Origin of the sequence: Mycolicibacterium bacteremicum, assembly GCF_002086115.1 — a bacterium.
In the GTDB taxonomy this organism is placed as follows: domain Bacteria; phylum Actinomycetota; class Actinomycetes; order Mycobacteriales; family Mycobacteriaceae; genus Mycobacterium; species Mycobacterium bacteremicum.
Genome location: NZ_MVHJ01000001.1, coordinates 57,163 through 172,505 on the forward strand (window position 1 = coordinate 57,163; position 115,343 = coordinate 172,505).

102 protein-coding genes and 1 pseudogene (1 of these 103 running past the window's edge) are annotated in these 115,343 nt (G+C 68.4%); 64 read left to right on the forward strand and 39 right to left on the reverse strand.

The window, feature by feature from the left end; all coding sequences use genetic code 11:
- Positions 1-1,372: the 5' portion of a hypothetical protein gene (locus tag BST17_RS28950; protein WP_133053489.1), read on the reverse strand. The gene continues 326 nt to the left of window position 1, outside the view; the window shows 1,372 of its 1,698 coding nt (coding positions 1-1,372); the start codon lies at positions 1,370-1,372; its stop codon lies beyond the left edge, outside the window.
- A gap of 43 nt (positions 1,373-1,415) precedes the next feature.
- On the reverse strand, positions 1,416-2,975 hold the full coding sequence (locus tag BST17_RS00290) for a site-specific integrase (RefSeq protein WP_083054426.1): 1,560 nt from the start codon (positions 2,973-2,975) through the stop codon (positions 1,416-1,418).
- 62 nt (positions 2,976-3,037) lie between these two features.
- Here BST17_RS00290 and BST17_RS28600 point away from each other — a divergent pair.
- The 3 genes and pseudogenes from BST17_RS28600 to BST17_RS00300 all read left to right on the forward strand — a co-directional run.
- A pseudogene (locus BST17_RS28600) lies at positions 3,038-3,193 on the forward strand (TIGR04338 family metallohydrolase); the annotation flags it as partial.
- Positions 3,190-3,837, forward strand: coding sequence for an O-methyltransferase (locus BST17_RS00295; protein ID WP_083054428.1), 648 nt, complete (start codon positions 3,190-3,192; stop codon positions 3,835-3,837). The pseudogene BST17_RS28600 and the gene BST17_RS00295, both read left to right, overlap by 4 nt.
- A gap of 41 nt (positions 3,838-3,878) precedes the next feature.
- A complete protein-coding gene (locus tag BST17_RS00300; RefSeq protein ID WP_083054431.1) occupies positions 3,879-4,247 on the forward strand; it encodes an SRPBCC family protein in 369 nt (122 codons plus the stop codon).
- Positions 4,248-4,321: 74 nt separating this feature from the next.
- Here BST17_RS00300 and ilvD read toward each other — a convergent pair whose 3' ends face one another.
- Positions 4,322-6,037, reverse strand: coding sequence for a dihydroxy-acid dehydratase (gene ilvD / locus BST17_RS00305; protein WP_083054434.1), 1,716 nt, complete (start codon positions 6,035-6,037; stop codon positions 4,322-4,324).
- A gap of 78 nt (positions 6,038-6,115) precedes the next feature.
- Between ilvD and BST17_RS00310 the strand changes: the two genes are divergently transcribed.
- Complete coding sequence (locus tag BST17_RS00310; RefSeq protein ID WP_083054437.1) at positions 6,116-6,694, forward strand: DUF305 domain-containing protein; 579 nt, start codon at positions 6,116-6,118, stop codon at positions 6,692-6,694.
- A 3-nt stretch (positions 6,695-6,697) separates the two neighbouring features.
- Positions 6,698-6,991, forward strand: coding sequence for a copper-sensing transcriptional repressor RicR (ricR, locus tag BST17_RS00315; protein ID WP_083054438.1), 294 nt, complete (start codon positions 6,698-6,700; stop codon positions 6,989-6,991).
- Here ricR and BST17_RS00320 read toward each other — a convergent pair.
- Positions 6,988-7,311 (reverse strand): thiamine-binding protein, encoded by a 324-nt coding sequence (locus BST17_RS00320; RefSeq protein WP_083054439.1) that lies wholly within the window; start codon positions 7,309-7,311, stop codon positions 6,988-6,990. The two genes, ricR and BST17_RS00320, sit on opposite strands and share 4 nt — an antisense overlap.
- Positions 7,312-7,362: 51 nt before the next feature.
- Here BST17_RS00320 and BST17_RS00325 point away from each other — a divergent pair, with 51 nt between their 5' ends.
- Positions 7,363-8,604: an MFS transporter gene (locus tag BST17_RS00325; RefSeq protein ID WP_083054440.1), complete on the forward strand. Its 1,242-nt coding sequence runs from the start codon at positions 7,363-7,365 to the stop codon at positions 8,602-8,604.
- A 54-nt stretch (positions 8,605-8,658) separates the two neighbouring features.
- On the forward strand, positions 8,659-9,651 hold the full coding sequence (locus BST17_RS00330; protein ID WP_083054441.1) for a L,D-transpeptidase: 993 nt from the start codon (positions 8,659-8,661) through the stop codon (positions 9,649-9,651).
- A gap of 125 nt (positions 9,652-9,776) precedes the next feature.
- On the opposite strand, the gene BST17_RS00335 is transcribed toward BST17_RS00330, so the two are convergent.
- Positions 9,777-11,738 (reverse strand): M13 family metallopeptidase, encoded by a 1,962-nt coding sequence (locus BST17_RS00335; RefSeq protein WP_083054443.1) that lies wholly within the window; start codon positions 11,736-11,738, stop codon positions 9,777-9,779.
- 39 nt (positions 11,739-11,777) lie between these two features.
- On the opposite strand from BST17_RS00335, the gene BST17_RS00340 reads away from it, so the two are divergent.
- Together BST17_RS00340 and BST17_RS00345 are read left to right on the forward strand one after the other, a co-directional pair.
- Positions 11,778-12,341, forward strand: a complete 564-nt coding sequence (locus tag BST17_RS00340; RefSeq protein ID WP_234807482.1) for an Rv1363c family protein — start codon at positions 11,778-11,780, stop codon at positions 12,339-12,341.
- The gene (locus BST17_RS00345) at positions 12,338-13,027 is read left to right on the forward strand and encodes a hypothetical protein (RefSeq protein WP_083054447.1); all 690 of its coding nucleotides are present in this window, start codon (positions 12,338-12,340) and stop codon (positions 13,025-13,027) included. Before BST17_RS00340 ends, BST17_RS00345 begins: the two co-directional genes overlap by 4 nt.
- Here the strand turns inward: BST17_RS00345 and BST17_RS00350 are convergent.
- On the reverse strand, positions 13,024-13,509 hold the full coding sequence (locus tag BST17_RS00350) for a transcriptional regulator (protein ID WP_083054449.1): 486 nt from the start codon (positions 13,507-13,509) through the stop codon (positions 13,024-13,026). The genes BST17_RS00345 and BST17_RS00350 overlap by 4 nt on opposite strands.
- Positions 13,506-16,352 (reverse strand): MMPL family transporter, encoded by a 2,847-nt coding sequence (locus BST17_RS00355; RefSeq protein ID WP_083054451.1) that lies wholly within the window; start codon positions 16,350-16,352, stop codon positions 13,506-13,508. Before BST17_RS00355 ends, BST17_RS00350 begins: the two co-directional genes overlap by 4 nt.
- Before the next feature lie 305 nt (positions 16,353-16,657).
- Here BST17_RS00355 and BST17_RS00360 point away from each other — a divergent pair, with 305 nt between their 5' ends.
- The 4 genes from BST17_RS00360 (at position 16,658) to BST17_RS00375 (ending at position 20,972) form a co-directional block, all read left to right on the forward strand.
- Positions 16,658-17,176, forward strand: a complete 519-nt coding sequence (locus tag BST17_RS00360) for a hemophore (RefSeq protein WP_165762190.1) — start codon at positions 16,658-16,660, stop codon at positions 17,174-17,176.
- A gap of 73 nt (positions 17,177-17,249) precedes the next feature.
- Positions 17,250-17,918, forward strand: a complete 669-nt coding sequence (locus BST17_RS00365) for a response regulator transcription factor (RefSeq protein WP_207573552.1) — start codon at positions 17,250-17,252, stop codon at positions 17,916-17,918.
- Between the two features lie 3 nt (positions 17,919-17,921).
- The gene (locus tag BST17_RS00370; RefSeq protein ID WP_083054457.1) at positions 17,922-19,229 is read left to right on the forward strand and encodes a sensor histidine kinase; all 1,308 of its coding nucleotides are present in this window, start codon (positions 17,922-17,924) and stop codon (positions 19,227-19,229) included.
- 534 nt (positions 19,230-19,763) lie between these two features.
- Positions 19,764-20,972 (forward strand): HNH endonuclease signature motif containing protein, encoded by a 1,209-nt coding sequence (locus BST17_RS00375; RefSeq protein WP_331250681.1) that lies wholly within the window; start codon positions 19,764-19,766, stop codon positions 20,970-20,972.
- 91 nt (positions 20,973-21,063) lie between these two features.
- On the opposite strand, the gene BST17_RS00380 is transcribed toward BST17_RS00375, so the two are convergent.
- On the reverse strand, positions 21,064-21,435 hold the full coding sequence (locus tag BST17_RS00380; RefSeq protein WP_083054461.1) for an ATPase: 372 nt from the start codon (positions 21,433-21,435) through the stop codon (positions 21,064-21,066).
- Positions 21,436-21,492: 57 nt separating this feature from the next.
- Between BST17_RS00380 and BST17_RS29125 the strand changes: the two genes are divergently transcribed.
- The gene (locus tag BST17_RS29125) at positions 21,493-21,636 is read left to right on the forward strand and encodes a hypothetical protein (protein WP_165762176.1); all 144 of its coding nucleotides are present in this window, start codon (positions 21,493-21,495) and stop codon (positions 21,634-21,636) included.
- Between the two features lie 111 nt (positions 21,637-21,747).
- Here the strand turns inward: BST17_RS29125 and pgl are convergent, their stop codons facing one another.
- From pgl to tkt, 5 genes are all read right to left on the reverse strand, one after another.
- Positions 21,748-22,467, reverse strand: coding sequence for a 6-phosphogluconolactonase (gene pgl, locus BST17_RS00385; RefSeq protein WP_083054463.1), 720 nt, complete (start codon positions 22,465-22,467; stop codon positions 21,748-21,750).
- Positions 22,460-23,371: a glucose-6-phosphate dehydrogenase assembly protein OpcA gene (opcA, locus tag BST17_RS00390; protein ID WP_083054465.1), complete on the reverse strand. Its 912-nt coding sequence runs from the start codon at positions 23,369-23,371 to the stop codon at positions 22,460-22,462. Before opcA ends, pgl begins: the two co-directional genes overlap by 8 nt.
- A gap of 49 nt (positions 23,372-23,420) precedes the next feature.
- Positions 23,421-24,962 (reverse strand): glucose-6-phosphate dehydrogenase, encoded by a 1,542-nt coding sequence (gene zwf / locus BST17_RS00395; protein ID WP_083054467.1) that lies wholly within the window; start codon positions 24,960-24,962, stop codon positions 23,421-23,423.
- 32 nt (positions 24,963-24,994) lie between these two features.
- Positions 24,995-26,110, reverse strand: coding sequence for a transaldolase (gene tal, locus BST17_RS00400; protein ID WP_083054469.1), 1,116 nt, complete (start codon positions 26,108-26,110; stop codon positions 24,995-24,997).
- 70 nt (positions 26,111-26,180) lie between these two features.
- Positions 26,181-28,271, reverse strand: coding sequence for a transketolase (gene tkt / locus BST17_RS00405; RefSeq protein WP_083054471.1), 2,091 nt, complete (start codon positions 28,269-28,271; stop codon positions 26,181-26,183).
- A gap of 214 nt (positions 28,272-28,485) precedes the next feature.
- On the opposite strand from tkt, the gene BST17_RS00410 reads away from it, so the two are divergent.
- From BST17_RS00410 to BST17_RS00430, 5 genes are all read left to right on the forward strand, one after another.
- A complete protein-coding gene (locus BST17_RS00410) occupies positions 28,486-29,412 on the forward strand; it encodes a heme o synthase (protein WP_083054473.1) in 927 nt (308 codons plus the stop codon).
- Between the two features lie 62 nt (positions 29,413-29,474).
- Entirely contained in the window at positions 29,475-30,776 is a 1,302-nt protein-coding gene (locus tag BST17_RS00415) for a dicarboxylate/amino acid:cation symporter (protein ID WP_083054475.1), read from the forward strand.
- A 46-nt stretch (positions 30,777-30,822) separates the two neighbouring features.
- Complete coding sequence (locus BST17_RS00420; protein ID WP_083054478.1) at positions 30,823-31,398, forward strand: TetR/AcrR family transcriptional regulator; 576 nt, start codon at positions 30,823-30,825, stop codon at positions 31,396-31,398.
- A gap of 75 nt (positions 31,399-31,473) precedes the next feature.
- Positions 31,474-32,043 (forward strand): DUF308 domain-containing protein, encoded by a 570-nt coding sequence (locus BST17_RS00425; protein WP_207573541.1) that lies wholly within the window; start codon positions 31,474-31,476, stop codon positions 32,041-32,043.
- Positions 32,044-32,122: 79 nt separating this feature from the next.
- On the forward strand, positions 32,123-32,977 hold the full coding sequence (locus BST17_RS00430) for a DUF4349 domain-containing protein (protein WP_407937719.1): 855 nt from the start codon (positions 32,123-32,125) through the stop codon (positions 32,975-32,977).
- On the opposite strand, the gene BST17_RS00435 is transcribed toward BST17_RS00430, so the two are convergent.
- Positions 32,974-33,945, reverse strand: a complete 972-nt coding sequence (locus tag BST17_RS00435; protein ID WP_083054482.1) for a quinone oxidoreductase family protein — start codon at positions 33,943-33,945, stop codon at positions 32,974-32,976. The two genes, BST17_RS00430 and BST17_RS00435, sit on opposite strands and share 4 nt — an antisense overlap.
- An 18-nt stretch (positions 33,946-33,963) precedes the next feature.
- Between BST17_RS00435 and BST17_RS00440 the strand changes: the two genes are divergently transcribed.
- Together BST17_RS00440 and BST17_RS00445 are read left to right on the forward strand one after the other, a co-directional pair.
- Positions 33,964-34,902: an ATP-grasp domain-containing protein gene (locus BST17_RS00440; RefSeq protein ID WP_083054484.1), complete on the forward strand. Its 939-nt coding sequence runs from the start codon at positions 33,964-33,966 to the stop codon at positions 34,900-34,902.
- A 16-nt stretch (positions 34,903-34,918) separates the two neighbouring features.
- Positions 34,919-35,257, forward strand: coding sequence for an MmcQ/YjbR family DNA-binding protein (locus BST17_RS00445; protein ID WP_083054486.1), 339 nt, complete (start codon positions 34,919-34,921; stop codon positions 35,255-35,257).
- On the opposite strand, the gene BST17_RS00450 is transcribed toward BST17_RS00445, so the two are convergent.
- The 6 genes from BST17_RS00450 to BST17_RS00475 are packed head-to-tail and all read right to left on the reverse strand — an operon-like array spanning position 35,258 to position 41,722.
- Complete coding sequence (locus tag BST17_RS00450) at positions 35,258-36,313, reverse strand: ABC transporter ATP-binding protein (protein ID WP_083054488.1); 1,056 nt, start codon at positions 36,311-36,313, stop codon at positions 35,258-35,260.
- Between the two features lie 21 nt (positions 36,314-36,334).
- On the reverse strand, positions 36,335-37,183 hold the full coding sequence (locus BST17_RS00455; RefSeq protein ID WP_083054490.1) for a carbohydrate ABC transporter permease: 849 nt from the start codon (positions 37,181-37,183) through the stop codon (positions 36,335-36,337).
- Positions 37,180-38,049, reverse strand: coding sequence for a carbohydrate ABC transporter permease (locus BST17_RS00460; protein WP_083054492.1), 870 nt, complete (start codon positions 38,047-38,049; stop codon positions 37,180-37,182). Before BST17_RS00460 ends, BST17_RS00455 begins: the two co-directional genes overlap by 4 nt.
- 49 nt (positions 38,050-38,098) lie before the next feature.
- Positions 38,099-39,397: an ABC transporter substrate-binding protein gene (locus BST17_RS00465; protein ID WP_083054494.1), complete on the reverse strand. Its 1,299-nt coding sequence runs from the start codon at positions 39,395-39,397 to the stop codon at positions 38,099-38,101.
- A gap of 55 nt (positions 39,398-39,452) precedes the next feature.
- Complete coding sequence (locus BST17_RS00470; RefSeq protein WP_083054496.1) at positions 39,453-40,238, reverse strand: SDR family NAD(P)-dependent oxidoreductase; 786 nt, start codon at positions 40,236-40,238, stop codon at positions 39,453-39,455.
- Entirely contained in the window at positions 40,235-41,722 is a 1,488-nt protein-coding gene (locus BST17_RS00475; RefSeq protein ID WP_083054498.1) for an FGGY-family carbohydrate kinase, read from the reverse strand. The genes BST17_RS00470 and BST17_RS00475 overlap by 4 nt, the downstream gene beginning before the upstream one ends.
- A gap of 186 nt (positions 41,723-41,908) precedes the next feature.
- On the opposite strand from BST17_RS00475, the gene BST17_RS00480 reads away from it, so the two are divergent.
- On the forward strand, positions 41,909-42,724 hold the full coding sequence (locus BST17_RS00480; RefSeq protein WP_083054500.1) for a BtpA/SgcQ family protein: 816 nt from the start codon (positions 41,909-41,911) through the stop codon (positions 42,722-42,724).
- Positions 42,721-43,452, forward strand: coding sequence for an inositol monophosphatase family protein (locus tag BST17_RS00485; RefSeq protein WP_083054502.1), 732 nt, complete (start codon positions 42,721-42,723; stop codon positions 43,450-43,452). Before BST17_RS00480 ends, BST17_RS00485 begins: the two co-directional genes overlap by 4 nt.
- On the opposite strand, the gene BST17_RS00490 is transcribed toward BST17_RS00485, so the two are convergent.
- Genes BST17_RS00490 through BST17_RS00500 form a run of 3 tightly spaced genes read right to left on the reverse strand, consistent with a single transcriptional unit; the run spans position 43,435 to position 45,832 of the window.
- Positions 43,435-44,253, reverse strand: a complete 819-nt coding sequence (locus BST17_RS00490) for a DeoR/GlpR family DNA-binding transcription regulator (protein WP_083054504.1) — start codon at positions 44,251-44,253, stop codon at positions 43,435-43,437. The genes BST17_RS00485 and BST17_RS00490 overlap by 18 nt on opposite strands.
- A 31-nt stretch (positions 44,254-44,284) precedes the next feature.
- Positions 44,285-45,232: a COX15/CtaA family protein gene (locus BST17_RS00495; RefSeq protein ID WP_083054506.1), complete on the reverse strand. Its 948-nt coding sequence runs from the start codon at positions 45,230-45,232 to the stop codon at positions 44,285-44,287.
- Positions 45,233-45,253: 21 nt separating this feature from the next.
- The gene (locus BST17_RS00500) at positions 45,254-45,832 is read right to left on the reverse strand and encodes a TetR/AcrR family transcriptional regulator (protein WP_083054508.1); all 579 of its coding nucleotides are present in this window, start codon (positions 45,830-45,832) and stop codon (positions 45,254-45,256) included.
- 83 nt (positions 45,833-45,915) lie between these two features.
- On the opposite strand from BST17_RS00500, the gene BST17_RS00505 reads away from it, so the two are divergent.
- Positions 45,916-46,545: a hypothetical protein gene (locus BST17_RS00505; protein ID WP_083054510.1), complete on the forward strand. Its 630-nt coding sequence runs from the start codon at positions 45,916-45,918 to the stop codon at positions 46,543-46,545.
- Here the strand turns inward: BST17_RS00505 and BST17_RS00510 are convergent.
- From BST17_RS00510 to mptB, 4 genes are read right to left on the reverse strand one after another with little or no spacing between them, the layout of a single operon-like run.
- The gene (locus tag BST17_RS00510; RefSeq protein WP_083054512.1) at positions 46,508-47,185 is read right to left on the reverse strand and encodes a DUF429 domain-containing protein; all 678 of its coding nucleotides are present in this window, start codon (positions 47,183-47,185) and stop codon (positions 46,508-46,510) included. The two genes, BST17_RS00505 and BST17_RS00510, sit on opposite strands and share 38 nt — an antisense overlap.
- Positions 47,186-47,189: 4 nt before the next feature.
- Positions 47,190-47,966, reverse strand: coding sequence for an ABC transporter permease (locus tag BST17_RS00515; protein WP_083054514.1), 777 nt, complete (start codon positions 47,964-47,966; stop codon positions 47,190-47,192).
- Positions 47,963-48,901, reverse strand: coding sequence for an ABC transporter ATP-binding protein (locus BST17_RS00520; RefSeq protein ID WP_083054516.1), 939 nt, complete (start codon positions 48,899-48,901; stop codon positions 47,963-47,965). Before BST17_RS00520 ends, BST17_RS00515 begins: the two co-directional genes overlap by 4 nt.
- A complete protein-coding gene (gene mptB, locus BST17_RS00525; RefSeq protein WP_083054518.1) occupies positions 48,898-50,550 on the reverse strand; it encodes a polyprenol phosphomannose-dependent alpha 1,6 mannosyltransferase MptB in 1,653 nt (550 codons plus the stop codon). Before mptB ends, BST17_RS00520 begins: the two co-directional genes overlap by 4 nt.
- Before the next feature lie 90 nt (positions 50,551-50,640).
- Here mptB and BST17_RS00530 point away from each other — a divergent pair, with 90 nt between their 5' ends.
- The 13 genes from BST17_RS00530 (at position 50,641) to BST17_RS00590 (ending at position 62,897) form a co-directional block, all read left to right on the forward strand.
- Positions 50,641-51,423: a helix-turn-helix transcriptional regulator gene (locus BST17_RS00530; protein ID WP_234807483.1), complete on the forward strand. Its 783-nt coding sequence runs from the start codon at positions 50,641-50,643 to the stop codon at positions 51,421-51,423.
- Entirely contained in the window at positions 51,420-52,850 is a 1,431-nt protein-coding gene (gene sufB, locus BST17_RS00535; RefSeq protein WP_083054522.1) for a Fe-S cluster assembly protein SufB, read from the forward strand. The genes BST17_RS00530 and sufB overlap by 4 nt, the downstream gene beginning before the upstream one ends.
- On the forward strand, positions 52,850-54,043 hold the full coding sequence (gene sufD / locus BST17_RS00540) for a Fe-S cluster assembly protein SufD (protein WP_083054525.1): 1,194 nt from the start codon (positions 52,850-52,852) through the stop codon (positions 54,041-54,043). The genes sufB and sufD overlap by 1 nt, the downstream gene beginning before the upstream one ends.
- Before the next feature lies 1 nt (position 54,044).
- Positions 54,045-54,812 carry a Fe-S cluster assembly ATPase SufC gene (sufC, locus tag BST17_RS00545; protein WP_083054527.1) on the forward strand — a complete coding sequence of 256 codons (768 nt, stop codon included), beginning with the start codon at positions 54,045-54,047 and terminating at the stop codon, positions 54,810-54,812.
- 15 nt (positions 54,813-54,827) lie between these two features.
- Positions 54,828-56,096, forward strand: a complete 1,269-nt coding sequence (locus BST17_RS00550; protein ID WP_083054529.1) for a cysteine desulfurase — start codon at positions 54,828-54,830, stop codon at positions 56,094-56,096.
- 4 nt (positions 56,097-56,100) lie between these two features.
- On the forward strand, positions 56,101-56,562 hold the full coding sequence (gene sufU, locus BST17_RS00555; protein ID WP_083054531.1) for a Fe-S cluster assembly sulfur transfer protein SufU: 462 nt from the start codon (positions 56,101-56,103) through the stop codon (positions 56,560-56,562).
- On the forward strand, positions 56,559-56,906 hold the full coding sequence (locus BST17_RS00560) for a metal-sulfur cluster assembly factor (RefSeq protein ID WP_083054533.1): 348 nt from the start codon (positions 56,559-56,561) through the stop codon (positions 56,904-56,906). The genes sufU and BST17_RS00560 overlap by 4 nt, the downstream gene beginning before the upstream one ends.
- A 27-nt stretch (positions 56,907-56,933) precedes the next feature.
- Positions 56,934-57,494 carry a hypothetical protein gene (locus BST17_RS00565; RefSeq protein WP_083054535.1) on the forward strand — a complete coding sequence of 187 codons (561 nt, stop codon included), beginning with the start codon at positions 56,934-56,936 and terminating at the stop codon, positions 57,492-57,494.
- 474 nt (positions 57,495-57,968) lie between these two features.
- Complete coding sequence (locus tag BST17_RS29530) at positions 57,969-59,627, forward strand: glycoside hydrolase family 16 protein (protein ID WP_234807484.1); 1,659 nt, start codon at positions 57,969-57,971, stop codon at positions 59,625-59,627.
- Between the two features lie 54 nt (positions 59,628-59,681).
- Entirely contained in the window at positions 59,682-60,035 is a 354-nt protein-coding gene (gene trxA / locus BST17_RS00575) for a thioredoxin (RefSeq protein WP_083054537.1), read from the forward strand.
- A gap of 45 nt (positions 60,036-60,080) precedes the next feature.
- Positions 60,081-60,902 (forward strand): enoyl-CoA hydratase, encoded by an 822-nt coding sequence (locus tag BST17_RS00580; protein WP_083055206.1) that lies wholly within the window; start codon positions 60,081-60,083, stop codon positions 60,900-60,902.
- Positions 60,903-60,979: 77 nt separating this feature from the next.
- Positions 60,980-62,608, forward strand: a complete 1,629-nt coding sequence (locus tag BST17_RS00585; protein ID WP_083054539.1) for an ABC-F family ATP-binding cassette domain-containing protein — start codon at positions 60,980-60,982, stop codon at positions 62,606-62,608.
- A 97-nt stretch (positions 62,609-62,705) separates the two neighbouring features.
- Positions 62,706-62,897 (forward strand): helix-turn-helix domain-containing protein, encoded by a 192-nt coding sequence (locus BST17_RS00590; protein ID WP_083054541.1) that lies wholly within the window; start codon positions 62,706-62,708, stop codon positions 62,895-62,897.
- 5 nt (positions 62,898-62,902) lie between these two features.
- On the opposite strand, the gene BST17_RS00595 is transcribed toward BST17_RS00590, so the two are convergent.
- Together BST17_RS00595 and BST17_RS00600 are read right to left on the reverse strand one after the other, a co-directional pair.
- Positions 62,903-63,469: a TetR/AcrR family transcriptional regulator gene (locus BST17_RS00595; protein ID WP_083054543.1), complete on the reverse strand. Its 567-nt coding sequence runs from the start codon at positions 63,467-63,469 to the stop codon at positions 62,903-62,905.
- 32 nt (positions 63,470-63,501) lie between these two features.
- Positions 63,502-66,300 carry an aconitate hydratase gene (locus BST17_RS00600; protein ID WP_083055209.1) on the reverse strand — a complete coding sequence of 933 codons (2,799 nt, stop codon included), beginning with the start codon at positions 66,298-66,300 and terminating at the stop codon, positions 63,502-63,504.
- Positions 66,301-66,593: 293 nt separating this feature from the next.
- Here BST17_RS00600 and BST17_RS00605 point away from each other — a divergent pair, with 293 nt between their 5' ends.
- From BST17_RS00605 to BST17_RS00630, 6 genes are all read left to right on the forward strand, one after another.
- A complete protein-coding gene (locus BST17_RS00605) occupies positions 66,594-67,127 on the forward strand; it encodes an Rv1476 family membrane protein (RefSeq protein ID WP_083055212.1) in 534 nt (177 codons plus the stop codon).
- Positions 67,128-67,337: 210 nt separating this feature from the next.
- Positions 67,338-68,801, forward strand: a complete 1,464-nt coding sequence (ripA, locus tag BST17_RS00610; RefSeq protein ID WP_083054545.1) for an NlpC/P60 family peptidoglycan endopeptidase RipA — start codon at positions 67,338-67,340, stop codon at positions 68,799-68,801.
- Between the two features lie 77 nt (positions 68,802-68,878).
- Positions 68,879-69,526, forward strand: coding sequence for an NlpC/P60 family peptidoglycan endopeptidase RipB (gene ripB / locus BST17_RS00615; protein ID WP_083055215.1), 648 nt, complete (start codon positions 68,879-68,881; stop codon positions 69,524-69,526).
- 138 nt (positions 69,527-69,664) lie between these two features.
- On the forward strand, positions 69,665-70,801 hold the full coding sequence (gene moxR1, locus BST17_RS00620; protein ID WP_083054547.1) for a chaperone MoxR1: 1,137 nt from the start codon (positions 69,665-69,667) through the stop codon (positions 70,799-70,801).
- Positions 70,798-71,775 carry a DUF58 domain-containing protein gene (locus BST17_RS00625; protein ID WP_083054549.1) on the forward strand — a complete coding sequence of 326 codons (978 nt, stop codon included), beginning with the start codon at positions 70,798-70,800 and terminating at the stop codon, positions 71,773-71,775. Before moxR1 ends, BST17_RS00625 begins: the two co-directional genes overlap by 4 nt.
- Before the next feature lie 38 nt (positions 71,776-71,813).
- Positions 71,814-72,821 carry a VWA domain-containing protein gene (locus BST17_RS00630; RefSeq protein ID WP_083054551.1) on the forward strand — a complete coding sequence of 336 codons (1,008 nt, stop codon included), beginning with the start codon at positions 71,814-71,816 and terminating at the stop codon, positions 72,819-72,821.
- Here the strand turns inward: BST17_RS00630 and BST17_RS00635 are convergent.
- Positions 72,818-73,894, reverse strand: a complete 1,077-nt coding sequence (locus BST17_RS00635) for an aldo/keto reductase (protein WP_083055218.1) — start codon at positions 73,892-73,894, stop codon at positions 72,818-72,820. The two genes, BST17_RS00630 and BST17_RS00635, sit on opposite strands and share 4 nt — an antisense overlap.
- Before the next feature lie 140 nt (positions 73,895-74,034).
- Here BST17_RS00635 and BST17_RS00640 point away from each other — a divergent pair, with 140 nt between their 5' ends.
- The 4 genes from BST17_RS00640 to BST17_RS00655 all read left to right on the forward strand — a co-directional run bounded on the left by BST17_RS00640 (position 74,035) and on the right by BST17_RS00655 (position 77,695).
- Complete coding sequence (locus BST17_RS00640; RefSeq protein ID WP_234807485.1) at positions 74,035-74,925, forward strand: AraC family transcriptional regulator; 891 nt, start codon at positions 74,035-74,037, stop codon at positions 74,923-74,925.
- Positions 74,926-74,980: 55 nt separating this feature from the next.
- Positions 74,981-75,736, forward strand: a complete 756-nt coding sequence (gene fabG1 / locus BST17_RS00645; RefSeq protein WP_083054553.1) for a 3-oxoacyl-ACP reductase FabG1 — start codon at positions 74,981-74,983, stop codon at positions 75,734-75,736.
- A gap of 64 nt (positions 75,737-75,800) precedes the next feature.
- Positions 75,801-76,610, forward strand: coding sequence for an NADH-dependent enoyl-ACP reductase InhA (inhA, locus tag BST17_RS00650; RefSeq protein WP_083054555.1), 810 nt, complete (start codon positions 75,801-75,803; stop codon positions 76,608-76,610).
- Between the two features lie 8 nt (positions 76,611-76,618).
- Positions 76,619-77,695: a ferrochelatase gene (locus BST17_RS00655; RefSeq protein ID WP_109749938.1), complete on the forward strand. Its 1,077-nt coding sequence runs from the start codon at positions 76,619-76,621 to the stop codon at positions 77,693-77,695.
- Here the strand turns inward: BST17_RS00655 and BST17_RS00660 are convergent.
- Positions 77,661-78,509, reverse strand: a complete 849-nt coding sequence (locus tag BST17_RS00660; protein ID WP_083054557.1) for an Rv1486c family protein — start codon at positions 78,507-78,509, stop codon at positions 77,661-77,663. The two genes, BST17_RS00655 and BST17_RS00660, sit on opposite strands and share 35 nt — an antisense overlap.
- Positions 78,510-78,567: 58 nt before the next feature.
- Here BST17_RS00660 and BST17_RS00665 point away from each other — a divergent pair, with 58 nt between their 5' ends.
- The 3 genes from BST17_RS00665 (at position 78,568) to BST17_RS00675 (ending at position 81,762) form a co-directional block, all read left to right on the forward strand.
- Positions 78,568-78,999, forward strand: a complete 432-nt coding sequence (locus BST17_RS00665) for an NfeD family protein (RefSeq protein ID WP_083054559.1) — start codon at positions 78,568-78,570, stop codon at positions 78,997-78,999.
- A gap of 30 nt (positions 79,000-79,029) precedes the next feature.
- Positions 79,030-80,274, forward strand: coding sequence for an SPFH domain-containing protein (locus tag BST17_RS00670; protein WP_083054561.1), 1,245 nt, complete (start codon positions 79,030-79,032; stop codon positions 80,272-80,274).
- 144 nt (positions 80,275-80,418) lie between these two features.
- Positions 80,419-81,762 (forward strand): hypothetical protein, encoded by a 1,344-nt coding sequence (locus tag BST17_RS00675; protein WP_133053490.1) that lies wholly within the window; start codon positions 80,419-80,421, stop codon positions 81,760-81,762.
- 1 nt (position 81,763) lies between these two features.
- Here BST17_RS00675 and BST17_RS00680 read toward each other — a convergent pair whose 3' ends face one another.
- On the reverse strand, positions 81,764-82,501 hold the full coding sequence (locus tag BST17_RS00680; RefSeq protein WP_083054565.1) for a TVP38/TMEM64 family protein: 738 nt from the start codon (positions 82,499-82,501) through the stop codon (positions 81,764-81,766).
- 152 nt (positions 82,502-82,653) lie between these two features.
- On the opposite strand from BST17_RS00680, the gene mutA reads away from it, so the two are divergent.
- The 7 genes from mutA to BST17_RS00715 all read left to right on the forward strand — a co-directional run bounded on the left by mutA (position 82,654) and on the right by BST17_RS00715 (position 99,100).
- Positions 82,654-84,480 carry a methylmalonyl-CoA mutase small subunit gene (gene mutA / locus BST17_RS00685; protein WP_083054567.1) on the forward strand — a complete coding sequence of 609 codons (1,827 nt, stop codon included), beginning with the start codon at positions 82,654-82,656 and terminating at the stop codon, positions 84,478-84,480.
- Position 84,481: 1 nt separating this feature from the next.
- Positions 84,482-86,746, forward strand: coding sequence for a methylmalonyl-CoA mutase (gene scpA / locus BST17_RS00690; protein WP_083054569.1), 2,265 nt, complete (start codon positions 84,482-84,484; stop codon positions 86,744-86,746).
- Positions 86,747-87,721 (forward strand): methylmalonyl Co-A mutase-associated GTPase MeaB, encoded by a 975-nt coding sequence (meaB, locus tag BST17_RS00695; protein ID WP_083054571.1) that lies wholly within the window; start codon positions 86,747-86,749, stop codon positions 87,719-87,721. It abuts the gene before it with no gap.
- Positions 87,722-87,837: 116 nt separating this feature from the next.
- Entirely contained in the window at positions 87,838-89,142 is a 1,305-nt protein-coding gene (gene lipL / locus BST17_RS00700) for an esterase/beta-lactamase LipL (RefSeq protein WP_083054573.1), read from the forward strand.
- Positions 89,143-89,930: 788 nt separating this feature from the next.
- On the forward strand, positions 89,931-96,197 hold the full coding sequence (pks2, locus tag BST17_RS00705) for a sulfolipid-1 biosynthesis phthioceranic/hydroxyphthioceranic acid synthase (protein ID WP_083054575.1): 6,267 nt from the start codon (positions 89,931-89,933) through the stop codon (positions 96,195-96,197).
- Positions 96,198-96,258: 61 nt separating this feature from the next.
- On the forward strand, positions 96,259-97,704 hold the full coding sequence (locus BST17_RS00710) for a condensation domain-containing protein (protein ID WP_165762178.1): 1,446 nt from the start codon (positions 96,259-96,261) through the stop codon (positions 97,702-97,704).
- A gap of 31 nt (positions 97,705-97,735) precedes the next feature.
- Complete coding sequence (locus BST17_RS00715) at positions 97,736-99,100, forward strand: condensation domain-containing protein (protein ID WP_083054580.1); 1,365 nt, start codon at positions 97,736-97,738, stop codon at positions 99,098-99,100.
- Positions 99,101-99,282: 182 nt separating this feature from the next.
- Here BST17_RS00715 and BST17_RS29130 read toward each other — a convergent pair whose 3' ends face one another.
- The 4 genes from BST17_RS29130 to BST17_RS00730 form a co-directional block, all read right to left on the reverse strand.
- Positions 99,283-99,597 (reverse strand): hypothetical protein, encoded by a 315-nt coding sequence (locus BST17_RS29130; protein WP_165762179.1) that lies wholly within the window; start codon positions 99,595-99,597, stop codon positions 99,283-99,285.
- A 3-nt stretch (positions 99,598-99,600) separates the two neighbouring features.
- A complete protein-coding gene (locus BST17_RS29135; RefSeq protein ID WP_165762180.1) occupies positions 99,601-99,798 on the reverse strand; it encodes a hypothetical protein in 198 nt (65 codons plus the stop codon).
- A 190-nt stretch (positions 99,799-99,988) separates the two neighbouring features.
- Positions 99,989-100,723, reverse strand: a complete 735-nt coding sequence (locus tag BST17_RS00725) for a hypothetical protein (protein ID WP_083054583.1) — start codon at positions 100,721-100,723, stop codon at positions 99,989-99,991.
- 54 nt (positions 100,724-100,777) lie between these two features.
- The gene (locus BST17_RS00730; protein WP_083054585.1) at positions 100,778-101,155 is read right to left on the reverse strand and encodes a transcriptional regulator; all 378 of its coding nucleotides are present in this window, start codon (positions 101,153-101,155) and stop codon (positions 100,778-100,780) included.
- A 134-nt stretch (positions 101,156-101,289) separates the two neighbouring features.
- Between BST17_RS00730 and BST17_RS00735 the strand changes: the two genes are divergently transcribed.
- On the forward strand, positions 101,290-101,940 hold the full coding sequence (locus BST17_RS00735) for a hypothetical protein (protein WP_234807486.1): 651 nt from the start codon (positions 101,290-101,292) through the stop codon (positions 101,938-101,940).
- Between the two features lie 236 nt (positions 101,941-102,176).
- A complete protein-coding gene (ileS, locus tag BST17_RS00740) occupies positions 102,177-105,344 on the forward strand; it encodes an isoleucine--tRNA ligase (RefSeq protein WP_083054587.1) in 3,168 nt (1,055 codons plus the stop codon).
- 12 nt (positions 105,345-105,356) lie between these two features.
- On the opposite strand, the gene BST17_RS00745 is transcribed toward ileS, so the two are convergent.
- Positions 105,357-105,569 (reverse strand): RNA-binding S4 domain-containing protein, encoded by a 213-nt coding sequence (locus BST17_RS00745; RefSeq protein ID WP_083054590.1) that lies wholly within the window; start codon positions 105,567-105,569, stop codon positions 105,357-105,359.
- 107 nt (positions 105,570-105,676) lie between these two features.
- On the opposite strand from BST17_RS00745, the gene BST17_RS00750 reads away from it, so the two are divergent.
- Positions 105,677-106,996 (forward strand): DNA polymerase IV, encoded by a 1,320-nt coding sequence (locus tag BST17_RS00750; RefSeq protein ID WP_234807503.1) that lies wholly within the window; start codon positions 105,677-105,679, stop codon positions 106,994-106,996.
- Positions 106,997-106,999: 3 nt separating this feature from the next.
- On the opposite strand, the gene BST17_RS00755 is transcribed toward BST17_RS00750, so the two are convergent.
- A complete protein-coding gene (locus BST17_RS00755) occupies positions 107,000-107,935 on the reverse strand; it encodes an asparaginase (RefSeq protein WP_083054594.1) in 936 nt (311 codons plus the stop codon).
- Between the two features lie 112 nt (positions 107,936-108,047).
- On the opposite strand from BST17_RS00755, the gene lspA reads away from it, so the two are divergent.
- From lspA to BST17_RS00775, 4 genes are all read left to right on the forward strand, one after another.
- Positions 108,048-108,674, forward strand: a complete 627-nt coding sequence (lspA, locus tag BST17_RS00760) for a signal peptidase II (protein WP_407937720.1) — start codon at positions 108,048-108,050, stop codon at positions 108,672-108,674.
- Positions 108,674-109,603, forward strand: a complete 930-nt coding sequence (locus BST17_RS00765) for an RluA family pseudouridine synthase (protein WP_083054598.1) — start codon at positions 108,674-108,676, stop codon at positions 109,601-109,603. The genes lspA and BST17_RS00765 overlap by 1 nt, the downstream gene beginning before the upstream one ends.
- Entirely contained in the window at positions 109,600-110,514 is a 915-nt protein-coding gene (gene rarD, locus BST17_RS00770) for an EamA family transporter RarD (protein ID WP_083054600.1), read from the forward strand. The genes BST17_RS00765 and rarD overlap by 4 nt, the downstream gene beginning before the upstream one ends.
- 85 nt (positions 110,515-110,599) lie before the next feature.
- Positions 110,600-113,764: an MMPL/RND family transporter gene (locus tag BST17_RS00775; protein WP_165762181.1), complete on the forward strand. Its 3,165-nt coding sequence runs from the start codon at positions 110,600-110,602 to the stop codon at positions 113,762-113,764.
- 41 nt (positions 113,765-113,805) lie between these two features.
- Here BST17_RS00775 and BST17_RS00780 read toward each other — a convergent pair whose 3' ends face one another.
- The gene (locus BST17_RS00780; RefSeq protein WP_109749940.1) at positions 113,806-114,975 is read right to left on the reverse strand and encodes a glycosyltransferase; all 1,170 of its coding nucleotides are present in this window, start codon (positions 114,973-114,975) and stop codon (positions 113,806-113,808) included.
- Between the last annotated feature and the right edge of the window lie 368 nt (positions 114,976-115,343).

Consider the following 115,343-nt stretch of genomic DNA (forward strand, 5'->3'; position numbering starts at 1 on the left):
TGCCCTTGGCGGTCGGTGTGGTGTCGAGCCCCTCTGCCGTGGCTTCTTCATCGGTCAGGAGTCGTATCGCGAGGCCTCGCACCGAGTCGATGGCCTTCTGTTGCGCTGCACGGTGAATGTCCTCGAGCTCCTGAATTCTCTTAGGGTCTTTGAGAATGTAGGCGTCAATCCATGTGAGGTGACGATTGTCCACTGGTTGCTGCGCCACTCGCGTCAGGTATGTCCTGTGCAGTCGTCGGAGGTCAAGATGTAGCCCGGCCGGCATCCAATCGATCGACTTGGGAACGTGGGAGACGCTGTTCACCAGCGCTCCGCTTCTCCTCGTGAATAGGATGAGGCTTTCGCTGGATGAATGCTTCGAGGATTGGTGTGCGCTTGGCTGACTGTCCAGCAGAGCTTCCGGATTGTTGCGGGCAGAACGCCGCGCCGGGGCGGTGCAGTCCACGACGAGTTGTAATAATCTTCCGAGGTGGGAGGTGACGGCTACATTCTCGGCCATCAACGACTGGCCGCTGCCCCGGCGGCGCTTGTCCCTTTCGGAGGTGACGAGCGTGATGCTCTCGGCGCCGGCCGACGCAGCGGCGCTGGGCTTCTTTCGACGTGATGTTGTCGATGAGTTCTCTCCCGTCACAGCAACGATTGCGCTGTAGGCCGCGAGACCTTCGTTCGTCGTGAGGAAGAGCAGCGACCGTGCCTCCTCCATTCGAACGTTGAAATACTGATCGAGGAGACCGAGCGCACGACCGTCGCCCTTGTGCAGACGTTTGTGGGGCGCGTGAAGTAGGGCCTGCAGCGCGTCCCAACGGGGATGCTGCTCTAGTGGAACTGATTCCTTGCGTCTCTGTGCCAGTGTCCAATTGGGTTCGATCCGGTGCCATGCAATGCGTAAGGCCCGAGTTGCGTTGGAACGAATCTGCTGAAGTTCATCCACGCTGTAGTGATCGGGGAGTGCTACCTTTGGGGTCTCCAGATACCGTTGGGAGAGCGCCTGCCCGACTTCGTAGGTGAGGCCGGGGTGCTGCAGGAGCAAGACTCGCACCGCAATCAGTCTGGAATTACGGCCTTTCGAAGTGATGTCCGGATACTTGTTGCGAACCCATGAGACGAAGTCGTACCAATTATCGGCAGTAAGAGCGTTAAGGCTGCCAACGCGGTGTTCGGAAGCCCACCCGAGGAACACGCGACTACGCGAGGAACCGGATCGTGCACTTTCAATGGAACGCCATGAGCCGGCGGGTCCGTTGGCGCTAGCGATGCAAGCAACCCACTGCTTACGGATCTCCTCGGAGCCAGCCTCGGCTGCGAAGTCCAGAGTCATGTGTTCCGTGCCGTTCTCGTCCCAGATTGTGACACTCAGGCCATCTGCGCTCACTCGGCGCTTCCGCTCCCCATCGGGCAACGATGCGAAACGCCCCCTAGTCATTGAGGCCTCGGTGTTCCAACCCCGGGAGAATGCTCTCGTGGCGGGAGTGCAGCGACTCGTAGACCGACTTGAAGGTTGCTTCGCGGAAGATGTTGATGCCGCGCAGATCCTTTACTGCGAGCAGGTACGCATCCATCGTCGTTTGTAGGTCACGATGGCCGAGTTGCCATTGGACTGCCGTGTACGCGTCTTCGTATCTGCTCGGGCTATAGGCAGCCGGCGGCGATCCAGTCTCCTCGTCGATGACCTTGTGCCATGCGATGAGCCAGTTCAATGCGAACGAGTATCGCAATGTCTTCGCCGTTGGGTACGGGACACTTCGTGCGAAACCTGCTGTCTTACAGGCACGGTGCCACCTCTGGGTTGCGCGTTGAATGACCTTCGTCATGTTGTGTTGATCGGCGGGCAGTCCGCTCTCGGTGAGCCAAAGCATGGCTGGTTCCCACCCGTCCTTGGTCTCTGCTAGTAGCCATCGCCGAGCAGGCTCGAACAGTTGGTCGTGGTTTACCCAGTTTCTGCGGCCGTCGATCTGGATCTCCAGTTGCCCGCGCTTGACTCGGTGGTTGGTGATCCTGTGCCACCTGACGTCGCTGTAGCTTCCGTGTCTTCTGCCCAGCGATACGGCTCTACGTCGGTCCTGCTGAACATATCGTTGCAGTAGTCCGTGGACCAGCCAAGGCATGACAATCGTGCGTGAGCGTCCCGACTTCGTAATGGAACTGGGCAGGCGAATCTCGGCGAATGCACTGGCGCTCTTCTCGGGTAGCTCCAAGGCAAGCAGGAGGCTCGTCTCGCCTTCGCGTGTGCCGCAAAAGTAAAGCGTCTCAACGAATGTCGCGTTGCGCTGCGTGTTGCGGCCCCGGAAGGACGAGTCTTCCCCCGCGCCTATGAGCTTGTTGTCACCACTGGTTGCCACCGCATAGCCCCTGAAGGCCACGTTGGACCAGAGGCGAAAGGTTTCGGGCTCTATCCAGTCGACGCGGCGGATGCGCGCGTTCTTACTCCTCCATCCGCCCACCTTGGCTCGCGTCGTACTCGAATCCTTGAACTTCAGACTCGGCCCGAATTCTTCAAGAGGGTTTTCCGCGGTGTATTTCTTCCTCACCGCCCACTGAAAGAAGAGCGAGAGCGCCGCAACTTCCTTGTTCCATGTCGCCCCACTGATGGATCTCTCATTGCGGACGGGATCGGTGCGCCATTCCTTCCACTCGCCGAGATCGTTCGCGTCCATCTCGTGTAGTGCTTTCGGGAGGGGACGGCTCGCAAGCCATCGAATGATCGGTGGGTACACGGCCGCGTAGGTGGTGCGTGTGCCTTGCTTTAGACGTGGCCAGCGGGAGGTCCGCAGGAACTCGGTGAAGACGCGTTCTGTCCGGTAACTCTCAGGTTCCGCTGCCAAGTGGGCGAGGTCGATGATCACCGGGGTGCCTGGCTTTATGCCTGCTCGCGCTTCCAGATCTTCGAGCGAGTCGAACCAGGCCAGTTCGGGGATGAAGTCCGCTGGAGCAGACGAGTCACCACCGGAAACCACGGTCAGCCACCTGTCGCTCACAACGCCCCCGTTCGTTGGAGATAAACTGTTTGAACATAACACCGCGTATGTCCACAGAATCAATGCTGCACGAACTGGCCCATCACCTTGCCGACGCCGGGGAGCCGCACGGACGGACCTATGTCGCGACCATGGCCGAGCTGGCAGGCTGTGTGATGGGACCGGAGGTCCAGCACGTGCTGCGGGTGATCTACGCGAAAGAGGGGGTGGCCGGATGACCGATCCGGCGGCGGTCGACGCGTTGTTCGACGATCTGCTGGGAACCGAGGACGAGGCGCTGCGGGCGGCGCGCGCCTCGACCGGCCCGGCGGGCATGCCGGCAATCGAGGTCTCGCCTCAGCACGGCCGGCTGCTGACGCTCTACGCCCGCCTCGCCGGTGCCCGGCGGGTACTCGAAATCGGTACGCTGGCAGGGTATTCCACCATCTGCCTGGCTCGCGGTGTCGGTCCCGAGGGCAGCGTGGTGACGTGTGAGTACGAACCTCGGCACGCCGAGGTGGCCAGGCAGAACCTCGAACGGGCCGGCGTGGCCGACCGCGTCCAGGTGATCGTCGGGCCGGCGCTGGACACACTGGGAACCCTGCAGGGCCCGTTCGATCTGTTCTTCATCGACGCCGACAAGGAGAACAACCCCGCCTACGTCGAGGCCGCGGTCGCCCTCGCCGAACCCGGCGCCCTGATCATCGTCGACAACATCGCCCGCGGCGGCCGGGTGCTCGATCCCGCGCCCGACGACCGGCAGGCGATCGCGGTGCGCGACACGATCGCGCTGCTGGGGACGCATCCGCGGCTGGACGCGGCGGCCATCCAGACCGTCGGCGCCAAGGGCTGGGACGGGTTCGCGGTCGCCCTGGTCAGCTGATCCTGGGTAGAACCGCCCCACGGCGGGTATGGACTCCGGTCATGTGGACCGCGAAACGAGACGTCGCTGCGCCCGCGGACACCGTGTGGCGGATCCTCACCGATCTGGACGCGTGGCCGCAGTGGGGCCCGACGGTATCGCGCGGCGAACTCGACGGCACCGCGTTCCTGCTCGGCGCGACGGGCCGGGTGTGGACGCCGGTCGGGGTCCCGCTGCCGTTCGTCGTCAGCGAGTTCGACCCCGAGCACAGCTGGGGCTGGGACGTCGCCGGCGTACCCGCCACCCGGCACGGCGTCGAGCCCCGCGGGGACGGCTGTCAGGTGTGGATGACCGCGCCGTGGTGGGCGCCCGCCTACCTGCCGGTGCTGGAGATCGCGGTGCGCCGGATCGAACGGATGGCGCTCGGCTAGATCCCGCGAGCGTGCGCGAAGTCGCGCACGCGGCCGGCGAGTTGCCCGCAGACACGCACGCTCGGCGGGGACGGTCAGGTGCAGACCGCGCCGACGGCCGCCGACTGCACCAGCTTGGTGTACTTGGCCAGCACGCCGGTGGTGTAGCGCGGGGGCAGCGGCTCGAAACCGACCTGGCGCGAAGCCAACTCGGCCTCGTCGACCAGCAAATCCAAGGTCCCGTTGGCGACATCGAGGCGGATCCGGTCACCGTCGCGGACGAACGCGATGGGCCCACCGTCGACGGCCTCGGGCGCGATGTGCCCGACGCACAGCCCGGTGGTGCCGCCGGAGAACCGGCCGTCGGTCATCAACAGCACATCCTTGCCCAGCCCGGCACCCTTGATCGCACCGGTGATGGCCAGCATCTCGCGCATCCCCGGTCCGCCCTTGGGGCCCTCGTAGCGGATGACGACGACATCGCCGTGGGTGATGGTGCCGTCCTCCAGCGCATCCAGGGCGGCCCGCTCGCGCTCGAAAACCCGTGCGGTGCCCTCGAAGATGTCCGAATCGAAGCCCGCGGACTTGACCACCGCGCCCTCGGGCGCCAGCGAGCCGTGCAGGATCGTGATACCGCCGGTCGGGTGGATCGGGTTGTTCATCGCCCGCAGCACCTTGCCGTCGGGATCGGGCGGCTCGATGTGGGCCAGGTTCTCGGCCATCGTCGACCCCGTGACGGTCAGGCAATCCCCGTGTAGCAGGCCGGCATCCAGCAGCGCCTTCATCACCACCGGCACACCGCCGATCTCGTCGACATGCTTCATCACGTGTCGGCCGAACGGCTTCACATCGGCCAGGTGCGGCACCTTGTTGCCGACCCGGGTGAAGTCGGCCAGCGTCAGCTCCACCTCGGCCTCGCGGGCGATGGCCAGCAGATGCAGCACCGCATTGGTGGATCCGCCGAATGCCATCACCACGGCGATGGCATTCTCGAACGCCTCCTTGGTCAGGATGTCGCGGGCGGTGATCCCACGGCGCAACAACTCCACGACGGCCTCACCGGAGCGGGCCGCGTACTCGTCGCGGCGGGTGTCGATCGCGACCGGGGAAGCGCTGCCGGGCAGCGACAGTCCCAGCGCCTCGGCGGCCGAAGCCATCGTGTTGGCGGTGTACATCCCGCCGCAGGCGCCCTCGCCGGGACAGATGGCGCGCTCGATGATGTCGACGTCCTCACGCGACATCAGCCCGCGGGCGCACGCGCCGACCGCCTCGAAGGCGTCGATGATGGTGACTTCCTTCTCGGTGCCGTCGGTGAGCCGGGCCGTGCCGGGCATGATCGACCCGTTGTAGAGGAAGACGCTGGCCAGATCGAGGCGGGCCGCCGCCATCAGCATGCCGGGGATCGACTTGTCGCAGCCGGCCAGCAGAACCGAACCGTCCATGCGCTCGGCCTGCATGACGGTCTCGACGCTGTCGGCGATCACCTCGCGCGAGACCAGCGAGAAGTGCATTCCCTCGTGGCCCATCGAGATGCCGTCGGAGACGGAGATGGTGCCGAATTCCAGCGGGTACCCGCCGCCGGCGTGCACCCCGCTCTTGACCGCCTGCGCCAGCCGCTGCAGCGACATGTTGCACGGGGTGATCTCGTTCCACGACGAGCCGACCCCGATCTGGGGCTTGGCCCAGTCGTCATCACCCATGCCGACCGCGCGCAGCATGCCGCGCGCCGCGGTCTTCTCCAGTCCGTCGGTGACGTCGCGGCTACGGGGCTTGATATCGACCCCGGGATGAGAATCAGAGGCTGAGGGCATGAACGTAAGTATGCATTCGGGTCACGGCCATCCCAAACAGGCGTCAATACCCCTGTGGGGTACCGGTAGCCTGGCTGCATGAGACGGGTGCTGGTGCTGGTGGCGGCGATGCTGGCCGTGCTGCTGCCGGCCTGCAGCAGATCGCCCTCCCCACCGGAGTCGACGGCGACGTCCAGCACGCCGGCCGCGCCGGTCACGCCCGGGGTGAACGCCACCGATCGCGCCTTCGCCTCCGCCCTGCTGGCCCAGCGCCCGAGCGTCGAGCAGATGATCGCGCTGGCCCGCGGCAACTCCGGCAATCCGCGGCTCATCGCGCTGGCCGATGCGCTCGAGCGCAGCGAGCAACAGCAGAGTGACACCGTGAACGCGCTGCTGGTGCAGTGGACCGACGGCCAGGAGGGTGGGCAGGGCCCACCGCCGCCCGGGCCCACCCTGTTCGACAAGGGCGCCGTGGAACGGCTCGGGTCGCTGTCCGGCCCGGAGTTCGACACACTGTGGCTCCAAGCCATGCTCAATCACCACCAAGCCGTCATGATCATGGCCTCCTCCGAGATCAGGGAGGGCGAGGACGTCAACGCCAAGACGCTGGCGCAGGCGATCATCAGTACCCGCCAGGAGGAAACCGGGCACATGCAGCAACTGTTGGGAGGCGGATAGCGGATGACCGAGGCAGAACACGGCTATTCGCCGCAGAAGGAGAACTACGCCAAGCGGTTACGGCGCATCGAGGGACAGGTGCGCGGCATCGCCAAGATGATCGATGACGACAAGTACTGCATCGACATCCTCACCCAGATCAGCGCCGTGAACAGCGCCCTGCAGTCGGTGGCGCTCGGACTGCTCGACGAGCACCTGGGACACTGCGTCACCCAGGCGGTCGCCGAGGGCGGTGAGCAGGCCGACGCCAAGCTGGCCGAGGCGTCGGCGGCCATCGCCCGGCTGGTGCGGTCCTAACCGTCGGCGTCCCGATCGGCCCGGCCGAGCGCGGACTCCAGGCGGGCGATCTTGCCGTCGAGTTCGCCCTCGTGCCCGGGCCGGATATCGGCCTTGAGCACCAGCGAGATCCGGGATCCGAACGGCTCCACCGCCGCGGTGGCGCGCTTGACCACGTCGAAGACCTCGTCCCAGTCGCCCTCGATCTCGGTGAACATGCTGGAGGTCCGGTTGGGCAGCCCGGAGGCCCGCACCACCGCGACCGCGGCCGCGACGGCCTCGCTGACCGAGCCGTCGGCGCGGCCGGTACCTGACGGGCTGATGCTGAAGGCGACGATCATCGCGCGTCCTCTCGGTTCGGGGCGGCCACGGCATTACCGTGGTTTTCCAGCATGACCGTGAAACCGTACGCGCAACTGACGGTCCTCGCGGCCGCCGCGTTCGTCTACGTCACCGCGGAGATCCTGCCCGTCGGGGCGCTGCCGGCCATCGCGGCCGATCTCGACGTCGCACCGGCGACGGTGGGCACCCTGCTGGCCGGGTATGCGCTGATCGCCGCGCTGGCCACGGTGCCCCTGGTGCGCTGGACGGCGCACTGGTCACGACGCCGGACCCTGCTGCTGACGCTGGTGTGTCTGACTGTGTCGCAGGCGCTTTCGGTGCTGGCGCCGAACTTCGCGACGCTCTCGCTGGCCCGTGTGCTGTGCGCGCTGACCCACGGTCTGATGTGGTCGGTGCTGGCGCCGATCGCGGTGCGGCTGGTACCGGCCAGGCACGGTGGGCGGGCCACCACCGCCGTCTACGTGGGTACCGCGCTGGCCTTGGTGGCCGGCAATCCCTTGATGGCGCTGCTGTCGGCGCACTGCGGCTGGCGCACCGCGGCCCTGGCGGTGACGATTGCCGCCGCAGTGGTGACCCTCGCGGCGCGGCTGCTGTTGCCCGCGCTGCCGGCCACCGCGGGCGCGGCCGGCGGACCTCGCGGCGGGCGGCGGAGCAACCGCACGCTGCTGCTGTTGTGCGCGCTGACCCTCGTCGGCGTCACCGCACACTTCGCGTCCTACACGTTCATCGCGGTCCTCATCGCCGAGCTTGCCGGGTCCGCGGCGGCACCGGTGCTGGCCGCGTTCGGGATGGCCGGACTGCTGGCGATGGCGGCGTTGGCCGGTCCGCTGGACCGGCGGCCGCGGCCGGTGCTGATGGGCACACTGGCCGGATTGGCCCTCGCGTTCGCGGCGCTCGCCGTCCTGGCCGGTGCCGGCCCGCACCCGGTGCTCGGCATCCTGGCGATCGTGCTGTGGGGCGCCACCTCGACCGCGCTACCGCCGATGTTGCAGTCCGCGGTGCTGCGCAGCGCCCCGGACCACCCCGATGCCGCCTCCGGCCGCTACGTGGCGACCTTCCAGGTCGGCATCGTGGCCGGCGCGCTGACCGGCGGCGCGCTCTTCGATGCCGGCGGTGCGGCGGCGGTGCTGGCGGCGTCGGCGACCTTGACGGTGCTGGTATTGACGGCGGTCGCAGCACTGCCGGGGTTGCTCACCGGTGTAACGGACGGGCTCACACCTCCGATGAACACCCCAGGTCAGTGGTGCAGGTCGGGCGGCGATGAGGGGTCCGCCCGGCCTCGCCAGGGTTAGCCGGTCCACGCGCTGTGCCACACTGGTCTGCAGATATGCCAGTGGAGGTGACATATGTCGCAGCGGACGAGACGGAAACTCGCCAGCGCGATCTTGGCGGCCGCAACGGTCGTCGCAGCAGGAATCGGTAGTCCGTCGGCGCTGGCGGAGCCCGTTCCGCCCCCGCCGGCACCCGCGCCGGCCCCGCCGGCATTCCCCAACCCGTTCGCGCCACCGGCACCGCCCGCGGCGCCCACCGCGGCCGATCCGTTCGCCCCGGTCGGTGGCCCCGGCGCGCAGCCGTTGCCCATCCCCGAGGGCACCCCGGCCGGGCAGAACCCCAATCCGTTCCGCGGTCTGCCGCCGTTCGTGCCGCCGTCGTTCAACCCGGTCAACGGGTCGATCGCGGGCGCGGCCAAGCCGATCTACATCAACTTCCAGCGGCCCATCGCCAACCGGCAGATGGCCCAGGACGCGGTGCACATCACCTCGAACCCGCCGGTGCCCGGCCGGTTCTACTGGGTCACCGACACCCAGTTGCGGTGGCGCCCGCAGGACTTCTGGCCCGCCGGGGCCGTGGTCAACATCGACGCGGCCGGCACCAAGTCCAGCTTCACCGTTCCCGAGCAGCTGGTCGCCACCGTCGACGATGCCACCAAGACGATGACCGTGGTGCGCAACGGCGAGGTCGAGAAGGAGTTCCCGGTCTCGATGGGCAAGGCCGGCAACGACACCAAGAACGGCACGTACTACGTGCTGGAGAAGTTCGCCGACATGGTGATGGACTCCTCGACCTACGGCGTCCCGGTGGACTCGGCCGACGGGTACCGCACCCCGGTGAAGAACGCGGTGCGCATCGACAACAGCGGCATCTTCGTGCACGGTGCGCCGTGGTCGGAGGGTGCGCAGGGCAACACCAATGTGTCGCACGGCTGCATCAACCTCAGTGCCGAGGACGCCAAGTGGTTCTACGACAACTTCGGATCCGGTGACGCGGTGGTCATCAAGAACACCGACGGCGGGCTCTACGACCAGCCCGACGGTGCGTCGGACTGGCAGATGTTCTAGACCTTCAGCGCTTACCGAACTGCCCACTTTCCTCGATGAAAGTGGGCAGTTCGGTGTCTCAGCTCAGGCGACGGCGTGCGGTCTTCCTGATTCAAGCCTCGCGGAATCCGGTGCGGCGATCCGGGTCAGTTCCAGATGCGCACGCGCCGTTCGGGTTCCAGGTACAGCTCGTCATCGGGGGTCACCGCGAAAGCCTCGTGGAAACTGTCGAGGTTGCGGATGACGCCGTTGCACCGGAACTCCGGCGGGGAGTGCGGATCGGTCGCCAGCCGCCGGATGGCCTCGGCATCACGGGATTTGGTCCGCCAGACCTGGGCCCAGCCGAACAGCACCCGCTGCACCCCGGTCAGCCCGTCGATCACCGGCGCCTCCTTGCCGTCGAGGGACAGCTCGTAGGCCAGCAGGGCGATGGACAACCCGCCCAGGTCGCCGATGTTCTCACCGACCGTGAACGCGCCGTTGACGTGGTGTGACGGGCCCAGCGCGCGCGGGCTGAACTGCTCGTACTGGTCGATCAATGCAGTTGTGCGATGCCCGAATTCGGTACGGTCGGCGTCGGTCCACCAGTCGACCAGATTGCCGTCGCCGTCGTACTTGGCGCCCTGATCGTCGAAGCCGTGCCCGATCTCGTGCCCGATGACCGCGCCGATACCGCCGTAGTTGGCCGCATCGTCGGCCTCGGCGTCGAAGAAGGGCGGCTGCAGGATGGCGGCCGGGAACACGATCTCGTTCATCCCCGGGTTGTAGTAGGCGTTGACGGTCTGCGGGGTCATGAACCACTCGTCGCGGTCCACCGGCCCGCCCAGCTTGGCCAGGTCGCGGTCGTACTCCAGCGCGTACCCGCGCCGGTAGTTGCCGTACAGGTCGCCGGCGTCGATCTGCAGTGCCGAGTAGTCCCGCCACCTGGCCGGATACCCGATCTTCGGGGTGAACTTGTCGAGCTTCTCCAACGCCCGGGCGCGCGTCTCCGGTGTCATCCAGGGCAGGCTGGTGATGCTGACCCGGTAGGCCTCGCGCAGGTTGGCCACCAACTCGTCCATCCTGGACTTGGCCTCCGGCGGGAAGTGCCGGGCCACGTAGAGCTTGCCCACCGCGTCGCCCATCAGGCTCTCGACCAGGCCGACGCCACGCTTCCAGCGGTCCCGGATGGCCTCGGTACCCGACAGCGTGCGCCCGTAGAACGCGAAGTTCTCGGCCACCAGTTCGTCGGTCAGCAGCGAGGCGCGGGAGCTGATCAACCGCCAGCTCAGCCACTGCTTCCACAGCTCGAGGTCCTCGCCGGCCCACAGCGCGGCGAATGCGGTCAGGTAATCGGGCTGGCGGACCACCACCTCCTCAGGGGCGGCACCGAGTGCTCGCACCCAGCCCGACCAGTCGAATCCCGGTGCCTCGCCGGGCAATTCAGCGAAGGTGCGCAGGTTGTAGGTCAGGTCGGCGTCGCGGCGTTTGACGACGTCCCAGTGCGCGGCGGCCAGCTTGGTCTCCAGCCCGACGATGCGCTGCGCGGTGGCGGCATGGTCGCCGTCGCCGTAGACCAGGGTGAGCATGCGGGTGATGTGCTCGGGGTAGGCGGCCAGGATCTCGGCGTGCGACGGTTCGCGGTAGTAGGACTCGTCGGGCAGGCCGAGGCCGGACTGTGAGATGTGCAGCAGGTAGCGGGTGGAGTCCTTGGAGTCGGTGTCGACGTAGACCCCGGCGCCACCACCGACGCCGGTGCGCTGCAGGGCACCGACGACGGCGGCCAGCGCGGCCCGGTCGGCTGCGGCGGCGACGGTGTCGAGTTCGGCCAGCAGCGGGGCCACGCCGACCCGGGCGACGGTGGCCTCGTCCATGAAGCTCGCATACAGGTCGCCGATGCGCTGGGCATCCGGTCCGTCGGCCGCCGAGGCGGAGGTGATGATGTCGCGGACCTGCTCCTCGGCCCGGTCGGCCAGGGTGCGGAAGGCGCCGTCGGTGGCCCGGTCGGCGGGAATGTCGTAGTCGGTCAGCCAGCGTCCGTTGACGTGGCCGAACAGGTCGTCCTGGGGGCGCACATCGGCATCGACGTATCGCAGATCGATGCCGGAGCGGAGTTCTGTAGACGTCACACTCTCATGGTGCCAGAGCTCACCGGTAGCCTCACGGCCATGCCCGATGAGCAAACCAGGGTGCTGTCCCGCTACGGCGTCGCCGGGATCGTGTTCGGCGTGATCGCACTGGCCGCGACGGTGCTGGGTGCGATGGTGTGGACCGCGCACCGCGGCGAGGTGGCCGAGCGCACCCATCAGACCGCGGTGCTGCAGACCGCGGCGGACTGGACCGGCCTGCTGATCAACATGAACAAAGACACCGCCGCACAGAACCTGCAGCAACTGCGCGACGGCACGGTCGGGCAGCTCAACGTCGAGTTCGACAACACCATGGCACCGTTCACCGACCTGGTCGGCAAGTTGCGATCCCAGACCGTCGGTCAGGTGGAGTCGGTGTCGATCGAGCGGATGCACCGCGCACCGGAGAGCTCCGAGAACTCCGATCAGCCCCCGGCCGAACTCGCCACCGTGGCCGCCCGGACCGACACCGTCCTGGTGGTGGCCACCTCGATCAGCCAGAACGCCGGTGCCGAACCGACCACGGTGCGCTGGAACCTGCGCCTCGGCGTCTCGGAAGTGGACGGCTCGCTGTTGATCTCGCGACTGGAGACGATCCGATGATCAACCGGTTACGGGTGCTGGGTGTCGACGTGCTCGCCCCCGCGCTGGCGATCCTGGCGCTGCTGTTCATCGGCAGCGCACTGGACTGGCCGCGCTGGTGGGTGGCGGTGTGCACGGCGCTGTGCCTGCTGATCGTGCAGGGTGTCGTCATCAACGCCGTGTTGTTCCGGCGCGACGGGGTGACCGTCGGCACCGACGACGACGGGCCCGTGCTGCGGTTCGGCGTGGTCGTGACGGCCGCGGTGCTCGCGGCCGCCGCGGTGTTCGTCGGCTATACCCGGTGGACGGAACCCGACCGCACGCTGAACGCCGATGCCGCCGAGGTGGTCGGTATCGCCAGCAGCGTGTCCGAGGCGTCGGCGACGTTCAGCCCGAGCAGTCCCAATGCCGCGATCGACCGGGCCACCGGGCTGATGTCACCGCAGCGGGCCGAGTCCTACCGCGCCGAATTCCAGGCCGTCGCAAAGGATTTGACCAGCCGCAACATCTCCGGTCAGGCCCAGACGGTGTCGGCCGGGGTGGAGGCGATCGGTCCGGCGGCGGCCAGCGTCGCCGTCGTCATGCGCGGCACCCAGCATGCCCCCGGCAAACCGGCCGATGTCGCGATCCTGGCGCTGCGGGTCACGCTGGCCAAGGAGAGCGGCACCTGGTTGGTGACCGACGTGACGCCGATCAACGCCCGTTAACGCTCGGCGGACGCCTGGGCCCGCTGGGCGCGGATGCGGGCGAACCGGTCCGACAGCCTGCGCATCCGGATCATCAGTGTTGCCGGCGGTGCGCCGGTGGCCTCCAGCCAGCCGGTGAACTCCTCGCCGGGCACCCCGATGCGGGACGCGAATTCCGGCACCCCCAGCCCGGAGCGTTCCAGCAGCTCGCGGATGTGCCGGGAAACCTCGGAGCGCTCGTTGGCCTCCAGATGCTCGCGGGCCTTGTCCAACACCTCGGCCAGCGCCTTGGACACCCCGTAGGGCTGGGCGGTGTCGAGCACCTCTTCGACCTGACGGGCGGTGCGACCGAACGGATCCCGCTTGATGGCCGCGGCGATGCGCTGCCAGACCGCCAGATCGTCGTTGTCGAGCGCGGCGCGGATCGCCGAGGTCGGCCAGAACTCGACCGGCCGGTCGTCGGCAGGAGGGGACACGTCCGCCGGCTGCGCTGCCACCGTCACCTCGCTTCCTCCAGCATTGCCACCGCCACCGACAGACACCGCTGCCGCACCGCATCCCAGTCGGTGTCGGCCGGTGCCGTCGCGTCCGGATCGTCCGAGGGCTGCGGGTCGGCGAGTCGCCGGACGAGTTGCGTGGCGACCCAGTGCGCCCGTGGGCGTTGTCCACAGTAGTACCGGTCCATGCCGGTCAGGACGCGGGCCGCGGTATCGGTTTCCATCGAGTCGACCAACCGGGCGAACTCGGCGTAATCGCGGGTGCTGTTGCGGCACATCAACAGAAAGCTCTTCATGCGCAGCGTCTCGGCGCCGGTCGGGATCAGCAGCCGGTCACCGGTGGGCAGCTGGACGTTGGTGGCCTCCATCGGACCGCGGCGCTGCACCGGCAGCCGCTCGGAGTCCGAGGCGGTCTCCAGCGCGTCGAGCGCGACGTTGATCCGGCCACGCCACACCGTCACCGGGTGCGGCGGGCGGGTGATCGACCCGGTGGTGCTGATCCGGCTGGCCAGCCGCCGCTCGGGTTCGGGGCCGCAGCCGCTGAAGGCCAGCGGATCGGCCACCACGACGGTCTGCGGGGCCAGTCGCTTGAGCTTGGCCGCGGACTTGACCACCATCCGGAGGTCCTGTCCGGGCGCGGCCAGGGCGGTCTCGGGCACCAGCACCAGGTCCCCGATGTCGACCTTGGGCAGCGGCTTCTCGAAGTCCACCGACGGCAGGATCCGGTCCAGCCACCGCGGCAGCCACCAGTTCCACTCGTCGAACATCGCCATCAGGGCGGGCACCAGCACCAGTCGCACGATGGTGGCGTCCACCGCGATCGCGGTCGCGCAGGCGACGCCGATCTGGGCGACCAGCGGCATGCCCGCGAAGGCGAACCCGATGAACACCGCGATCATGATGAGCGCCGCGCTGGTGATGGTGCGGGCACTGGTCGAGATGCCGTAGGCGACGGCATCGCGGGTGTTGTTGGTGATCAGGAAGCGTTCCCGGATGCGGGTCAGCAGGAAGATCTCGTAGTCCATGGACAGGCCGAAGGTCATGGCCAGCACCAGTGGGGGCACCGTGCTGTCCAGCGACTCCAGCGGGGCGAAGCCCAGATCCTCCAGCCAGCCCCACTGGAAGACCACCACCAGGCTGCCGTAGGCGGCCGCCACCGACAGCACCGTCATCAGCACGCCCTTGAGCGCCAGGAACACCGACCGGATCGCGATCAGCAGCATCACGAACGCGATCACCGCGACGAACACGAACACCCAGGGCTGTGCCGCCGAAACCTGATCGTCGAAGTCCTTGATCAGTGCCGTCGGCCCGCCGACGTCGATCCGGGCGTCACCGATGTCCAGGGCGGGCAGCTCTGTGCGCATCCAGTCCACGGCGTCGCGGGCCCGGAAGTCCTCCGGGTCCACCGACAGCACCGCCGACAGCAGGGCGCTGTTGTCGGTATTGCCGATTACCGCCGGTGTCACGGTCGCGACATCGGGACCCTCGGCCATCTTGCGCGCGACGGTGTCGATCGCGGCCTGCGCCTGCGGGCCGCCGGCGTCGCCGCCGGGGAAGGTGATCATCACCCGGACCGGGCCGAGCGCCCCGGGGCCGAGGGCCTCGGCGGCCGCGTTCACCCCGCCGCGGATCTCGTGGCTGGGGTCGAACTGACGCAGCATGCTGTTGCCCAGCGTCATGGCGAAGGCGGGGGCGGCCATGATCAACAGCACCACCGCGGCGACCGAGGCCGACACCCACGGCCGGCGCATGACGGCACCGATCCAGCGGGTCCAGAACCGGGACTGGGTGGTGTCGGGCCGGCGCGACCAGTGCAGCAGCCGGGACCGTTTGGCGGCGGACCGACCGAAGGTGGCCAGCACCGCGGGGATGAGCGTGGTCGAGGTGAGCACCGCGACGGCCACCGCCAGGATGGCGCCGGTGGCCATCGACTGCAGGATGGGGGTGTTGATCAGGTAGATGCCGGAGACGGAGGCGATCACCGTCATTCCGGACAGCACCACCGCCAGTCCGGAGGTCGCCATCGCCCCGTCGATGGCCTGCGCGGAATCGCGTCCGGCCCGCAACTCCTCGCGGTAGCGCATCAGGATGAACAGCGAATAGTCCACCGCGACCGCGATACCGAACATCGACACCGTCGAGGTGGCGAACACCGACATGGCCATCACGTGGGACAGCAGGAAGACCACGCCCATGGTGACCACGACGGTGCAGATGCCCAGCAGCAACGGCATGGCCGCGGCCGCCAGCGATCCGAACACCGCCAGCAGAATGATCAGCACAACCGGGGCGTTCCACTTCTCGGCCTGTGCGATGTCGTGCTTGGTGGCCTGCTGTGCGGCGGCGCCGAGCGCGCCCTGTCCGATGACGTAGAGGCGGACCTTGCCGTTCTCGGACTGGCCGGCCTGCTCGCCCTCGATGCCGACCTTGTCGCGCAACTGGTTGGCGATGTCGACCGCACCGCTGTTGTTGAAGTCGACCTGCAGCTGCACGACGTAAGGCCGGTCCGGCGCCGGCGGTGGTTGCTGTGGGTTCGGGATCTCCTTGACCGAGGGCACCTCGCCGGCGATGCGCTGCAGCTGTGCGACGGCGGCGTTCATGTCCTCGAAGGACGCGTCGGCACGCGGCACGGCCACCAGCGCCAGCGGCGAGGCACCCTGCTCGGGGAACTGCTCTTCGAGTTGGTGCTGGAGTTGCAGCGACTGGGACCCCGCGACTTCGAACCCGCCGCCGGTGAGCCGGTCGGAATGGTTCAGTGCGAGGTAAACGGAGGGCACGAGTAGCAGCACCCACACCACAAACACCGCCCAGCGATATCTGCGCAGGCTGCTGCTCAAGCGCATCATGAACTGCTGGATGGCGCCCCTGGCCTTTCTCCCCGGCTGCTGTAAGCCAGAGCGTACCGCAGCGGCCTGTGAGTCGACCTGCGCTCGTTCCCGGTTGTGACCACCTCGAAACGAGGTTGTGCCGATGATCACCTGCGAGTTTGCTGTGTCGATTGGTTCCGGTGGGGCGGCGATGGCATGATGGCGGCTGGTCGTTCTGGGTCGGGGATCCGTGCCGTACCGATAGCGGGAGTTCGCGAGCCGCGAGTTGCGCTCCACCGCAAAGGAGATATCCGTTGACTGTGACCCCCAGTGCCCTCGCCGCGATGCGCCGCGGACTGGTCGTGACATTCGCTGGCTGCCTGGTCGGCGGAGCCGCCGTCGTGCTGGTGTCGGCGCCGGCCGCCGTCGCCGAGACCGACCCGTGTGAGGCCAGCGAGATCGCCAAGACCATCGGATCGGTCGCCACCTCGATGGGCAACTACCTCGACACCCACCCGGACACCAATCAGGCGCTGACCGCCATCGCCGCGCAGCCCGCCGGGCCGCAGTCGCTGGCCGCGGCCAAGACCTACTTCGACGCCAAGCCGGCCGCCGCCAAGGACATCCAGCGGTTGCAGGCGCCGCTGGTGCGGTTGTCCACCCAGTGCCAGCTGCCCATCTCGCTGCCGCAGGTGCTCGGCCTCATGCAGGCCGTCCAGCAGCCGACCGCCGGACTGCCCACTGCCGGTCTGCCCACTGCCGGACTGCCCACCGCGGGACTTCCCGCCGCCGCGGACGCGGTCAGCCCCGTCGCGCAGGGCACCGGCGCGCTGCCGGGCCCGGTCGTCCGCGCAATTCCGTAGTCCGCGCCATAATCCAGGGGTGCGCACCACGCTGGAACACTCCTCATCCGACGGCACCGGCCGCACGGTGCTGATGGTCGACGACGACCCGGATGTCCGGACGTCGGTCGCTCGCGGCCTGCGCCATTCCGGATTCGACGTCCGGGTCGCCTCCAACGGCCGGGAGGCGTTGCGACTGCTCGCCAACGAAGCCCACGACGCGCTCGTCCTCGATGTCCAGATGCCCGAGTTGGACGGCGTGGCGGTGGTGACGGCACTGCGGGCGCTGGGCAACGAGATCCCGATCTGTGTGCTGTCGGCCCGCGACACGGTCAACGACCGCATCGCGGGGCTGGAGGCCGGCGCCGACGACTATCTGACCAAGCCCTTCGATCTCGGCGAACTGGTCGCCCGGTTGCACGCGTTGCTACGCCGCGCCAGCCACGCCGAGCGGGAATCGGACGTGATGATCGTCGGACCGCTGACCATCGACACCGCCCGCCGGCTGGTCTATGTCGACGGTGAACGGGCCGATCTGACCAAGCGCGAATTCGACCTGCTCGCGGTGCTCGCCGAGAACGCCGGGGTGGTGCTGTCCCGGCAGCGGCTCCTCGAGCTGGTCTGGGGCTACGACTTCGACGTCGACACCAACGTCGCCGACGTGTTCATCTCCTATCTGCGGCGCAAGCTGGAGCGCGAGGACCGGCCCCGGGTCATCCACACGGTCCGCGGGATCGGTTACGTGCTCCGGGAGGAGGCGTAGTCCGTGGCGCGGTTGTCACTGCGCACCCGGGTCGCCATCGCCTCCGCTGTCGCCGCTGCCGCCGTGGTGGCGGCGTTCACCGTGCTGACATCGGTGGTGCTCGCGAACAACGATGCGGCGCAATTGGATCGGCGCCTGGACTCGATCGTCGAGGCCAGCATGTTCCCCGAACAACTGTCCGACCCCAGACGCGGGGTACTGACCACCGGGCGGTCCCGCTCCACCGGGCAGGTGGTGTTCCAGCGCGGCTTCCAGCTGCCGGCGCTGCCGCCGGGAACCGAGACCGTCGAGGTCAACGGGGTGGAATACCGGGTACGCACCATCCCGATGAACCAGCAGGGCGGCGGCATCCTGCTGTCGCTGGGCATCCGCGCCGACAGCATCCTGCTCAACCGGGCCCGGATCCCCATCTATATCTCGGTCGGCGTGCTGACGGTGTTGGTGGCGGGTGGTATCGGCTGGCTGCTGGCCGGTCCGGCGGTACGCCCGCTGCGCAGGCTGACCGAGCAGACGAAATCTCTTGGCAGCGGCGGCGTGCCGAATGTGAAGGGGGCCCGCGAGGCTGAGGAGCTCTCCGAGGCCATGGCCGGGATGTTGAGCAGGTTGGCTGCCGCGCAACAGGCAACCACCCGGTCACTGCAGGCGGCCCAGGACTTCGCGGCCAATGCGGCACACGAACTGCGCACACCGCTGACCGCCATGCGCGCCGACCTGGACACGCTGCGCATCCACGACCTGCCCGCCGACGAACGCGAGGAAGTGGTCGGCGACCTGCTGCGCGCGCAACGCCGGGTGGAGGCGACGATCACCGCACTCGGACAACTCGCGTCCGGCCAACTGGCCCAAGCCGAGGACCGGGAACAGATCGACGTGACCGACATGCTGGATCGCGTCGTGCGGGAGAACGGGCGCATCGATCCGCCGGTGGACATCACGGTGGCCACCGACGATCACTTCACCGTGTGGGGATGGCCCGGCGGGCTGCGTCTGGCGGTGGACAATCTGGTGCGCAACGCCGCGACGCACGGTGCGGCGACGCGAATCGTCTTGACCTGCAATCGGTTACCGGGCCAGTTGCAGATCGTGGTGGACGACAACGGCCGCGGACTGCCCGCCGAGGAGCGCACCGCGGTGCTGGGCCGGTTCGCCCGCGGCAGCACCGCGGTGCCCGGCGGGTCGGGGCTGGGACTGGCGCTGGTGACCCAGCAGGCGGCGCTGCACGGTGGGCGTTTGGACCTCGACGACAGTCCGCTGGGTGGCCTGCGCGCGACGTTGACCATCTCCGAGCGTGCGCCGGATCAGATCGCGTAGTTTCCTCTTTTGGCGTTCTCTCAGAGCGGGTTTCGGGGTTCGCCGTCAGTTGGCGATCGTCCTCGCTCACTGCCTGACGGCTGGTGCGGCAGGGTTGCGGACGGCACTTGTTCCGGGCTCAAGGGGCCCACGTCTACTCGTGCATCGACAGTGTCGGCGCGGGTCGGGCAGCAGGAGCGAGCGTCGTTGCAGCGCGACCGATGTCTTCGAAAATAGTGGTTGCGCCACTTGACTTCTCGCGGTAAACTCGAACACAAGTTCGAAGCGATGTGGCTCCCACTCTCCAGGTGAGCCCGTGTCGGCGGCATGCGCCGTCGAGAAGGTTCGACCGACCCTGACGAGGGTTCGGTTGGGCCGTGGTGCCCCTGTGGGGGCGAGTGCGTGTTGGCCTTGTCCGAAAGGTTGGGTCCCGTTATGGACGCCACCGATGTGAGTTGTTTTGTTGATGCGTTGATCGATGATTTGGCTCCGGTTGAGGTGCCGAACGATGGTGCTGATCGGACGTTGTTTCATTTGTTGGAGTGTCCGCGGCCGGTGGTTGATGACGAGGCGTTGTTGGCGGTGTTGGCTGCGGCGGTGACGGCGGGCAATCTGTTGGCTTTTGTTGTCGCGTCGGCGGTGGCGGCGGCTGAGCGCGCCGGGATCCCGGCGCGAAGACATCTGAAGACGGGCACCGACCTACTGACCCTGCTGGGGATGGCCCCGGGTGCGGCGGTGCGGGCGGTGCGGGTGGGCCGGGCAGCGCACCTACTGCCGGCGCTGACCACCGCGCAACGGTTGGGTGGGATCAGCATCGAGTTTGCCGATGCCGTCGGCAAAGGCGTCACCCACATCAACGCCAGAACCGAACTGTCCGAGCAGGATCGGGCGAGCGTGGTGACCAAACTGATGATTCAGACCACGCCGGCCGAAGTCGGGAAGAAGGCGCGGGCGATCGCCATCGACCGCGCCGCAGCGCTCCCGCCGGAACAGCGTGCGGTACCCATCGCCGAGGACGCCGACCTCAACACGATGACCCTGGTCCTGGGCGAGGAGGGTCGATATGAGGCCACCCTCAACCTCGACGTCGGGACCGGGGAAGAACTGTGTGCGGCGCTGGATCCGTTGTGCCGGCCGGTCCCGCTCCCGGATGGGTCACCGGATCCGCGGCCGATCGAGAAGCGTCGGGGTGATGCGGTCGCGCAGATCCTGCGGACCTACCTGTCGCAGTCGACACGACCGATGTCCGGTGGGGTGTTACCGCATGTCACGTTGATCCGGCCCGCCACGGTCGCGGCGGCGGGCGGCGAAGAGGCGGTGGACCGGCTCGGGTTCGGTGGGCCGGTCAGTGCGGCGACCGCGGATCTGATCGCGTGCGATTCCACGCTGACCAAGGTGATCGTCGACCACACCGGCGTGCCGCTCGACGTCGGCCGCGGCGAGCGGCTGTTCACCCCCGCGATCCGCAAAGCACTGGGCGTGCGCGACGGCGGCTGTGCGCACCCAGGGTGCGGGCGGCCGGTGTCCTGGTGCGACGCCCACCACATCCGACCCTGGAGTGAAGGCGGCCAGACCAGCCTCGACAACGGTGTGCTGCTGTGCCGGCTGCACCACAGCCTGATCCACCACGGCGGGTGGCAGGTCTACCTCGGCCGAGACCGTCATCCCTGGTTCATCCCACCGCACACGCCGGGACAGCCCGAGCCCGAGCATCTGCGCTCACACAATCGACGCACCATGACCGACCTACCCGCGGCCGCCTGACCAAGTTTTCACCGGCGCACGAAGCACCTTGAAATCTGCACAGAGATAGCGGCCGGGCGGCCGATGACGGATCGAGTCGAGGGTCGGCGAATTAGATCCGGGCCGCCCGGCGCAGCTGGGAGATCAGACCGCGCACCGCACTGTCGAGGGCCGCGACCGGGGTGGCAATGGCCTCACCGATCTCGACGATGGCCTCGACCCGCGCAACGATGACCTCGAGCCGCTCCACCATGGCGATCAGCCGCGGTGCCAGCTCATCGATGCTGGTGATGGTGGAGTTGAACCGGTCCAGCGTCACATCGAGGTCGCCGATCGAATTGTTCAGCGTCACGACCGTGCGGTCGAGGTCGGTGAGCAGGGTCTCCACCTGCACGACGGTGGCATCGGCGTTCAGCGCGGCTTGGGTCAGCGTTCTGATGCGCCGCGTCGCCGGACGGGCGCGGCCGTCGCCCTTGTCTGCCATACAGGCAAGTATGGATGTTCGGGGAACCTAATCGGCGCAACGCGCGTCTGATCTTGTATGGCGAAGTTCTGCGACGGCATCCTGCGATTGCGCCCGGACCCGGGGTCGGGCCGGGCGGTGGCCGATTACCTGGCCGGATACGGCGAAGCGCTGGCCGATCGGCGCACGGAGTGCCCCTCGGACCGGATGGTCGAGGACTGAGGGATCAAAGGCGCTCCGGCGGACGCGCTTTGTCGGGGACCGAGGCTCAGGCGGGCGGCTTGCTCGACGGGCACAGGTGCCTCGGCGGTCGTGCTCGCCGGGGACCGAAGCTCAGGCGGGCAGCTTGCTCGCCGACGCCTTGTCCAGCAGCCACACGGTCTTCTCTCGGCCCGTCGCGCCCGCTGCCGGGATGTCGACCGCGGCCGCTCCACCGATTGCCGCAGCCACGGCGTCGGCCTTCTCCTCGCCGGCCACCACCAACCACACCTCGCGGGCGCGCTGCACCGCGGGCAAGGTCAGCGTGATGCGCCGGGGCGGCGGCTTGGGGGAGTCGGTGACGGCGACGACGAGGCGGTCGGTCTCGCGCACCGCGGCGGTATCGGGGAACAGCGAGTTGATGTGCCCCTCTCCGCCCATACCGAGCAGGTGCACGTCGAACTCGTCGGGCAGCACCCGCTGATAAGCCTTGGCGGCGCGTTCGATGTCCTCGCCGAATTCGCCATCGGAGGCGGCCATGGCGTGCACGTTCTCGCCGGGGATCGAGATGCTCTCCAGCAGTGCCTCGCGGGCCTGCCGGAAATTGCGCTCCGCGTCATCGTGGGGCACGAAACGCTCGTCGCCCCAATACAGATGGACCTTGGCCCAGTCGATATCGGGGCTGTATCCGGTCACATGGCGCAGCAGGTCGATCCCCACGGTGCCCCCGGTCAGCACCACGTCGGCGCGGCCGCGGTTGACGATCGCCGATGTGATGACGCCGACCAGACGCGCCGCAGCGGCCTTCGCCAGTTCCTTGGCATCGAGGTAGGTCTCGATCACCTGCTCAGACATATGTCACCCTGTCGATTCCCTGAAGTGCTTCGAAGTAGATCTCGTCGGCGTCGAGTCGCCGCATGTCCTCGGCCAGGCAGTCACGGGTCTCCCGGCGCGCCAACGGAATTTGCGCATCCGGCTTCCCGGTGCGGGTGAGCGTCGCGGTGACCCCGTCCTGCGGACGGCTCAGCGTGATGGTCTCGCTGGCACGGGTCAGCTCGACCTTGAGCTCACCGACCGCCCGGGTCACCGGGCAGTCCAGTCGGCCGGCCAGCCAACCGGCCAGGATGTCGAGCGCCGGCTCCTCGCGAAGCCCGGAAACCACCGCCGAGGTGATCGGCTCATGCGGAGCCTGATCGACCGCCGCCGTGAGCAGCGCACGCCAGTAGGTGATCCGGCTCCAGGCCAGGTCGGTGTCGCCGGCGGTGTATCCGGCCAGCCGGCTCTTGATGCAGGCCAGCGGATTCTCACCGTTGGTGGCATCGGTGATCCGGCGAATCGCCAACTTGCCCAGCGGATCCTGTGCGGGAACCGGCGGTGCGAGATCCGGCCACCACGTCACCACCGGGGTGTCGGGCAGCAGGAACGGGGTGACCACGCTGCTGGCATGGTTGGCCAGCGGACCGGACAGCCGCAGGACCACGACCTCGTTGGCGCCGGCGTCACTGCCGATCCGCAACTGGGCGTCCAGGCGGGCCTCCAGACTGAGCCGGTCCCCGGGGATCACCACGATCACCCGGCACGGGTGTTCGCGGCTGGCGGCGTTGGCGGCCTCGATCGAATCCTCCAGTACCGCTTCGGTATCCGGCGCGATGACCAAGGTCAGCACCCGGCCCAGGGTGATCGCGCCGCCCTCCTCGCGCAGGGCGACGATCTTCTTGTTGATGGCGCCGGTATTGGTGTCGGGCAGATCGATGATCATTGCTCGGCTACTCCTCGCTGCGCTCGTCGCTCGTGGTCGCCGCTGCCGGTCACGGCCGTCGCCATTCGCGTCCGGTCCGGCGCAACATCTCGAACGCTGAGTCCGGACCCCAGGTGCCGGACTCATAGCTGTCCGGTTTGCCGTGTGAGGCCCAGTAATCGAGCGCGGGATCCAGGATCTTCCAGGACAGTTCGACCTCGGCGTTGACCGGGAACAGCGACGGCTCACCGAGGAGCACGTCCAGGATCAGCCGCTCGTAGGCCTCGGGTGACTCCTCGGCGAACGCCGAACCGTAGGAGAAGTCCATGCTGACATCGCGAACCTCCATGGCGTTGCCCGGCACCTTCGAGCCGAACCGCAGGGTGATGCCCTCATCGGGCTGCACCCTGATCACCAGCGCGTTCTTACCGAGTTCTTCGGTCATGGTGGCGTCGAACGGCAGATGCGGCGCTCGCTTGAACACCAGCGCGATCTCGGTGACCCTGCGGCCCAGACGTTTTCCGGTGCGCAGGTAGAACGGCACACCGGCCCAGCGGCGGGTGTCGACGTCCACTGTGATCGCAGCGAAGGTCTCCGTCGACGAGGTCTGGGAGAAGCCCTCCTCGTCGAGCAGGCCGACCACCTTCTCGCCGCCCTGCCAACCGGCGGCGTACTGGCCGCGCGACGTGGTCTGGTCGAGAGGTTCGGCGAGCCTGCTGGCGGCGAGCACCTTGATCTTCTCGGCCTGTAGTTCGGCGGGGGAGAAGCTGACCGGCTCCTCCATGGCCGTCAGCGCCAGCAGCTGGATCAGATGGTTCTGGATGACGTCGCGGGCGGCACCGACCCCGTCGTAGTACCCGCCGCGCCCGCCCAGTCCGATGTCCTCGGCCATCGTGATCTGCACGTGGTCGACGTAATGGGCGTTCCAGATCGGCTCGAACATCTCATTGGCGAAGCGCAGCGCCAGAATGTTCTGCACCGTCTCCTTACCCAGATAGTGGTCGATGCGGAACACCGACGACTCCGGGAACACGCTGTTGACCAGCCCGTTGAGCTCCTCGGCACTGGACAGGTCATGGCCGAACGGCTTCTCGATGACCACCCGGCTCCAGCTGTCACCGTCCTTGGCGGCCAGGCCCGACCGGGACAGCTGCTCGAGCACCTGCGGGAACGCCTTGGGCGGGATCGACAGGTAGAACGCGTGATTGCCGTTGGTGCCGCGTTCGACGTCGAGGGTGTGCAACGTCTCGGCCAAGTGTCCGAAGGCCGCGTCGTCGTCGAATGCGCCCTGGACGAACCGGAAGCCCTCCGCCAGGCGGTCCCAGACCTCCTGGCGGAACGGGGTGCGCGCGTGCTGTTTGACGGCGTCGTAGACCACCTGGCCGAAATCCTCGTCGGCCCAGTCCCGGCGGGCGAAGCCGACGAGCGCGAAACTCGGCGGCAACAGCCCGCGGTTGGCCAGGTCGTAGATCGCCGGCATCAGCTTCTTGCGCGCCAGATCGCCGGTGACCCCGAAGATCACCACCGCGCACGGCCCCGCGATACGGGGCATGCGCTTGTCGCGCTTGTCCCGCAGCGGGTTGTGCCATGCCGGAGCCTCGGTTGTGCTCATCGCGTGTCCCTCTGCTGGTCGCGTCGGAGCGGCTATTTCTTGGCGGCGTCGAGCTGTCCCTGGGTGGCTTCCATCAGCTCGGCCCAGGACTTCTCGAACTTCTCCACGCCCTCCTCTTCGAGGGTGATGAACACGTCGTCCTTGTCGATGCCGATCTCGACCAGGGCGTCGAACACCTGCTGGGCCTCGGCGGCGGTGCCGCTGACCGTGTCACCGGTGACCACTCCGTGGTCGGCGACGGCGTCCAGCGTCTTCTCCGGCATGGTGTTCACCGTGTTGGGTGCCACCAGCTCGGTCACGTACAGGGTGTCGGAGTAGTCCGGATTCTTCACGCCGGTCGATGCCCACAGCGGGCGCTGGGCCCGGGCGCCGTCGGCCTTCAGCGCGGCGAACCGCTCGCCACCGAAAGCGTCCTCGTAGGCCGCGTAGGCCAGTCGCGCGTTGGCCACGCCGGCCTTGCCGCGCAGATCGAGCGCCTGCTGCGACCCGATCTTCTCCAGCCGGGCGTCGATCTCGCTGTCGACGCGCGAGACGAAGAACGAGGCGACGGAGTGGATCTTGGACAGATCGTGGCCGGCTTCCTTGGCCTTCTCCAGTCCGGCCAGATAGGCGTCGATGACCGCCTTGTGCCGCTCCACCGAGAAGATCAGCGTCACGTTGACCGAGATGCCCTCGGCGATCACCGCGGTGATGGCGGGCAGGCCGGCCTGCGTCGCGGGGATCTTGATCAGCAGGTTGGGCCGGTCGACGATCTTCCACAGCTCGATGGCCTGCAGGATCGTCTTGTCGGTGTCGTGCGCCAGCCGGGGATCGACCTCGATGGAGACCCGGCCGTCGACGCCGTCGGTGGCCTCGTAGGTCTTGGCCAGCACATCGCAGGCGTTGCGGACGTCGTCGGTGGTGACGGTGCGGATGGTGGCATCCACATCGGCGCCCTGCGCGGCGAGCTCGTTGACCTGGTCGTCGTAGGCGTTGCCCTTGGACAGTGCGGCCTGGAAGATCGACGGGTTGGTGGTCACCCCGACGACGCTCTTGGTGGCGATCAGGTCGGCCAGGTTGCCGGTCTGCAGCCGCTCACGGGACAGGTCGTCGAGCCACACGGATACGCCGGCGGCGGACAGTGCTGCGAGATTTTCGTTCTGGGACATGATGTTTCGCCCTACCTTCTAGTTGTCTTCCGACCGCCGGGCGGTCAATTGTCTTCCGACCGCCAGGCGGTCAATTGTCCAGGGTGCGTTCGGCGGCTGCGACGACGTTCTCGGCGGTGAAGCCGAACTCGCGGAACAGCGTCTTGTCGTCGGCGGATTCGCCGTAGTGCTCGATCGAGACGATCTCGCCGGTGTCTCCGACGAGCTTGTGCCACGGCTGGGCGATTCCGGCCTCGACGGCCACGCGGGCCGACACCCCGGGCGGTAGTACCGAATCGCGGTACTCCTTGGGCTGGCTCTCGAACCACTCCACACACGGCATCGACACGACGGCCGCGACGACATCCTTCTCGGCCAACAGCTTCTTGGCCTCGACGGCCAACTGCAGCTCCGAACCGGTGGCGATGATGATGACGTCCGCGCCGGTCGCGTCATCGCCGCCGAGCACGTAACCGCCCTTGGCGACGCCGTCGGAATCGGTGCCCTCCAGGACCGGGATGCCCTGACGGGTCAGGATGAAACCGACCGGTCCGCTGCCGTTGCCGCGGGCCACGATGCTGCGCCAGGCGTAGGCGGTCTCGTTCGGGTCGCCCGGACGCACCACCGACAGGTTCGGGATGGCGCGCAGGGCGGCCAGGTGCTCGATCGGCTGGTGCGTGGGTCCGTCCTCGCCGAGGCCGATCGAGTCGTGCGTCCAGATGTAGATGGTGTCGATGTCCATCAGCGAGGCCAGCCGCACCGCAGGCCGCATGTAATCGGAGAACTGCAGGAAGGTGCCGCCGAATGCGCGGGTGGGGCCGTGCAGCACGATGCCGGAGAGGATGGATCCCATCGCGTGCTCGCGGATACCGAAGTGCAGCACCCGGCCGTACCAGTCGGCGCTGAAATCGTCGGTGGAGATGCTCGGCGGGCCGAACGACTTCACACCCTTGATGGTGGTGTTGTTGCTGCCCGCGAGATCGGCCGAGCCGCCCCACAATTCGGGCAGCTTCGGCGCGACGTCATTGAGCACCTGACCGAATGCGGCGCGGGTGGCCAGGGCCTTGGAACCGGGCTCCCAGTAGGTCAGGTCGGCGTCCCAACCCTCGGGCAGTTCCTCGGCGGTCAGTCGGTCGAGCAGCTTCTTGCGCTCGGGCTCGCGCTCGGCCCAGGCGTCGAAGTCGGTCTGCCACTTCTCGTGTGCCTCGCGGCCGCGGTCGACGAGCTTGCGGGTGTGCTCGATGACCTCGGGGCGGACCTCGAACTTCTTGTCCGGGTCGAAGCCCAGGATCTTCTTGGTGGCCGCGACCTCGTCGTCACCGAGTGCCGAGCCGTGCACGCCGCCGGTGTTCATCTTGGTGGGGGCGGGGTAGCCGATGATGGTGCGCAGCGAGATGAACGACGGCTTGTCGGTGACCTTCTTGGCCTCGGCGATGGCGGCCTCGATCCCGACGACGTTCTCGCCGCCCTCGACCTCCTGCACGTGCCAGCCGTAGGCCCGGTAGCGGTCGGCGACGTTCTCGCTGAGCGCGATGTCGGTGTCGTGCTCGATGGAGATGTGGTTCTTGTCGTAGAACACGATCAGGTTGCCCAACTGCTGGGTGCCGGCCAGCGAGGACGCCTCGCTGGTGACGCCCTCCTCGATGTCACCGTCGGAGGCGATCACGTAGATGTAGTGGTCGAACGGGCTCTCGCCGGCCGGGGCGTCCGGGTCGAACAGGCCGCGCTCGTAGCGGGCGGCCATCGCCATCCCGACCGCCGAGGCCAGACCCTGGCCGAGCGGTCCGGTGGTGATCTCGACGCCCTTGGTGTGCCGGAACTCCGGGTGGCCCGGCGTCTTGGACTTGAAGGTGCGCAGCGCCTCGATATCGTCGATCTCCAGACCGAACCCGCCCAGGAACAGCTGCAGGTAGATGGTCAGGCTGGAGTGACCGCAGGACAGCACGAAGCGGTCCCGGCCGAGCCAGTGCACATCGGACGGGTCGTGGCGCAGCTGGCGCTGGAACAGCGTGTAGGCCAGCGGGGCGAGGCTCATGGCGGTGCCCGGGTGGCCGTTGCCGACCTTCTGCACGGCGTCGGCGGCCAGCACGCGCACGGTGTCCACGGCGGCGGTGTCGACCTCGGTCCAGTCGTCGGGATGATGCGGTTGTGTGAGGGCAGAGATTTCTTCGACGGTGGTCACTACCTTCACTCCTACTTTCGCAAAACGGTGGACTTCTACCTCAAACACCCTAGTGCTGTTGTCTTATCCGCCGCAGACCGGTTCGGGCAGGTTTGGGCTGCCGTTCACACCGAACTCACCGCGAACCGACCCTGCGGTGTCAGCCCGATCGGGGTGCGGTCTACCATCGTCTGTAGTAGAAGCCCGCGTGACCGCTGCCCGAGGAGTTATTTGCGTGAGCATTCGCGAGCGCCGGTCGGTCAGTAGGGAACCGAATCGGATTCGCACCACGGTGTTGGCGTACGTGGCGTTGACCAAGCCGCGCGTCATCGAATTGCTGCTGGTGACGGCCATTCCGGCGATGCTGTTGGCCGACCGCGGCACCGTTGATCCGCTGCTGATCCTGAACACGTTGATCGGCGGCATGATGGCCGCCGCCGGCGCCAACACGCTCAACTGCGTGGCCGACGCCGACATCGACAAGGTGATGAAGCGCACGGCGCTGCGGCCACTGGCCAAGGCGTCGGTACCCACCCGCAACGCGCTGATCTTCGGGCTCATCCTGACGGTGGGGTCGTTCGCCTGGCTGTGGTGGACGACCAACCTGCTCTCCGGCGTGCTCGGCCTGGTGACCATCGCGTTCTACGTGTTCGTCTACACGCTGCTGCTCAAGCGCCGCACCTCGCAGAACGTGGTCTGGGGCGGGGCGGCCGGCTGCATGCCGGTGATGATCGGCTGGTCGGCGGTCACCGGGACCATCCAGTGGCCCGCCCTGGTGATGTTCCTCGTCATCTTCTTCTGGACACCGCCGCACACCTGGGCGCTGGCGATGCGCTACAAGGAGGACTACAAGGCGGCCGGGGTCCCGATGCTGCCGGTGGTGGCCACCGAACGTCAGGTCACCCGTCAGATCCTCATCTACACCTGGCTGACCGTCCTGACGACGCTGACGCTGGTGCTGGCCACCGGCTGGCTGTACGCCGCGGTCGCCGCGCTGGCCGGCGTCTGGTTCCTGGTGATGGCCCACCAGCTGTACTCCGGTGTGAAGCGCGGTGAGCCGGTCAAACCGCTGCGGTTGTTCCTGCAGTCGAACAACTACCTGGCCGTCGTGTTCTGCGCGCTCGCGGTCGACTCCGCGCTGGCGCTGCCGCAGCTGTTCTAGACACCGGGTGTAACTCCGGCGCAACGTCGAGGTGACGGTCGGGGCCTACGGTCGGAGGCCTTATGCGGAAACTACTGACCCATCCGGCGATGCAGATCGGTGTGGCCGCCGTCGGTGGCATCCTGTTCGGGTTGATCGTCGGCGACTGGGCGGCCAATCTGAAATTCGTCGGCGACATGTTCATCCGGCTCATCCAGATGTCGATCGTGCCGCTGGTGATGGCCTCGGTGATCGTCGCAACCGGGTCGATGACGGGCACCGGCACCGGCAAGATCGCCGCGCGGACATTCGGCTGGATGCTGGGCTTCTCACTGGTGGCCGCGGTGTTGGCGTGGGCGCTCAGTGTGCTGATCCGCCCGGGCGCGGGCATCGAGTTCACCGGCCCGGTGGATGCCGGCCTGCAGGAGTCGGCGCAGGAGGCGCTCGGCTGGCAGGACACCCTGCTCAACTTCGTGTCCACCAACATCTTCGCCGCCATGTCGACGGCCACCATGGTGCCGATCATCATCTTCTCGCTGCTGTTCGGGATCGCGCTGCGCCTGCAGATCGCCAGGACCGGAGACACCCGGGTGCTGAGCTTCGTCGACCAGGTTCAGCAGATCGTGCTCACCATGATCCGGCTGGTGATGTACATCGCCCCGATCGGCGTCTTCTGTCTGTTGGCGGCGCTGGCCGGTGACGTCGGCTTCGCGGTGGTGACGACCGCGCTGAAGTACCTGGGCGCCAACCTGGCCGGCGTCCTGATCCTGTTCGTGCTCTTCGTCGCCGTGGTGACCGTGCGCACCCGACTCAATCCCTGGTCGCTGCCGGGCAAGCTGACCGAACAGACCGCCATCGCCGTCACGACGACCAGTTCGGCGGTCACCTTCCCGACGGTGCTGCGCAACACCGTGGAGAAGGTCGGGGTGAGCCAGAAGGTTGCCAACTTCACCCTGTCGGTGGGACTGACGATGGGCTCCTACGGGGCGGTGCTCAACTACATGATCGTCGTGATGTTCCTGGCCCAGGCGGGTGATGTGGAACTGGGCATCGGGCAGATCGTGCTCGGCATGGGGCTGGCGATCCTGCTCAACATGGGCACCATCACCGTGCCGGGCGGGTTCCCGGTGGTGGCGATGTTCCTGGCCACCTCGCTGGGATTGCCGTTCGAGGCCGTCGGGCTGCTGATCGCCGTCGACTGGTTCGCCGGCATCTTCCGCACATTCCTCAACGTCAACGGCGACACCTTCGTGGCGATGCTGGTGGCCGACGCCGATGGCGAGATCGACCGCGATGTCTACAACGGAACCAAGACCGTGACGGCCGAGGAGATCGATCTGGACGCGTACCAGGAGGCGATGGCCCGCGCCGACGCGGCCGACTGAGCGGCGCATTTGTTCTACCTACCTACTAGAAGGTAGGCTGACGGGCATGGGCACTCCGGACGCGATTCTGCAGGCAGCACGCGCATCGATCATCGCCGGCGGATACCAGGCGTTCAGCTACGCCGATATCGCGGCGGTCGTCGGTATCCGCAAGGCCAGCGTCCATCACCATTTCCCGACGAAGGTCGACCTGGTGCAGGAACTGGTGCGCCGCTACCGGGAGGAAGCCGCCGCCGGACTGGCCGGCATCGAGGCGCACACCGACGGTCCGCTCGACGCACTCCGGGCGTATGCCGGGTACTGGGAGACGTGCGTCGCCGAACCGGATGCCGCCTACTGCCTGTGTGCGCTTCTCGCGACACAGATCCCGGTGCTGCCCGAGCCGGTGGCGGCGGAGGTGCGCGAGCATTTCCGGGCGTTGTCGCAGTGGCTGACGGCCGTGATCGGGCGCGGTGTGCGCGACGGTGTGTTCACCGGGGCCGGCGACGCACGCGTCGAAGCCGAGAGCTTCATGGCGGCCGTTCACGGCGCCATGCTCACCGCCCGTGCCTACGGCGACCCGGCGGTATTCGCCACCATCGTGCAACCCGCGATCCAGCGACTCCTGACCCCGACCTCCTAGAACCCCGAGATCACCATCTGCGCCCGGGCCGTGGTTCGGGCGTCGATGAGCAGTGCCGCCCACCGAAGGGAAATCATGACCACCGCATCCGCAACCACCGACACCGACACCGACGCCTGGCTCACCCGGTACTACTTCACCCGGGCCGCCTTCTCGCTGGCCTGGGTGGGGGCGGCGGTAAGCCTCGCCCACAGTGGTGGCGCCGTCGTCGCGGCGTTGCTCCTGATCTATCCGGCATGGGATGCCGGCGCCAATATCGTTGACGCCCAACGCCACGGCGGATTCCGCAGGAATCCGACCCAGACGTTCAACGCCGCCGTCAGTGTGGTGACGACGCTGTCCGTCGCGGTGGCGTTGTCCACGGGCATGAACGCGGTGCTCGGCGTCTTCGGCGTGTGGGCGGCGCTGTCGGGGCTGCTGCAACTCGCCACCGGCGCGCGGCGGTGGCGGACCCACGGCGGCCAGTGGCCGATGATCGTCAGCGGCATCCAATCCACCGCCGCCGGGATCATGTTCCTGCTGCAGGCCACCGGCCCAGGGACGCCGCAGATCACCGACATCGCGCCGTACGCCGGATTCGGGGCGTTCTACTTCCTGATCGCGGCGGTGTGGCTGACGGTGCGCACCGTGCGCGCTCGGGCCTGAACGGCGCGTCCCCTGACTACTATCTGGCGGTATGACATTGCGCCGGCTGTTTCGGGGCCTGGCCGGGCTCCTGGTGTTGATGACGCTCGTGGCGTGCTCGGCCGGGGCGCCGCCCGGACAACCCGGCAGCGCCGAGGAATTCGCGGCGGGCAGCCCGACGGCCGCGCCGCTGACCGGTCCGGCGAACGACAGCGGGGCGACCGACAATGCGCCGCAGAAGATGCCGCCGGCGCCGCCCGAGGCGCCGCCACCGACCGGCCGGGACGTCGTCAAGACGGCCACCATGACGGTCACGGTGGCCGATCCCGGCAACCCGGTGGCCGCCGCCGACAGGGCGGCGGGCATCGCCGGTGACTCCGGCGGCCGTGTCGACACCCGCACCGAGTACGGCGGGTCGGAGCTGGACCCGGCCCGCGTCACGCTGACCCTGCGGGTGCCTGCCGACAAGCTGGACGGCGTGATCGACCGACTCAAGGCGTTGGGCACCGTGGATGCGCTGGACCTGCGGGCCGAAGATGTCACGAGCCGGCGCGTCGATCTGGACGCCCGGATCACGGCATTGCAGACCTCGGTGGACCGGCTGCTGGCGATCATGCGCGATGCGCGCGATCCCTCGGCGCTGATCGAGGCCGAGAACGCGCTCTCGCAACGGCAGGCCGACCTGGACAGCCTGCGCGCGCAGCGGGCCGCCCTGGGAGATCAGATCGCGCTGAGCACGCTCACCGTCGATCTGATCGCGCCGGACGTCGGCGGACCCGCTCCGCAGCAGTACCGGGGCTTCCTCGGACAGGTCGAACGAGGATGGGATGCCCTGGTGGACACCGGGACTCACATGTTCCTGCTGGTCGGCCTGATGCTGCCGTGGGTGGGCGCGGTACTGGTGCTGCTGGCTCTGGTGTACGCCGTCTTCCGGCTGGCCGCGCGCCGGCGTTAGGGGACCAGCACGATCGAGCCGACCGTGCGACGGCCCTGCAGGTCGGTGTGCGCGCGGGCCGCCTCGGCCAGCGGGTAACGCTCGCTGACGGTGATGGTGATCGAGCCGTCGGCGATGGCATTGATCAGTTCGCCCGCCCGCCACGAGAATTCGTCGGCGGTGCGGGTGTATGCACCGAGGCTGGGCCGGGTCAGGAACACCGAGCCCGCGGCGTTGAGGCGCTGCGGATCGAACGGCGGCACCGGACCGCTGGCGGCGCCGAACAATGCCAGCGTGCCGCGCACCGCCAGGCTGGCCAGGCTGGCCTCGAACGTCGAGGCGCCGACGCCGTCGTAGACCGCGGCGACCCCGCCGCCGGAGAGTCGTTTGACTGCTGCGCCGAACTCCTGGGCATCCTCGGGGTAGTCGAGCACCTCGATGGCCCCCGCCCGGCGCGACAGTTCGGCCTTCTCCGGCGTGGACGCGGTGGTGATCACCTTGGTGCCCAGGCTGGTGGCCCACTGCGTCAGGATCAGCCCGACACCGCCCGCCCCGGCGTGCACCAGGATGGTGTCGCCCGGCCGCACGGCGTAGACCGACTTCAGCAGATAGTGCGCGGTCATCCCCTTGAGCAGGGCCGAGGCGACCTGGTCGGGGGCCACCCCCTCCGGTACGTAGGCCACGAAATCGGCTGGGGCGACGCAATAGTCGGCGTAGGCGCCGACCGCGTTGGCGGTGACCACCCGGTCGCCGACGCGCAGTGCCGCGACGTCCTCGCCGACGGCGGCGATGGTGCCGCACACCTCGGTGCCGGAGATGAACGGCGTCTCCCGGGGGTAGAGGCCGGACCGGAAGTAGGTGTCGATGAAGTTCACGCCGATCGCCTCGGCGCGGATCAGCACCTGGCCGGGGCCGGGGGAGGGCTCGGGCTTCTCGACGTAGGTCAGGACCTCGGGTCCGCCGGTCTGGGCGACTTCGATGGCATGCATACCCCCTATCATCCACGTGTGAAGCTCGCCCGGCCCGACCTGTTCCACCCGCGCATCGTTTTCGCCAGTTGTGCCGCGCTTCCCGAGGGCGACAGTGACGACGAAGGTCTGGTCCGTGCGCTGCGCGAGCGCGGGCTGCACGTGCACTGGCTGGCGTGGGACGACCCGGCCACCCTGGACGCCGATCTGGTGGTGCTGCGGGCGACCTGGGACTACACCGAACGCATCACCGAGTTCCTGGCCTGGACACGTGCGGTCCGTAATCTGCTGAACCCGCCGGACATGGTCGCCTGGAACACCGACAAGCACTATCTGCTGGACCTCGCCGATGACGGACTGCCGATCGTGCCGACGCACTACTTCGCGGCCGACGAGACGGTCCGGGTACCGGCGGGCGAGGTCGTCGTCAAACCGGCGGTGGGCGCCGGCTCGGTGGGCGCGCAGCGGTTCGTCGATGCCCAGGCGGCACTGGCCCATGCCGCCCGGCTGCAGGCCGAGGCGCGGGCCGTGCTGGTGCAGCCCTACGACCCGCGCATCGCTGTCGGCGAGACGGCACTGGTGTTCCTCAACGGGGCGCCCTCGCACGCGTTCACCAAGGGGCCGATCCTGCCGCCCGCCGGGCGGGGCCCAGAGTTCGAGGAGACCGGTACCTTCGCCGCGGAGAAACTCGGCGCCGCCGACCCGGCCGACGAGGTGTGGGAGGTGGGCCACGCCGCGGTGGCGGCGGCCACCCGGCGCTTCGGCATCGCCGGCGGCGACCTGCTCTACGCCCGGGTCGACGTCATCGGCGGCGCCGAGGAACCACGGCTGCTGGAGCTGGAACTGGTCGAGCCGTCGCTGGGATTCCGGCAACTCGCCGCGGCCGAGAAGCAGCGCGCCGAGCGCGCATACGCGGTCGGGGTCCACACGGCGCTGCAGCGGCTGGGACTCGGTCCGCTGTCACATCGCGACCACTAGCGGCGATCGGATCGCAGTGTTCGATGCCGATGATGTGCAGCGGATCGCGCTGTCGCTGCCCGACACCCGCGAGAAGGAGCGTTGGGGGCACCCGACGTTCGACGTCGCGGGCAAGATGTTCCTCACCATTCCCGACGATCAGACGTCCTTCGCGGTGCGCTGCCCGCGGTTCGATCGTGTGGAGCTGATCGCCGCCGAACCACACAAGTTCTGGGTGCCGCCGCACGAAGCGGCATCGGCATGGGTACGGGTCCGGCTCGGCGCGCTTGAGGACGCCGACGAGTTGCACGACATCATCGTGGACTCGTGGCGGCAGGCGGCCCCGAGCAGACTCATCGACAGCGACGGTTCCTGATCACGCCGGGTCGGCGAGGCGCACCCCGGTCTGCACGTCGAACCGGTGCACATCGCGCGCGGACAGTTCGACGGTCGACCCGACCGGGATGTCGCTCAGGGCGGCCGCGTCGACGACGCTGGTCAGCTGGTGATCGGCGGCGCGCAGCGTGACGATGGCGCGCGGGCCGAGCAGTTCGATGAGTTCGACCACCGCGGAAGCTTGCGCGCTCGGGGTCAGGACGAGGTCATCGGCGCGTACCCCGATGGTGACCGCGCCGGCGTCCGGCCCGCCGACCTCGATGCGCACACCGCCGGCGGTGCGCAGCTGCCCGGCGGTGACCGCACCGTCGATCAGGTTCATCTTCGGGCTGCCCACGAAGGTGGCCACAAAGGTGTCCGCCGGCCGCCGGTAAACCTCCGCCGGCGGGCCGGCCTGGGCGATCCGACCGTCACGCATCACCACGATGCGATCCGACAGCGTCATCGCCTCCTCCTGATCGTGTGTGACGTAGAGCGAGGTGATGCCCAATTTGCGTTGCAGGCGCAGCAGTTCGGTGCGGGTCTCCACCCGCAGCTTGGCATCGAGGTTGCTCAGCGGCTCGTCGAACAGGAACACCGCGGGCTCGCGGATGATGGCCCGGCCGATGGCGACACGCTGCTGCTGACCGCCGGACAGGTCCTTGGGTTTGCGCTCGACCAGCTTGCCCAGGCCCAATGACTCGGCGACCTCATCGGCCCGGCGCAGCGCCTCGTCGCGGGAGGTCCGCTTGGCCCGCAACGGAAATGCGATGTTCTCCCGCACCGTCAGATGCGGGTAGAGGGCGTAGTTCTGGAACACCATCGCGATATCGCGATCCTTGGGCTCCAGGTGCGTGACATCGCGGTCGCCGATGTGGATGGTGCCGCTGCTGACCTGCTCGAGGCCGGCCAGCATCCGCAGCGATGTGGTCTTGCCGCAGCCCGACGGGCCGACCAGGACGGTCATGCTGCCGTCGGCCAGTTCCAGATCGAGATCCGAGACCACGGTCGCCGTCCCGTAGGACTTGCCGACCCGTGTGAAAGTCACCGATGCCATGCCTGTTACAACCTCACTTGTCTAGTACTTGACCGCGCCGCCGCTGATCCCCTGGACCAGGCGTCGCTGGATGAAGAAGCTGGCGATCACCACCGGGATGATCGCGATCATGATGGCCGCGCTCATGGTGCCGATCTGTACACCGCGGAAGGTGTTGAAGTTCGCGATGGCCACCGGCAGGATCGCGGCGTTGCCGGGGGCCAGGATCAGCCCGTAGAACAGGTCGTTCCACGACAGCGTGAACCCGAAGATGCCGGCGGCGCCGATGCCCGGGTACACCTGCGGCAACACCACCAGCCGGAACGCCTGCCAGCGGGTGAATCCGTCGACCCGGGCCTGCTCCTCCAGGGATGCGGGCACAGCCTCGAAGAATCCGATCAGGAACCATGTCACCAGGGGCAGGACGAAGGACAGGTGCGCGAAGATCACCGGGGCGATGGTGTCGGTCAACCGCAGCGCGTGCGCCATGGTCAGGAATGGGAACACCATGACCGCCGGCGGAACCACCTGCGCGGCAAGCATTCCGAAGCGGGTCAGCGAACCGCCGGCTCGATACTTGGCGATCACGTAGGCACCCATGCTGCCGACCACCAGGCTGATCGACACGGTGATCACCCCGACGAGCGCGCTGCGCCCGGCCGCAGCGAACACCCCGGAGTCGAACACCGCCTGCCAGTTGGCCAGGTTCGGGGTGAACGCGATCAGGAACGGTTCCGACATCTGTTCGGGGGTCTTGAAACTGGCCAGCGCCACCCAGGCGATGGGGAACAGCACGAAGATGAACGCGGCGGCCAGGAAGGCGATACGCAATGTCTCCAGCGGGCCGCTGGGGCGAGCGAAGCGACGGGAACTGATGGTACGAGCGCTCATCGGGCCGCACTCCTCTCGGCGGCGCGGTTGCGCTCCATCGCCCGGAACGCCACCACGATGACAGCCAGCACCAGCACCAGCACGATGAAGGCCATGGCGCTGGCCTGGGCCAGCCGGAAGAACTGGATGCCCTCCAGATACATGTAGTACTGCAGGGTCTGGGTGTCGGTGCCGGGCCCGCCGCGGGTGGTCGCGTAGACGTACTCGAACACCCGCAGCGCGTCCAGGCCGCGCAGCAGCACCGCGACGGTCAGCACCGGGGCCAGCATCGGGATCAGCACCCGGCGCAGCCGGTACACCGGGCCGGCGCCGTCCACCTTGGCCGCCTCCATGGGCTGTTTGGGCATCGATTCCAGCCCGGCCAGGATCAACAACACCATGAACGGCGTCCACTGCCAGACATCGATGAAGGCCAGTGTCAGCAGGGCCTTGCCGGCCCCGAAGAAGTCGTAGTCGGCGCCGACGGCGTGCAGCAGGGCCGGCACCGCGCCGATCTGGTCGTTGAGCAGGAAGCGGAAGATCAAGCCGACCGCGATGGGGGTGATGAACATCGGCGCCAGCACGATCGCCCGGGACAGGTCCTTGGCCCAGCGCTGTTGATGCAGGGCCAGCGCCAGCGCGAAACCGAGGACCAGTTCGGCGCTGACGGCGATCAGCACGTAGAGCGCGGTGGTGGCGAAGGCCTCCCAGAATGCGGAGTTCGACAGTGCGGCGGTGAAGTTGGTGGCGCCGACGAAGTCGGGTTGGCCGCGATCGGTCAGCTTGTAGTCGGTCACTGACAGATACGCCGCGTAGCAGAGCGGGAATCCGACGGCCACGGCGAACAGGGCGAGCAGCGGCATGAGCATGCCGTATCGGAATTTCACCTGCGCCGCCCCCGCCGGGTGCCGGTTGTGACCGCCGGATTCCCTACTGTCACTGCTGGATCCGCTCCGCTGCTGCCTGCGCATCGCGCAGTGCGTCGGCGACGCTCTTGTTCCCGGCGGCGGCATCGTTGAGCTCGGTGCCCACGGCCTGGATCATCTCCTCGCCGCCCTTGCCCTGGGTCAGCGGGGCAGCATCGGCCAGGATCTCACCGACGGTCTTGTAGTAGTCCGCGCCGTACCCGTCGGCCAGCACCTTCTCGTTGGTCAGCGACCCCTTCCGGATCACCGCCCCACCGTCGGCGACACGCTCGGCGTCGATTTCGGGGGAGGTCACCCAGGACGCGAACGCCCATGCCGCGTCGGCCGCCCCGGAGTTGGCCGGGATCGCCCAGCTCCACAGTCCGAGTGCGGATTTGCCGCCCGGAATGGGAGCCAGCGCGAACTGTCCGGCGCGTTCGCCGGAGGCACCCTCGGGATCGTTGAGCGCGGGCAGGTTCCAGTTGTAGCCGATCATCGAGGCCGCGTTGCCGCCCGACACCGAGCGGAACGCCTCGTCGAATCCCCAGGCCAGGCTGTTGGCCGGGGCGGCCGTCTTGTAGGTCTCGATGTAGGCCTCCAGCGCGCGGGCGGCTTCGGGGGTGTCCAGCGTGGGCTTGCCGTCCTCGCCGTAGATCGAACCGCCCGCGGCGAACAGCCAGTTGGCCCATTCCTCGAAGATCTTGTAGCCGCGCTGGGGCTGCATCGCGATACCGGCCCGGTCGCCGGTCTTGAGCCGCTGCGAGGTGGAGACCAGGGCGTCCAGATCGGTCGGTACGCTCAGGCCGGCGGCCGCCAGATCGCCGGTGTTGTAGATGTATCCGAGCGCGTAGTTGTAGAACGGAACCCCGTAGGTGGCACCGTCGACATCGGTGATGGCGGTGAGCGAGTCGAAGAAGTCGTCCGGCTGATATCCGGTGGTGGCCGCGATGCGGTCGCCCAGCGGCTCCAGGAATCCGGCGTCGGCGAAGTCGTCCATCCACGGGTTGTCCACGACGATCAGGTCGTAGGCGGGCTCGGACGCCTGGAACGAGGACACCAGCCGGTCGCGCATCTGGTCGAACGTCATGGTCTCGATCGCGACGTTGATGTCGGGGTACTTCTGGTTGAACTGTCCGACAAGGCCTTTGACGATGTCGGTGTCGGGCACGTTCTCCATCAGCACCCGGACGGTGGCGCTGGTGTCGGTGGGGACATCGCCCACACCGGAGGAGGTCTGCTCGCCGGAGCCGCCGCTGCCTGCGCAACCGGCGAGGGTGAGGCTGGTGGCGGCGATGATCGCGGTCAACCAGCGCGAGGTCGGAATTTTCATGGTCCTCACTTTTCTTTGTCCGAGTGGATCGAGCGTGCGTGGGGGATCGGTCGGCTCAATCCATGTAGGCACCGCCGTTGACGGACAGTGCTTCTCCGGTGATGAACCGGGCATCCTCGGAGACCAGGAACGCCACCGCGCGCGCGACGTCATCGGGCGTCTGCAGGCGGCCCAGCGGCGTCGCATCAATCCAGGACTGCCGGACCCCGTCCGGGGTGGAGCCGCTGAGCGTGGCCTCCCACTCCAATTCGCGGGTCTGCATCGGGGTGGCGACGAATCCGGGGCACACGCTGTTGACCGTGATGTGGTGGGCGGCGAGTTCGAACGCCATCGCCTGGGTGAGGCCCAGCACGCCGAACTTGGAGGCCACATAGTCGGCCAGGAACGGCACGCGGCCCTGCTTGGCGGCCATCGATGCGGTGTTGACGATGGTGCCGCGCACGCCGGTGCGGATCATCGCGCGGGCGGCGGCCTGTCCGCACAGGAACACGCCCTTGAGGTTGATGTCCAGGCTGCGGTCGAGTTGTTCGACCGAGACATCGACGAAGCTGGCCATCGCCGAGATCCCGGCGTTGCTGACCCAGGCGTGCAGCCCCAGTCGGTCGGCCACGTCATCGGCCAGCGCGGTGGCGGCGGCGGCATCGGTGACATCGAGGCGGGCCGCCTCGTGGCCGGACCCGGTGAGACCGGCACGGGTGTCCTCGGCGGCGTCGGCGTCGATATCGGAGACGATGACCCGCCACCCGCGCTGGGCCAGGGTGCCGGCGATGGCCCGGCCGATACCGGATCCGGCGCCGGTGACGACGACGGTCTGGGTGCTGGATGCTGCGGGGGTGGTCATGGCCGGGCCTTTCGGGCGATGCGGTGGGATATCGGGGTGAGCACGTCGCCGAGTTCACGCCACTGGGCGTAGGCCTCGGCGTACCGGTCGACGTGATCGGGGTTCGGGACGACGGGTTCGCCGACGGTCTGGAACATCGCGGTGCTGTCCCAGCCGTCCAGCAGGCCGGTGCCGACCGCGGCGATCACCGCGGCGCCCAGGGAGGCACCGGGATGGCCGATGATCGGTGCGAGCGGGGTGCCGAGCACATCGGCGAGGATCTGCTTCCACAGCACCGATTTGCTGCCGCCGTTGGTGACCAGCGCGCGGTGCAGCGGCACGCCCATGGCGGCGAAGACCTCGGTGTGGTGTTTGAAGCCGAAGGCGATGGCCTCCAGCACCGACCGGTACATGTCGGCACGGGTGTGGGCGAGGTCGAGCCCCACGAAGGCGCCGCGCAGATCCGGGTCGTGCAGCGGGCTCTTCTCGCCGAGGAAGTACGGCAGGCAGAGGATCTCGGCCGGGGCACGGGTGTCGGCCTCGTCGTCCAGGGCGACCAGGTCGACGCCGCCGGACAGGGTCTGGAACCAGCGGATCAGACTGCCGCTGGTGGCCATGCAGCCGTTGGGCAGCCAGCGGCCGGGTACCGGGTGGGCGTCCAGGTACAGCCGGGCGTCGATGACCGGTGTGTCCGCGGCGGCCAGAATGTCCCCGGCGCCACCGAGTTTGACCAGCCAGTCACCCTCGGCGTTGATGCCCGCGGCATAGGCCGACAGCACGTGGTCCGCACCGCCCACGATGAGGGGTAGGCCGGCGGCCAGTCCGGTCGCCTCGGCAGCCGCGGCGCTCAACTCGCCCGCCCGGGTGCCCGGCGCCAGCACCGGCGGCACCAGCTCGCCGGCCAGCCCGGCGGCGGTGTACATCGGGTCGAAGCGGCCACCGTCGACGGTGCCCAGGCCCGACTCCAGCGCCCAGTTCAGCTCGACATGGGCGGGCGCACCGAGGGCCATCAGCACCCAGTCGTAGGAACCGACCAGATGCGCAGTGCGACTCCAGGTTTCGGGCTCGTGGCGCCGCAGCCACAGCGCGGTCGGGGCGACCGACTGCTGGGTGATCGCCGATCCGGTGGCACGCAGGACGACGTCATCGTCGAGGGTGTTGCGCAACTCGGTGATCTCGGCCGTGGCGCGTGCGTCGTTCTGCAGCAGCGCCCGTCGCACGGGCGCGCCGTCGCGATCCACCGGCACGACGGCCGGCACCATCCCGGTGGTGGCCAGGGCGGCGATCCGGTCCGGGCCGACGCCGGATTCGGCGAGCACGGCACGGATCCCGGCGTGCACGTTGTGCAGCCACTGGGTGGGGTCGGCCTCGGCGCGACCGGGGGCGTCGGAGAACAGCCGCGCATCCTGGGTGGACTGGGCGACGATGCGCGCGCGGGCGATGTCGACGAGCACGGTTTTGGTACCGGTGGTGCCGATATCAATGCCGATGGTGAACTCCGGCATGCCATCCCTTCGGTCGGTCGCTGCGTTTGTGGCAGTGGGACCACAATACTGACTCTGTTATATTCTCACAATAGATGAGCGGCAATCACGAAATATCACGGGAAACCCCTGGATTCATGTGATTTAGTAACATACGTTTAACCCATACAGCTCGGAAACACAGCAAGAGAAGCGGAGAGGCATCCCATGACCAGTTGGCTTGATGACGTATTCGGCGTGCAGAAGCCGGTGATCGCGATGCTGCACCTCGCGGCGCTGCCGGGTGACCCCGGATTCGATTCGGCGGCCGGTATCAAGGCCGTGGTCGAACGGGCCAAGCAGGAACTGGACGCGCTGCAGTCCGGCGGCGTCGACGGTGTGATGGTCTCCAACGAATTCAGCCTGCCCTACCTGACCAAGACCGAACCGATCACGGCCATCACCATGGCCCGCGTGATCGGGCAACTGCTCGGCGATTTCAGCGTCCCGTACGGGGTGAACGTGCTGTGGGACGGCCGGGCCTCGATCGATCTGGCCGTGGCCACCGGCGCGCAGTGGGTGCGCGAGATCTTCACCGGCGTGTACGCCAGTGACTTCGGGCTGTGGGACACCAACGTCGGTGAGGTTGCCCGGCACCGGGCACGGATCGGCGGGTCCGGGGTGAAGTTGCTCTTCAACATCGTGCCGGAGTCGGCGGTCTATCTGGCCGAGCGCGATCTGGCCTCGGTGACCGCCACCACCGTCTTCGCCACCAAGCCCGATGCCATCTGCGTGTCGGGTCTGACCGCCGGCGCCTCCACCGACACCCAGGCCCTGCGGGTGGTCAAGGACAATGCCGGTGCGGTACCGGTTTTCGTCAACACCGGGGTACGCGCGCACAACGCCGCCGAGCAACTGTCGATCGCCGACGGTGCGGTCGTCGGCACCTACTTCAAGGAGGACGGCGTGTTCGAGAATCGCGCCGTCGCCTCGCGGGCCACCGAGTTGATGGACGCCGTCAAGGAATTCCGCGCGTCGTTATGAGCGAGGACCTGCGGCTGCTGGCGATCGAGGCGGCCCGGCGTGGGGCCGCCGTATGCCTGCAGCGCTTCGGTGCGGCGGTGGCCGTCGCGACCAAGGGCGCCGACGGTGACGTGGTGACGGCGGTGGATCGGGCCGCCGAGCAGACCGTCCGCGAGGTCCTGCTCGCGGCCCGGCCCGATGACGGGGTGCTCGGTGAGGAACTGCCCGAACATGTCGGCGCCGGATCGGTGCAGTGGGTCGTCGACCCGCTCGACGGCACCACCAACTACACCCGGCGACTGCCGTTCTTCGGCACCTCGGTGGCGGCGCGCTCGGTGGCCGACGGCAGCTGGCTGGCCGGTGCGGTGTGTGCGCCGGTCCTCGGCACAACCTGGAGTGCCGCGAAAGGGTTGGGCGCACATGTCGATTCGGGTGCGGGGGAGACGCGGCTGCCGCTGGTGCTGGCGGAGTCCTCGGTGCGGCTGTTGGGCACCGGGCTGTCCTACGATCCCGGTCACCGGCGGCGTCAACTGCGCGAGCTCGCCGCCGTGATGGCCGGGTACACCGATATGCGCCGCTTCGGGGCGGCGGCGCTGGATCTGTGCCTGGTTGCCCAGGGCAGCCTCGATGCGTTCGTCGAAGACGATCTGGCCGTGCACGACTGGGCGGCCGGGGCGCTGATCGCCGAGGAGGCCGGTGCGGTGGTGTCGCGGGCCGAGGGTGCCGGGGTGTCAGCGCGCCGGCGCTGACCGCTCCGGTGCGGACCGGTCGGCGTTCACGCAGACCACCGACACCCCCGACGCGCGCAGGGCCTCCACCGCCGGATGGGTCGGCGGGCCGTCGGTGACCAGGATCGAGATCGCCGACACCGGTGCCACATTGATCAACTGGACCCGGCCCAGCTTGGACGCGTCGGCGGCGACGATCACCCGGTCCGCCGACCGCATCGCGGCCTGCTTCACGTTGCCCTCCTCGCGGTGGTACTCCGAGGCGCCCCGCTTACCGTCGACTCCGGCGATACCCATCACGTAGGTGTCGCAGTTGTAGCGCAGGTAGAAATCCTCGGCCTCGGCGCCGATCAGGCTCAGCTCGCCCGGGCGCACCTTGCCGCCGGTCAGCAGGATCGTGGTGTCGGGTTCGTCGGCGAGTTCGATGGCCACCAGCACGCTGGGCGTGATCACCGTCAGACCCAGATCGCGGCCCTTCACCGCGCGGGCCACTGCGAGCACCGTGCTACCGCTGTCGAGGATGACCGTCTCGCGTGGGCGCAGCAGATCGGCCACGGCATGGGCGATGTGCAGCTTCTCATCGGCGGACTCGGCCGCGCGGGCGTCGAAGGACGGTTCGGTGGACTTCCCGCCATAGGCGATGGCCCCACCGAGCACCCGGCGGGCGATGCCCTGGTCCTCCAGTCGCTCGATATCGCGCCGGATCGTCATCTCCGAGACGTCGAATTCGCCCGCCAGCGTGGCGAAGTCGACCTCGCGGTCGGTGTGGATGCGGGCCGCGATCGCTGCGCGGCGCGCGTGCGCGCTCAGGCCGGCGGTCATGCGGACAGTGTATGTGAAAGTTGTGAATTACTCACACAGCTGGGACGCGGCGTTCGCGCATCGACGCCCACAGCGCGGCGGTGGCCGCGGTGCAGGCGCCCGCCCCCGCGACGTGCAGCGCGACCAGCGCCTCGGGGACGCCGGTGAAGAACTGCACCGCACCGAGCGCGCCCTGTGCGGCCACCAGCACGACGACCGCGATCAGCCGGATACGCACCGGTCGTGGCGCACGCACGGCGAGCAGCCCGAATCCGAGGGCCACCACCAGGGACAGGTAGGCGACCAGTAGTGACGAGTGCATGTGGACCAGCGTGGTGATCTCGACCTCGAGCCTGGGCACCGGACGCTCGGGGCTCTTGTCGCCGGCATGCGGGCCCGCGCCGGTGACCATGGTCCCGGTCACCAGCACCGCCGAGAGCGTCAGGCCGGCCAGCGCGGTCAACTGCCGCAACGCCTTCGGCACCACCGCGACCGGTTGGCCGTCGTCGGGTTCGCCGATCTTGGCGAACAGCAGGACTGCCAGCCACACCATGGCCATCGACACCAGCAGGTGGATCGCCACGGTCCACCACAGCAGGCCGGTGAGCACGGTGATACCGCCGATGATCGCCTGGGCCACCGTCGAGGCCGGCATCAGCCAGGCGTACAGCCGCACCTCGCGGCGACGCCGGGCGCGGGTCACGGCGATGACCGCGGCGGCCGCGGTGAGCACGACCAGGAAGGTGAGCAGCCGGTTGCCGAACTCGACCGCCTGATGGATGCCGGGCACCTCGGCGTGCGGCACCGGGGTGAAGCTGCCGGGGAAGCACTGTGGCCAGGTCGGGCAACCCAGGCCGGAGGCGGTCACGCGCACGATCGCGCCGGTGACCGCGATACCACCCTGGGTCAGGATGACCAGGAAGGCCACGATGCGCTGGGTGCGCAGGCTCGGCAGGGGCAGCAGGTCGACCAATCGCAGGAAGAGTCGTCCGACAGCCACGGTCCCGATCGTAGAGCAGCGCTAACTACGCGGCGTAGTAGGGGCGACGAACGGCACCAGCACCTCGTCGACGAGCTGCACCACCAACTCGTCGGTGATCGGATCGCCGGTGACCAGCAGCCGGTGCCACAACACGCTCTGTCCGAGCTCGCGGGCGATCTGCACCGGGACGTCGGCGCGGACGTCGCCGCGGGCGATACCGCGGGCCAGCAGGGCGGCCATCTCAGCCTTGCGCCATCCGATGACGTCCTCCCGGAAGGACGTGGTGAGTTCGGCGTCGCCGGCCATCGCCGCGACTGCGGCCTGCATGGTGGGGCCGTGGGGCCCGGTGAACAGTTCGGCCCAGCCCCGCAGGACGGCGAGCATGTCGGTGCGATAACTGCCGGTGTCCCGGTGCGGGATGGCGGCCTTGGCGGTGCGCAGCAGGGTATCGCGCAGCAGCTGCCTGCCATCTGCCCAGCGCCGGTAGAGCACCGGCTTGCTGGTCTGAGCGCGCGCGGCGACGGCCTCCATGGTGACGGCCGCGGGTCCGTGCTCGGTCAGCAGCTCGATCACGGCGGCGCGGATGGCGGCATCGAGTTGTTCACCGCGTCGTCGCATCCATCCTCCTCGGGGAAACGCTTGCGTATCTTAGCCGTCGCGCGCACGATATAGGAAACGCTACCGTTTCTTGGAGGTCTCCGATGAGCCGTCCCGTGCTGTATCCCCTGCGTACCGAGGATTCGGCCACCGTGCGCTACACCTCGGCACCGCACCGGCGCCGCCGCGTGACCATCGATCATCGCCCGCTGCCCGGAGTGACCCCGGACATGCTGCTGGGCTGGTTCGGCAACCTCGGCGGCACGATGCGTTATGGCGACGCCGTGATCGACCGCTACCTGGCCTGGCATCCGGTCGACCACATCCGTTGGGAGCTGGCACGGGCCGCCGCCGGTGGCGGTGCCGCCGAGGGCGCCCGATTCCGGATCGTCGAGGCGTTCGGCGGTCGGCCCGAATACCGGGTCGACGTGGTGGACCGGGTCGAGAAGCTGGACGAGACGGGCATCCGGTTGGTGCAGCGGGTGGCCGGGGTGATCGTGTTCAGCCTGGAGCACACCTGGTCGCTGGGATCCGACGGCACCCACTACGTCACGGTGCTCGACCTCGGTGCCCGCTCGCGCGTGATGACACCGGTCAACGCGTATCTGTGCCGCCGGTTCCCGGACCACATGGTGCGCGCCTGGGTGCGGCACAACATCGAGGAGGTCGGTCAGCTGGAATATCTGTTGCCCGGCCTCAGCACCAGATCGCCAGCCGTTGACCGCGCGCATTGACCTGCGGCGGATCCGGCAGGCTGAACGCCGCCCCGGTGGCGATCCGGTGTGCGCTCCACGCCGCGGCCGCCGCATCCAGCACATCATCGGCGGGCACGGCTGCCACGGCCGCGCCGAGGTCCTCCGGGATGTCGACACCGTGCGCGGCCAGCACGCGCAGCCGCGCGCGCTGCCCGCGCCAGCTCTTCTTCTTGCCGTCGGTGGCCAGCAGCCCCATCTCGTGGAAGGACAGCTCGGGGTGCACCTCGAACAGGGGTCGGTCCGAATCGGCGTGCAGCGCCTCGGCTTCCAGGAACTTCCGCCGCAGCCCCCAGGTCTGGATGCTGATCCCCGAGCCGGTGAGTGCGGTCGCGGCCGCCGTCGCGGTGGCGTGGTCGGGGGCATCGAACACCGGCCGTGGGGGCATCACGAACAGGCTGGACGAGCGCGCGCCGAGCCGGCGCTGGGCCGCCCGGTCGGAGGTCCGCACCGCGTCGTCCAGCAGACCGAGTGGGATGTCCACGCCGACGGCGCGGGCCCCGGGGACCGCCGCGACGAGCGCGGCCAGCCGCGCGTCGACATGTGCGGTGTGGAATCGGCCGTCGTGCAGTTCGATGCCGACCCAGCCGCCCTTCCAGCCGTCGACGCCGAGGACGATCACGGGCTCAGGTGAATCGGAACCAGCGCAGTGCGGCCACCGCCGACAGCGCGCCCCAGCCGACCAGCACCGCGATGCCGAACCAGTCCACCGACAACGTCATCGCCTGCGTCAGCGCCTCGGTCAGTGCGCCCGACGGGGTCAGCCGGGCGATCCACCGCAGCGCGGCGGGCACCGGTCCACCGTCGAGGGTCAGCGCGCCCAGTCCGGCGGAGACGAACCACAGCAGGTTCGCCAGCGCCAGCACGATCTCGGAGCGCAGCGTGCCGCCGAGCAGCAGGCCCAGCGCGGCGAAGGTCGCCGTGCCCAGAGCGATGACCACCGCACCGAGTGCCAGGGCCGCGACGGGCGGTCGCCACCCCAGCGCGATACCGATGGCGCCCAACAGGATCGACTGCAGGAAGACCACCGTCACCACCGCCAGCGACTTACCCGCGATGACGCCCCACACCGGTAACGCGGTGGCGCCCAGCCGTTTCAGCGCGCCGTACCGACGATCGAAGGCGACGGCGATCGCCTGGCCGGTGAAGGCGGTGGAGATCACCGCCAGTGCCATGATCGCCGGGGTGAAGGTGGCCGCCCGGTTGGTGCCGAACTCACCCAGCGGCAGCAACGTCATCCCCACGAGCAGCGTGATCGGGATGAACATGGTCAGCAGCAGCTGTTCGCCGTTGCGCAGCAGCAGTTTGAGCTCCAGCCCGAACTGGGCGGTGAGCATCTGCCGAACATCGGCCGGCCGGGGATCGGGGGAGAAGGTGCCCGCGGCAAAGCGATTCGTGGTCATCTCAACTCCCGGCCGGTCAGATCGAGGAAGACGTCCTCCAGGCTGCGCTGCTCCACCCGCATATCGGTGGCCAGCACATCCACCCGCGCGCACCACGCGGTGACGGTCGCCAGCACCTGCGGGTCGATATGCCCTTCGACCAGATACTCACCGGAGGTGGTCTCGGTGGCCCGGTAATCCTCCGGCAGCGCCGAGATGAGCAGGGACAGATCGAGTCTGGGTGGCGCGGTGAACCGCAACTGATTCTCCGCACCGCTGCGCATCAGCTCCGCGGGCGTGCCGGCGGCCACCGTCTTGCCGTGGTCGATGATGACCAGCCGGTCGGCCAGCTCCTCGGCCTCGGTCAGATGGTGGGTGGTCAGCACCACGGTGACACCGTCGCGGCGCAGCGCATCGATGAGCTCCCACACCACGATGCGGGCGTGGGCGTCCATCCCGGCGGTCGGCTCGTCGAGGAACACCAGTTCGGGACGGCCGACGACCGCGCAGGCCAGCGCCAGCCGCTGCTGCTGGCCGCCGGAGAGCCGCCGGTAGGTCGTGCGGGCGGCGTCGGTCAGCCCGAGCGTGTCCAGCAGCCACTGCGGATCGAGCGGATCGGCGGCGTAGGAGGCCACCAGGTTCAGCATCTCGCCGGCCCGGGCCGCGGGGTAGCCCCCACCACCCTGCAGCATGACGCCGATGCGCTCCCGCAGCCGCGCATTGTCCCCCGCCGGGTCCAGCCCAAGGATCTCGATGCTGCCGGAATCCGGGCGCAGGAAGCCCTCGCACATCTCGACCGTCGTCGTCTTGCCCGCACCGTTGGGGCCCAGCAGGGCGAACACCTCGGCGCGGTGCACCTCCAGATCGAGGCCGTCCACCGCCGGGCGAGCCGAGGCCGGTCCGTAGCGTTTGGTCACCTCGCGCAGGCGCACGACAGCGTCAGAACCGGTGGTCACGGAGATTCAGCGTAGGCGTCGGGTCTGGCAGTCGGTGGCTCCGGTCCGGGTCGCGGGTCGTCCGGGCCCGGTGGCGGCAGGCCGCGCCACGGCAGCCGGCGGTAGGTGATGGCGATGAGGATCAGCACGATCACCGCACTGGCGAGGGTGGCGTCCACGATCTGGAACAGCGCGAACCTGTCGCCGTTGGCGGTCGGCCCGAAAATGCCCACCACCAGCGTGATCACGATGGCCGACCCGCGGAATCCGGGCCTGGTGGCCCAGGTCGCCAACGGGATGATGGCCCACAGCAGGTACCAGGGCTGCACCACCGGGAACAGCAGCACGCTGGCCCCGAGCGCGACGCCGAGTCCGCCGACCGGGTGTAGCCGGCCACGCAGCACGGCCAGCAACAACCAGCTCACCAGGATTGCGATGATGATCACACCGATGCCGCGGGTCAGCCCCAGCACCGACGTGGTGTGGTCGCCGAGGCCCAGCAGGATCCCGACCTGGCCGGTGCCCAGTGCGATCAGTGTCGGCGGGGACATCCAGGACCGCACCACGTTCGCCGTACCCAGGGTGAACAACCAGCCGAAGCCCAGGCCGCTGGCCCAACCGATGATGGCCATGACCGCCAGCGACAACGCGCCGAGGGAGAAACTGGCCGCCAGGAAGGCCTTGACGGTGCCACCCCAATGCCAGGCCAGGGCCATCACGACGAAGCCCATCGCCAGCAGGGCGGGCAGCTTGACCTGAGAGGACATCGTGATCAGCACGGTGCCCGCGGTCAGCATCGCGGTGGCCTGCGCGGGTAGGCGCCAGCTGTGTTCGCGCACCCCATCGATACCGCGCAGCGCGAACTCGGTGCCGGCGAGCATCAGGCCGAGCATCAGGGCCTCGTTGTGGATGCCGGCGACCAGGTGCATGAACAACAGCGGGTTGCACGGGCCCAGCCACAGCGCACTCACCTCGGCCACCCCGCAGCGCTGCGCCAGCCGGGGCGTGGCCCAGACGATCAGGCCGACGCCGACCAGCACCACCAGCCGGTGACACAGCACGGCCGCGACGATGTTGTCCCCGGTGATGACCGAGATGCCCTCGCCGATCCACAGGAACAGCGGCCCGTAGGGCGCCGGGGTCTCGCGCCACAGGCTGGGCACCGACAGGGTGAACACGTGATCGAGCCCGAGGCCCGGGGCGGGACCGACCTGGTAGGGGTCCAGGCCGAGGCGGGCGATCTGGCTCTGCGCGAGATAGGAGTAGACGTCCTTGCTGTACATCGGCGGCGCGATGAGCAGTGGCAGCAGCCACAGCAGCAGGGTGCGGTCGAGCTGGCTGCGCGACATCTTGTGCGGGCCGAGGGCGAACCGGCCCAGCATCAGCCAGGCCAGCGCCATCATCACCGCACCGGTGGTGGTCATGGTCAGCGAGACGGTGGCGATCCGGGAGGGCAGGTTGAGCAGCCGCACCCCGAAGGTGGGGTCCTGGACGACCGGGCGGGCGCCGGCGCCGAGCGCGCCGATGGCCATCAGCACGGTTCCGGTGGCACCGAATACCCTGGTCCGACGGAGCGAGATGACCTCCGCGTTGTTCAGCGGCGAGCCCACGGACCGCTCGTCGGCGTGCCAACGGGCGACCGCGGAGCTGAAGGACCCGAGGGCGGTCATTCGAGCAGCGTAGCGGCCGCCCCGGGACGGCCCGACGGGGTTAGGGTTGCCTTGCTGGAACCACCGGCCGAATTCCGTCACAATGGTGTTGTGAAATTACGTCCGGAGGCTTCAGGCGCGTCGGGTGTCGTGCTGTCTCCGGCGTCTGCGGTCTCCACCGACGGGCATACCCGCAGCGCCATCGTGCAGCTGCTGCTGGAAGGTCCCGTCACCGCCGGTGACATCGGCAGTCGGCTGGGCATCTCGGCCGCCGGTGTGCGTCGGCACCTCGACGCCCTGATCGAGGCCGGTGACGCCGAGGCCAGCGCCGCGGCGGCCTGGCAGCACCACGGTCGTGGCCGGCCGGCCAAGCGGTACCGGCTCACCGCCGCGGGGCGCGGCAAACTCAGCCACGCCTATGACGATCTGGCCGCCGCGGCCATGCGGCAGCTGCGGGAGATCGGCGGCGACGACGCGGTGCGCACCTTCGCCCGACGCCGGATCGACAGCCTGCTCGCGGGTGTCGAGGACGTCGCCTCGACCGGTGACGTCGAGCAGACCGCCGGTGAGGTCGCCGCCGCGCTGACCGAGGCCGGGTACGCGACCACCACCACACCGGTGGCCGGTCCACTGTCCGGTGTGCAGATCTGCCAGCATCACTGTCCGGTATCGCATGTCGCCGAGGAGTTCCCGGAACTGTGCGAGGCCGAGCAGCAGGCATTCGCCGAGATCCTGGGCACCCACGTCCAACGACTGGCCACCATCAGCAACGGCGACTGCGCCTGCACCACCCACGTTCCACTGAGCCCGACCCCGGCCGGACCGGGCGAGCCCACCACCGATCGGCACGCAGCCCGCGCCGATTCCACCACCACACAAGGAGTGTCGCGATGACCCTCACCCCCGAGACACCATTGACCCAGGAGGAGACCATTGCCTCCCTGGGCAATTACGGTTACGGCTGGGCGGATTCCGATGCCGCCGGCGCCAGCGCCCAGCGCGGTCTGTCCGAGGCGGTGGTCCGCGACATCTCGGCCAAGAAGAGCGAGCCCGAGTGGATGCTCGACATCCGGCTGAAGGCGCTGCGCACCTTCGAGAAGAAGCCGATGCCGAACTGGGGCTCCGACCTCGATGGCATCTTCTTCGACAACATCAAGTACTTCGTGCGCTCCAGCGAGAAGCAGGCCGCCACCTGGGACGACCTGCCCGCCGATATCAAGAACACCTACGACAAGCTGGGCATCCCCGAAGCCGAGAAGCAGCGGCTGGTCTCCGGTGTCGCCGCCCAGTACGAGTCCGAGGTCGTCTACCACTCCATCCGCGAGGACCTCGAGGCTCAGGGCGTCATCTTCCTGGACACCGACTCGGGCCTGCGCGAGCATCCGGAGATCTTCCAGAAGTACTTCGGCACCGTGATCCCGGCCGGCGACAACAAGTTCTCCGCGCTGAACACCGCGGTGTGGTCGGGTGGTTCGTTCATCTACGTCCCGCCGGGCGTGCACGTCGACATCCCGCTGCAGGCCTACTTCCGGATCAACACCGAGAACATGGGCCAGTTCGAGCGGACCCTGATCATCGCCGACGAGGGTTCCTACGTGCACTACGTCGAGGGCTGCACGGCGCCGATCTACAAGAGCGACTCGCTGCACTCGGCGGTTGTGGAGATCATCGTCAAGCCGGGTGCGCGGGTGCGGTACACCACCATCCAGAACTGGTCGAACAACGTCTACAACCTGGTCACCAAGCGCGCCCGTGCGGAGGCCGGCGCCACCATGGAATGGGTCGACGGCAACATCGGGTCCAAGGTCACCATGAAGTACCCAGCGGTCTGGATGACCGGCGAGCACGCCAAGGGCGAGGTGCTCTCGGTCGCCTTCGCCGGCGAGGGTCAGCACCAGGACACCGGTGCCAAGATGCTGCACCTGGCCCCGAACACGTCGAGCAACATCGTGTCCAAGTCGGTGGCGCGCGGTGGTGGCCGCGCCTCCTACCGCGGGCTGGTCCAGGTGAACAAGGGCGCCCACGGGTCCAAGTCCAGCGTGAAGTGCGATGCGCTGCTGGTCGACACGATCAGCCGCAGCGACACCTACCCGTACGTCGACATCCGCGAGGACGACGTCACGATGGGTCATGAGGCCACCGTGTCCAAGGTCAGCGAGGATCAGCTGTTCTATCTGATGAGCCGCGGCCTGACCGAGGACGAGGCGATGGCCATGGTGGTTCGCGGGTTCGTCGAGCCGATCGCCAAGGAACTTCCGATGGAGTACGCGCTCGAACTCAACCGGCTGATCGAACTGCAGATGGAAGGCGCGGTCGGCTGATGGGCGTCACCGAGTCGGTTGAGGGCACCGCCAAGAGCGGATCGGTCCTCAACCTCAACAAGGGCGAGCTGTTCGCGTCCTTCGACGTCAACGCCTTCGAGGTGCCCGCCGGTCGCGACGAGATCTGGCGGTTCACCCCGCTGCGCCGGCTGCGCGGCCTGCACGACGGAACCGCACCGGCCACCGGGGCGGCGGTCATCGAGGTCACCGCACGCCCCGGCGTCACCGTCGAGACCGTCGGACGCGACGACCAGCGGCTCGGCCAGGGCGGGGTGCCCAGTGATCGGGTTGCCGCTCAGGCGTATTCGTCGTTCTCGCAGGCGACCATCGTCACGGTGGCCCGCGACACCGAGGTGGCCGAGCCCATCGAGATCACCATCGACGGACCCGGTGTCGACACCGTGGCCTACGGGCACCTGCAGATCCGGGTCGAGGAACTCGCGCGCGCCATCGTCGTGGTGGATCTGCGCGGCAGCGGTGTCTACGCCGACAACGTCGAGATCATCGTCGGGGACTCCGCCGGACTTGGCGTCATCTGGATCGCCGACTGGGCCGATGACACCGTGCACGTCAGCGCGCATCACGCCAAGCTCGGCAAGGATGCGGTGCTCGGGCACGTCAACGTCACCCTCGGTGGCGATGTGGTGCGCACCGCGGCGACCGTGCGGTTCACCGCCCCCGGCGGCGACGCCAAGCTGCTGGGCACCTACTTCGCCGACGACGGCCAGTTCTTCGAATCCCGGCTGCTGGTCGACCACGCGCACCCCAACTGCAAGTCCGATGTGCTGTACAAGGGTGCGCTGCAGGGTGATCCGGCCTCCAAGAAGCCCGATGCGCACACCGTGTGGGTGGGCGATGTGCTGATCCGGGCCGAGGCCACCGGCACCGACACCTTCGAGATCAACCGCAACCTGGTGCTCACCGACGGCGCCCGCGCCGACTCGGTGCCCAACCTGGAGATCGAGACCGGCGAGATCGCCGGCGCCGGACATGCCAGTGCGACCGGACGTTTCGACGACGAGCAGTTGTTCTACCTGCGCGCCCGCGGCATCCCCGAGGAGCAGGCCCGGCGCCTGGTGGTGCGCGGCTTCTTCAACGAGATCATCGCGAAGATCGCCGTGCCCGCCGTGCGCGAGCGCCTCACCGAAGCCATCGAACGAGAACTTGCCATCACCGAAGAGAGAACTGCCTGATATGACCACCCTGGAAATCAAGGACCTCCACGCCAGCGTCGTGTCCAAAGAAGACGGGACCGACATCCCGATCCTCAAGGGTGTGAACCTCACCGTGAAGTCGGGGGAGACCCACGCGGTCATGGGCCCCAACGGTTCCGGCAAGTCAACGTTGTCCTACGCGATCGCCGGACACCCGAAGTACACCGTCACCTCCGGGTCGATCACCCTGGACGGCGCCGATGTGCTGGAGATGTCCATCGACGAGCGCGCCCGGGCCGGCCTGTTCCTGGCGATGCAGTACCCGGTCGAGGTGCCCGGCGTGTCGATGTCGAACTTCCTGCGCACCGCGGCCACCGCGGTCCGCGGCGAGGCCCCGAAGCTGCGGCACTGGGTCAAAGAGGTCAAGGGCGCGATGGCCGACCTGGAGATCGACGCCGCGTTCGGTGAGCGCAGCGTCAACGAAGGCTTCTCCGGTGGCGAGAAGAAGCGCCACGAGATCCTGCAGCTCGGTCTGCTCAAGCCGAAGATCGCCATCCTTGACGAGACGGACTCCGGTCTGGACGTCGACGCGCTGCGCGTCGTCAGCGAGGGCGTGAACCGGTACAAGGAGGCCGAGGACGGCGGCGTGCTGCTGATCACGCACTACACCCGCATCCTGCGCTACATCCAGCCCCAGTTCGTGCACGTGTTCGTCGGTGGCCGCGTCATCGAATCCGGCGGACCCGAGCTGGCCGACGAGCTGGAGGCCAACGGCTACGTGCGCTTCACCCAAGCGGCAACCGCCTAGGAAGGATTTCGCCAGATGACCGTGTCCGACACCCGTTCTGCAGCACTGGATCTGGAGGGGATCGCCCGTATCCGGGCCGACTTTCCCATCCTGAACCGGGTGATGCGCGGTGGGTGTCAGCTGGCCTATCTGGACTCCGGGGCGACCTCGCAGAAGCCGCTGCAGGTGCTCGACGCCGAACGTGCGTTCCTGACCACCTCGAACGGTGCGGTGCACCGCGGTGCCCATCAGCTGATGGAGGAGTCGACCGACGCCTACGAGCAGGGCCGCGCCGATATCGCGGCGTTCGTCGGTGCCGGCGACGACGAGCTGGTATTCACCAAGAACGCGACCGAGGCGATCAACCTGGTCGCGCATGTGCTGGGGGACAAGCGGTTCGATAACGCCGTCGGTCCCGGCGACATCATCGTGACCACCGAGCTCGAGCATCACGCGAACCTGATCCCGTGGCAGGAGCTGGCGGCCCGGACGGGGGCCACACTGAAGTGGTACGCGATGTCCGAGGACGGGCGTATCGATCTGGACAGCCTGGAACTCGACGAGCGGGTGAAAGTTGTGGCCTTCACCCATCATTCGAATGTCACCGGTGCCATCGCGCCGGTGGCCGAGATCGTCGCCCGGGCCACGGCCGTCGGTGCGCTGACGGTGCTCGATGCCTGCCAGTCGGTACCCCATCAGCCCGTCGACTTCCACGCGCTCGGTGTGGACTTCGCCGCGTTCTCCGGGCACAAGATGCTCGGACCGACCGGTATCGGGGCACTCTACGGCCGGCGCGAGCTGCTCAACGCCCTGCCGCCGTTCCTGACCGGCGGGTCGATGATCGAGACCGTCACCATGGAGCGGGCCACCTATGCTCCGGCTCCGCAGCGGTTCGAGGCGGGCACCCCGATGACCTCGCAGGTTGTCGGACTGGCCGCGGCCGCACGGTACCTGGGCGCCATCGGGATGGAGGCCGTGCAGGCCCACGAGGACGCGCTGGTGTCCGCGGCGCTGCAGGGTCTTGCGTCGGTGCCCGGGGTGCGCATCATCGGCCCGGCCGGCACCGAGCACCGTGGATCGCCGGTGAGCTTCGTCGTCGACGGTGTGCACGCCCACGATGTCGGTCAGGTGCTCGACGACGACGGGGTGGCGGTGCGCGTGGGGCATCACTGCGCCGCACCCCTGCACAGCCGATTCGGCATCAGCGCGACCGCGCGGGCATCGTTCGCGGTGTACAACACCTTCGACGAGGTGGACCGTCTGGTGGCCGGCGTGCGGCGGGCCGTGGAGTTCTTCGGGCGGTGACGCGATGAGACTGGAACAGATGTACCAGGAAGTGATCCTGGACCACTACAAGCACCCGCACCACCGCGGGCTGCGCGAGCCGTTCGACGCGCAGGTGCACCACGTCAACCCGACGTGCGGTGACGAGGTGACCCTGCGGGTCGCGTTGTCCGACGACGGCGACACGGTGCGCGACATCTCCTATGACGGGCAGGGCTGCTCGATCAGCCAGGCTGCCACCTCGGTGCTCACCGACCAGGTGATCGGACAGAGCGTCGGCGATGCGCTCAAGACGGTCGCCGCCTTCACCGAGATGATCTCCTCGCGTGGCAATGTCGAGGGGGACGAGGATGTGATCGGCGACGGGATCGCCTTCGCCGGGGTGGCCAAGTACCCGGCGCGGGTCAAGTGTGCGCTGCTCGGCTGGACGGCATTCAAGGCCGCTCTGGCCGAGGCGAGCCAAGAAGACGTGGAGGACAAGCGATGAGTGACACCGAAGCCGTGAACGAAGAGCTGTTGGCCGATGTCGAGGAGGCGATGCGCGATGTCGTCGACCCCGAGCTCGGGATCAACGTCGTCGACCTGGGCCTGGTCTACGGCATGAACCTGGAAGAGGGCGAGGCCGGTACGGTCGCGCTGATCGACATGACGCTGACCTCGGCGGCCTGTCCGTTGACCGACGTCATCGAGGACCAGTCCCGCAACGCGCTGGTCGGTGCCGGGCTGGTCAACGAGATCAAGATCAACTGGGTCTGGAACCCGCCGTGGGGCCCGGACAAGATCACCGACGACGGTCGCGAGCAACTGCGGGCGCTCGGATTCACCGTCTGATCGGAGCGCAGCCTCCACAATGACGGGATGGTCACCATCCCGGCGTGGGTGTGGCGCTACGGCGCCGTCGGACGCGCACTGCTCACGGGAAGTGTCGTCGGCCTCGTGGTCGGCGCGTTGGCCTGGGTCGATTCAGGGGTGCCGAAGGCCGGCGTCGCCGCGCTGGTGACGGTCGGCATCGGCTACGGCATCGGGATATCGCGCCGGATGACCCGCTATTGGCCGGCCGGGAGCCGCTACAGCGGCCGGGACCGGGTGGCGGTGGCCCGCGCGGCACGCGCCGGTCACCGGCTCACGGCCGAGTCGCTGCACCCGGCCGTCGTTGCATACCGCGACGGCATGCATGCTGCGGCCGCCGACGCCCGGCCGCTGCGCTGGGCCCTCCCGGTGGTGCTCGCGGTCGCGGTCGCGATGGCGTTGTGGGACGCCGCGTTCGGGTCGGCCGGCAACGCCGCGGTGTCAATGATCTATCTGCTGCTGCTCGCCGTCGAGCTGTGGTGGTGGCCCGGGCGTCGGGCCCGACTGTTGACGAACGCCGACGCGGCATGTGCTCAGCGCCGGGCCTTCGGGACACCGCCGGGTGCGTGATCGCGATACTGGTGCAGCGCGGCGCCGTGTCAGCAAACTGCCCGTCGCATCCGGTGGTTGTCGGTGCTCGTCAGAACTGCACTTGGGGGCCGGCGAACCCGGCTGCGCGCAGTTAGCTGATCGTTTCGTCGGCGACGAAAGACCCTCATCCGACCTTGAATTCAATATTCTCAGCGTAACTCGATCATTCGTTTCGGAAAGACGAATCGACTGATTCAGCTGTACGCTTGCGCGGTCTCAGCTATCGTTCGTGCTGCGACGGCCCGCCGCCGCAGCAATGTCAAAGTTGTACTGGCACCACAAGTTTCAATGCGACGGTCACCGCCGGGCGATCGTCGCCACCGTTCGCGGTCTGTTGTGTGACGATGTGAGCTTGCGCTGCGTTCGGCGGATGGGCTCGGCCGAACCCGTTGCGGACCACCTGCGCCATGCCCTCCCGCAGATTTCCAGAACACCACGAATGGGGTCATGCGCATGGCTGACGGCGTCAACAGACGACTCGATCACCGGATCTGGCTCGGTGCCGGGGTGATGGCCGCCGGACTCGGGATGGCGGTCGCAACCGGGCACGGCATGGCGGTCGCGGAAGCCGATGAGGGTGGGCCGGCCGGTGGCACCACATCGGAGAGCTCGTCGGCGACCGATACATCCGCCGCCCCGTCGGCCGGTGAGCAGGCGGCGTCCGCCGGGTCGACCGCACGCGAACCGAAGACGCTGCGTGCGGCCCGCACCGGTACGCTGCGGGTCCGCACCGCCGCGGCGCCGGTCGTGCGGGTGAGCGCGACCACCCAGCGCGACACCGCGCCCGCCGTACCGGAGCCCGAAGCACCGGAGCTCGAAGCGCCGCGGACCGTCACCGTCGGTGAGGTCGAGGCCGAGGCCGAAAGTGGCAGCCAGACAACGGAGTCGGCGGTCGCCGCCGACGGTGTGGTCGGCGTAGCGCAGCCGGACACGCCGTATGACCGTCGGCGCCCGGAGTCCGACACCAGGCCGGCACGTTCCGAACGCGACACCGGCCGCGCCGATGGCGACGAGCTGACCCAGCAGCCCGTCGACGCGAGCAAGAGTGTCGGTGTCGCGAATCCGGTTGTCGGGCAGCCGTTCTCGACGGCCGCCGGGACGGCGGCCAAGCCGGTGACGATCGGCAGCCTCATCGGTGATTTCATGGCGCGCCTGGGCATCAAACCGGTCAAGTTCAACCTGGACTTCCTGCGGGTACCGTTTCCGAAAATGATCCAGAACTGGTGGGCCGATGTCCGCACCAGGTTCTTCGGTCTGCCCCGCACCCCGACGGTGGTCCCGCCCGTGGTGCCCGGTCCGGTGGATCCCGCGCCCGGCGCCGCCGAGCCGGTGCTGCTGTGGGAGACCAACTTCACCTCCATCGACGAGGCGGTGCAGGCATGGTCGCTGCAGAGTGGGCGGTGGGGCCAGTCGGCGGGCGAAAACCAGTACTACACCGCCGATTTCTCGAACGTCACCGTCGACGCGAACGGCCATCTGGTCATCACCGTGCGCCGCGGGCCGACACCGGACGGTGCCGCCGCACCGCACGACTACACCTCCGCGCGGGTGGTGACCTACGGCAAACAGTCGGTCCTGCCGAACAGCCGCATCGTGGCGCGCATCCAGATGCCCTACGCCAAAGGTCTGCTGCCTGCGTTCTGGATGGTGGGCCTTGAGCCGGGGCACGAGTTCGACTGGCCGCGTCAGGGTGAGGTGGACATCGCCGAGTACCCCGGGTTCGGCACCGAGGAGGGCCGGACCCACTGGACCGGCAACATCCACGGACCGGCGGCGGGCAACAACACGCTCGACGTGAAACTCGACACCGTCGGCGCCGAGATCGGAGTCGATCTGTCGCAGGGATTCCACGAATACGGCATCGACTGGTATCCCGACCGCATCGTCTGGCATGTCGACGGTGTGCAGACCGGTCAGGTCACCAAGGCGCAGTACGAGGCACTCGGCGGTGACTGGACCCCGTTCTCCGGTGCGTGGCCGCACTATCTGATCCTCAACACGGCGGTGGGCAACCCGTGGACCGGGGACCCCGATGCCTCGGCAGAGTTCGGCCCACAGCAGATGAAGGTGGACTGGGTGAAGGTCTACTCGCTGGGCGCGGTCGCCGTCTGAGCCGGTCGGGGACATACTGGGAATTGGCAGTGCCGCCCCGACGTTAGGAAAAGCGTGAGTACAAAGGACATCACCGCAGCCGAATTCAAGTCGGTCATCGATGACAACGAGATCGTCATCGTCGACTTCTGGGCGACCTGGTGCGGTCCGTGTCGCGCCTTCGCCCCCACGTTCGGTGCCTCCGCGGACAAGCATCCCGACGTGGTGCACGCCAAGGTCGACACCGAGGCGGAGCCAGAATTGGCCCAGGCCGCCGAGATCCAGGCCATCCCGACGCTGATGGCGTTCAAGAAGGGACACCAGGTGTTCCGGCAGTCCGGAGCCCTCGGCCCCGCTCAGCTCGAAGACCTGATCACCAAGATCAAGGAGTTCGACATCGACGCGGCCATCGCGTCACAGCAGAACTGACGACGCTGACCCGGTCACGACGGTGCGCGCGATAGCGTGCACGTCGTGACTGAGTACAGCGAATTCGTGAAGGTCTCCCAGCCGGTTCCCGGCGTGTCTTTGGTCACGCTCAACAGGCCCGAGCGGATGAATTCGATGGCCTTCGACGTGATGGTCCCGTTGCGTGCCGTGCTGGCCGATCTGCACAACGACAACACCACCCGCGTTGTCGTGCTGACCGGCGCCGGACGCGGATTCTCCTCGGGCGCCGACCACAAATCCGCCGGTTCGGTACCGCACGTCGATGGCCTGACCCGACCGTCATTCGCCCTGCGGTCGATGGAAGTGCTCGATGAGGTGATCCTGGCACTGCGGCGGCTGCACCAGCCGGTGATCGCCGCGGTCAACGGTGCGGCCATCGGGGGCGGGCTGTGCTTGGCGCTGGCCTGCGATATCCGCATCGCTGCAGCTGGCGCCTACTTTCGGGCCGCCGGAATCAACAACGGTCTGACCGCCAGCGAGCTCGGGTTGTCCTATCTGCTGCCGCGCGCCATCGGTGCATCGCGGGCCTTCGAGATCATGCTCACCGGCCGCGATGTCGATGCCGCCGAAGCCGAACGCATCGGGCTGGTGTCCAGCGTCGCACCCGAGGACGAACTGTTGGCCCGCTGCTTTGCAATGGCACAGGGGATCGCCGCGTTCTCCCGGCCGGGAATCGAGTTGACCAAGCGCACGCTGTGGAGTGGACTGGACGCCGGCAGCCTGGAAGGCCACATGCAGGCCGAGGGGCTCGGCCAACTGTATGTGCGCCTGCTCACCGCCAACTTTGAAGAAGCGGTGGCGGCGCGCAAAGATAAGCGGTCGCCGGTGTTCACCGATGAGCGCTGACGACAAACCCACGGCCCGGACGCGCGCACAGCGGGCCACGAGAACGGCCGACAGGCAGATCAAGAGGAGGCAGCAGCGTGATCACCGCAACGGACCTGGAGGTCCGCGCCGGGGCGCGCACGCTGCTGTCCATCGAGGGCGCCGCCCTGCGGATCCAGCCCGGCGATCGCATCGGTCTGGTGGGCCGCAACGGCGCCGGTAAGACCACCACCATGCGCATCCTGGCCGGCGAGGGTGAACCCTATGCGGGCAAGGTCGAGTCGACCGGCGAGATCGGCTACCTGCCGCAGGATCCCCGCGAGGGCGATCTCGATGTGCTGGCGCGAGATCGGGTGCTCTCGGCGCGCGGTCTGGACACCCTGCTGTCCGATCTGGAGAAGCAGCAGACGCTGATGGCCGAGGTGGCCGACGATGCGGCCCGCGACAAGGCGGTGCGTCGCTACGGCCAACTCGAGGAACGCTTCGCCGCTCTCGGTGGCTATGCCGCCGAGAGCGAGGCCGGGCGCATCTGCGCCAGCCTGGGCCTGCCCGACCGGGTGCTCACCCAGCCGCTGCGGACGCTGTCCGGTGGTCAGCGCCGCCGCGTGGAACTGGCGCGGATCCTGTTCGCCGCCAGTGACACCGGCTCCGGATCGGCGACGACGCTGCTACTCGATGAGCCCACCAACCACCTTGACGCCGATTCGATCGGCTGGCTGCGCACCTTCCTGCAGAACCACACCGGCGGCCTCGTGGTGATCAGCCACGATGTCGAACTGCTTGCCGACGTGGTCAACCGGGTCTGGTTCCTGGATGCGGTGCGCGGTGAGGCCGATGTCTACAACATGGGCTGGCAGAAGTATCTGGATGCCCGGGCCACCGACGAACAGCGTCGTCGCCGCGAGCGCGCCAATGCCGAGAAGAAGGCCGGCGCGTTGCGCGCACAGGCCGCCAAGATGGGTGCGAAGGCGACCAAAGCCGTTGCCGCGCAAAACATGTTGCGTCGTGCCGAGCGGATGATCGCGGAGTTGGATGACGAACGGGTGGCCGACAAGGTGGCCCGCATCAAGTTTCCGGTTCCCGCACCGTGCGGCAAAACTCCCTTGGTGGTCAAGGGATTGACCAAGACCTACGGTTCGCTGGAAGTGTTCACCGGCGTCGATCTGGCGATCGACCGCGGTTCCCGCGTGGTCGTTCTCGGCCTCAACGGCGCGGGTAAGACGACGTTGCTGCGACTGTTGGCCGGCACCGAGACGCCCGACGCCGGTGGCCTGGTGCCCGGTCACGGACTCAAGATCGGCTACTTCGCCCAGGAGCACGACACCCTGGACAACGAGGCGACCGTCTGGGAGAACATCCGCCACGCCGCCCCGGACACCGGTGAGCAGGACCTGCGAGGTCTGTTGGGCGCCTTCATGTTCACCGGACCACAGCTCGATCAGAAGGCCGGCACGCTGTCCGGCGGTGAGAAGACCCGGTTGGCGCTGGCCGGTCTGGTGGCCTCGACCGCCAATGTGTTGCTGCTCGACGAGCCGACCAACAACCTCGATCCCGCCTCGCGTGAGCAGGTGCTCGACGCGTTGCGCAGTTATCAGGGTGCGGTGGTGCTGGTGACCCACGATCCGGGTGCGGCCGAGGCGCTGGACCCGCAGCGCGTGGTGCTGCTGCCCGATGGCACCGAGGACTTCTGGTCCACCGAGTACCGGGACCTCATCGAGCTGGCATAGGCCGCTCTACAAGGGATTTCACCGAATATTTTCTCGCTGTTTTGCCCATTCCCGGTCCGGGTACCCGCGACAAGGATCGGGAGTGGGGAGAACATCGATGAGTGAGACGAACAAGTCCCGGGAAGAGATCCTCTCGGATTTGCGCAGCGATTACGAGAGCGGGGCCAGTATCCGGTCTCTGGTGGCCAAGACCGGCCGCTCGTATGGATCGGTGCACAGCATGTTGCTCGAATCCGGCACCCGGATGCGTAGCCGCGGCGGGCCGAATCACCGCCGCCGCGCCAGCTAGACCGCTCAGCGTGGGTGGCGGACCGAATCTTCGACGAGGTCGAGCACCGCGCTGAGGTTCTCGGTGTCCTCACCGGACGCCAGGCGGGCGACCAGACCGTCGAGTACGAGATCGAGATAGGTCTGCAGGACGGCGCCGGGTACGTCGTCTCGTAGCCGGCCCGCCTGCTTCTGTTTTCGCAGTCGCTCCGTGGTGGCGGCCGACAATTCTGCCGAGCGCTCGGCCCACCCCTGGTGGAACGCCGGGTCGTTGCGCAGCTTCCGCGCAATCTCCAGCCGCGTCACCAGCCAGTCGAACTGGTCCGGCGCGGCCAGCAGATCACGCATCACCTGGATCAGACCCTCACGGGCGGCCACATCGGCCATCCGCTCGGCGTCCTCGCGGGCCAACTCGAAGAACAGGGTGTCCTTGTCCTTGAAGTGGTGGAAGATGGCGCCGCGCGACAGCCCGATGGTGTGTTCGAGCCGCCGCACGGTCGCCTTCTCGTATCCGTACTCGGCAAAGCAGCGCCGAGCGCCGTCGAGTATCTGGCGACGACGGGCCGCCAGATGGTCGTCGGTTACCCGTGGCACGGGGTGGTATCCGGTATTTCCGCGCCGGTCTCCTAGTTCGCCTTGAGCATGTTGCGCAGCACGTACTGCAGGATGCCGCCGTTGCGGTAATAGTCGGCCTCACCGGGGGTGTCGATGCGGACCACGGCGTCGAACTCGACCTTGGAACCGTCCTCCTTGGTGGCGGTCACATGCACGGTCTTGGGCGTCTTGCCCTCGTTCAACTCGGTGATGCCCTCGATGTCGAAGGTTTCGGTGCCGTCCAACTTCAGGCTGGCCGCCGATTCCCCGGCCGGGAACTGCAGCGGGATGACGCCCATGCCGATCAGGTTCGAGCGGTGGATGCGCTCGAAGGACTCGGTGATGACGGCTCGCACGCCGAGCAGCGAGGTGCCCTTGGCCGCCCAGTCGCGCGAGGATCCGGATCCGTATTCCTTGCCGCCTAGGACGACCAGCGGGATACCGGCCTTCTGGTAGTTGACCGAGGCGTCGTAGATGAACGCCTGCGGACCACCATCCTGGGTGAAGTCGCGGGTGTAGCCGCCCGACACATCGTCGAGGAGCTGGTTCTTGAGGCGGATGTTGGCAAAGGTGCCGCGGATCATCACCTCGTGGTTGCCGCGACGGCTGCCCAGCGAGTTGTAGTCCTTGCGTTCCACCCCGTTGGCCTCGAGGTACTGCGCGGCCGGGGTGCCCGGCTTGATCGCGCCGGCCGGGCTGATGTGGTCGGTGGTCACCGAATCGCCCAGCAGGGCAAGCACTCTGGCGCCGGAGATGTCGCTGACCGGCTCCGGATCGGCGGGCATGCCGTCGAAGTACGGGGCCTTGCGCACATAGGTGGAGTTGTCGTCCCAGGCGAAGGTGTTGCCCTCCGGGGTGGGCAGCGAACGCCAGCGGTCATCGCCGGCGAACACGTCGGCATAGGACTCGGTGAACATGTCCCGGTTGATCGAGGAGGCGATGGTCTCTTGGATCTCCTGCGACGTCGGCCAGATGTCTTTCAGGAAGACGTCGTTGCCGTCGGTGTCCTGCCCCAGTGGGTCGGTCTCGAAGTCGAAGTCCATGGTGCCCGCGATGCCGTAGGCGATGACCAGCGGCGGGGAGGCCAGGTAGTTCATCTTGACGTCGGGGGAGATGCGGCCCTCGAAGTTGCGGTTGCCGGACAGCACGGCGGTCACCGACAGGTCGTTGTCGTTGATCGCGGCGGAGATCTCATCGGGCAGCGGACCGGTGTTGCCGATGCACGTGGTGCAGCCGTAGCCGCCCAGGTAGTAGCCGAGCTTCTCCAGGTAGGGCCACAGGCCGGCCTTGTTGTAGTAGTCGGTGACCACCTGCGAGCCCGGCGCCATGTTGGTCTTGACCCACGGCTTGGAGGTCAGGCCCTTCTCGACGGCCTTCTTGGCCAGCAGTGCGGCGCCGATCATGACCGACGGGTTGGAGGTGTTGGTGCAGGAGGTGATACCCGCGACCACGACCGCACCGTGATCGAGCACGAATTCACCGCGCTCGTCGGAGCGCACCGTGACCGGCTTGGACGGCCGGCCCTCGGCGCCGTTGGACGCGTTCGGTCGCACGTCGACGGCGCCGTCATCGGCGAAGGAGAGGGTGGCCGGGTCGCTGGCCGGGAAGGACTCCTCGACGGCCTCGTCCAGCTTGGTCTCCGGTGCCGGGTGGTTCTCCGCCACGTAGTTGTGGATGTCCTTGCGGAACGCGTTCTTGGCATCGGTGAGCTCGATGCGGTCCTGGGGACGCTTCGGCCCGGAGATCGACGGCACCACGGTGGACAGGTCGAGTTCCATGTACTCGGAGAACACCGGCTCCTTGTCCGGGTTGTGCCACATGCCCTGGGTCTTGGCGTAGGCCTCGACCAGCGCCAGTTGCTCCTCGGTACGCCCGGTCAGTCGCAGGTAGTTGATGGTCTCCTCATCGATGGGGAACATCGCCGCGGTGGAACCGAACTCGGGGCTCATGTTGCCCAGGGTGGCGCGGTTGGCCAGCGGCACCTCGGCCACGCCGTTGCCGTAGAACTCGACGAACTTGCCGACGACACCGTGCTTGCGCAGCATGTCGGTGACGGTGAGCACCACATCGGTGGCGGTGACGCCCGGCTTGATCTCGCCGGTCAGCTTGAAGCCGACGACCCGGGGGATGAGCATCGAGACGGGCTGGCCCAGCATGGCCGCCTCGGCCTCGATGCCGCCGACGCCCCAGCCCAGCACGCCGAGGCCGTTCTCCATGGTGGTGTGGCTGTCGGTGCCCACACAGGTGTCGGGGTAGGCGACACCGTTGCGGGTCATCACGACGCGGGCCAGGTATTCGATGTTGACCTGGTGCACGATGCCGGTGCCCGGGGGGACGACCTTGAAGTCGTCGAAGGCGCCCTGGCCCCAACGCAGGAACTGGTAGCGCTCGCCGTTGCGTTCGTATTCGAGTTCGACATTGCGCTCGAAGGCGCCGGCGTTGCCGAAGACATCCAGGATGACGGAGTGGTCGATGACCATCTCGGCGGGCGAGAGCGGGTTGACCTTGTCCGGGTCGCCGCCGAGCGTCGCAACGGCCTCACGCATGGTGGCCAGGTCGACGATGCAGGGCACGCCGGTGAAGTCCTGCATGAGGACGCGGGCGGGGGTGAACTGGATCTCGATGCTCGGCTCGGCCGAGGGATCCCAGTTCGCGATGGCCTCGATGTGCTCTTTGGTGATGTTTGCGCCGTCCTCGGTGCGCAGCAGGTTCTCGGCGAGCACCTTCAGGCTGTAGGGCAGCTTCTCGGTTCCGGGTACCGCGTCGAGGCGGTAGATCTCGTAACTGTTCTCCCCGACGGTGAGGGTGTCTCGGGCATCAAAAGAGTTCAAGGACGAATTGGCTGCATTGTCGTTGCTCACATCAACTCCCGGTTAGATCGTGCCGGCGACGGGCTGTGTCGACGGCATACTGACCCTAACAGTACGCTTGTCCTGCAAGACGGGGAGGGTCGGGTCCAGTCTTCTCCAGTGCGGGCCACGATGCGAGCCCGTCGGTCAGATGGTGGGACCGTCCGAACCGATCACGCCGCCGAGCACGCCGCCGATCACGCCGATGTCACGCGCCGGTGACGGCCGGAGAGTCGGATGCCGGGCCCCGCCGCATGCAGCGGTACGGTGCGGTGGTGACCGGACCGCACGTACTGCCGCACATCCCCGCCTACATCCCGCCCGGGGTGGACATGAACCTCGTCACCGATCAGGTGCGCGACGGCGGTGTGAGTGCACCGGCGGGGGTGGATCTGGCCGGTCTGCGCGAGGTGGTCTCGGCGGCCGGCGCCGACGGGATCGACCTGAAGATCGTCGTCATCGACCAGAACCCGCCGATCGACACCCCGCTGCGCGATATCGCCACCGAGGTCGGCCAGGAGTTCCCGGGATCGACGGTGCTGGCCATCAGCCCCTTCTATGCGGGCACCTACAGTCAGGTATATGACCGGGTCACTCTGGAGGCCGGTCAGGACCTCGCGAAAACCGGTGATCCGGTCCAATCTTCGAAGAATTTCGTGAGCGAGTTACAGACGCCCGACTTTCCCTGGACGCCCTTTACCGTGGTGCTCGTGCTAGGCGTTGCGGTAGCTGCCGTTTTCACCCGCTTGCTGCAGGTTCGTGCCCGTCGAACCGTTGCTGAGAGTGCTCCTGTGGAGCCGTCGGCCTAAAGGCCTGCTCGCTTTCTCGAATTCGAATATCACCATTCGATAACGCCGCTTCCAATTACATTCATGTAATTTGTGACTAAAGTTTCTTTAGGGCGTGATGTGACGTACGGTGCAAACAGTGTTTGGTGTTGCAGCTGTGATTCATGTGACTACCGACACCCATCTGAAGTGCCGTGTCGTCCGCGTTGAGCCCTAGGAGACCTGAGTCCCATGAGACGCATTCCAGGCGCCTCCGCGTCCCGCTTCTACGGGCGGGTCTGTGTAGTCCCGCTCACCGTCGTCGGCCTCATGTGTGCGGGCGCGTTGCCGCACGGACCGATCACCGGGCCCATCGCCGTGGCCGATCCCGTCAAGCCGGAGGGCATCGCGGCCCTGGTGGCCGCGGTGGCCGATGCGAACCAGAAGCTGCAGGATCTCGGTGCGGCCGTGCAGGTCCAGCAGGAGAGCGTGAACAAGGCACTGCTCGACGTCCAGAGCGCACGTGACAACGCGGCCGCCGCGGCCGCCGAGGTCGAGGCCAGTCGGCGGGGCGTCGATGCTGCCACCGTCGCCATCGCCGATGCGCAGCGCCGCGTCGACACCTATGCCGTGGCCGCCTATGTCAACGGTCCGTCGGCCTCCTATCTGACCGCTGCCGACCCCGACTCCGCGCTGCAGACCGCGGCCGCCGGGCAGGCGCTGGCCGCCAACTCCCAGCAGGTGCTCGGCGATCTGCAGGCGGCGCGCACCGATCAGGTCAACCGCGAGTCCGCGGCCCGGCTGGCCAAGCAGAACGCCGACAGGGCCGCCGCCGACGCGCAGTCCAGCCAGGACGCCGCAGTCGCCAGCCTGACCCAGGCCCAGCAGACCTTCGGATCCCAACAGGCCGAACTGGACAAGCTGTCCGCCGAACGTGCTGCGGCGCAAGCGAAATTGGACGCCGCCCGGCCCGCGCAGCCGCTGGCGGCACCGTCGGCCCCGGCCGGCGCCGCACCGACCGGGCGCGCACCGGGGGTGGCCGGCCCGGCCGTCCCGGGACCGTCGGCCGACTGGGACCGTGCACCGGGTGGGCCTGCGCCGGCCCAGTCCAGCCAGTGGGACCTCACCTTGCCGGCGATCCCGAGCGCTTTCGTCAGCGGAGATCCCATCGCGATCATCAACGCGATCCTCGGCATCATGCAGACCTCGGCCCAGCTGACCGCGGACATGGGACGCAAGTTCCTGCAGAAGCTGGGCATCCTGCCGACACCCACCGGGTTCACCAACAACGGGGCCATTCCCCGGGTGCACGGGCAGGCGGCGTCGGAGTATGTCATCAAGCGCGCCATGTCCCAGATCGGTGTGCCGTACTCCTGGGGCGGTGGCAACGCCGCCGGCAAGAGCAACGGAATCGACGGCGGCGCAGGCACAGTCGGATTCGACTGCTCGGGCCTGGTGCTCTACGCCTTCGCCGGCGTCGGCATCAAGCTGCCGCACTACTCCGGCGCGCAGTACGACATGGGCCGCAAGATCCCCACCTCGCAGATGCGCCGCGGCGACGTCCTGTTCTGGGGGCCGGGCGGTAGTCAGCACGTCGCGATCTACCTGGGCAACAACCAGATGCTCGAGGCCCCCTACACCGGCTCGCACGTCAAGATCTCGCCGGTGCGCACCAGCGGCATGACCCCGCACGCCGTCCGATACATCGAATACTGAACGTAGGGAATTCCTTGAACTCCACACGCTTTCACAAACTCAACCGGGTGCTGGCCGCGCTGGCGGTGGCCGGCGCGATGGCCATCGGCGCCGCCGCCCCGGCAGCCGCGGCACCGGCGGAGTGGGATCCGACACTGCCCGCGCGGCCGAGTTCCGGAGCCCCCGGCGACCCGGTCGCCATCGCCAACGCGTCGTTCCAGGTGAGCAAGATCGCGCTGGAGACCACCCAGAGTCTGGGTTCGAAGTTCCTGCAATCCATCGGGCTGGCACCCGCCCCGGCCGCATCGACCGGCGGCCTGCCGACCGGGGCGCGGGTGCGCGGCCCGGCGGCCATCGAATACGTGATCCGCCGTGGCGGGTCCCAGATCGGTGTCCCGTACTCCTGGGGCGGCGGCACGTTGACCGGTCCCGGTCCCGGTGTCGACTACGACAACGGCAAGATCGGCTATGACTGCTCGGGCTTCACCCGCTATGCCTTCGCCGGTGTCGGCGTGCAGATCCCCAAGTACTCCGGCGACCAGTACAACTTCGGCCGGGCCATCCCGCCGTCGCAGGCCAAACGCGGCGATCTGATCTTCTGGGGCCCCGGCGGCAGCCAGCACGTGGCCATCTATCTGGGCGGCGGCAAGATGCTGGAGGCCTCCGGCAGCGCCGAGAAGGTGACCGTCAGCCCGCTGCGCACCGCGGGGATGTCCCCGCACCTGGTGCGCATCATCGAGTCCTGACGCACCCGGCACGCGGGGCGGCCAACGTCGACGGATTCCACACTGCCTGGAATAGTTGACGGCGGACGCCCGGCCACCTCGGCGGTCGCCACTGAAGTCCAGCGAGTTTGTTGCAGATCGACCGTGGGAGGAAGCTAGATGACGTCACCGAGTGGGCCGCCGCAGGGCGCCGGAGGCTATCAAGGCCCGGCCCCGACGCAGGGCTACCCGCCCGGCACGCAGAGCGCCCCGCCCGCGGGTCCCGGACTGCAGAACGAGGTACACACCCTGGAGCGTGCGATCTTCGAGGTCAAGCGCATCATCGTCGGTCAGGACCGCCTCGTCGAGCGGATGCTCGTCGGTCTGCTGGCCAAGGGGCACGTCCTGCTCGAGGGTGTCCCCGGCGTCGCCAAGACGCTCGCGGTGGAGACCTTCGCCAAGGTCGTCGGCGGCACCTTCGCCCGCATCCAGTTCACCCCCGACCTGGTGCCCACCGACATCGTCGGTACCCGTATCTACCGCCAGGGCCAGGAGGAGTTCGACATCGAACTGGGCCCCGTGGTGGTGAACTTCCTGCTGGCCGACGAGATCAACCGCGCACCGGCCAAGGTCCAGTCGGCACTGCTGGAGGTCATGGCCGAGCGCAAGATCTCCATCGGCGGCAAGACCTTCCCGCTGCCCAACCCGTTTCTGGTGATGGCCACCCAGAACCCGATCGAGCAGGAGGGCGTGTACCAGCTGCCCGAGGCGCAGCGCGACCGCTTCCTGTTCAAGCTCAACGTCGACTACCCGTCGCCGGAGGAAGAGCGCGAGATCATCTACCGCATGGGCGTGAAACCGCCTGAGCCCAAGCAGATCCTGAACACCGGTGATTTGCTGCGGCTGCAGGAGGTGGCGGCCAACAACTTCGTGCACCACGCGCTGGTCGACTACGTCGTCCGCATCGTCACCGCGACCCGCGAGCCGGAGAAGTTCGGCATGCCTGATGCCAAGTCGTGGATCGCCTACGGCGCTTCGCCGCGCGCGTCGCTGGGCATCATCTCGGCCTCCCGTGCGCTGGCGCTGGTGCGCGGTCGCGACTACGTGATCCCCCAGGATGTCGTCGAGGTGATCCCGGATGTGCTGCGGCACCGTCTGGTGCTCACCTACGACGCGCTGGCCGACGAGGTCTCGGCCGAGACCGTGATCAACCGCATCATGCAGACCGTCGGTCTGCCCCAGGTGAATGCCATTCCGCAGCAGGGTCATTCGGTGCCTCCCGGGGTGCCTGCCGCGGCGGCGGCCGGCGGTCGGTGACCGGGACCGGGCCGGATCGTTCGGCTTCGCCGAAGCAAGGACGGACGGTCGATCTGCCCTCGCTCAAACGTGGTGAGATCCGCGACCCCGCACTGAGTGCGGCGCTGCGCAAACTCGAGCTGACGGTGCGCCGCAAGCTTGACGGCGTCCTGCACGGTGACCACCTCGGCCTCATCCCCGGGCCCGGCTCGGAGCCGGGGGAGTCCCGGATGTATCAACCCGGCGACGATGTCCGCCGGATGGACTGGTCGGTCACCGCGCGGACCACCCATCCGCACGTCCGGCAGATGATCGCCGACCGGGAGCTGGAGACCTGGCTGGTGGTGGACGTGTCCTCCAGCCTGGACTTCGGCACCACCGGCTGCGAGAAGCGCGACCTGGCCGTCGCAGCCGCCGCGGCCATCGCGTTCCTCAACAGCGGCGGCGGCAACCGCATCGGCGCGGTGATCTCCAATGGTGAGTCGTTCCGCCGGGTGCCCGCTTTGTCCGGCCGGCTGCACGAGCAGGAGTTGTTGCGCGCCATCGCCACCACCCCGCAAGCCCCGCTCGGTGTGCGCGGCGACCTGGCCGGGGCCATCGACGCCTTGCGCAGGCCGGAACGACGGCGCGGGATGGCCGTCATCATCAGCGACTTCCTCGGGCCGATCGACTGGATGCGACCACTGCGGGCCATCTCCGGCCGGCACGAGGTGCTGGGCATCGAGATCATCGATCCGCGCGATGTCGAACTGCCCGACGTCGGTGACGTGGTGTTGCAGGACACCGAATCGGGGGTGACCCGCGAGTTCACCATCGACGAGAAACTGCGTGACGACTTCGCCCGCGCCGCGGCGGCCCACCGGGCCGAGGTGGCCCGCACGCTACGCCGCTGTGACGCTCCGCTGCTGACGTTGCGCACCGACCGGGACTGGATCGCCGATGTGGTGCGCTTCGTGGCGGACCGCCGCCGCGGCGCCATGGCGGGCGGGCGATGAGCGCTTCATGACTACGACACTGAAATGACAAGCTGCACATGACATTGCCGTTGCTCGGACCGATGAGCCTGTCGGGCTTCGAACACAAGTGGTTCTTCCTGTTCCTGCTCGCGGTACTGGGGTTGACCGCCCTCTACATCGTGGTGCAGCGGGCCCGTAAACAGCGGATCCTGCGGTTCGCCAACATGGAACTGCTGGAGCGGGTGGCCCCCAAGCAACCCAGCCGGTGGCGCCATCTGCCCGCCATCCTGCTGATCGCCGCCCTGACCCTGCTGACCGTCGCGATGGCCGGACCCACCAACGACGTCCGGGTCCCGCGCAACCGCGCCGTGGTGATGCTCGTCATCGACGTCTCGCAGTCCATGCGGGCCACCGATGTCGCACCCAGCCGGCTGGTCGCCGCCCAGGAGGCGGCCAAGCAGTTCGCCGATCAGCTCACCCCGGGCATCAACCTGGGGCTGATCGCCTACGCGGGCACCGCGACGGTGCTGGTCTCGCCGACCACCAACCGGGAGGCGACCAAGAACGGGATCGACAAGCTGCAGCTGGCCGACCGCACCGCCACCGGCGAGGGCATCTTCACCGCCCTGCAGGCGGTCGCCACCGTCGGCGCGGTGATCGGCGGCGGGGACGAGCCGCCCCCGGCCCGCATCGTGCTGATGTCCGACGGCAAGGAGACCGTGCCGTCCAACCCGGACAACCCCAAGGGCGCCTACACCGCCGCGCGCACGGCCAAGGACCAGGGGGTGCCCATCTCGACGGTGTCCTTCGGCACGCCGTACGGCTATGTCGAGATCAACGAGCAGCGCCAGCCGGTGCCGGTCGACGATGAGATGCTGGCCAAAATTGCCGAGCTCTCCGGCGGCGAGGCCTTCACCGCGTCCAGCCTGGAACAGCTCAAGGCCGTGTTCAGCTCGCTGCAGGAGCAGATCGGCTACGAGACCATCAAGGGCGACGCCAGCGTCGGATGGCTGCGACTCGGGGCGCTGGTGCTCGCGCTGGCCGCCCTCGCGGCACTGCTGATCAACCGCCGGCTGCCGGGCTAGTAGCGGGCGGTGCCCGCCGCCAGCGGCGGGTACTCACCCGAGCCACGGCCGTCGACGGTTGCGCCGGCGAACTGCAGTGCGGCCAGTAGTTCGGGTTCCACTGCCGGGCGCAGGCCGGGATCGGACACCGCGTCCAGGTGTTCCAGATGTGCCGGGGACAGCGCGATGTCGAGCCCGGCAAGGTTGGTCAGCAGGTGGTCGAGCCGACGCGCGCCGAGAATCGGTACGACGGTACCGGGCCGGGCGCGCAGCCAGGCCAGCGCAACGGCAGCCGACGTCGTGCCCAACTGTCCGGCGACCTCGGCGACCGCCTCGATGACGTCGAATTGCGCCTCGGTCGGGCCGCCGACGAAGGCGGCACGGGCGGAGTCGTGCACCTGCGCACCGCGGTGGTATTTGCCGGACAGGAAGCCGTTCTGCAGCGGGCTCCACGGTGTCAGTGCCAGACCCTGATCGATGGCGAACGGGGTGACCTCGGCCTCGGCGCCGCGGTTGAGCAATGAATAGCCGACCTGCAGAGCCACCAGGGGGGTCCAGCCCCGCCACAGCGCAAGAGTCTGAGCCTGCGCGGTCACCCAGGCCGGGATGTTCGAGAACCCCAGATAACGCACCTTGCCGGCGCGGACCAGATCGTCGAGGGTGCGCATGGTCTCCTCGATCGGGGTGTGCCGGTCCCAGTTGTGCAGCCAGTACAGGTCGATGTGGTCGGTGCGCAACCGACGCAGGCTCTCGTCGAGCTGGGCGATGATCGACCGTGTGCCGGCGCCGCCTCCGTTGGGGTCACCGGGGAACATGTTGGTGAAGAACTTGGTGGCGACAATGACACGATCACGCCGATGGGGCCGCGCGGCAAAGTAGTCACCCAGGATCTTCTCGGAGTGTCCGTTGGTATAGAAGTTGGCGGTGTCGATGAAGTTGCCACCGTGGTCGAGGTAGCTGGAGATGATGGCGGAGGCTTCATCGGGACTGCATCCGGCGCCGCCCGCGTCTTCGCCGAAGGTCATGGCGCCCAGTGCCAAAGGGCTGACACGCAGACCGGATCGGCCGAGGGTGACGTAGTGGTCGAGGGACATCGCGATCTCCTTGTTCGGGTTGGTGATTACGCGCTCCATGCAACCGTGGCGGCCCGATCGCCGGTAGACCGATGCGATCTGATTCTTGCCCGATCCTCTCAATGCTGGATGTATCGTGTGGTTCGTGATTCGCTGAGCCGGTGACCACTGCCGCGCTGTCCGAACTTTGCGAGCTGATCGACGTGCACGCTGCTGCGTCGATGACGACAGCCATCGACGGGCTATTGCTCTCGCGTGTCAGCACCTCGGAGCCGGAGTACTCGCTGACCGAGCCCCTGCTGGTGGTCATGGCGCGGGGCGCCAAGCGGCTGTTGCTCGGTGACCAGACCTTCGAGTACCGCACCGGCGACATGCTCGTGGTGGCGGCCGAGCTACCCGTGAGCGGCCACTTCATCGGTGCCGATGCCACCAGCGCGGCGCTCGGTGTCGGAGTCGTGCTGCGCCCCGCCGCGATCGCCGAACTGTTGCTTGCCGCCGGCGGCCGCCGACAACCCGTATCGGCAGGCCCGGCCATCGCGAGCGGACCCGCCGAACCGACGTTGCTCGACGCCGTCCTGCGGCTGGTTCGCCTGCTTGCGCACCCCGACGATGCCGAGGTGCTGGCGCCGCTCATAGAACGCGAGATCCTGTGGCGGTTGCTCACCGGTCCGCACGGCGCACTGGTGGCGCAGATCGGGACGACCGGAGGCGTGTCCGCACACATCAACCGGACGATTCGTTGGATCCGCGACAACTATGCCGAACCCTTGCGCATCGCGGATCTGGCGGCGCTGGCCGGTATGAGTGCCTCGTCGTTCCATCGGCACTTCCGTGCCGTCGCCGCGATGAGCCCGCTGCAGTTCCAGAAGCAGATTCGACTGCAGCAGGCACGTGCGTTGCTGGCTGCCGATGCCGGGGATGTGGCCGGGGTGGGCCACCTCGTCGGCTATGACAGCCCGACCCAGTTCAGCCGGGAGTACCGCCGGATGTTCGGTGCGCCGCCGCGCCAGGATGCGGGGCGGGGGTGGAGATCCGTGTCGCCGCTGCCATGATCGATACGGTGACGTGATTTCGGACCCGCGCCGGTCAGGCACTAAGTTGGCGGTCATGACTGAGAGTGCCGCTACCGAAGCGACCCCCGTCGGCCGTCCCGCGTTCGTGTCCCGGTCGGTGCTGGTCACCGGCGGCAACCGGGGTATCGGCCTGGCCATCGCCCAGCGACTGGCCGCCGACGGACACAAGGTGGCCGTCACCCACCGCGGATCCGGTGCGCCCGAGGGACTGTTCGGCGTGGTGTGTGACGTGACCGACAACGAGGCCGTCGACCGCGCCTTCAAAGAGGTCGAGGAGCACCAGGGACCGGTCGAGGTGCTGGTGTCCAACGCCGGGATCTCCAAGGACGCCTTCCTCATGCGGATGACCGAGGAGCGGTTCTCGGAGGTCATAAACGCCAACCTCACCGGCGCGTTCCGGGTCACCCAGCGCGCGTCACGCAGCATGCAGCGCAACCGATTCGGCCGGATCATCTACATCGGCTCGGTCTCGGGCATGTGGGGTATCGGCAACCAGGCCAACTACGCGGCCGCCAAGGCCGGTCTGATCGGCATGGCCCGCTCCATCTCCCGGGAACTGTCCAAGGCCGGGGTCACCGCCAACGTCGTCGCGCCCGGATACATCGACACCGAGATGACCCGCGCCCTCGACGAGCGGATCCAGGAGGGCGCACTGGAATTCATCCCGGCCAAGCGGGTCGGTACCGCCGAGGATGTCGCCGGGGCGGTCAGCTTCCTGGCATCCGAGGACGCGGGTTACATCGCCGGCGCGGTCATCCCCGTCGACGGCGGCATGGGTATGGGCCACTAGGCCCCGATGCGTCAGCGCCACCAGGCCCCGGTGCGTCAGCGCCACTAGAAAGGAAATCCAGAACATGGCAGGACTTCTCGACGGTAAGCGCATCCTCGTCACGGGGATCATCACCGACAGCTCGATCGCGTTCCACATCGCCAAGCAGGCCCAGGAGGCCGGTGCCGAACTGGTGCTCACCGGTTTCGACCGGCTCAAGCTCATCCAGCGCATCGCCGACCGGCTGCCCAAGCCGGCACCGCTGCTCGAACTCGACGTGCAGAACACCGAGCACCTGGATTCGCTGGCCGGGCGCATCACCGAGGCGATCGGTGAAGGCAACAAGCTCGACGGCGTGGTGCACTCGATCGGTTTCATGCCGCAGACGGGCATGGGCATCAACCCGTTCTTCGACGCTCCCTACGAGGACATCGCCAAGGGCATCCACATCTCGGCCTACTCCTACGCCTCGCTGGCCAAGGCCACCCTGCCGGTGCTCAACAGTGGCGGCAGCATCGTCGGGATGGACTTCGACCCGACCCGCGCCATGCCCGCCTACAACTGGATGACCGTGGCCAAGAGCGCGCTGGAGTCGGTCAACCGGTTCGTGGCCCGCGAGGCCGGACCGTTCGGCGTGCGCTCCAATCTCGTTGCCGCAGGCCCTATCCGCACCCTGGCGATGAGCGCCATCGTCGGTGGCGCGCTGGGCGCCGAGGCCGGCGACCAGATGCGGCTGCTGGAAGAGGGCTGGGATCAGCGCGCACCCGTCGGCTGGAACATGAAGGATCCGACCCCGGTCGCCAAGACCGTCTGCGCACTGCTGTCGGATTGGCTGCCCGCCACCACCGGGACCATCATCTACGCCGACGGCGGCGCCAGCACCCAGCTGCTCTGAGCAGACCCGTGGCCCCCAACAGCTTCGACGCACTGCTGCTGCTGTCCTTCGGCGGTCCGGAGGGACCCGAGCAGGTGATGCCGTTCCTGGAGAACGTGACCCGGGGCCGCGGTATCCCGCGGGAGCGCCTGGAGTCGGTGGCCGAGCACTACTACCACTTCGACGGCGTGTCCCCGATCAACGGCATCAACCGGGCGCTCATCGAGCAGATCGAACGGGTCCTGGCCGATGCGGGGCGGGACCTGCCGGTGTACTTCGGCAACCGCAACTGGGAGCCGTTCGCCGAGGACACCGTTGCCGCCATGCGCGACAACGGTGTTCGGCGCGCCGCGGTGTTCGCGACGTCGGCCTGGGGTGGGTACTCGGGCTGCGCGCAGTATCAGGAGGACATCGCCCGGGCGCGTAGCAGCGTGGCCGACGCCGGAAAGGGCGCGGCGCCGGAACTGGTGAAGCTGCGCCAGTACTTCGACCACCCGCTGTTCGTGGCGATGTTCGCCGACGCTGTTGCCGAGGCGGCCGAGACGCTGCCCGCCGAGCGTCGGTCCGGTGCCCGCCTGGTCTTCACCGCCCATTCGATTCCGTTGCGGGCCGCCAACCGTTGTGGCCAGGACCTCTACGAGCGTCAGGTCAGGTATGCGGCACGGCTGGTGGCCGACGCGGCCGGCTATGACGACTTCGACGTGGTGTGGCAGTCCCGGTCCGGACCGCCGCAGGTGCCGTGGCTGGAACCCGATGTGGGCGATCACCTGGAGGTGCTGGTCGAGCACGGGATCGATGCGGTGATCGTGTGCCCCATCGGATTCGTGGCCGACCACATCGAAGTCATCTGGGACCTGGACAGCGAACTCGCCGAACAGGCCGCGGCGGCCGGCGTGGCACTGGCCCGGGCCGCCACCCCCAACGCCCAGCGCCGGTTCGCCGAGCTGGTGATCAGCCTGGTCGACGAGCTGCGGCTGGATCAGCCCCCTGCCAGAGTCGTTGGGCCGCAACCGGTTCCGGGCTACGGCAGCAGTGTTGACGGATCGTTCTGCACGCCGGCGTGCCAGCCGGTCAGCGCCGCCAGGCCGAGTACAGAATCGCGCTGATCGCGGCCAGCCGCGCCGACCGCACCACCGAGGCCAGCGGGCGCAGCGTATCCGAGGCGATGCGCACCTCCGAGCTGGTCTGCAGGCCGATCGGCATGAGTCCGGAACTGGCGGTGATGATCGCGTCGACGTGTGCGGCGTTCTCCAGCACCCGCGCCGCGCGCTCCGGGGCATGATCGGGCAACCGGTGCAGCCGGGTGGCCTCCAGTAGTTGTTCGACCATGCCGCGCGGGTCGTCGATGTCGGCCACCCCGATGCCGGCGCTCAGCGCGCCCAGCGCATCGGCGGCCGATCGCACCGCCGAGCGCAGCGTGTATTCGGCCTCGCCCAGATCGAGATGCTCGAGCACCCCGGGCGCGGGCACCGAGTAGACCGTCCAGGCCAGCGACACCGGGTCGGGCTCGAAATCGGGATCGTCGATGTCTTCATAGATGTATTCGGGCACCATGCCGACCGACCGCGACGGGTCGGTGCCGACGATGATCGCCTCACCCATGGTGATGGCATCGCGCTGGAACTGGGTGTCCGGCGGCAGACCGCGGACGTCACCGGGCACCGGTAGCACCAGCGACAGGGCGGGCGCGCCGGCGGCCGGGCCGGCGGCGGTGCGCATCGTCTGCAGCAGCGACATCGTGCCCGAGTGGTCCAGGTCCGGCCACGGCAGTCCGGTCGAAGCCGCCGCCACCGAGTCGTAGGCGGTCACCGAATGCTTTGGCGCCCACTGTGATAACGCGTCGAGCACATCATCGGGCGCGGCCATGCCCGCAAGCCAGGCATTGACCCAGACCGTCAGCGACGCACTCGGACACCACATAGTTTCCGCAGTGTAGTTGTCGTCCGCGGGTACGGCCGGATTCGCTAGGCTGACACACATGCCCGCATGGATTTGGCTGGTCGCAGCGCTGGGTCTGGCAGGTGCAGAGGCCCTGACCGGGGACATGTTCCTGCTCATGCTCAGTGGCGGCGCGCTGGCGGCCGCCGGTGCGAGCTTCGTCTTCGATTGGCCGATCTGGGCCGATGGAGCGGTGTTCCTGGTCGTGTCGGTGCTGCTGCTGGTGTTGGTGCGTCCCGCGTTGCGGCGCCGGATGGAGTCCGGCGGGGGACTGCTGGACCCGGCCAAGGCCCTGGAGGGCAAGGGGGCCCTGGTGCTGGCGCAGGTGTCCCGGCATGACGGTCAGGTGAAACTCGACGGCGAGGTATGGACGGCGCGGCCGCTCAACGACGACGATGTGTTCGAAACGGGCGATCAGGTGACCGTAGTGCACATCGACGGGGCCACCGCGGTCGTGTCCAAGATCGTGTAGGCAGGTCGAACTCCAACCGAAGGGGATGTAGTGGACGGTGCGATCGCAGGGCTGGTCCTGCTGGCGGTGCTGGTGATCTTCGCGGTGATCGTCGTCGCGAAATCGGTGGCCCTCATCCCACAGGCGGAGGCCGCGGTGATCGAGCGGCTCGGTCGCTACAGCAAGACCGTGTCGGGTCAGCTGACCCTGCTGCTGCCGTTCGTCGACAAGATCCGGGCCCGGGTGGACCTGCGTGAGCGGGTGGTGTCCTTTCCGCCCCAGCCGGTGATCACCGAGGACAACCTGACGGTCAACATCGACACCGTCGTCTACTTCCAGGTCACCAATCCGCAGGCGGCGGTCTACCAGATCAGCAACTACATCGTCGGTGTCGAGCAGCTCGCCACCACCACCCTGCGCAACGTCGTCGGTGGGATGACGCTGGAGCAGACGTTGACCTCCCGCGACTCGATCAACGGCCAGTTGCGCGGGGTACTCGACGAGGCCACCGGCCGGTGGGGACTGCGGGTGGCCCGCGTCGAGCTGCGCAGCATCGATCCGCCGCCGTCGATCCAGGATTCGATGGAAAAGCAGATGCGCGCCGACCGTGAGAAGCGCGCCATGATCCTGACCGCCGAGGGCAACCGGGAGGCGTCGATCAAACAGGCCGAGGGTCAGAAGCAGGCGCAGATCCTGGCCGCCGAGGGCGCCAAGCAGGCCGCCATCCTGGCCGCCGAGGCCGACCGGCAGTCGCGCATGCTGCGCGCCCAGGGCGAACGCGCCGCGGCCTATCTGAAGGCCCAGGGTGAGGCGAAGGCCATCGAGAAGACGTTCGCGGCGATCAAGTCCGGGCGGCCCACCCCGGAGATGTTGGCCTACCAGTACCTGCAGACGCTGCCGGAGATGGCCAAGGGTGAGGCGAACAAGGTGTGGCTGGTGCCCAGCGACTTCGGTGCGGCCTTGCAGGGATTCACCAAGATGCTCGGGGCGCCGGGGGAGGACGGCGTGTTCCGCTACACCCCGTCCCCGGTCGACGAGACCCCCGCGAACGTCAACGACGATGCCGAGGTGGCCGACTGGTTCTCCACCGAGACCGACCCGGCCATCGCCGAGGCGGTCGCCAAGGCCGAGGCAGATGCCCGCACCCCGGTGCCGCCGCTGGGATCCGCGCCGGTCGCGCCGCTGGACGCGCCGAACCGTACCCAGGCCCTCGGTGGCGTGCCGGCCGACCCGGGCGCGGCCGAGCAGTCCTGGCCGCCTCCGGCTCAGCCAGGCGGGACGCATCGCGCGCCCTGAGCCTGCGCCGCTGGCCCGGGAGTTGACGCGCACGTACAATTATTTTGCTGCTGTTGGGCCTTCTACGTGGTCTAATGGCATATTGAGCGGTTGCTGACGGTGGAGTGCGGCCTTGTGCCGGTGCGAGGACGAAATGGCGGCGTTATGACGAGAGCGTGCGCGCGGCGCGCATTGGGTGCGGGCGTGCTGTCCACCGCGCTGCTCCTCGGCGGTCCCGCCGCGCTCGCGCTGGCCGACGACGGCACCTCCGGCGGCACCGGCGGCTCGTCGGCCGGCGGGCAGACCGGCGGTTCCACCGGCAGCTCGCCGGCGTCGCCGCCGCGCACCAAGACCGATTTCGGATCCGCCGTCCGGGAGTCCCTGCGCCAGTCGCTGAACGATGTCCGCCGCACCCTCGGATCTCTCGACGGTCGCACCCGACCCGGCCCGGGCACACCCGTCGGCGACAGCGCCGAGGAGGGTCCCGAGCTCACGCCGGGAACCATCGACGCCCCCGATGTCACGCCCGAGGTCGCCATCGAGATCGTGGCGCCGACGGCCGACGACGTCGCCGCCGAACCGACCGCGCCGGAGGTCCCGCCGACACCCGTCGTCGAGCCGGAACCGGCCGCCACGGCCCCGCCGGCCGGCAGCACGCCGCGACCCACCGCGGCGCCGAAACCGACCAATCGCCACCCGCTGCCGTTCGCGAAGGTGCCCGATGCGGTCGCTGCCGTCGGTGACACCGTGGCCACGGTGCTGGACTCCACGCATGACACCGTCGCCGCGCTGCCCGCATTGCTCGCGACGCTGCCCTCGTCCACGACGCCGGTCAGCGATGTCATCACGACCATCGAGTACATGCTCACCACGATGACGGGCTCGGTCAGCGCGATCACCGCCCTGCCGACCGACCTCGGCACCCTGATGGGCATCAACTGGGTGCCCGCGCCCCCCGGCACCGTCGCGCCACCGCAAGCGCCCCGCCCGCTGGATCCGGCGCCGGCGACGGGTCTGACCGAGGTGATGTGGGCGCCCGTGCAGGCGGCCGATCCCGCCGCCGGTCTGATCACCGAGGCGCCCGCCACGCCGTCGCTGCTGTCGGCCACCACCGTCGCGGGTATCACCCATGCGGCTGTCGCCAAGCCGATGCCCGCGGGTCTGCGCGGCATCGCCACCTCCGGCAGCCCCGACTCGTTCCTGGACCGTGCGGTCACCGAGGTGCTGCTGCCGCTGTCGCTGGCCGCCCTGGCCGCCGTGGCCCTGCCCGGTGTCGGCGGCCTGCTGGTCATCTGCGGGCTGGGTATCCGCATCGGCTACCGCCAGGCCAAGGCCGGTTGGGCCGTCCATGTGGCCGGCATCGGTCGGTTCGCCGGTGCCGGACCGATGGGCGTCGTGCGCTCGGGTTCGATGGTCGCGCTGCATGTTCCACGCGGTATGCGGACCAAGATGGCCACCGGCAATCACGCCGTGGTGCGGTTCCTGGACCGCAGCGACCGCGCGGCCTAGCTCAGGCGCTGCGCGCCGGGTCGTCCGCGGCGGGCTCCGGATCGCGATGGTGGCGGCGGTGTGCCCGGATCTCATAGATCAGGCCGGCGATTCCGACGGCGGCCGTGCAGGCCGACACCAGGAACAGCAGCGGGCTGATGTTGCCGGTCAGCGCATCCCCGAGGATCACCACCGCGGCGGTACCCGGGATGACGCCGACCAGGGTCGCCATCGCATAGGGCAGCAACCGGACCGCCGAGGCGCCGGCGGCATAGTTCAGCACCGCGAACGGCACGGCCGGGATCATCCGCATGGACAGCACCGTCACCCAGCCGCGTTCGCGCAGCCGGGCGTCGAGCGTGTCCACCCGCGGATGGTGCACCAGTCGACTGAGCTGCCAACCGGCCGCGCGGACCAACACCACGGCGATCACGGCGCTGAGCGTGCTGGCCGCCACGGCGAGGCCGATGCCGAGCAGCGGACCGAAGAGCAGGCCCGCCGACAGCGTGAAAGCCGTTCGCGGAAAAGGGAACACTGTCATCACGGTGTGCGCGGCGAAGAACACCAGCGGAAACCACGGGCCGGCTGCGCGCGCCCAGTCGCGCAGCTGCATGGCGCTGGGCAGCGGCACCAGCAATGCAACTGCGACGAGAATCACAATCGTGGCCGCGATCGTCAGGACCCGCCGGCGCGGCAGCTGCGCAGCCGTCGCCGCTACCGTGGCTACGACGGTGCGCAACGTGCTGACGACGGGTTTCACGTGTTCCAAGCCTACGGGGCGCGCCGTCGTGACACCGCTCACCACGGCGCCTCACCGCGATGGCCGACCCTGCCCGCTGCACCGGGACGTGGTAACGATCATTTAGCCTCATGGGAAGTTCACCCGCCCCACACTGCGAAAACAGGAGTCACATGTCCTCGAGCGTGATGGAATCGGACCGGGAGCGCTGGCGCTCCGGGGTGGCCGGCGTGCTGGCCAAGAGCCTGCGCCGGGACGTGGCGGATCTGCCCGAGGAGCCGGAACGGCTGTTGGACACCGCGACGTACGAGGGTTTTCCGGTACGTCCGCTCTACACCGCCCTGGACGCGCAGCCCGAGCCCGCGCTGCCGGGTCGATGGCCGTTCGTGCGCGGCGGTGACGCCCATCGCGATGTGCTCAGCGGCTGGAAGGTAGCCGAGGAGTTCCCGGTCGGCGACGCGTCGGCGGTGGATGCCAACAATGCGGCGTTGCTGGCGCTGACCGAGGGCACAAGTGCGCTGGTCTTGCGGATCGGTGCGCGCGGTGTGGCCCCCGCGGAGGTGGCACAGCTGCTGGCCGGTGTCTACCTGGACCTGGTGCCGGTGATCGTCGACGCCGGGGCCGATTTCGTGGACGCCGCCGGTGCGCTGCTGCCGCTGCTGGCCGACTTCGACGACGACCAGCGCTCGCGGCTGTCACTGGATCTGGGTGCCGACCCGCTGACCGCGGCGCTGAGCGGACGGGCGGCGCCCGGCCTCGACGATGTGGTGTCGGTGGCCGCCGGTATCGCCGGCCGCCGGGGGGTGCGGGCCGTCACCGTCGACGGCCCCGCCCTGCACAACCTCGGCGCCAGCGGGGTCTGGGAGCTGGCCGGGGCGGTGGCGGCCGGCGTGGAGTACCTGCGTGCGCTCACCGCGGGTGGGCTCGGTGTGTCGGATGCGTTGGCCCAGATCAGTTTCCGCTTCTCGGCCGATGACGATCAGTTCACCACCATCGCCAAGTTGCGCGCGGCGCGGCGGCTGTGGGCGCGGGTTGCCGAGGTGGCCGGTGCTGCCGATGCCGGTGCGACCACCCTGCATGCGGTCTCCTCGGCCCCGATGATGAGCCAACGCGATCCGTGGGTGAACATGCTGCGCACCACGCTGGCGGCGTTCGGCGCGGGAATCGGGGGCGCCGACACCGTGCTGGTGGCGCCGTTCGATTCCGCCATCCCCGGCGGCCTGCCCGGCACCGCGTCGAGTTTCACCCGCCGGATGGCCCGCAACACCCAGCTGCTGTTGCTGGAGGAATCCCATCTGGGCAAGGTGCTCGATCCCGGAGCGGGCTCCTGGTTCATCGAGGATCTGACCGCCCAGCTGGCCGGGCAGGCCTGGGCGCACTTCCAGGATCTGGAGGGCCGCGGCGGGTTCAGCGCCGCGCAGGATTACCTGCAGGAGCGGATCGCCGCGGTACGCACAAAGCGTGCCGAGGACATCGCCCACCGGCGGACCTCGCTGACCGGTGTGAACGAGTTCCCCAACCTCGCCGAGAAACCGTTGGAGCATGCCGAGGAGACCCACGGGGTGCACCGCTACGCCGCCGATTTCGAGGCGTTGCGCGACCGTTCGGATGCCTACCTGGCCGAGCACGGCACCCGGCCGCAGGCGGTGCTGCTGCCGCTGGGTCCGCTGGCCGAGCACAACATCCGCACCACCTTCGCGGCCAATCTGTTGGCTTCCGGGGGAATCGAGGCCGTCAACCCCGGCACCGTCGACCCGTCGGCGGTGCCGGCGGCGGTCGGCGCGCACACCGTGGCCGTCATCTGCGGAACCGATGCCCGTTACGGCACCGAGGTGTCCGCCATCGCGGCGGCCGCCCGGGCGGCCGGTATCGAGCACCTCTACCTGGCCGGTCCGGAGAAGGCGGTGGCCGAGGCGACCGACAGGCCGGACGACTACCTGACCGCCAAGATCAATGCCGTCGAGGCACTCTCGACGCTGCTCAGCCGATTGGGAGCGTGACATGACTTCATCGGAGACCACCGAAACGTCGCTGATCGGCAGCTTCGCCGACATCCCGCTGCAGGGGGAGACCACCCCGGCCCCCGCGACCGCCGAAGACGTGGCCGAGCTGACCGCGGCCGCAGCGGCCGCGCACGGCTACACCCCCGAGCAGTTGGTGTGGGCCACCCCGGAGGGCATCGACGTCAAGCCGGTCTACATCGGCGCCGACCGTGACGAGGCCGTCGCCGCCGGGTATCCGCTGGACAGCTTCCCCGGCGACCCGCCCTTCATCCGCGGGCCCTACCCGACCATGTACGTCAATCAGCCGTGGACCATCCGTCAGTACGCCGGGTTCTCCACGGCCGCGGAATCCAACGCCTTCTACCGACGCAACCTCGCCGCCGGCCAGAAGGGTCTCTCGGTGGCCTTCGATCTGGCCACCCATCGCGGCTATGACTCCGATCATCCGCGGGTGGCCGGCGATGTCGGCATGGCCGGTGTGGCCATCGACTCGATCCTGGACATGCGTCAGCTGTTCGACGGTATCGACCTGGGCAGCGTGTCGGTGTCGATGACGATGAACGGTGCGGTGCTGCCGATCCTGGCGCTGTATGTGGTGGCCGCCGAGGAGCAGGGCGTGCCGCCGGAGAAGCTGGCCGGGACCATCCAGAACGACATCCTCAAAGAGTTCATGGTCCGCAACACCTACATCTATCCGCCCAAGCCGTCCATGCGGATCATCTCCGACATCTTCGGCTACACCAGCGCCAAGATGCCGAAGTTCAACAGCATCTCGATCTCGGGCTATCACATCCAGGAGGCCGGTGCGACGGCCGACCTGGAGCTGGGATACACGCTGGCCGACGGGGTGGAGTACATCAAGGCCGGTCTGGACGCCGGCCTGGACATCGACAAGTTCGCGCCGCGGCTGAGTTTCTTCTGGGGCATCGGGATGAACTTCTTCATGGAGGTCGCCAAGCTGCGCGCCGGCCGGCTGTTGTGGAGCGAGCTGGTCTCCCAGTTCGACCCCAAGAGCGCGAAATCGCTGTCACTGCGCACCCATTCGCAGACCTCCGGGTGGTCGCTGACCGCCCAGGACGTCTTCAACAACGTCGCACGCACCTGCGTCGAGGCGATGGCGGCCACCCAGGGCCACACCCAGTCGCTGCACACCAACGCACTCGACGAGGCGCTGGCGCTGCCGACCGATTTCTCCGCTCGCATCGCGCGCAACACCCAGCTGCTGTTGCAGCAGGAGTCCGGCACCACTCGCCCGATCGACCCCTGGGGCGGCTCGTACTACGTCGAGTGGCTGACCCATCAGCTGGCCGAGAAGGCCCGCGCCCACATCAAGGAGGTCGCCGAATACGGCGGCATGGCCCAGGCCATCGACGCGGGCATCCCCAAGATGCGCATCGAGGAGGCCGCGGCCCGCACGCAGGCACGCATCGACTCCGGCGTGCAGGCGCTGATCGGGGTGAACAAGTACCAGGTCGCCGAGGACCAGGAGATCGAGGTCCTCAAGGTCGAGAACAGCCGGGTGCGCGCGGAGCAACTGGCGAAGCTGGAGCGGCTGCGTGCCGAACGCGATGACGACGCCACCCAGGCCGCACTCGCCGAATTGACCCGTGCGGCAGGCGAAAACGTGTCGACCGGCGCGGACGGACTCGGTAACAACCTGATGGCGCTGGCCATCAACGCCGCCCGGGCGCATGCGACGGTCGGGGAGATCTCCGACGCGCTGGAGAAGGTCTACGGCCGCCATGTGGCCGAGATCCGGACCATTTCCGGGGTGTATCGCGACGAGGTCGGGAAGGCTGGGAACGTGGGTACCGCAACGGATCTGGTGGAGCGCTTCGCCGAGGCCGACGGGCGCCGGCCGCGCATCCTGGTGGCCAAGATGGGTCAGGACGGGCACGACCGCGGTCAGAAGGTGATCGCAACGGCGTTCGCCGACATCGGTTTCGACGTCGACGTCGGCTCGCTGTTCTCCACCCCGGACGAGGTGGCCCGCCAGGCCGCCGACAACGACGTGCACGTTGTCGGGGTGTCCTCGCTGGCCGCCGGTCACCTCACGCTGGTGCCCGCGCTGCGTGATGCGCTGGCCGAGGTCGGGCGTCCCGACATCATGGTCGTCGTCGGCGGGGTCATCCCGCCCGGTGATTTCGACGAGCTCTACGCGGCCGGGGCCACTGCCATCTTCCCGCCGGGCACGGTGATCGCCGAGGCGGCGATCGGCCTGCTGGGCAAGCTGGCCGACCGACTCGGTTACACGCTGAGCTAGATGAGCCCGACGGCCGCCGAACTCGCCGGGGCGATCCGCGACGGGGATCGCTCCGCGCTGGCCCGGGCGATCACGCTGATCGAGTCGACGCGCGCCGACCACCGGCAGCGGGCCCAGGAGCTGCTGCTCGAGCTCATGCCCGAGGCCGGCAGCGCGCTGCACGTGGGCATCACCGGGGTGCCGGGGGTCGGGAAGTCGACCACGATCGAGGCACTCGGCATGCACCTGATCGAGGCCGGCCACCGGGTGGCAGTGCTGGCGGTGGACCCCTCCTCGACGCGTACCGGCGGCTCGATCCTCGGTGACAAGACCCGGATGGCCAAGCTGGCGGTGCATCCGGACGCCTACATCCGGCCCTCGCCGACGTCGGGAACCCTCGGCGGCGTGGCGCGCGCGACGCGGGAGACGATCGTGCTGCTGGAGGCGGCCGGGTTCGACGTCATCCTGGTCGAGACGGTCGGGGTGGGGCAGTCCGAGGTGACGGTGTCGGACATGGTGGACACCTTCGTGTTCCTGACGCTGGCGCGCACCGGCGATCAGTTGCAGGGCATCAAGAAGGGTGTGCTGGAGCTGGCCGACATCGTGGTCGTCAACAAGGCCGACGGCCCGCACGCGGTGGAGGCCAAGTCGGCCGCCCGAGAGCTCACCGGCGCACTCCGACTCATCTATCCCCGCGAAACTCTTTGGCGCCCACCGGTTCTCACCATGAGCGCGTTGACCGGTGACGGGCTGGCCGAGTTGTGGCGCACCGTCGAGGAACACCGGCGGGTGCTGACCGAGGCGGGGGAGTTCGACTCGCGCCGGCGGACCCAGCAGGTGAACTGGACCTGGTCGATGGTCCGCGACACGGTGCTGGATCGGGTGCTGAGCCACCCACAGGTCAAGCGCATCCGTGCCGATGTCGAGCGGCAGGTGCGCGACGGCGAGTTGACCGCGGCGCTGGCCGCGCAGCAGATCCTCGACGCCGCCGACTGACCTCGGTCAGCGGAGCTATGGCTGGCCGGGGGCGTGGATTCGGGAAAGGTCCACGTCTCACGGTTAGGTAACGCCCCTCGATAGTTAGCCAGCCGGCGGAGTAAATTGTGGTGACTGTGACCTACGCAATAGACGGCGAGCGCAGCGCGGCGCTCACCGAGATGACCGAGGCCGATCGCGGCCACGCACTGCCTCGCGGTGTCCGTGGCGCGGCCGATCCCAACTTCGCCTGCGCCGTGCAGGCCTTCGCGAGGCTGTTCGGTCATCGCCGCTTCGGTGGCGGGGCATTGGCGGTGTACCTGGACGGCGTGCCCGTGGTTGACGTCTGGACCGGCTGGGCCGACCGCAAGGGCCGGCGACGCTGGTCGGCGGACACCGGCGCCATGGTGTTCTCGGCGACCAAGGGTCTGGCATCCACGGTCATCCATCGGCTGGTCGACCGTGGCCTGATCGACTACGACGCGCCGGTCGCCGAGTACTGGCCGGAGTTCGCGGCCAGGGGTAAGGCGGCGATCACGGTGCGTGAGGTCATGCGGCACCGCGCCGGCCTGTCCCAACTCAACGGCATCTCCCGGGCCGACCTGCTCGACCACGTGCGGATGGAGGAGCGCATCGCCGCCGCGCCGGTGGGGCTGCTGCGCGGCCGGCCGGCCTATCACGCACTGACCTACGGCTGGCTGGTGTCCGGACTGGCCCGCTCGGTCACCGGGCGGGGGATGCGTGAGTTGTTCCGCACCGAGCTGGCCCGCCCGCTCGATGTCGACGGCATCCACCTCGGCAGGCCGCCGATCTCCGCGCCCACCCAGCCCGCCCAGATCATCGGCCCCCAGCGTCATCTGCAGAACCCGATCTTCAACGCGGTGGCGCCGCATCTGGCGGCGCTGCCGTTCTCCGGCGGCCTGGGCGCGCTCTACTTCCCGGGCATGAAGTCGATGGTGCAGGGCGACACCCCGCTGCTGGACAGCGAGATGGCCTCGGCCAACGGAGTGGCGACGGCGCGCGGGCTGGCCCGGGTCTACGGTGCGATCGCCAACGGGGGCGAGATCGACGGCACCCGGTTCCTGTCCGGTGAACTGGTGGCCGGGCTGACCGGTCCGCGCAGTCTGTACCCCGACGGTTCCATCGGCCTGCCGATGGCCTTCCATCTCGGTTACCACGCGCTGCCCTTCCCGGGTATGTTGCCGGGCTTCGGGCACGTCGGTCTGGGCGGCTCGCTGGGGTGGGCCGACCCGGCCACCGGACTGGCGTTCGGCTACGTCCACAACCGGCTGCTGACCCCGCTCGTGGTGGCCGATCAAGCGGGATTCGTGGCCACCGCGGCACTCATCCGGCGCGGTGCGGCGCGCGCCAGAGAGCGCGGTTTCGGCGCAATCCCGGTCTTCGGCGCAGGCTGCGCGGAACCGGCTTCGGCCGCCGTCTGACCGGTTCGCCGATCTTGGTTTCGGCGGCCCGAAGTTTTGCTTGCCGGCGCAAGGACCACCTGATACCGCGGGTAACGCGATATTGCTGGTGACCTCGGCAGTTGGCTGTCGGAAAGGGTCCGGGGGCCTGTGCCCGGGCAATTCGTGGCCGGCACTGCGGGAAAATGTGATGTCCCTGTGAGTGTGGTTACCGTTACGTAATCGAAGGTTGCCACCATTCTGGCGAACTCGCTGTGATGCGCGTCGGCGACCCTCGGCGGCGCCCGGCAAACGGCACCAGTGGGGTGGGTGTTACAACTGTTTACTGAGCTAGCGGGCCTTGAACGGGCGGTCAAGTGGGTCGATCGACAGCCGATTCACAGCTTGAATTCGACACCAACCGTTGTCTGTAGATGCACGAACTTGTTTGCTGCAGAATCGAGTGGCTAATGATTGGCTTGACAAGGTGACTCGCGTCACATTTACTTAAACGTCAATAAGACAATGGATTCGCAGGTGACGGCGTTATCGCGAAGTTGCTGGATCAACGAGATGTAGCTGGTGTAGCCTGCGCGTCGGCGCTCTTGACGCTGTAGAGTTTGCAATGGATTTGCTCAGTTTTTAACGCCGTCGTCAACGGGGACGACTACGCTACCGACTCACGGACGAGTCGCAGCAAAGTCCGGAGAGGGTGTGAGAGGGTGCGAAGTTTGTTCAGGCGCCTGCCGAGCCGGCGCGCCACCTGATCCGACAGTCGTCATCCTGCTCGCTCAGTCTCGCAGTACCCGCTTGGAAGAGGTTTGAACTACGTGGTTGATACACCTGTCACAACGGTCGCCGTCATCGGGATGGCGTGCCGCTTGCCTGGCGGAATCGACTCACCTGACCGTATGTGGCAGGCGTTGCTCGGTGGCGAGGACCACGTCACCATCATCCCGTCGGACCGGTGGGATGCCGACGAGTTCTACGACCCCGAGCCCGGTGTGCCCGGACGATCGGTCTCGAAGTGGGGCGCCTTCCTCGACGACGTAGCCGGCTTCGACGCCGACTTCTTCGGCATCAGCGACCGCGAGGCCACCGCCGTCGACCCGCAGCACCGACTGCTGTTGGAGACGGCCTGGGAGGCCATCGAGCATGCGGGCATCGACCCGTCGACGCTGCAGGGCTCACTCACCGGCGTGTTCATGGGTCTGACCCACGGCGACTACCAACTGCTGGCCGCCGACGCCCACTCGATCGAGGGGCCCTACGGCTTCACCGGCAACAACTTCAGCATGGCCTCGGGCCGCATCGCCTATCACCTCGGCGTGCACGGCCCCGCCTACTCGGTGGACTCGGCCTGCTCGTCGGGTCTGCTCGCGCTGCACCTGGGCTGCCGCAGCCTGCACGACGGTGAGAGCGACCTGGTGCTCGCCGGCGGTGTGAACCTCGTCCTGGAACCGCGCAAGCTGTCCTCGGGCTCGGCGCAGGGCATGCTCTCACCCACCGGGCACTGCCACGCCTTCGACGCCGCGGCCGACGGTTTCGTGCCCGGCGAGGCCACCGGTGTCGTCCTGCTCAAGCGGCTCGCCGACGCCGAACGCGACGGCGACCGCATCCTGGCCGTGGTGCGCGGTAGTGCGGTCAACCAGGACGGCCACACCGTCAACATCGCCACCCCGTCGCGCGACGCCCAGGTCGCCGTCTACAAGGCCGCCCTGGATGCCGGCGCGATCGACCCGGCCACCGTCGGCATGGTCGAGGCGCACGGCACCGGAACCCCGGTCGGCGACCCGATCGAGTTCTCCAGCCTCGCCGAGGTCTACGGCGCCGCCGGCCCGGTGGCGCTCGGCTCCTCGAAGACCAACTTCGGGCATTCACAGTCCGCGTCGGGCACCATCGGCCTGATCAAGAGCGTGCTCGCGCTGCAGCACGCGACCGTGCCGCCGAACGTGAACTTCACCCGGCTGCCCGATGAGCTCGCCGGTATCGAGACCGATCTGTTCGTGCCCGCCGAGGTCACCCCGTGGCCGGCCACCGATCAGCCCCGGCGCGCGGCCGTCTCGGCCTACGGGCTGTCCGGCACCAACGTGCACGCCGTGCTCGAAGAGGCGCCCGCCGCGTCGGCCGCCGCCGCACCCACCGGCGATCAGCCGCACATCTTCGCGCTGTCGTCCACCTCGGCCGAGGAACTGCGCCGCACCGCCGGCCGGCTCGCCGACTGGGTCGAGGCCCAGGAGGACCTCAACCTGCACGACCTGGCCTACACGCTGGCCCGGCGACGTGCGCACCGGCCGGTGCGCACCGCTGTGCTGGCCGATGACCACGCGTCCCTGGTCGCCGCGCTGCGCGAGGTGGCCGACGGCGAGACGCCGTATCAGCGGGCTGTCGGCAGCGGTGACCGCGGTCCCGTCTGGGTGTTCTCCGGTCAGGGTTCGCAGTGGGCGGGCATGGGCGCCGGTCTGCTCGCCGGCGAGCCGGCCTTCGCGGCCGCCATCGCCGAGCTCGAACCGCTGATCGCCGCCGAGTCGGGTTTCTCGGTCACCGAGGAACTGCGCGCCTCGCAGACCGTCACCGGCATCGACAAGGTGCAGCCGACGGTGTTCGCGGTGCAGGTCGCCCTCGCGGCCACCCTGAAGACCTACGGCGTCACGCCCGGCGCCGTCATCGGTCACTCGATGGGCGAGGTCGCCGCGTCGGTGGTCTCCGGCGTGCTGACACTGGAGGACGGCGTCAAGGTGATCTGCCGGCGCTCCAAGCTGATGGCCACCATCGCCGGATCCGGCGCGATGGCGTCGGTCGAGCTACCCGCCCAGCAGGTGCTCTCGGAGCTGGCCGCCCGCGGCATCAACGATGTGGTGCTCTCGGTCGTCGCATCGCCGCGCTCGACCGTCGTCGGTGGCGCCAAGGAGTCGGTGCGCGAGCTCATCGCGGACTGGGAGAGCCGTGACGTGATGGCCCGCGAGGTCGCCGTCGACGTGGCCTCGCACTCACCGCAGGTCGACCCGATCCTCGACGATCTCGCCGACGCCCTCGAAGACCTCGACCCGGCCGAGCCGAGCGTCGACTACTACTCGGCGACGCTGTACGACCCGCGCGACATCGCCGACTTCGACGCCGACTACTGGGTGGACAACCTGCGCCACGCGGTGCGCTTCGCCGCCGCCGTGCAGGCGGCCCTGGAGGACGGCTACCGGGTCTTCACCGAGCTGTCGCCGCATCCGCTGCTGACCCACGCCGTCGACCAGACCGCCGGCAGCCTGGACATCGCGCATGCAGCGTTGGCCAGCGTGCGGCGCGAGCAGGAGCTGCCCTACGGTCTGCGGGCCGTTCTGGCCGACCTGCACAGCGCCGGGGCCCGGATCGACTTCTCGGTGCTGTACCCGACCGGCAACCTGGTCGATGCGCCGCTGCCGACCTGGACCCATCGCGATCTGATCCTGGTGCGCGACCCCCTCGAGCTCGCCCCGGGCGGCGCCACGCTGGCCGTGCACCCGCTGCTGGGCGCCCACGTCCGGCTGCCCGAGGAGCCCGAACGGCACGCCTGGCAGGCCGATCTGGGTACCGACATCCAGCCGTGGCTGGGTGATCACCAGGTGCACAATGTGGCCTCGCTGCCCGGCGCCGCATACTGCGAGATGGCCCTCGCCGCCGCCCGCAACGTCATGGGTGAGACCGCCGAGGTGCACGACGTCAGCTTCGAGGCGCTGCTGCTCCTTGAGGCCAGCACCGAGGTGACCGCCGCCGCGACCGTGACCCGAGCCGGCGCCGCGGACTTCGTGGTGGAGACCTATCTGCAGGGTGAGCAGGTCAAGCGGGCTTCGGCCACGCTGCGCGCCGGTGACGAGCAGGCCGCGCCCGCCGCCGTCGACATCGACGCCACCCTGGCCGCGCACACCGTGCGGGTCGACGGCGCCGAGATGCGCGCCTGGTACAGCCAGCGCGGCATCCAGTACGGCCCGGCCTTCGCCGGACTGGTCGCCGTCAACGTCAACGACGGATCCGATGTGCAGTCCGACTCGGTGCTCGCCGAGGTGGCCCTGCCCGGCTCCATCCGGTCCCAGCAGGGTGCCTACGGTGTGCATCCCGCGCTGCTGGACGCCTGCTTCCAGGCCGTCGGTGCGCACCCCGCGCTGCGCGGCGACACCAGCGGCACGCTGATGCTGCCGCTGGGCGTGCGACGGTTGCGGGCCTACGGCTCGACCCGCAACGCGCACTACTGCCACGCCCGGATCATCAATGTCACCGCCAACTCCGTCGAGGTCGACCTGGATCTGCTCGACGAGAACGGCACCGTGCTGCTCGCGGTCGCCGGCCTGCGGCTGGGCACCGGGGTGTCCGACAGCGGCCAGCGTGAGCGCACGTTCAACGACCGCTTGCTCACCATCGAGTGGCGCCAGCACGAGCTGCCCGAGGCGGACTACCACGGCGGTGGCCGCTGGTTGCTGATCAGCACCTCCGATGCCGCCGACCTGCTGGCCACCAAACTGGCCGACGCGCTGAAGAGCCACGACGTGGACGTCACCACCATGGTGTGGCCGCAGCACTCCGACCACGACGCGAACGCGGCCCGACTGCGCGAGCAGCTGGCGGCCCAGCCCTTCGGTGACGTCCTGGTGGTCACCCCGCCGCGGCACGGTGTCACCGACGAGCAGTCCGGCGTGCGGGGCGGTGACAACGTGCGCCACCTGGTGAAGATCGTGCGGGAGCTCCCGGAGACCCCGGGCGAGGCCCCGCGCCTGCACGTGGTGACCCGCAACGCGCAGACGGTGCTGGCCGAGGACTCGGCCAATCTGGACGAGGCGGGCCTGCGTGGCCTGATCCGGGTGATCGGCACCGAACACGCCCAGTTGAAGGCCACCCAGATCGACGTCGACGACTACACCGACGCGGCCCAGATCGCCGCGCAGCTGGTGTCCGGCTCGGACGAGGACGAGACCGCCTGGCGCGGGAGCAAGTGGTACGTGGCGCGGCTGGTGCCCGGGGCGCTGCGTCCCGAGGAACGCCGCACCACCGTGGTCAACCCGGCCCGCGAGGGAATGCGCCTGCAGATCCGCACACCCGGGGACATCCAGTCCCTGGAGCTGGCGGCCTTCGAGCGGGTCGCACCCGGCCCCGGCCAGATCGAGGTGGCCGTCGGCGCGTCCAACCTGAACTTCGCCGATGTGCTGGTGGCGTTCGGCCGCTACCCGTCCTTCGAGGGCCGGCTGCCCAAGCTGGGGGCCGATTTCGCCGGTGTCGTCACCGCGGTGGGGCCCGGCGTCACCGGGCACAAGGTCGGTGACCGCGTCGGCGGCATCTCGGCCGACGGTGCCTGGGCGACGTTCGTCACCTGTGATGCCAACCTGGCCGTCACGCTGCCGCCGGGGCTGCCCACCAACCGGGCCGCCGCGGTGCCCAGCGCGCATGCCACCGCCTGGTACAGCCTGCACGACCTGGCCCGGATCAGCGCGGGGGACAAGGTGCTGATCCATTCCGCCACCGGCGGCGTGGGCCAGGCCGCGGTCGCCATCGCGCGGGCCGCCGGAGCCGAGATCTTCGCCACCGCGGGTAGCGATGCCCGCCGGGAGTTGTTGCGCGGCATGGGAATCGAGCATGTCTATGATTCCCGCAGCACCGATTTCGCCGACGAGATCCGCCGCGACACCGACGGCTACGGCGTGGACATCGTGCTGAACTCGCTCACCGGCGCCGCGCAGAAGGCCGGCCTGGAACTGCTGTCCTTCGGCGGCCGGTTCGTCGAGATCGGCAAGCGCGACATCTACGGCGACACCCGGATGGGGCTGTTCCCGTTCCGCCGCAACCTGTCGTTCTACGCGGTCGACCTGGCGCTGCTGTCGCTGACCGATTCGGACACGCTGCGTCGCCTGCTGGAGGTCTGCTACCAGCAGATCGCCGACGGCGTGCTGCCGCTGCCGGAGACCACGCATTACCCGCTGCAGGATGGCGCGACCGCCATCCGCGTGATGGGCGCGGCCGGGCACACCGGCAAGCTGGTGCTCGACATCCCGCACGGCGGGCAGATCGACGCCGTGGTCCCGCCCGAAGAGGCTCGTGTGGCCCGGCCTGACAGTGCTTATGTGGTCACCGGCGGCCTGACCGGTCTGGGACTCTTCCTCGCCGAGCAGCTGGCCGAATCCGGCGCAGGCCGGATCGTGCTCAACGGTCGCTCCGCGCCGTCGGAGGCCGCCTCCGAGGTCATCGAGCGGATCCGCCGGGCCGGTGTCGAGGTCGAGGTCGAGCGCGGCGACATCGCCGAGCCCGGCACCGCGGACCGGCTGGTCGAGGCGGCCTGTGCGACCGGTCTGCCGCTGCGCGGCGTGCTGCACGGTGCGGCCGTGATCGAGGACGCGGTGCTGGCCAACATCACCGACGAACTGGTCGAACGGGACTGGGCGCCGAAGGTGTACGGCGCGCTGAACCTGCACCGCGCGACGGCCAAGCAGACCCTGGACTGGTTCTGCGTGTTCTCCTCGGCGGCCGCGCTGGTCGGCTCACCCGGCCAAGGCGCCTACGCCGCGGCCAACAGCTGGCTGGACGCGTTCACCCACTGGCGCCGCAGCCAGGGCCTGCCCAGCACCTCCATCGCCTGGGGCCCGTGGTCGGAGATCGGCGCGGGTACCGCGCTGGCGGATTCCAGTGAGGCCGCGATCGCCCCGGCCGAGGGTGCGTATGCGTTCGAGACGCTGCTCCGGCACGACAGGGCTTACAGTGGTTACGCCCCCGTGGTAGGTACGCCATGGCTGGCGGCGTTCGCGCAGAGCAGCAAGTTCGCCGAGGCTTTCCAGTCGTCCGGCCAGCGCAGCACCGGCAGCGCCTTCCTCGCGGAACTGCACGAACTGCCGCGTGATGAGTGGCCGGCGCGGATGCGCCGGATGATCTCCGAGCAGATCAGCCTGATCCTGCGGCGGTCGGTCGATCCGGACCGTCCGCTCGCCGAGTACGGGTTGGACTCGCTGGGCACGCTGGAGGTACGAACCCGCATCGAGGCGGAGACAGGTATACGTATCGGATCGACAGATATTTCGACCATCCGGGTGCTCGCAGACCGTCTTTGTGACGTTCTTGCCCCCGAGGAAGTGTCGGTTCCGTCATGATCAGAGGTCGCGCAACGTCGCTCGATTTCCGATCTGACGTCGTCGAAGCAGGAGAGAAATAGTGGTAGCGATGAAACCGATCCATGAGTGGGTCGGCGAACCAGGTGCCGTGATTTCCTGGCATCCCTCACGGGCGACCCTGGCCAAGGTCAAGGATGCGCCCGTCAGCGACGTACCGGTCAGCTACCAGCAGGCCCAGCATCTGCTGGCTTACCGCAAACACTCCGCGTCGGGCACCGACATGGCCCGGCTGAACATCCCGTCCTGGGACATCCCGGGCCGGTGCGACGTGCGGGCGATGACCCATGTCATCAACGCGTATCTGCGCAGGCACGACACCTTCCACAGCTGGTTCGAGTACACCGACTCCGGCGAGATCCTGCGGCACACCCTGACCAACCCGCGGGACATCAAGTTCGTGGCGACCGAGCAGGGCGAGATGACCGCGCAGCAGTGGCGTGAGCACATCCTGGCCACCGCCAGCCCATGGCAGTGGGATTGCTTCCACGTCGGTGTCATCCAGCGCGAGGACCACTTCACCGTCTACATCAGCGTCGACCATGTGCACACCGATGCGATGTTCATGGGTCTGGCCTTCGTCGAGATCCACATGATGTACAACGCGCTGGTCGAGGGCGCCGCGCCGCTCAAGCTCCCCGAGCCGGGCAGCTACGACAACTACTGCCGCGAGCAGCACGACTACGTGTCCTCGCTGACCACCGACTCGCCCGAGGTGCGCGGCTGGATCGACTTCCTGCAGAGCAGTGGCGGCTCGCTGCCGATCTTCCCGTTGCCGCTGGGCGATCCGTCGGTGGCCTACACCGGCGACGTCATCACCATCCAGCTGCTGGACAAGGACCAGGGCGACCGCTTCGAGGCGGCCTGCATCGCGGCCGGCGCGCGGTTCAGCGGTGGCGTGTTCGCCGCCGGTGCCATCGCCCACGCCGCGCTGACCGGTGACGACGTCTACCGCGTCATCACCCCGACGACCACCCGCCGCACCCCGGCGGAGTTCATGACCACCGGGTGGTTCACCGGGTTGGTGCCGATCACCGTCCCGGTCGATGCCGATGCCTTCGGCGAGACCGCACGCGCCGCGCAGGAGTCCTTCGACGGTGGCCTGGACCTGGCGCACGTCCCGGTCGAACGGGTGCTGGAGCTGGGTGCGGACTCGCACGGTCTGCACGCCCCCAACGGCGGCGTCCCGATGCTGTCCTACCTGGACGTCGGTCTGCTCTCGCCGGGTGTGATCGCCGAATGGCAGCGCCTCAACGGCACCATCTGGAGCGACTCCCGGGCGGCCTACCAGGTCGGCATGTGGGTCAACCGGGTCGAGCACGAGACCACCGTCACCGCGGCGTTCCCGAGCAACCCGATCGCCCGCGAATCCGTGCTGCGCTTCCTGGAGGCGATGAAGGCCGTGTACGTCAGCGTCGTGGAGGGCCGCGAACTCTCGGTCGTGCCGATCGGCGGGGACACCGCGCGCCTGAAGCTCAAGACGGCCTGATCGCCCTGTTCGCATCGGAGGTGTCGACGCGATGACTCGTGCCGTCACACGGTCGGCGCCGCGCGACAATCGGATCGACTTCACCGACCAGGCGATGTTCCTGGGCCTGCGCGCCACCGGCCAGGAAGCCGTCATGCAGGTCGTCTGGATCTACGAGCGACCCGTGGACCTCGACGGCGTCCGGCGCTTCCACGAGCACATCGGGCACGGTCTGCTCGGCAGGCGCATCGAACGGTCCGCCCTGCCGTTCGGCCGGCACCGCTGGGTGTCGGCGTTGGGCCCGCAGTCCGACCTCGACTTCGCCGAACCGCGTCCGCGCGCCGAACTGGGTCGCTGGATCGACGAGCGGTCCACCATGCCCCTGGACCCCGAGTACGGGCCGGCCTGGCATGTCGGCGTGCTGCCGATGACCGACGGATCGACCGCGGTCAGCATCGTCATCTCACACTGCGTCAGTGACGGTGGCGGTGCGTTGCAGGCCATGGTCAACGCCATCCACGGCCGGCGGCTCGACTTCGGGTATCCGCCGCCGGCGGCGCGCACCCGTGGGCGGGCGTTGCGCGCCGATCTGCGTGACACCGTGCGGGGTCTGCCGGAGGTCGGGCGCACCCTCGTGGAGGCCGGTCGACAGGCGCTGCGCCGACGCGACGAACTGGCCAGGTCGGGTGGCGCAAAGCCCGTCGTCACCGGTCCGGACCATCAGGTGTTCACCCCGTCGGCGACCGTCTGCGTCAAACTCGACGACTGGGACCGCCGCGCGGCCGAACTGGGCGGCAACGGCCACTCGCTGGTCGCCGGATTCGTCGCCAAACTGGCCCAGCAGATCGGCCGGGTCGGGCCGGACGGCAACGTCACGCTCAACATTCCGCAGGGTGACCGGCTGCCCGGCGACGAGGACACCCGTGCCAATGCCGTCATTCTGGTGAACCTGGCCATCGATCCGAACAAGGTGACAACGGATCTGACCGAGGCGCGCGCCGCGATGAAGGAAGGTCTGCGGGTGGCCCGCGAGGTGCCCAACGAGGACCTCAAGCTGCTGCCGCTGACACCGTTCATCCCCAAACGGGTGGTGCGCAAGATGGCCGATGTGGCGTTCGGGTTCTCCACCGAATTGCCCGTCTCGTGCTCGAACATGGGCGATGTCCCGCCCGATCTGCCCAATGTCGACGGCACCCCGGCCGACATCGTGTTCCTGCGCGGTATCGACCGGGTCGCCACCCGACACGCGCTGGAGGAACGGTGCGGGCTGCTGACCGTGGTCGCCGGCCGGATCAACGGTGCCGAGACGCTGACTTTCGCGGCGTACGCGCCGGGCGCGGAGAACACCACCGCCTGGCTGCGTGCCGAACTGGAGAAGACGCTGGCCGCTTTCGGGCTGTCCGGCGTGATCGAGTAAAAGGGGACAGGTCTGTTGGAGTTCACCAATGGCGACGCCGTGGGTAATCGGCTGACGCTGTGGGACGAGGCGCTGGTGCGCGCCAACCGCGCCACCGGTCGGGTACAGATGATCCAGGTCGTATGGGTGTACGAGCATCCGGTGAACATGGACGAGGTTCGCCGGTTCCACCGCAACTTCGGCTATGGCATGGCCGGCCGCCGCGTCGAGCGCTCACCGCTACCGTTCGGCCGGTACCGCTGGGTGTCCGCGCTGGGCCCGGCCGCGCCGCTGCACATCAACACCGACCCCCTGCCGCGCGCGGAGATCAGCGACTGGGCCGACCGCTGGGCCCAGGTCACCGTCGACCCCGAGGACGGTCCGGGCTGGCAGATGGCGGTGCAGTCGTTCACCGAGGGCGTGACCGCCATCTCGGTGGTGGGATCGCACTGCCTGGGGGACGGGGTGGCCGCCCTGCTGGCGGTCGGCACCGCGGTGGCCGGCGCCAACATCGACATCGGTTACCCGCCGCCGTTGTCCCGGCGCACCGGCCGGGCCATCGTCGAGGATCTGCGCGAGACGGTGCGTGAGCTGCCCACCATCGCCCGCGCCGCCCGCAAGGCGGTCAAGGTACTGCGTGCCGGCAGCCAGGAGGCCGGCCAGCAGGCTGCCGCCGCACCGGCCAGGCCGCCGGTCGCCAACCCGGACGAACGGGTCATCGTGCCCGCCATCACCACCTACGTCGACCTGGCCGAATGGGATGCCAAGGCGCAATCGCTGGGTGGCAACGGCTATTCGATGCTGGCCGCGATCAGCGCCAAGCTCGGCGAGCGGATGGGCAGGCGCAACCCGGACGGCAACGTGTCGTTGCTGATCGAGTGTAAGGGGTGGCCGGGTCGCCCAGCCGACTCAGCGATCGGCCTTGGCGAACCATTTGGTCTTGATGCGCCAGGAATGCGCCGAGGACAGCGCAAAACCGGCACCGCACCCACAGGCGAAGATCCAGACCAGCACGCCGCGTTCGAAGTCCAGCGCGGCCGGCCAGATCGCGGTGGCGATCCGGATGATGCAGGCGATGATGCCGCTGGCGCAGGCGGCCAGGTAGATGTTGGCGATCCGCCGGGACCGCGGATCCTTGCGCAGCACCAGCAGCGCGCGGGCGCCGTAGCCCAGCAGGTAGATCAGCAGACCGCAGAGCATGGCCCAGTAGGTGGCCAGCCAGCCGTCGGTGGGGGAGGCGAAGAAGTCGCGGGCATAGACGTCATGGGCGTTGCTCATCGCGAACGCGGCCAGCAACAACGGGATGCACACGGTGGCCGGGTATTCGACGTACTGCTTGAAGGCCCGTTGCATGGCGTTGTCATCGGCCAACCGACCCAGCGCGTTGTAGACGATCGCCGAGGCGGCCACGATGTACATGTCGTGACCGATGAAGTCCTCGAGGTTCCACATCCCGGTGACCGAGTGCAGGGCTTTCCCGATGGTCTCCGAGGCCCACGGCGACATCAGCAGAATGGCGCCGCCCTGCAGGGCGATGTTCAGCGTCGCGGCGACTTCCCAGCGACACGACCACGTGACACGGCGGATCCACAGGCTCCACGAGATACACATGAGTGTGATCGCGATCAGTGCGGTCAGTTCCATCGTGCGGTGCTTTCGAGGCCGTGGTGCGGAATTTCTTCCAGCAAATGCTACCGGTTAAAGCGGCGGCGCGTCGCTACGCGGCGTCATTTCCGAAAGTCTTTTCGGCCGCGCGTGTTGCTGGGTGGCGGTCTGCTCGCGCACGGTCTCCTTGACGGCCGTGACGGTGAACGGCGTGGATTCGATGTAGTTCCAGACCTCTTGCCTGCTCATCAGGCCGAACCGGATCTGCAGATCCGGATAGCTCAGCGCGAACCGGTCGGCGATGCGGCGCAGCTCCTCGGCATCGGGATAGCTGGCCTCTTTGATGCGCCGGTAATAGGTGCTGCTGGAGATGTCCAGCGCGTCATAGATGTCCTTGGCCTCGATGTCCCCGTCCAGCAGGTAATCGAGCAGGGCTTTCAGCTGACGGCCGTTCTCATCTGTACGTGGCACCCGTTGACAATAACCCCTTCCCTGTATTGAAGGCCAGCAACCGTTCAGCGGACATCCGGCCTTTAATTGACATGGGTGTCAGACTTTCGGGAGTGATGTCCCATTTTTGGGAATCCGGCTGTAGTCTCTGCTTCATGGTTGCTCCGCTTTTCCAGGACCGGGTCCACGTCGACGATTTCTCGACCTCCGGCTTCGAACTCGTCATCGGTCAGGCGACCGACATCGCCGCCACCTTGGCGGTCACCGATTACGACGCCGAGGGCCTGCCCGCGGAGTCGGACCTGGAGCACGTCTCGGTCGAACTCCCGGCCGTGCTCAGTGCCGAACTCGACGGAGCAGCCGCTCACCTGGGCGTCCTCAACGGCAAGATCCTGCTCGCCGCACTGGGCCGGGCCGTGGCCCGCACCATCGGTAGTGGGGTGGCCGCGGTCGACGTCGACTCGCACATCATCGCGCTGGACTGTGTGCTGCCCGCCGACCTGGACGCCACCGAATTGCTGGCGCACGTGTGCTCCGCGCTCGCCGGCTCCACCGTGCGGCGCCCGGGCCAGACGCTGGCCGACCTGTCGTTCCGGTGCGCCGGCCCCGTCTCGGTGGATGAGCCGCTGGAGGGGCATGCCCTGGAGCTGCGTGCCTACCGCAGCGCCGGCCTGGTGCAGCTCGACTTCTGGTTCGATGCGCGCCAGTTCGAGACCTACACCATCGAGGAGTTGGCCGAGCAGTTCCCGCGGGCCCTCGTCGAGATCACCTCCGAGGCGGTCCCGGCCGCGATCGACGCCGCCTGACCGGTAGACTCTGCGCAGTCACAGGCGTCGATCCGGCCATCACCGGGGAGCCTCCGGAAGAACGGGCCTGCGCCTGCGCCACAGCGGGCCCCAGTAGAACCGGACGGTCGGGCCCGTCATCGCCCGTAGTTGAGCGGCGCATCGGTCTCGGTGTGCAAGCGGGGTGGTACCGCGGGCTCGCGCACCGGCGCGATGTTCGTCCCCGTGCCTGAACCGCTGGGCACACAGGAGACGCAGTGACCGCTCACCCGACACCGGCCGCTTACCCGAAGCCGGCCGCCGGAACCCCGAACTTCCCCGCGCTGGAGACCGAGGTCCTCGAGTACTGGGGAGCCGACGACACCTTCCGGGCCAGTATCGCCCGCCGCGACGGTGCGCCGGAGTACGTGTTCTACGACGGCCCGCCGTTCGCCAACGGCCTGCCGCACTACGGCCACCTGCTCACCGGATACGTCAAGGACATCGTCCCGCGCTACCGCACCATGCGTGGGTACAAGGTGGAACGCCGATTCGGCTGGGACACCCACGGCCTGCCCGCCGAACTCGAGGTGCAACGCCAACTCGGCATCACCGACAAGACCCAGATCGAAGAGCTGGGTATCGAGAAGTTCAACGACGCCTGCCGCGCCTCGGTGATGAAGTACGCCGGGGAGTGGCGTGCCTATGTCACCCGCCAGGCGCGCTGGGTTGACTTCGAAAATGACTACAAGACACTGGATCTGGACTTCATGGAGTCCACCATCTGGGCGTTCAAGCAGCTGTGGGACAAGGGCCTGGCCTATCAGGGCAACCGCGTGCTGCCGTACTGCTGGAACGACGAGACCCCGTTGTCCAACCATGAGCTGCGGATGGATGACGACGTCTACCAGAGCCGCCAGGACCCGGCGCTGACCGTCGGATTCCAGGCGACCGACGGTCCGGCCGCCGGCGCCTACCTGCTGGTCTGGACCACCACGCCGTGGACGCTGCCCTCGAACCAGGCCGTCGCGGTCAATCCCGGCGTCAGCTATGTCGTGGTCGACGGGCCCGACGGGCACCGGTTCGTGCTGGCCGAGGCCCGGCTGGGCGCCTACGCCCGCGAACTGGGCGAGGAGCCCGTCGTGGTGGCCAGCTACCTGGGCGAACAACTGCTCGGCACGCACTATCTGCCGCCGTTCGCCTTCTTCGTCGACGCCGAGCAGGCGCGTAACTCCTTCCAGGTGCTCGGTGCCGAGTTCGTCAGCACCGAGGACGGCACCGGTCTGGTGCACATGGCCCCGGCCTACGGCGAGGACGACAAGGCGACCGCCGACACCGCCGACATCGTCGCGGTGACCCCGGTCGATTCCAAGGGCCGCTTCGATGGAAGCGTCCCCGACTACGCCGGGTTACAGGTCTTCGAGGCGAACCCGCAGATCATCAAGGACCTCAAGAACGGCACCGGGCCCGCGGCGGTCAACGCGCCGGTGCTGCTGCGGCACGAGACCTATGAGCACTCGTATCCGCACTGCTGGCGCTGCCGCAACCCGCTGATCTACCGGGCGGTGTCGTCCTGGTTCGTCAAGGTCACCGCGTTCCGCGATCGGATGGTCGAGCTCAACCAGCAGATCACCTGGTACCCCGAGCACGTCAAGGACGGGCAGTTCGGCAAGTGGCTGTCCAATGCCCGCGACTGGTCGATCTCACGCAACCGTTACTGGGGCACGCCGATCCCGGTGTGGGTGTCCGATGATCCGGCCTATCCGCGCACCGATGTGTATGGCAGCCTCGACGAGCTCGAGCGTGATTTCGGCGTGCGTCCGGACAATCTGCACCGGCCGTTCATCGACGAGCTGACCCGCCCCAATCCCGATGACCCGACCGGCAAGTCGACCATGCGGCGTATCGAGGATGTGCTCGATGTCTGGTTCGACTCCGGGTCGATGCCGTACGCGCAGGTGCACTATCCGTTCGAGAACCAGAAGTGGTTCGATGGGGTCAGCGGACCCGACGGCGCCGAGGAAGCGCATTTCCCGGGCGATTTCATCGTCGAGTACATCGGCCAGACCCGCGGCTGGTTCTACACCATGCACGTGCTGGCCACCGCGCTGTTCGACAAGCCGGCGTTCAAAACCTGTGTCTCGCACGGGATCGTGCTGGGCAACGACGGTCAGAAGATGAGCAAGTCGCTGCGCAACTACCCGGACGTGTCGGAAGTGTTCGACCGCGACGGCTCCGATGCCATGCGCTGGTTCCTGATGGCCTCGCCGATCCTGCGCGGTGGCAACCTGATCGTCACCGAGCAGGGCATCCGCGAAGGTGTCCGTCAGGTGCAGTTGCCGTTCTGGAATGCCTACACTTTCCTCACCCTGTATGCGCCCGCGAAGGGGACCTGGCGTACCGATTCGACGCACGTGCTGGATCGCTACATCCTGGCCAAGCTCGCCGCGCTGCGCGATGAGCTCACCGAGTCGCTGGATGTCTGCGACATCTCGGGTGCCTGCGACCAGCTGCGCCAGTTCACCGAGGCGCTGACGAACTGGTATGTGCGCCGGTCGCGTTCGCGATTCTGGGAGGAGGACGCCGACGCCATCGACACCCTGCACACCGTGCTGGAGGTGACCGGCCGGTTGGCGGCGCCGTTGTTGCCGCTGGTCTCGGAAGTCATCTGGCGCGGCGTGACGGGACAGCGGTCGGTGCACCTGACCGACTGGCCCTCGGCCGACGAGTTGCCCGCCGATCCGGACCTGGTCGCCGCCATGGACCAGGTCCGCGAGGTGTGTTCCACCGGATCCTCGCTGCGTAAGGCCAAGAAGCTGCGGGTGCGGCTTCCGTTGCCGAAACTGACTGTGGCAGTGCAGAATCCGGACAGCCTGCGGCCGTTCATCGATCTGATCGCCGACGAGCTCAACGTCAAGTCGGTCGAGCTGAGCGACGAGATCGACACCTATGGGCGGTTCGAGCTCGCGGTCAACGCGCGGGCCGCCGGACCGCGGATCGGCAAGGATGTCCAGGCGGCGATCAAGGCGGTCAAGGCCGGCGAGGGCGTGCTCAACGCCGACGGCACGCTGACGGCCGGACCGGCGACGCTGCTACCGGCCGAGTTCACCTCCAAACTCGTTGCCGCCGACCCGGAATGGACCGCTGCGCTGCCCGACGGTGCCGGCCTGGTGGTGCTCGACGGCACCGTGACCCCCGAGCTGGAGGCCGAGGGCTGGGCCAAGGACCGCATCCGCGAGCTGCAGGAGCTGCGCAAGACCAGCGGCCTGGACGTGTCGGACCGGATCGCCGTGCGCATGTCGGTGCCCGCCGAGTTCACCGAATGGGCGGCCACCCACCGCGATCTGATCGCCGGTGAGATCCTGGCCACCGACTTCGAGTTCGGCGATGTGGTGGACGGTCACGACGTCGGCGAGGGCGTGCTGGTGACCATCGCCAAGGCCTGATGCCGGGGCGGGTCAGCCTGGGGCCACCCGGGCCGACCTGCCGGCGAAGGACACCTCGTCGCCGGGATGCAGCTGCCGGCCGCGGCGCGTGTCGACCTCACCGTTGACACTGACCAGTCCGTCAGCGATGACCGACTTGGCGTCCGCGCCGGTGTCGATCAGGCCGGCCAGCTTGAGGAACTGACCGAGCCGGATCGACTCGTCGCGGATCGGCACGTCTTCCATGGCCGTCAGGGTAGCCGCGCGAGCGGCGCCGGCGGCGCGTGCGCGCACACCGTCGGACCGGACACCTAGCATTTCCAGTTGTGCAACGGTGGGTGCTGCATCTGGACATGGATGCCTTCTTCGCATCCGTCGAGCAGCTCACCAGACCCACCCTGCGCCATCGGCCGGTCCTGGTCGGCGGTCTCGGCGGACGCGGCGTGGTGGCCGGCGCCAGCTATCAGGCCCGTGTCTTCGGGGCACGCTCGGCGATGCCGATGCATCAGGCCCGCCGCCTGGTCGGCGCCGGTGCGGTGGTGCTGCCGCCACGCGGTGTGGTCTACGGCACGGCGAGTCGACGGGTTTTCGAGACCGTCCGCTCCGTGGTGCCGGTGCTGGAACAGCTGTCCTTCGACGAGGCGTTCGGCGAGCCTGCCGAACTGGCCGGCGCGCCGGGCGCCGATGTCGAACAGTTCTGTGAAGATCTGCGCGCCAAGGTGTTGAGCGAGACCGGGCTCATCGCGTCGGTGGGCGCCGGGTCGGGCAAACAGGTCGCCAAGATCGCCTCCGGGTTGGCCAAACCGGACGGTATCCGGGTCATCGGGCGCGCCGACGAGCAGGCGCTGCTGTCGGCGCTGCCGGTGCGCAAGCTGTGGGGGATAGGCCCGGTGGCCGAGGACAAGCTGCGCCGGCTCGGCATCGAGACCATCGGGGCGCTCGCTGCGCTCAGCGACGGTGAGGTCGCCGATGTGCTGGGCGCCACCATCGGTCCGGCGCTGCACCGGCTGGCCCGCGGCATCGACGACCGCCCGGTGGCCGAGAACGCACCCGCCAAGCAGATCAGCGCCGAGTCCACCTTCGCCGAGGATCTGCGCACGCTCGACCAACTCCGGGATGCCATCGCCACCATCGGTGAGCACGCCCATCGGCGCCTGCTCAAGGACGGCCGCGGCGCCCGGACCGTGACGGTGAAGCTGAAGAAGTCCGACATGGCGACCCTGACCCGTTCGGCGACGCTGCCGTACGCGAGTACCGACGCCGCGACCCTGGTCGCCACGGCCCGTCGGCTGCTCCTCGACCCGATCGAGGTCGGTCCGATCCGCCTTGTCGGCGTGGGCTTCTCGGGACTGTCGGAAGTTCAGCAGGAGTCGCTGTTCCCCGACCTGGATCTCATCGACGACGAGGTGCCCGACAGCCAGACACCGGCCCCGGTGCGCGCCGGACCGGAGCCGTGGCGGGTCGGTGACGACGTGCGCCACGGTGAATACGGCCACGGCTGGGTCCAGGGTGCCGGCCACGGGGTGATGACGGTGCGCTTCGAGACCCGGGCGTCCGGGCCGGGGATTGCCCGCACCTTCCGTGCCGACCTGCCCGAACTCAGCCGGGCCAACCCGATCGACAGCCTGGACTGGCGCGACTACCTGGACACGCTCGACCCGTCCGCCGACTGACCGTCAGCCCCACTGCGCGAACACGTCGTCGACCGCGGCGCCGGCGGACAGCGCGGCCATCAGCAGCACCCGGGCCTGCGCCGGACGCAGCCCGGCGACCGGCACCGCGCCGGCATCGGACAGCTCGCGGCCCGGCCCGTACGCCGGTCGCACCCGTCCGCCCGGCACCCGGGTGCACACCACGACCGTGACGCCCGCACCGGCGGCCCGACGCACCCCGTCGATGATCTCCGCTCCGGCGTTGCCCGCGCCGAGGGCCTCCAGGACCAGCCCGCGCGCGCCGGCGGCCACGCAGGCGTCCATGGCGACGGCATCGGCACCCGGATAGGCGGCGACGATGTCCACCCGCGGCGCCCGGGCCGCGCTCAGCGCGCCGAACCGCGGACCGCGGGGTGCTGCGGTGATCTCGACGCGCCTGTCGCGCACGGTGCCGACGGCGGTCCCGGTGAAGCCGGACAGGTCCTCGGTGGCCGCCTTGTACATGCCCAGCGGCTGCCAGATCGTCCCGGCGAAGCTCACCAGCACCCCGCCGCCGGCCGCGCCGGCGACCGCGATGGCGACCGCGATGGCATCGCGCAGGTTGGCCGGACCATCGGCGTCGGGGGCATCGGCGCTGCGCTGGGCACCGGTCAGCACCACCGGCACCGGACCGTCGTGGGTCAGCTGCAGCCACAACGCCGTCTCCTCCATGGTGTCGGTGCCGTGGGTGACGACGATGCCGCCGCAGGCGGGGTCGGCGGCCCGCGCGGCGACCGCGGCGGCGATCCGGTCCCAGTCGGCCGGTCCGAGCGCGGAACTGTCCACGGCCATCAGATCCAGCACGTCCACGTCGAGGCCGGCCGTCAGGTCCGCACCGCTGCGGGCGGGCCGTGCGACGCCGTCGGCCCCGGAACTGGTCGCGATGGTGCCGCCGGTACTGATGACGGTGATCCTGGGCATGGCTGCGATTGTTCACCATGGCGACCGCCGATCCGGACGGCATCGCGGCGGCGGCCCGACAGTTTGGGATGATGGAGCGGTGACTGAGGACTCGACAGGCTCCGCCGAGCCGGTGACCGCGGATGAGCAAGCACAACCGCGGCCCCGCAAGAGGCTGCGCCTGCTGCTCACCATCGCCGGTGTGGTGCTGATCCTCGACATCGTCACCAAGGTCCTCGCCGTGCGCCTGCTGGTGCCCGGGCAGCCGGTTTCGATCATCGGCGACACCGTCACCTGGACGTTGGTGCGCAATTCCGGCGCGGCCTTCTCGATGGCCACCGGCTACACCTGGGTGCTGACGCTGATCGCCACCGGGGTGGTCATCGGCATCATCTGGATGGGACGTCGGCTGGTGTCGCCGTGGTGGGCCCTGGGCCTGGGGATGATCCTGGGCGGTGCGCTGGGCAACCTGATCGACCGTTTCTTCCGCTCACCGGGTCCGCTGCGCGGGCATGTGGTGGATTTCCTGTCCATCGGTTGGTGGCCGGTGTTCAACGTCGCCGACCCGGCGGTGGTCGGTGGGGCGATCCTGCTGGTGGTGTTGTCGCTGTTCGGCTTCGACTACGACACCGCGGGTCGACACCGGCCGGAGGACGAGCAGGCCGAACCCCCCGCGCCGGCGCCGGCACAGGAGTCGGTGGAACCCGCGCCCGCGGTGACCGCCGAGCAGCCGCGCGATCAACCGGACGCGCCGAACTGATGACGTCCCGCTCGATGCCCGTCCCGGAGGGACTGGCCGGTATGCGGGTCGACGCCGGCCTGGCGCGCCTGCTCGGGTTGTCCCGGACGGTGGCCGCCGCGATCGCCGAAGAGGGCGGCGTGGAGCTCGACGGGGTCGCGGCCGGCAAATCCGACAAGCTGATCGCCGGCGCCTGGCTGGACGTCCGACTGCCCGAACCACCCGCGCCGGTGGAGAATACGCCCGTCGACATCGAGGGCATGTCCATCCTGTACTCCGACGCCGACATCGTGGTCGTCGACAAACCGGCCGGTGTGGCCGCGCACGCTTCTGTCGGCTGGACCGGTCCGACCGTGCTGGGCGGGCTGGCCGCCGCCGGCTACCGGATCACCACGTCGGGGGTGCACGAACGCCAGGGCATCGTGCACCGGCTCGATGTCGGCACCTCCGGAGTGATGGTGGTGGCCATCTCCGAGCGCGCCTACACCCTGCTCAAGCGCGCGTTCAAACAGCGCACGGTCGACAAGCGCTACCACGCGCTGGTGCAGGGCCACCCGGATCCGTCCAGCGGGACCATCGATGCCCCGATCGGCCGGCACCGGGGACACGACTGGAAGTTCGCGGTCACCGAGGGCGGTCGGCACAGCGTCACGCACTACGACACCGTCGAGGCGCACGTGGCAGCCAGCCTGCTCGACGTCCATCTGGAGACCGGGCGCACCCACCAGATCCGGGTGCACTTCTCGGCGCTGCACCATCCGTGCTGCGGCGACCTCACCTATGGCGCCGATCCGACGCTGGCCAAGAAGCTGGGCCTGGAACGGCAATGGCTGCATGCCCGGTCGCTGGGCTTCGCGCACCCGGGTGACGGACGCTGGCTGGAGGTCACCAGCCCTTACCCGGCCGACCTGCAGCTGGCACTGGACCGCATCCGCAGCCACCAGCTGTGAGGTCCACCGGCGGCGTCGAGCGCAGCGGGCTGCTGTTCGGGGCCGGCGCATACGGCATGTGGGGCCTGTTCCCGGCGTTCTTCCCACTGCTCAAACCGGCAGGCGCGGTGGAGATCCTCGCCCATCGCATCGTCTGGAGCTTCGTGTTCCTGGCGATCGTCGTCGCGGTGGTGCGCCGGGTGGCCGACCTGCGTGCCATCACCGCGCGCACCTGGCTGCTGTTGTCCGTCGCCTCGGCACTGATCGCGGCCAACTGGGTCATCTACGTCTACGCGGTCAACAACGGCCATGTCGTCGATGCCGCGCTGGGGTACTTCATCAATCCGCTGGTGACGGTGATGCTGGGGCTGCTGGTGTTCCGCGAGCGGCTCACCGCGGCGCAGTGGGCGGCGCTGGGCGTGGCGATCGCCGGTGTGTTGGTCCTCACATTTCAGGTCGGCGCGCCCCCGTACATCGGCCTGGGCCTGGCGCTGTCGTTCGGGTTGTACGGCGCCGTGAAGAAGGTGGTGGCGACCGATCCGCGGGTGAGCGTCGGGGTCGAGGCGGGTCTGGCCACTCCGTTCGCGCTGGCGTATCTGGTCGCGCTGCAGGTCGGCGGCGGTGGCACCGTCGTCGGGCACGGCGCGGGGCACACCGCATTGCTCGTCTTGGCGGGTGTGCTGACGGCCCTGCCGCTGCTGCTGTTTGCCGCCGCCGCGCAACGGCTGCCGATGGTGACGATGGGGCTGTTGTTCTATCTGACACCGGTGATGCAACTGACGTGGGGGATCGTCGTCGGGGGTGAGCCGATGCCGCCGGCCCGCTGGCTGGGATTTGCGCTGATCTGGGTGGCGCTGGCGGTGTTCACCGTGGATTCCGTGGTGCGGACGCGCCGCCGGCGGGCCGCCACGGAGGTGGGCGAGACGCCGTGATCATCGTCATCGCAACCACGACACCGCGGCCCGGGGCGTTCGTAGCTGGACGAGTTAACAGCAACACCATGTAGCCTAGTCGCCAATGTCCAGACGATCGAAGGTGTCGCTGCGCGCCCTTCTCGACGCCAACGGTCGCACGATCGTTCGTCATCCGGTGCTCATGATCGCCGCGTGGCTGGTCATCGCCGGTTCCCTGTTCGCAGCGTTCCCGCCGTTGATCGTGGTCGCCGAGCGCAACCCGCCGGATTTCATGCCCGCCAACTCGGCGGTCATCGCCGCCAACCAGCAAATGAAAGATGCCTTCAAAGAGGCAGATGCGGCCAACCTCATCGCGGTCGTGCTGGTCAACGAGGACGGCCTGAGCGAGGCCGACGAGGCCACCTACCGCACGCTGGTCGAGCGGCTGCGCGCGCGCACCGACATCGTCTCGTCGATGCAGGACTTCATCAGCATCCCGGAGATCCGGCAGGCGATGACCTCCAAGGACGGGCTGGCCTGGAACCTGCCGGTCAGTCTCTACGGCTCGATGGGCAGCGGGCAGGGTCAGGCCGCCTACCGGGACGCCAAGGAGATCATCGACGAGGTCACGGCCGGGACCACGCTGAAACCGGCCATCGTCGGCGCGGCCGCGACGTTCGAGGATGTCAGCAAGATCTCGCTGAGCGACCAGGTGCTGATCGAGATCTCCACCGTCGTCACGGTCTTGCTGATCCTGATCATCGTCTACCGCAACATCGTCGCGATGGTGATACCGCTGATCAGCATCGGTATCTCGCTGGCAGTGGCCCAGCAGGTGGTGGCCGGCCTCGGTCTGATCGGCCTGGGGCTCGCCCCGCAGACGATCGTGCTCATCACCGGCATGATGCTGGGCGCCGGCGTCGACTACGCCGTCTTCTACTTCAGTCGCTATCAGGAGTATCTGAGACGGGGGTATCAATCCGACAAGGCCATCGTCGCGGCGATGGTGTCGATCGGCGAGGTGATCGCCGGATCGGCCGGCACGGTCGCCATCACCTTCCTGGGGCTGTCCTTCGCGACGCTCAGCGTGTTCTCCACCGTCGGGCCCGCGCTGGCCGCGACGATCTTCATCGGGTTCCTCGGCTCGATCACCCTGTTGCCGGCGTTCATCACGCTGGCCGGGCGCCGGGGCTGGGTCAATCCCCGCAAGGACATCACCGGCCCGTTCTGGCGCCGGATGGGCGTGTTCATCGTCCGCAAGCCCAAGCTGAACCTGTTCGTCAGCCTCGGCATCCTGATCGCCCTCGCCAGTTGCGCCCTGCTGGTCGACTTCAACTACGACGACCGCAAGAACCTGCCCACCGATTCGGCGAGCAACGGGTCCTACGAGATCATGGACGACCACTTCTCCATCAGCTCGTCGATCCAGCAGTTCATCGTCGTGCACTCCGATACGCAGGATCTGCGTTCGCCGCGCTCGTTGGCGGACCTGGAGCAGATGGCCAACCGGGTCAGTCAGCTGCCCGATATCGAGGCGGTCCGCGGTATCACCCGACCCAACGGGGAGATGCTGACCGAGGCCCGCGCCACCCATCAGGCCGGTGAGGTCGGCGACAAGCTCGGTGAGGCCACCAACCTGATCGACGAGAACGATTCCCGGCTGACCCAGCTGTCCGAGGGCGCGCGCACGCTGGCCAACGTGCTGGACCAGATCCGCGACGAGATCGTGGCCGCCGCGCCCCCGCTGCGCACCATCCTGACCTCGCTGGTGGAGGTGGAGCAGGAGTTCGGCGGGACCGAGACGCTGCGCTCGGTGGAGGCCAGCGCCAAGATGATCGACCTGCTGCGCGGTGTCGGCAAGACCATGGGTGTCGGGCTGGAGCAGGTGGTGCTCAACACGCTGTGGATGCAGCCGACCGTGGCGTTGATGAAGTCCAGCCCGGTCTGCAACCTCGACCCTGTCTGCAACGCGGTGCGTATCGACATGGAACGCATCCTCATCGCCTACGACGACGGCACCATCCAGCAGCTCTACGAGCTGTCCAAGCAGCTGGAGACCACCACCGAGGGTGACAGCCTGCATCGGTCCGTCGGGGGCATCTCCACCGAGATCGACACCGCGCTCGACGCAGCCGACCAGCTCGGGCTGAACAGTCCGGCCGATGTCGAGGCGCAGATGGACGAGCTGCTCAACGGCATGAACATGCTGGCCGACTCCAGTGAGGCGCTGGCCCAGGGTGTGCAGCTGCTGGTCGACCAGACCCGGCAGATGGGCGGCGGCCTCAGCCAGGCCTCGGACTTCCTGTTGGCGATGAAGCGCGACGCCGGCGACCCGTCGATGTCCGGCTTCTACATCCCACCGCAGATCCTGACCCGGCCGGAGTTCGAGAAGGCCGCCAAGCTGTTCATCTCCGAGGACGGCCACACCGCCCGGTATGTGGTGCAGACCGCGCTGGACCCGTTCGGGGCCGACGCCATGGACCAGGTCGACGACATCATCGCGGCCGCCGAGAGCGCCCGGCCCAACACGACGCTGGAGGACGCCACTATCCAGATGGTGGGCACCAGCGTCTACCAGAACGAGATCCGCGGCTACTACAACGGTGACATCCGCTACATCGTGCTGGTGACGCTGATCGTGGTGTTCCTGATCCTGGCGGTGCTGCTGCGGGCCATCGTGGCCCCGATCTACCTGGTGCTCTCGGTGGTGCTGTCCTACGCCTCGGCGCTGGGCATCGCGGTGATCGTCTTCCAGTACATCCTCAAACAGCCGCTGTTCTGGAACACCCCGGGCATGACCTTCCTGGTGTTGGTGGCCGTCGGTGCCGACTACAACCTGCTGCTGATATCCCGGATCAGGGAGGAGGCGCACCGCGGCACCAAGGTGGCGGTCATCCGCACCGTCGGCGCGACCGGTGGCGTGATCACCTCGGCCGGTCTGATCTTCGCCGCGTCGATGCTGGCCATGACCGTCAGCAGCATCGCCGCGATCGTGCAGCTGGGGTTCATCATCGGTGTCGGTCTGCTGTTGGACACCTTCCTGGTCCGCACCATCACGGTGCCGGCCATCGCCGTGCTGCTCGGCGAGCTGAACTGGTGGCCGTCACAGGTGCCCAACGAGTTGCGCAGCAAGGTGCCGTTCCTGCGGCGCAAGGCGGCATCCGAGGAGCGCACCGCACCGATGGGCTTCGCCGTGGACGACGATCCCGATGATGACGACACCGAGGTCGGTTACGGTGTCGCGGTGGCCAAGGCCTCCATGGTCAGCGCGGCATGGCGGGACCGGTAGGCGGACTCAGGTATACGCGCGGCGGGTGACGGCGTCGTCGTTCAGTTGCTGCGGAACACCGCTGCGCTGCGACGTGCGGCATCGGCCCAACTGCCGTATTCGGCCGCCCAGTAGCGCAGAGAGTCGCGGTCGACCGTGGCTGCTTTGGCCCGCGCTTCCGCCATTCCGGCAGCGAGGCCGTCAGGGCAGAGTTCGACCGGGTAGAGGCGCTGCCCGCCGGCCAGGTCGGCAAGGTGGTTGACGGCAGGTCCCACCACTGGGCATCCCATGCTCAGCGCGAGCAGGGCACTGCCAGATGTGAAGAACGTGCGGTGTGCGATGACCGCGGCATCGGCGGCCGCGAAGTACGTCGGAACCTGTGCGGTGGGGATGTGCTTCGCCTGCACGATGATTCGGGGATCACGTCGGGCGGCCGCCAATTCGGCCGCGACGTCCCCCTCCGGGTGGCCCGCCAGGATGAGTCGGTCGTTTTCTCGGGCCATCCTCTGGAACCCAGCGATGATGTCTGCGAGGCCTTTGTACGGGCGGATGAGTCCGAACGACAGTGCCACGAATCCGTCGGTGGGAAGCCTCAGTTCGGCCCGGGCCCCTGATTGGGTGGGAGGAATGGGGTGCGAGTCGATGTAATGCGGATGGTGGACCACCGTCGTCGGACCGTCGTAACCGAATTCTTCGGCCAGGATTGCTCGGGCCCCGGGAAAATGGATGAAGACGTGGTCGCACAAGTCGAGTAGTTCTTGCCGCGCGCGACGTCCGAGTTCAGGGTAGGGGTCGTCGTGTGGGACCAGATTGTGCGCGGTCCAGGCGATGCGGACACCGCGCTGCTTCAGTTCCTGGATCTGTCGACGGAACATGCCGGCGCGGGTCTTGTACAGCCAGAGCCTGCGGTCGCGGTGCGCTTCGGTCGTCCAGTGGCCGTGCAGCCAGTCACCGGCTCGTAGCCGAGCAGAACCCGAACTGAGGATGAACGGCGTGCGAACATCGAGGCCCTCTTCGCGGAAGGCGTCGACGAGGCTTGGCAGGTAAGGGTTGTCGAACCAGCGCGGCCAGATGAGGACTCGCGGCGAAGGTCGACCGAGCCCGACCCGGGTGCCGATCGAGCCGCCGATCAAATGCTCGGCGGTCGCCTGCGGAGTCCTCACGGCGGTGCTGTCGGCGGCCCGCTGGGCCGAACTGTCGGGCATAGTCGCGCGATGGGTCGTGCGGGCCATGGGCGGACTTTAACAGTGTTCTCAGGTTTCCATCGGGGGAGTTTTGCATCCCGCTTCCGCTGATGCTTGATGAGGACAAGTGTCAAATTAGCTGAGTCCCTGACGTTTTCGATCTTGATCAGCTGCCGCCTCGTGATCGGTCCATGTCGTCGCAGGACTCCGTGGTGAGCAGCGAACGGTGCTCCGGCAACCGTCTGAGAGTTTGCCGAAATTCGCGCGGGCGGAATGTGTTCGCGCACGAACTCGCGGTCCTATCGCCGATGACGATGTTTAAAGAGATTCGCTGGCAACGGATTCGAAGGTCCCTTATAGGATGGTCGACGGTCGGACGGATATTGTGGCGGTCCTCACCCGCCAGCTGTCACATC

Bases quoted from the DNA above. Each gene is read 5' to 3' on its own strand.
- BST17_RS00295 (WP_083054428.1), top strand. From the start codon at position 3,190: ATGACCGATCCGGCGGCGGTCGACGCGTTGTTCGACGATCTGCTGGGA.
- BST17_RS00300 (WP_083054431.1), top strand. From the start codon at position 3,879: ATGTGGACCGCGAAACGAGACGTCGCTGCGCCCGCGGACACCGTGTGG.
- ilvD (WP_083054434.1), bottom strand. From the start codon at position 6,037: ATGCCCTCAGCCTCTGATTCTCATCCCGGGGTCGATATCAAGCCCCGT.
- BST17_RS00310 (WP_083054437.1), top strand. From the start codon at position 6,116: ATGAGACGGGTGCTGGTGCTGGTGGCGGCGATGCTGGCCGTGCTGCTG.
- ricR (WP_083054438.1), top strand. From the start codon at position 6,698: ATGACCGAGGCAGAACACGGCTATTCGCCGCAGAAGGAGAACTACGCC.
- BST17_RS00320 (WP_083054439.1), bottom strand. From the start codon at position 7,311: ATGATCGTCGCCTTCAGCATCAGCCCGTCAGGTACCGGCCGCGCCGAC.
- BST17_RS00325 (WP_083054440.1), top strand. From the start codon at position 7,363: ATGACCGTGAAACCGTACGCGCAACTGACGGTCCTCGCGGCCGCCGCG.
- BST17_RS00330 (WP_083054441.1), top strand. From the start codon at position 8,659: ATGTCGCAGCGGACGAGACGGAAACTCGCCAGCGCGATCTTGGCGGCC.
- BST17_RS00340 (WP_234807482.1), top strand. From the start codon at position 11,778: ATGCCCGATGAGCAAACCAGGGTGCTGTCCCGCTACGGCGTCGCCGGG.
- BST17_RS00345 (WP_083054447.1), top strand. From the start codon at position 12,338: ATGATCAACCGGTTACGGGTGCTGGGTGTCGACGTGCTCGCCCCCGCG.
- BST17_RS00355 (WP_083054451.1), bottom strand. From the start codon at position 16,352: ATGATGCGCTTGAGCAGCAGCCTGCGCAGATATCGCTGGGCGGTGTTT.
- BST17_RS00360 (WP_165762190.1), top strand. From the start codon at position 16,658: ATGCGCCGCGGACTGGTCGTGACATTCGCTGGCTGCCTGGTCGGCGGA.
- BST17_RS00365 (WP_207573552.1), top strand. From the start codon at position 17,250: ATGGTCGACGACGACCCGGATGTCCGGACGTCGGTCGCTCGCGGCCTG.
- BST17_RS00380 (WP_083054461.1), bottom strand. From the start codon at position 21,435: ATGGCAGACAAGGGCGACGGCCGCGCCCGTCCGGCGACGCGGCGCATC.
- BST17_RS29125 (WP_165762176.1), top strand. From the start codon at position 21,493: ATGGCGAAGTTCTGCGACGGCATCCTGCGATTGCGCCCGGACCCGGGG.
- pgl (WP_083054463.1), bottom strand. From the start codon at position 22,467: ATGTCTGAGCAGGTGATCGAGACCTACCTCGATGCCAAGGAACTGGCG.
- opcA (WP_083054465.1), bottom strand. From the start codon at position 23,371: ATGATCATCGATCTGCCCGACACCAATACCGGCGCCATCAACAAGAAG.
- zwf (WP_083054467.1), bottom strand. From the start codon at position 24,962: ATGAGCACAACCGAGGCTCCGGCATGGCACAACCCGCTGCGGGACAAG.
- tal (WP_083054469.1), bottom strand. From the start codon at position 26,110: ATGTCCCAGAACGAAAATCTCGCAGCACTGTCCGCCGCCGGCGTATCC.
- BST17_RS00415 (WP_083054475.1), top strand. From the start codon at position 29,475: ATGCGGAAACTACTGACCCATCCGGCGATGCAGATCGGTGTGGCCGCC.
- BST17_RS00420 (WP_083054478.1), top strand. From the start codon at position 30,823: ATGGGCACTCCGGACGCGATTCTGCAGGCAGCACGCGCATCGATCATC.
- BST17_RS00425 (WP_207573541.1), top strand. From the start codon at position 31,474: ATGACCACCGCATCCGCAACCACCGACACCGACACCGACGCCTGGCTC.
- BST17_RS00430 (WP_407937719.1), top strand. From the start codon at position 32,123: ATGACGCTCGTGGCGTGCTCGGCCGGGGCGCCGCCCGGACAACCCGGC.
- BST17_RS00435 (WP_083054482.1), bottom strand. From the start codon at position 33,945: ATGCATGCCATCGAAGTCGCCCAGACCGGCGGACCCGAGGTCCTGACC.
- BST17_RS00450 (WP_083054488.1), bottom strand. From the start codon at position 36,313: ATGGCATCGGTGACTTTCACACGGGTCGGCAAGTCCTACGGGACGGCG.
- BST17_RS00455 (WP_083054490.1), bottom strand. From the start codon at position 37,183: ATGAGCGCTCGTACCATCAGTTCCCGTCGCTTCGCTCGCCCCAGCGGC.
- BST17_RS00465 (WP_083054494.1), bottom strand. From the start codon at position 39,397: ATGAAAATTCCGACCTCGCGCTGGTTGACCGCGATCATCGCCGCCACC.
- BST17_RS00470 (WP_083054496.1), bottom strand. From the start codon at position 40,238: ATGACCACCCCCGCAGCATCCAGCACCCAGACCGTCGTCGTCACCGGC.
- BST17_RS00475 (WP_083054498.1), bottom strand. From the start codon at position 41,722: ATGCCGGAGTTCACCATCGGCATTGATATCGGCACCACCGGTACCAAA.
- BST17_RS00480 (WP_083054500.1), top strand. From the start codon at position 41,909: ATGACCAGTTGGCTTGATGACGTATTCGGCGTGCAGAAGCCGGTGATC.
- BST17_RS00485 (WP_083054502.1), top strand. From the start codon at position 42,721: ATGAGCGAGGACCTGCGGCTGCTGGCGATCGAGGCGGCCCGGCGTGGG.
- BST17_RS00490 (WP_083054504.1), bottom strand. From the start codon at position 44,253: ATGACCGCCGGCCTGAGCGCGCACGCGCGCCGCGCAGCGATCGCGGCC.
- BST17_RS00500 (WP_083054508.1), bottom strand. From the start codon at position 45,832: ATGCGACGACGCGGTGAACAACTCGATGCCGCCATCCGCGCCGCCGTG.
- BST17_RS00505 (WP_083054510.1), top strand. From the start codon at position 45,916: ATGAGCCGTCCCGTGCTGTATCCCCTGCGTACCGAGGATTCGGCCACC.
- BST17_RS00515 (WP_083054514.1), bottom strand. From the start codon at position 47,966: ATGACCACGAATCGCTTTGCCGCGGGCACCTTCTCCCCCGATCCCCGG.
- mptB (WP_083054518.1), bottom strand. From the start codon at position 50,550: ATGACCGCCCTCGGGTCCTTCAGCTCCGCGGTCGCCCGTTGGCACGCC.
- sufB (WP_083054522.1), top strand. From the start codon at position 51,420: ATGACCCTCACCCCCGAGACACCATTGACCCAGGAGGAGACCATTGCC.
- sufD (WP_083054525.1), top strand. From the start codon at position 52,850: ATGGGCGTCACCGAGTCGGTTGAGGGCACCGCCAAGAGCGGATCGGTC.
- sufC (WP_083054527.1), top strand. From the start codon at position 54,045: ATGACCACCCTGGAAATCAAGGACCTCCACGCCAGCGTCGTGTCCAAA.
- BST17_RS00550 (WP_083054529.1), top strand. From the start codon at position 54,828: ATGACCGTGTCCGACACCCGTTCTGCAGCACTGGATCTGGAGGGGATC.
- sufU (WP_083054531.1), top strand. From the start codon at position 56,101: ATGAGACTGGAACAGATGTACCAGGAAGTGATCCTGGACCACTACAAG.
- BST17_RS00560 (WP_083054533.1), top strand. From the start codon at position 56,559: ATGAGTGACACCGAAGCCGTGAACGAAGAGCTGTTGGCCGATGTCGAG.
- BST17_RS00565 (WP_083054535.1), top strand. From the start codon at position 56,934: ATGGTCACCATCCCGGCGTGGGTGTGGCGCTACGGCGCCGTCGGACGC.
- BST17_RS29530 (WP_234807484.1), top strand. From the start codon at position 57,969: ATGGCTGACGGCGTCAACAGACGACTCGATCACCGGATCTGGCTCGGT.
- BST17_RS00590 (WP_083054541.1), top strand. From the start codon at position 62,706: ATGAGTGAGACGAACAAGTCCCGGGAAGAGATCCTCTCGGATTTGCGC.
- ripA (WP_083054545.1), top strand. From the start codon at position 67,338: ATGAGACGCATTCCAGGCGCCTCCGCGTCCCGCTTCTACGGGCGGGTC.
- ripB (WP_083055215.1), top strand. From the start codon at position 68,879: ATGGCCATCGGCGCCGCCGCCCCGGCAGCCGCGGCACCGGCGGAGTGG.
- moxR1 (WP_083054547.1), top strand. From the start codon at position 69,665: ATGACGTCACCGAGTGGGCCGCCGCAGGGCGCCGGAGGCTATCAAGGC.
- BST17_RS00630 (WP_083054551.1), top strand. From the start codon at position 71,814: ATGACATTGCCGTTGCTCGGACCGATGAGCCTGTCGGGCTTCGAACAC.
- BST17_RS00635 (WP_083055218.1), bottom strand. From the start codon at position 73,894: ATGTCCCTCGACCACTACGTCACCCTCGGCCGATCCGGTCTGCGTGTC.
- fabG1 (WP_083054553.1), top strand. From the start codon at position 74,981: ATGACTGAGAGTGCCGCTACCGAAGCGACCCCCGTCGGCCGTCCCGCG.
- inhA (WP_083054555.1), top strand. From the start codon at position 75,801: ATGGCAGGACTTCTCGACGGTAAGCGCATCCTCGTCACGGGGATCATC.
- BST17_RS00660 (WP_083054557.1), bottom strand. From the start codon at position 78,509: ATGTGGTGTCCGAGTGCGTCGCTGACGGTCTGGGTCAATGCCTGGCTT.
- BST17_RS00665 (WP_083054559.1), top strand. From the start codon at position 78,568: ATGCCCGCATGGATTTGGCTGGTCGCAGCGCTGGGTCTGGCAGGTGCA.
- BST17_RS00675 (WP_133053490.1), top strand. From the start codon at position 80,419: ATGACGAGAGCGTGCGCGCGGCGCGCATTGGGTGCGGGCGTGCTGTCC.
- mutA (WP_083054567.1), top strand. From the start codon at position 82,654: ATGTCCTCGAGCGTGATGGAATCGGACCGGGAGCGCTGGCGCTCCGGG.
- scpA (WP_083054569.1), top strand. From the start codon at position 84,482: ATGACTTCATCGGAGACCACCGAAACGTCGCTGATCGGCAGCTTCGCC.
- meaB (WP_083054571.1), top strand. From the start codon at position 86,747: ATGAGCCCGACGGCCGCCGAACTCGCCGGGGCGATCCGCGACGGGGAT.
- BST17_RS00715 (WP_083054580.1), top strand. From the start codon at position 97,736: ATGACTCGTGCCGTCACACGGTCGGCGCCGCGCGACAATCGGATCGAC.
- BST17_RS29130 (WP_165762179.1), bottom strand. From the start codon at position 99,597: ATGTCGATGTTGGCGCCGGCCACCGCGGTGCCGACCGCCAGCAGGGCG.
- BST17_RS29135 (WP_165762180.1), bottom strand. From the start codon at position 99,798: ATGACCCGTTCGTCCGGGTTGGCGACCGGCGGCCTGGCCGGTGCGGCG.
- BST17_RS00725 (WP_083054583.1), bottom strand. From the start codon at position 100,723: ATGGAACTGACCGCACTGATCGCGATCACACTCATGTGTATCTCGTGG.
- BST17_RS00735 (WP_234807486.1), top strand. From the start codon at position 101,290: ATGGTTGCTCCGCTTTTCCAGGACCGGGTCCACGTCGACGATTTCTCG.
- BST17_RS00745 (WP_083054590.1), bottom strand. From the start codon at position 105,569: ATGGAAGACGTGCCGATCCGCGACGAGTCGATCCGGCTCGGTCAGTTC.
- BST17_RS00750 (WP_234807503.1), top strand. From the start codon at position 105,677: ATGGATGCCTTCTTCGCATCCGTCGAGCAGCTCACCAGACCCACCCTG.
- BST17_RS00755 (WP_083054594.1), bottom strand. From the start codon at position 107,935: ATGCCCAGGATCACCGTCATCAGTACCGGCGGCACCATCGCGACCAGT.
- BST17_RS00765 (WP_083054598.1), top strand. From the start codon at position 108,674: ATGACGTCCCGCTCGATGCCCGTCCCGGAGGGACTGGCCGGTATGCGG.
- BST17_RS00775 (WP_165762181.1), top strand. From the start codon at position 110,600: ATGTCCAGACGATCGAAGGTGTCGCTGCGCGCCCTTCTCGACGCCAAC.
- BST17_RS00780 (WP_109749940.1), bottom strand. From the start codon at position 114,975: ATGGCCCGCACGACCCATCGCGCGACTATGCCCGACAGTTCGGCCCAG.